This is a genomic window from Pseudomonas sp. NPDC047961, assembly GCF_050272435.1.
Lineage (GTDB): Bacteria > Pseudomonadota > Gammaproteobacteria > Pseudomonadales > Pseudomonadaceae > Stutzerimonas.
The window spans coordinates 1-112,234 of the sequence record NZ_JBNNMD010000001.1 but is presented as its reverse complement, the minus strand read 5'-3'; the positions used below and the strand labels follow the sequence as shown (position 1 = coordinate 112,234).

Annotated in this window: 106 protein-coding genes and 1 pseudogene (1 of these 107 cut by a window edge); 58 read left to right on the top strand and 49 right to left on the bottom strand. The window is 59.1% G+C overall.

What is annotated here, in order from left to right; genetic code table 11:
• Both pap and ACQKIK_RS00530 read left to right on the top strand, forming a co-directional pair.
• Positions 1-1,116 carry the 3' portion of a polyphosphate:AMP phosphotransferase gene (pap, locus tag ACQKIK_RS00535; protein ID WP_046163757.1) on the top strand. 366 nt of this gene lie to the left of the window's left edge, so the window shows 1,116 of its 1,482 coding nt (coding positions 367-1,482); its start codon lies off the left edge, out of view; it ends in the stop codon at positions 1,114-1,116.
• A 137-nt stretch (positions 1,117-1,253) separates the two neighbouring features.
• Positions 1,254-2,438 (top strand): thiolase family protein, encoded by a 1,185-nt coding sequence (locus ACQKIK_RS00530; protein ID WP_045428227.1) that lies wholly within the window; start codon positions 1,254-1,256, stop codon positions 2,436-2,438.
• A gap of 258 nt (positions 2,439-2,696) precedes the next feature.
• Here the strand turns inward: ACQKIK_RS00530 and ACQKIK_RS00525 are convergent, their stop codons facing one another.
• The gene (locus tag ACQKIK_RS00525; RefSeq protein ID WP_499134322.1) at positions 2,697-4,088 is read right to left on the bottom strand and encodes a class II fumarate hydratase; all 1,392 of its coding nucleotides are present in this window, start codon (positions 4,086-4,088) and stop codon (positions 2,697-2,699) included.
• Between the two features lie 148 nt (positions 4,089-4,236).
• Here ACQKIK_RS00525 and ACQKIK_RS00520 point away from each other — a divergent pair, with 148 nt between their 5' ends.
• From ACQKIK_RS00520 to ACQKIK_RS00485, 8 genes and pseudogenes are all read left to right on the top strand, one after another.
• The gene (locus ACQKIK_RS00520) at positions 4,237-4,746 is read left to right on the top strand and encodes a DUF2059 domain-containing protein (RefSeq protein WP_046163836.1); all 510 of its coding nucleotides are present in this window, start codon (positions 4,237-4,239) and stop codon (positions 4,744-4,746) included.
• A 13-nt stretch (positions 4,747-4,759) separates the two neighbouring features.
• On the top strand, positions 4,760-5,059 hold the full coding sequence (locus ACQKIK_RS00515) for a BolA family protein (RefSeq protein ID WP_499134320.1): 300 nt from the start codon (positions 4,760-4,762) through the stop codon (positions 5,057-5,059).
• A gap of 135 nt (positions 5,060-5,194) precedes the next feature.
• The gene (gene trhO, locus ACQKIK_RS00510) at positions 5,195-6,130 is read left to right on the top strand and encodes an oxygen-dependent tRNA uridine(34) hydroxylase TrhO (protein WP_499134317.1); all 936 of its coding nucleotides are present in this window, start codon (positions 5,195-5,197) and stop codon (positions 6,128-6,130) included.
• 58 nt (positions 6,131-6,188) lie between these two features.
• Entirely contained in the window at positions 6,189-6,821 is a 633-nt protein-coding gene (locus tag ACQKIK_RS00505) for a DsbA family protein (protein ID WP_499134316.1), read from the top strand.
• Positions 6,814-8,595 (top strand): ABC transporter ATP-binding protein, encoded by a 1,782-nt coding sequence (locus ACQKIK_RS00500; protein WP_499134314.1) that lies wholly within the window; start codon positions 6,814-6,816, stop codon positions 8,593-8,595. The genes ACQKIK_RS00505 and ACQKIK_RS00500 overlap by 8 nt, the downstream gene beginning before the upstream one ends.
• A gap of 159 nt (positions 8,596-8,754) precedes the next feature.
• Positions 8,755-9,846 (top strand): annotated as a pseudogene (locus ACQKIK_RS00495) (methyl-accepting chemotaxis protein); the annotation flags it as partial.
• A complete protein-coding gene (locus tag ACQKIK_RS00490) occupies positions 9,832-10,704 on the top strand; it encodes a methyl-accepting chemotaxis protein (protein ID WP_499135149.1) in 873 nt (290 codons plus the stop codon). The pseudogene ACQKIK_RS00495 and the gene ACQKIK_RS00490, both read left to right, overlap by 15 nt.
• Before the next feature lie 184 nt (positions 10,705-10,888).
• The gene (locus tag ACQKIK_RS00485) at positions 10,889-12,217 is read left to right on the top strand and encodes an APC family permease (protein ID WP_499134313.1); all 1,329 of its coding nucleotides are present in this window, start codon (positions 10,889-10,891) and stop codon (positions 12,215-12,217) included.
• Here ACQKIK_RS00485 and ACQKIK_RS00480 read toward each other — a convergent pair.
• Positions 12,204-13,244 carry a metal-dependent hydrolase gene (locus ACQKIK_RS00480; protein ID WP_499134312.1) on the bottom strand — a complete coding sequence of 347 codons (1,041 nt, stop codon included), beginning with the start codon at positions 13,242-13,244 and terminating at the stop codon, positions 12,204-12,206. The genes ACQKIK_RS00485 and ACQKIK_RS00480 overlap by 14 nt on opposite strands.
• A 136-nt stretch (positions 13,245-13,380) precedes the next feature.
• On the opposite strand from ACQKIK_RS00480, the gene arfB reads away from it, so the two are divergent.
• On the top strand, positions 13,381-13,794 hold the full coding sequence (arfB, locus tag ACQKIK_RS00475; protein WP_045428199.1) for an alternative ribosome rescue aminoacyl-tRNA hydrolase ArfB: 414 nt from the start codon (positions 13,381-13,383) through the stop codon (positions 13,792-13,794).
• A gap of 132 nt (positions 13,795-13,926) precedes the next feature.
• Here arfB and ACQKIK_RS00470 read toward each other — a convergent pair whose 3' ends face one another.
• The 3 genes from ACQKIK_RS00470 to ACQKIK_RS00460 all read right to left on the bottom strand — a co-directional run bounded on the left by ACQKIK_RS00470 (position 13,927) and on the right by ACQKIK_RS00460 (position 19,222).
• On the bottom strand, positions 13,927-15,237 hold the full coding sequence (locus ACQKIK_RS00470) for an MFS transporter (RefSeq protein ID WP_499134311.1): 1,311 nt from the start codon (positions 15,235-15,237) through the stop codon (positions 13,927-13,929).
• Positions 15,238-16,074: 837 nt separating this feature from the next.
• A complete protein-coding gene (locus tag ACQKIK_RS00465; RefSeq protein WP_046163746.1) occupies positions 16,075-16,482 on the bottom strand; it encodes a PA2817 family protein in 408 nt (135 codons plus the stop codon).
• Between the two features lie 292 nt (positions 16,483-16,774).
• Entirely contained in the window at positions 16,775-19,222 is a 2,448-nt protein-coding gene (locus ACQKIK_RS00460) for an acyl-CoA dehydrogenase (RefSeq protein WP_499134310.1), read from the bottom strand.
• A 259-nt stretch (positions 19,223-19,481) separates the two neighbouring features.
• On the opposite strand from ACQKIK_RS00460, the gene ACQKIK_RS00455 reads away from it, so the two are divergent.
• The 3 genes from ACQKIK_RS00455 to queF all read left to right on the top strand — a co-directional run bounded on the left by ACQKIK_RS00455 (position 19,482) and on the right by queF (position 22,126).
• Positions 19,482-20,414 carry an ABC transporter ATP-binding protein gene (locus ACQKIK_RS00455; RefSeq protein WP_045428189.1) on the top strand — a complete coding sequence of 311 codons (933 nt, stop codon included), beginning with the start codon at positions 19,482-19,484 and terminating at the stop codon, positions 20,412-20,414.
• Entirely contained in the window at positions 20,411-21,190 is a 780-nt protein-coding gene (locus tag ACQKIK_RS00450) for an ABC transporter permease (protein ID WP_045428187.1), read from the top strand. The genes ACQKIK_RS00455 and ACQKIK_RS00450 overlap by 4 nt, the downstream gene beginning before the upstream one ends.
• A gap of 105 nt (positions 21,191-21,295) precedes the next feature.
• Entirely contained in the window at positions 21,296-22,126 is an 831-nt protein-coding gene (gene queF, locus ACQKIK_RS00445) for an NADPH-dependent 7-cyano-7-deazaguanine reductase QueF (protein WP_499134308.1), read from the top strand.
• A gap of 58 nt (positions 22,127-22,184) precedes the next feature.
• Here the strand turns inward: queF and ACQKIK_RS00440 are convergent, their stop codons facing one another.
• Entirely contained in the window at positions 22,185-22,454 is a 270-nt protein-coding gene (locus ACQKIK_RS00440; RefSeq protein ID WP_045428181.1) for a DUF4404 family protein, read from the bottom strand.
• A gap of 304 nt (positions 22,455-22,758) precedes the next feature.
• On the opposite strand from ACQKIK_RS00440, the gene ACQKIK_RS00435 reads away from it, so the two are divergent.
• Complete coding sequence (locus tag ACQKIK_RS00435; RefSeq protein ID WP_499135147.1) at positions 22,759-23,397, top strand: MlaA family lipoprotein; 639 nt, start codon at positions 22,759-22,761, stop codon at positions 23,395-23,397.
• Between the two features lie 89 nt (positions 23,398-23,486).
• Here the strand turns inward: ACQKIK_RS00435 and ACQKIK_RS00430 are convergent, their stop codons facing one another.
• A complete protein-coding gene (locus tag ACQKIK_RS00430; RefSeq protein WP_499134306.1) occupies positions 23,487-23,786 on the bottom strand; it encodes a PilZ domain-containing protein in 300 nt (99 codons plus the stop codon).
• 204 nt (positions 23,787-23,990) lie between these two features.
• Here ACQKIK_RS00430 and rssB point away from each other — a divergent pair, with 204 nt between their 5' ends.
• Together rssB and rssC are read left to right on the top strand one after the other, a co-directional pair.
• Positions 23,991-25,175, top strand: coding sequence for a two-component system response regulator RssB (gene rssB / locus ACQKIK_RS00425; protein WP_127839012.1), 1,185 nt, complete (start codon positions 23,991-23,993; stop codon positions 25,173-25,175).
• Positions 25,172-25,654 (top strand): anti-sigma factor antagonist RssC, encoded by a 483-nt coding sequence (gene rssC / locus ACQKIK_RS00420; RefSeq protein ID WP_045428169.1) that lies wholly within the window; start codon positions 25,172-25,174, stop codon positions 25,652-25,654. The genes rssB and rssC overlap by 4 nt, the downstream gene beginning before the upstream one ends.
• Position 25,655: 1 nt before the next feature.
• Here the strand turns inward: rssC and tal are convergent, their stop codons facing one another.
• Positions 25,656-26,582, bottom strand: coding sequence for a transaldolase (tal, locus tag ACQKIK_RS00415; RefSeq protein ID WP_499134303.1), 927 nt, complete (start codon positions 26,580-26,582; stop codon positions 25,656-25,658).
• Positions 26,583-26,705: 123 nt separating this feature from the next.
• A complete protein-coding gene (gene dusA / locus ACQKIK_RS00410) occupies positions 26,706-27,710 on the bottom strand; it encodes a tRNA dihydrouridine(20/20a) synthase DusA (RefSeq protein WP_499134302.1) in 1,005 nt (334 codons plus the stop codon).
• Between the two features lie 543 nt (positions 27,711-28,253).
• On the opposite strand from dusA, the gene ACQKIK_RS00405 reads away from it, so the two are divergent.
• Positions 28,254-28,457, top strand: coding sequence for a hypothetical protein (locus ACQKIK_RS00405; RefSeq protein ID WP_046163737.1), 204 nt, complete (start codon positions 28,254-28,256; stop codon positions 28,455-28,457).
• A gap of 119 nt (positions 28,458-28,576) precedes the next feature.
• On the opposite strand, the gene ACQKIK_RS00400 is transcribed toward ACQKIK_RS00405, so the two are convergent.
• The 10 genes from ACQKIK_RS00400 to ACQKIK_RS00355 form a co-directional block, all read right to left on the bottom strand.
• The gene (locus ACQKIK_RS00400) at positions 28,577-29,665 is read right to left on the bottom strand and encodes a polysaccharide biosynthesis/export family protein (protein WP_499134301.1); all 1,089 of its coding nucleotides are present in this window, start codon (positions 29,663-29,665) and stop codon (positions 28,577-28,579) included.
• Between the two features lie 576 nt (positions 29,666-30,241).
• Positions 30,242-31,165, bottom strand: coding sequence for a GDP-mannose 4,6-dehydratase (locus ACQKIK_RS00395; protein WP_082082174.1), 924 nt, complete (start codon positions 31,163-31,165; stop codon positions 30,242-30,244).
• Between the two features lie 286 nt (positions 31,166-31,451).
• Entirely contained in the window at positions 31,452-32,483 is a 1,032-nt protein-coding gene (gmd, locus tag ACQKIK_RS00390) for a GDP-mannose 4,6-dehydratase (protein ID WP_499135145.1), read from the bottom strand.
• Between the two features lie 159 nt (positions 32,484-32,642).
• Positions 32,643-33,404, bottom strand: a complete 762-nt coding sequence (locus ACQKIK_RS00385) for a WecB/TagA/CpsF family glycosyltransferase (RefSeq protein ID WP_045428143.1) — start codon at positions 33,402-33,404, stop codon at positions 32,643-32,645.
• Entirely contained in the window at positions 33,394-34,278 is an 885-nt protein-coding gene (locus ACQKIK_RS00380) for a glycosyltransferase family 2 protein (RefSeq protein WP_499134300.1), read from the bottom strand. The genes ACQKIK_RS00385 and ACQKIK_RS00380 overlap by 11 nt, the downstream gene beginning before the upstream one ends.
• Complete coding sequence (locus ACQKIK_RS00375) at positions 34,238-35,494, bottom strand: hypothetical protein (RefSeq protein WP_499134298.1); 1,257 nt, start codon at positions 35,492-35,494, stop codon at positions 34,238-34,240. The genes ACQKIK_RS00380 and ACQKIK_RS00375 overlap by 41 nt, the downstream gene beginning before the upstream one ends.
• A gap of 325 nt (positions 35,495-35,819) precedes the next feature.
• A complete protein-coding gene (locus tag ACQKIK_RS00370; protein WP_499134297.1) occupies positions 35,820-36,878 on the bottom strand; it encodes a glycoside hydrolase family 5 protein in 1,059 nt (352 codons plus the stop codon).
• Positions 36,879-37,035: 157 nt separating this feature from the next.
• On the bottom strand, positions 37,036-39,246 hold the full coding sequence (locus tag ACQKIK_RS00365) for a polysaccharide biosynthesis tyrosine autokinase (protein ID WP_045428134.1): 2,211 nt from the start codon (positions 39,244-39,246) through the stop codon (positions 37,036-37,038).
• 15 nt (positions 39,247-39,261) lie between these two features.
• Entirely contained in the window at positions 39,262-39,699 is a 438-nt protein-coding gene (locus tag ACQKIK_RS00360; protein WP_045428132.1) for a low molecular weight protein-tyrosine-phosphatase, read from the bottom strand.
• Between the two features lie 158 nt (positions 39,700-39,857).
• Entirely contained in the window at positions 39,858-41,294 is a 1,437-nt protein-coding gene (locus ACQKIK_RS00355) for an undecaprenyl-phosphate glucose phosphotransferase (protein WP_499134296.1), read from the bottom strand.
• A gap of 376 nt (positions 41,295-41,670) precedes the next feature.
• Between ACQKIK_RS00355 and yegS the strand changes: the two genes are divergently transcribed.
• The 3 genes from yegS (at position 41,671) to ACQKIK_RS00340 (ending at position 44,488) form a co-directional block, all read left to right on the top strand.
• Positions 41,671-42,600 (top strand): lipid kinase YegS, encoded by a 930-nt coding sequence (yegS, locus tag ACQKIK_RS00350; protein ID WP_499134294.1) that lies wholly within the window; start codon positions 41,671-41,673, stop codon positions 42,598-42,600.
• Positions 42,601-42,725: 125 nt separating this feature from the next.
• Complete coding sequence (locus ACQKIK_RS00345) at positions 42,726-43,658, top strand: chemotaxis protein CheV (protein ID WP_045428124.1); 933 nt, start codon at positions 42,726-42,728, stop codon at positions 43,656-43,658.
• Between the two features lie 26 nt (positions 43,659-43,684).
• Positions 43,685-44,488, top strand: coding sequence for an MOSC domain-containing protein (locus ACQKIK_RS00340; RefSeq protein WP_499134293.1), 804 nt, complete (start codon positions 43,685-43,687; stop codon positions 44,486-44,488).
• Positions 44,489-44,593: 105 nt separating this feature from the next.
• Here the strand turns inward: ACQKIK_RS00340 and ACQKIK_RS00335 are convergent, their stop codons facing one another.
• Positions 44,594-46,525, bottom strand: coding sequence for a transglycosylase SLT domain-containing protein (locus ACQKIK_RS00335; protein WP_499134292.1), 1,932 nt, complete (start codon positions 46,523-46,525; stop codon positions 44,594-44,596).
• A 275-nt stretch (positions 46,526-46,800) separates the two neighbouring features.
• Here ACQKIK_RS00335 and ACQKIK_RS00330 point away from each other — a divergent pair, with 275 nt between their 5' ends.
• Together ACQKIK_RS00330 and ACQKIK_RS00325 are read left to right on the top strand one after the other, a co-directional pair.
• Positions 46,801-48,717, top strand: a complete 1,917-nt coding sequence (locus tag ACQKIK_RS00330; RefSeq protein WP_064482140.1) for an ATP-binding cassette domain-containing protein — start codon at positions 46,801-46,803, stop codon at positions 48,715-48,717.
• A gap of 126 nt (positions 48,718-48,843) precedes the next feature.
• A complete protein-coding gene (locus ACQKIK_RS00325; protein ID WP_241530853.1) occupies positions 48,844-49,536 on the top strand; it encodes a DUF6901 family protein in 693 nt (230 codons plus the stop codon).
• A 27-nt stretch (positions 49,537-49,563) separates the two neighbouring features.
• On the opposite strand, the gene ACQKIK_RS00320 is transcribed toward ACQKIK_RS00325, so the two are convergent.
• The gene (locus ACQKIK_RS00320) at positions 49,564-50,004 is read right to left on the bottom strand and encodes a universal stress protein (RefSeq protein ID WP_019341630.1); all 441 of its coding nucleotides are present in this window, start codon (positions 50,002-50,004) and stop codon (positions 49,564-49,566) included.
• A 208-nt stretch (positions 50,005-50,212) separates the two neighbouring features.
• On the opposite strand from ACQKIK_RS00320, the gene ACQKIK_RS00315 reads away from it, so the two are divergent.
• Genes ACQKIK_RS00315 through ACQKIK_RS00305 form a run of 3 tightly spaced genes read left to right on the top strand, consistent with a single transcriptional unit; the run spans position 50,213 to position 52,044 of the window.
• Positions 50,213-50,677 carry a hypothetical protein gene (locus ACQKIK_RS00315; RefSeq protein ID WP_064482142.1) on the top strand — a complete coding sequence of 155 codons (465 nt, stop codon included), beginning with the start codon at positions 50,213-50,215 and terminating at the stop codon, positions 50,675-50,677.
• Positions 50,678-50,728: 51 nt separating this feature from the next.
• A complete protein-coding gene (locus ACQKIK_RS00310) occupies positions 50,729-51,505 on the top strand; it encodes a class II glutamine amidotransferase (protein ID WP_045428106.1) in 777 nt (258 codons plus the stop codon).
• Complete coding sequence (locus ACQKIK_RS00305; RefSeq protein WP_499134291.1) at positions 51,505-52,044, top strand: DUF2937 family protein; 540 nt, start codon at positions 51,505-51,507, stop codon at positions 52,042-52,044. Before ACQKIK_RS00310 ends, ACQKIK_RS00305 begins: the two co-directional genes overlap by 1 nt.
• Before the next feature lie 540 nt (positions 52,045-52,584).
• Here ACQKIK_RS00305 and ACQKIK_RS00300 read toward each other — a convergent pair.
• The 4 genes from ACQKIK_RS00300 to ACQKIK_RS00285 form a co-directional block, all read right to left on the bottom strand.
• Positions 52,585-53,763, bottom strand: coding sequence for a vWA domain-containing protein (locus tag ACQKIK_RS00300; protein ID WP_045428097.1), 1,179 nt, complete (start codon positions 53,761-53,763; stop codon positions 52,585-52,587).
• A 46-nt stretch (positions 53,764-53,809) separates the two neighbouring features.
• On the bottom strand, positions 53,810-54,208 hold the full coding sequence (locus ACQKIK_RS00295) for a GFA family protein (RefSeq protein ID WP_241530858.1): 399 nt from the start codon (positions 54,206-54,208) through the stop codon (positions 53,810-53,812).
• Between the two features lie 50 nt (positions 54,209-54,258).
• The gene (locus tag ACQKIK_RS00290; RefSeq protein WP_019341637.1) at positions 54,259-55,104 is read right to left on the bottom strand and encodes an AAA family ATPase; all 846 of its coding nucleotides are present in this window, start codon (positions 55,102-55,104) and stop codon (positions 54,259-54,261) included.
• A gap of 141 nt (positions 55,105-55,245) precedes the next feature.
• On the bottom strand, positions 55,246-56,322 hold the full coding sequence (locus tag ACQKIK_RS00285) for an AsmA family protein (protein WP_499134289.1): 1,077 nt from the start codon (positions 56,320-56,322) through the stop codon (positions 55,246-55,248).
• A 139-nt stretch (positions 56,323-56,461) separates the two neighbouring features.
• On the opposite strand from ACQKIK_RS00285, the gene cysK reads away from it, so the two are divergent.
• Positions 56,462-57,436 (top strand): cysteine synthase A, encoded by a 975-nt coding sequence (gene cysK, locus ACQKIK_RS00280; protein WP_045428091.1) that lies wholly within the window; start codon positions 56,462-56,464, stop codon positions 57,434-57,436.
• Positions 57,437-57,498: 62 nt separating this feature from the next.
• Here the strand turns inward: cysK and ACQKIK_RS00275 are convergent, their stop codons facing one another.
• Positions 57,499-58,416 carry a DMT family transporter gene (locus tag ACQKIK_RS00275; RefSeq protein ID WP_499134287.1) on the bottom strand — a complete coding sequence of 306 codons (918 nt, stop codon included), beginning with the start codon at positions 58,414-58,416 and terminating at the stop codon, positions 57,499-57,501.
• A 153-nt stretch (positions 58,417-58,569) separates the two neighbouring features.
• On the opposite strand from ACQKIK_RS00275, the gene aceK reads away from it, so the two are divergent.
• Together aceK and ACQKIK_RS00265 are read left to right on the top strand one after the other, a co-directional pair.
• The gene (gene aceK / locus ACQKIK_RS00270) at positions 58,570-60,291 is read left to right on the top strand and encodes a bifunctional isocitrate dehydrogenase kinase/phosphatase (protein ID WP_499134286.1); all 1,722 of its coding nucleotides are present in this window, start codon (positions 58,570-58,572) and stop codon (positions 60,289-60,291) included.
• Positions 60,292-60,470: 179 nt separating this feature from the next.
• Complete coding sequence (locus tag ACQKIK_RS00265) at positions 60,471-60,596, top strand: PA1414 family protein (protein WP_256203908.1); 126 nt, start codon at positions 60,471-60,473, stop codon at positions 60,594-60,596.
• 25 nt (positions 60,597-60,621) lie between these two features.
• Here the strand turns inward: ACQKIK_RS00265 and ACQKIK_RS00260 are convergent, their stop codons facing one another.
• Positions 60,622-61,293, bottom strand: a complete 672-nt coding sequence (locus ACQKIK_RS00260) for a glutathione S-transferase family protein (RefSeq protein WP_499134284.1) — start codon at positions 61,291-61,293, stop codon at positions 60,622-60,624.
• A gap of 91 nt (positions 61,294-61,384) precedes the next feature.
• Here ACQKIK_RS00260 and ACQKIK_RS00255 point away from each other — a divergent pair, with 91 nt between their 5' ends.
• Entirely contained in the window at positions 61,385-61,969 is a 585-nt protein-coding gene (locus ACQKIK_RS00255) for a tRNA-uridine aminocarboxypropyltransferase (protein ID WP_499134281.1), read from the top strand.
• Positions 61,970-61,975: 6 nt separating this feature from the next.
• Here the strand turns inward: ACQKIK_RS00255 and ACQKIK_RS00250 are convergent, their stop codons facing one another.
• Together ACQKIK_RS00250 and ACQKIK_RS00245 are read right to left on the bottom strand one after the other, a co-directional pair.
• On the bottom strand, positions 61,976-62,377 hold the full coding sequence (locus ACQKIK_RS00250) for a YbaN family protein (protein ID WP_045428081.1): 402 nt from the start codon (positions 62,375-62,377) through the stop codon (positions 61,976-61,978).
• Positions 62,378-62,391: 14 nt separating this feature from the next.
• A complete protein-coding gene (locus ACQKIK_RS00245; protein WP_045428079.1) occupies positions 62,392-62,979 on the bottom strand; it encodes a UPF0149 family protein in 588 nt (195 codons plus the stop codon).
• Positions 62,980-63,222: 243 nt separating this feature from the next.
• Here ACQKIK_RS00245 and recQ point away from each other — a divergent pair, with 243 nt between their 5' ends.
• The 3 genes from recQ (at position 63,223) to ACQKIK_RS00230 (ending at position 68,234) form a co-directional block, all read left to right on the top strand.
• A complete protein-coding gene (gene recQ / locus ACQKIK_RS00240; protein WP_045428077.1) occupies positions 63,223-65,346 on the top strand; it encodes a DNA helicase RecQ in 2,124 nt (707 codons plus the stop codon).
• A 166-nt stretch (positions 65,347-65,512) separates the two neighbouring features.
• Positions 65,513-65,950, top strand: a complete 438-nt coding sequence (locus tag ACQKIK_RS00235) for a MarR family transcriptional regulator (protein WP_045428075.1) — start codon at positions 65,513-65,515, stop codon at positions 65,948-65,950.
• A 310-nt stretch (positions 65,951-66,260) separates the two neighbouring features.
• Positions 66,261-68,234 carry a FimV/HubP-related protein gene (locus ACQKIK_RS00230; RefSeq protein WP_499134279.1) on the top strand — a complete coding sequence of 658 codons (1,974 nt, stop codon included), beginning with the start codon at positions 66,261-66,263 and terminating at the stop codon, positions 68,232-68,234.
• Between the two features lie 29 nt (positions 68,235-68,263).
• Here the strand turns inward: ACQKIK_RS00230 and ACQKIK_RS00225 are convergent, their stop codons facing one another.
• Positions 68,264-70,444, bottom strand: coding sequence for a patatin-like phospholipase family protein (locus ACQKIK_RS00225; protein WP_499134278.1), 2,181 nt, complete (start codon positions 70,442-70,444; stop codon positions 68,264-68,266).
• A 73-nt stretch (positions 70,445-70,517) separates the two neighbouring features.
• Here ACQKIK_RS00225 and ACQKIK_RS00220 point away from each other — a divergent pair, with 73 nt between their 5' ends.
• Complete coding sequence (locus ACQKIK_RS00220) at positions 70,518-70,802, top strand: Rdx family protein (protein ID WP_127839026.1); 285 nt, start codon at positions 70,518-70,520, stop codon at positions 70,800-70,802.
• A 218-nt stretch (positions 70,803-71,020) separates the two neighbouring features.
• Here the strand turns inward: ACQKIK_RS00220 and ACQKIK_RS00215 are convergent, their stop codons facing one another.
• From ACQKIK_RS00215 to ACQKIK_RS00200, 4 genes are all read right to left on the bottom strand, one after another.
• A complete protein-coding gene (locus ACQKIK_RS00215; RefSeq protein ID WP_499134276.1) occupies positions 71,021-71,929 on the bottom strand; it encodes a DMT family transporter in 909 nt (302 codons plus the stop codon).
• Between the two features lie 148 nt (positions 71,930-72,077).
• Positions 72,078-72,863 carry a helix-turn-helix domain-containing protein gene (locus ACQKIK_RS00210; RefSeq protein WP_499134275.1) on the bottom strand — a complete coding sequence of 262 codons (786 nt, stop codon included), beginning with the start codon at positions 72,861-72,863 and terminating at the stop codon, positions 72,078-72,080.
• 61 nt (positions 72,864-72,924) lie between these two features.
• A complete protein-coding gene (locus ACQKIK_RS00205) occupies positions 72,925-74,313 on the bottom strand; it encodes an adenylate/guanylate cyclase domain-containing protein (RefSeq protein WP_127839034.1) in 1,389 nt (462 codons plus the stop codon).
• A 173-nt stretch (positions 74,314-74,486) separates the two neighbouring features.
• Complete coding sequence (locus tag ACQKIK_RS00200) at positions 74,487-74,804, bottom strand: Mpo1-like protein (RefSeq protein WP_127839035.1); 318 nt, start codon at positions 74,802-74,804, stop codon at positions 74,487-74,489.
• Positions 74,805-74,976: 172 nt separating this feature from the next.
• Here ACQKIK_RS00200 and ACQKIK_RS00195 point away from each other — a divergent pair, with 172 nt between their 5' ends.
• From ACQKIK_RS00195 to ACQKIK_RS00185, 3 genes are all read left to right on the top strand, one after another.
• Positions 74,977-75,978, top strand: coding sequence for an AraC family transcriptional regulator (locus ACQKIK_RS00195; protein ID WP_127839036.1), 1,002 nt, complete (start codon positions 74,977-74,979; stop codon positions 75,976-75,978).
• A gap of 108 nt (positions 75,979-76,086) precedes the next feature.
• On the top strand, positions 76,087-77,016 hold the full coding sequence (locus ACQKIK_RS00190; RefSeq protein WP_127839037.1) for a DUF808 domain-containing protein: 930 nt from the start codon (positions 76,087-76,089) through the stop codon (positions 77,014-77,016).
• Between the two features lie 41 nt (positions 77,017-77,057).
• The gene (locus tag ACQKIK_RS00185) at positions 77,058-77,498 is read left to right on the top strand and encodes a nucleoside deaminase (RefSeq protein ID WP_127839038.1); all 441 of its coding nucleotides are present in this window, start codon (positions 77,058-77,060) and stop codon (positions 77,496-77,498) included.
• 5 nt (positions 77,499-77,503) lie between these two features.
• Here ACQKIK_RS00185 and ACQKIK_RS00180 read toward each other — a convergent pair whose 3' ends face one another.
• Positions 77,504-78,955, bottom strand: coding sequence for a TrkH family potassium uptake protein (locus tag ACQKIK_RS00180; RefSeq protein ID WP_127839039.1), 1,452 nt, complete (start codon positions 78,953-78,955; stop codon positions 77,504-77,506).
• 189 nt (positions 78,956-79,144) lie between these two features.
• On the opposite strand from ACQKIK_RS00180, the gene ACQKIK_RS00175 reads away from it, so the two are divergent.
• The gene (locus tag ACQKIK_RS00175; RefSeq protein ID WP_045428022.1) at positions 79,145-79,516 is read left to right on the top strand and encodes a YkgJ family cysteine cluster protein; all 372 of its coding nucleotides are present in this window, start codon (positions 79,145-79,147) and stop codon (positions 79,514-79,516) included.
• A gap of 93 nt (positions 79,517-79,609) precedes the next feature.
• Complete coding sequence (locus ACQKIK_RS00170; RefSeq protein ID WP_499134272.1) at positions 79,610-80,176, top strand: nitroreductase family protein; 567 nt, start codon at positions 79,610-79,612, stop codon at positions 80,174-80,176.
• 1 nt (position 80,177) lies between these two features.
• Here the strand turns inward: ACQKIK_RS00170 and ACQKIK_RS00165 are convergent, their stop codons facing one another.
• The 6 genes from ACQKIK_RS00165 to ACQKIK_RS00140 form a co-directional block, all read right to left on the bottom strand.
• Positions 80,178-81,527, bottom strand: coding sequence for a sensor histidine kinase (locus tag ACQKIK_RS00165; protein WP_499134271.1), 1,350 nt, complete (start codon positions 81,525-81,527; stop codon positions 80,178-80,180).
• Positions 81,528-81,605: 78 nt separating this feature from the next.
• On the bottom strand, positions 81,606-82,010 hold the full coding sequence (locus tag ACQKIK_RS00160) for a Spy/CpxP family protein refolding chaperone (protein WP_499135143.1): 405 nt from the start codon (positions 82,008-82,010) through the stop codon (positions 81,606-81,608).
• Between the two features lie 143 nt (positions 82,011-82,153).
• Positions 82,154-82,831: a response regulator transcription factor gene (locus ACQKIK_RS00155; RefSeq protein ID WP_499134270.1), complete on the bottom strand. Its 678-nt coding sequence runs from the start codon at positions 82,829-82,831 to the stop codon at positions 82,154-82,156.
• Positions 82,832-82,848: 17 nt separating this feature from the next.
• Complete coding sequence (locus ACQKIK_RS00150) at positions 82,849-83,238, bottom strand: hypothetical protein (protein WP_045428011.1); 390 nt, start codon at positions 83,236-83,238, stop codon at positions 82,849-82,851.
• 76 nt (positions 83,239-83,314) lie between these two features.
• Positions 83,315-83,614 (bottom strand): YciI family protein, encoded by a 300-nt coding sequence (locus ACQKIK_RS00145; RefSeq protein ID WP_045428009.1) that lies wholly within the window; start codon positions 83,612-83,614, stop codon positions 83,315-83,317.
• A 9-nt stretch (positions 83,615-83,623) separates the two neighbouring features.
• Complete coding sequence (locus tag ACQKIK_RS00140) at positions 83,624-84,205, bottom strand: septation protein A (RefSeq protein WP_499135140.1); 582 nt, start codon at positions 84,203-84,205, stop codon at positions 83,624-83,626.
• 180 nt (positions 84,206-84,385) lie between these two features.
• Here ACQKIK_RS00140 and ACQKIK_RS00135 point away from each other — a divergent pair, with 180 nt between their 5' ends.
• The 5 genes from ACQKIK_RS00135 (at position 84,386) to scpB (ending at position 88,835) form a co-directional block, all read left to right on the top strand.
• Complete coding sequence (locus ACQKIK_RS00135; protein ID WP_499134267.1) at positions 84,386-85,252, top strand: PHP domain-containing protein; 867 nt, start codon at positions 84,386-84,388, stop codon at positions 85,250-85,252.
• Positions 85,253-85,265: 13 nt separating this feature from the next.
• On the top strand, positions 85,266-85,889 hold the full coding sequence (locus tag ACQKIK_RS00130) for an L-threonylcarbamoyladenylate synthase (RefSeq protein WP_046164183.1): 624 nt from the start codon (positions 85,266-85,268) through the stop codon (positions 85,887-85,889).
• A 46-nt stretch (positions 85,890-85,935) separates the two neighbouring features.
• Positions 85,936-87,141 (top strand): tryptophan--tRNA ligase, encoded by a 1,206-nt coding sequence (locus ACQKIK_RS00125; RefSeq protein ID WP_082082202.1) that lies wholly within the window; start codon positions 85,936-85,938, stop codon positions 87,139-87,141.
• 69 nt (positions 87,142-87,210) lie between these two features.
• Positions 87,211-88,071 (top strand): segregation and condensation protein A, encoded by an 861-nt coding sequence (locus ACQKIK_RS00120; RefSeq protein WP_499134265.1) that lies wholly within the window; start codon positions 87,211-87,213, stop codon positions 88,069-88,071.
• Positions 88,068-88,835 (top strand): SMC-Scp complex subunit ScpB, encoded by a 768-nt coding sequence (gene scpB, locus ACQKIK_RS00115; RefSeq protein WP_499134264.1) that lies wholly within the window; start codon positions 88,068-88,070, stop codon positions 88,833-88,835. The genes ACQKIK_RS00120 and scpB overlap by 4 nt, the downstream gene beginning before the upstream one ends.
• On the opposite strand, the gene ACQKIK_RS00110 is transcribed toward scpB, so the two are convergent.
• Together ACQKIK_RS00110 and gap are read right to left on the bottom strand one after the other, a co-directional pair.
• Positions 88,832-89,308, bottom strand: a complete 477-nt coding sequence (locus tag ACQKIK_RS00110; RefSeq protein WP_499134263.1) for a methylglyoxal synthase — start codon at positions 89,306-89,308, stop codon at positions 88,832-88,834. The genes scpB and ACQKIK_RS00110 overlap by 4 nt on opposite strands.
• Before the next feature lie 34 nt (positions 89,309-89,342).
• Positions 89,343-90,344, bottom strand: coding sequence for a type I glyceraldehyde-3-phosphate dehydrogenase (gene gap / locus ACQKIK_RS00105; RefSeq protein WP_045427987.1), 1,002 nt, complete (start codon positions 90,342-90,344; stop codon positions 89,343-89,345).
• Between the two features lie 122 nt (positions 90,345-90,466).
• Here gap and edd point away from each other — a divergent pair, with 122 nt between their 5' ends.
• The 10 genes from edd (at position 90,467) to ACQKIK_RS00055 (ending at position 101,752) form a co-directional block, all read left to right on the top strand.
• Positions 90,467-92,296, top strand: coding sequence for a phosphogluconate dehydratase (edd, locus tag ACQKIK_RS00100; protein WP_499134261.1), 1,830 nt, complete (start codon positions 90,467-90,469; stop codon positions 92,294-92,296).
• Complete coding sequence (locus ACQKIK_RS00095; protein ID WP_241530886.1) at positions 92,293-93,264, top strand: glucokinase; 972 nt, start codon at positions 92,293-92,295, stop codon at positions 93,262-93,264. The genes edd and ACQKIK_RS00095 overlap by 4 nt, the downstream gene beginning before the upstream one ends.
• Positions 93,265-93,304: 40 nt before the next feature.
• Positions 93,305-94,039 (top strand): response regulator, encoded by a 735-nt coding sequence (locus ACQKIK_RS00090; RefSeq protein WP_499135137.1) that lies wholly within the window; start codon positions 93,305-93,307, stop codon positions 94,037-94,039.
• Entirely contained in the window at positions 94,023-95,483 is a 1,461-nt protein-coding gene (locus ACQKIK_RS00085) for an ATP-binding protein (RefSeq protein WP_499134259.1), read from the top strand. The genes ACQKIK_RS00090 and ACQKIK_RS00085 overlap by 17 nt, the downstream gene beginning before the upstream one ends.
• 169 nt (positions 95,484-95,652) lie before the next feature.
• Positions 95,653-96,903, top strand: coding sequence for an ABC transporter substrate-binding protein (locus tag ACQKIK_RS00080; RefSeq protein WP_499134257.1), 1,251 nt, complete (start codon positions 95,653-95,655; stop codon positions 96,901-96,903).
• Positions 96,904-97,098: 195 nt separating this feature from the next.
• Positions 97,099-98,007 (top strand): carbohydrate ABC transporter permease, encoded by a 909-nt coding sequence (locus tag ACQKIK_RS00075; RefSeq protein ID WP_045427975.1) that lies wholly within the window; start codon positions 97,099-97,101, stop codon positions 98,005-98,007.
• On the top strand, positions 98,000-98,845 hold the full coding sequence (locus tag ACQKIK_RS00070) for a carbohydrate ABC transporter permease (RefSeq protein ID WP_127839049.1): 846 nt from the start codon (positions 98,000-98,002) through the stop codon (positions 98,843-98,845). Before ACQKIK_RS00075 ends, ACQKIK_RS00070 begins: the two co-directional genes overlap by 8 nt.
• Before the next feature lie 10 nt (positions 98,846-98,855).
• Positions 98,856-100,013, top strand: a complete 1,158-nt coding sequence (locus tag ACQKIK_RS00065) for an ABC transporter ATP-binding protein (RefSeq protein ID WP_499134255.1) — start codon at positions 98,856-98,858, stop codon at positions 100,011-100,013.
• Between the two features lie 235 nt (positions 100,014-100,248).
• Positions 100,249-101,472, top strand: a complete 1,224-nt coding sequence (locus ACQKIK_RS00060) for a maltoporin (protein WP_499134253.1) — start codon at positions 100,249-100,251, stop codon at positions 101,470-101,472.
• Positions 101,473-101,560: 88 nt separating this feature from the next.
• Entirely contained in the window at positions 101,561-101,752 is a 192-nt protein-coding gene (locus tag ACQKIK_RS00055; RefSeq protein WP_127839052.1) for a DUF1289 domain-containing protein, read from the top strand.
• Here the strand turns inward: ACQKIK_RS00055 and ACQKIK_RS00050 are convergent, their stop codons facing one another.
• Positions 101,753-102,607: a MurR/RpiR family transcriptional regulator gene (locus tag ACQKIK_RS00050; RefSeq protein ID WP_177327113.1), complete on the bottom strand. Its 855-nt coding sequence runs from the start codon at positions 102,605-102,607 to the stop codon at positions 101,753-101,755.
• A gap of 162 nt (positions 102,608-102,769) precedes the next feature.
• Here ACQKIK_RS00050 and zwf point away from each other — a divergent pair, with 162 nt between their 5' ends.
• The 4 genes from zwf to rluB all read left to right on the top strand — a co-directional run bounded on the left by zwf (position 102,770) and on the right by rluB (position 106,862).
• Positions 102,770-104,239, top strand: coding sequence for a glucose-6-phosphate dehydrogenase (gene zwf / locus ACQKIK_RS00045; protein WP_499134252.1), 1,470 nt, complete (start codon positions 102,770-102,772; stop codon positions 104,237-104,239).
• Positions 104,226-104,939 (top strand): 6-phosphogluconolactonase, encoded by a 714-nt coding sequence (pgl, locus tag ACQKIK_RS00040; RefSeq protein WP_499134251.1) that lies wholly within the window; start codon positions 104,226-104,228, stop codon positions 104,937-104,939. Before zwf ends, pgl begins: the two co-directional genes overlap by 14 nt.
• A 17-nt stretch (positions 104,940-104,956) precedes the next feature.
• The gene (locus ACQKIK_RS00035; RefSeq protein ID WP_127839055.1) at positions 104,957-105,607 is read left to right on the top strand and encodes a bifunctional 4-hydroxy-2-oxoglutarate aldolase/2-dehydro-3-deoxy-phosphogluconate aldolase; all 651 of its coding nucleotides are present in this window, start codon (positions 104,957-104,959) and stop codon (positions 105,605-105,607) included.
• 124 nt (positions 105,608-105,731) lie between these two features.
• A complete protein-coding gene (rluB, locus tag ACQKIK_RS00030; protein WP_127839056.1) occupies positions 105,732-106,862 on the top strand; it encodes a 23S rRNA pseudouridine(2605) synthase RluB in 1,131 nt (376 codons plus the stop codon).
• An 81-nt stretch (positions 106,863-106,943) separates the two neighbouring features.
• Here rluB and ACQKIK_RS00025 read toward each other — a convergent pair whose 3' ends face one another.
• The 5 genes from ACQKIK_RS00025 to ACQKIK_RS00005 all read right to left on the bottom strand — a co-directional run bounded on the left by ACQKIK_RS00025 (position 106,944) and on the right by ACQKIK_RS00005 (position 111,738).
• The gene (locus tag ACQKIK_RS00025) at positions 106,944-107,876 is read right to left on the bottom strand and encodes a GGDEF domain-containing protein (protein WP_499135134.1); all 933 of its coding nucleotides are present in this window, start codon (positions 107,874-107,876) and stop codon (positions 106,944-106,946) included.
• Positions 107,877-108,083: 207 nt separating this feature from the next.
• On the bottom strand, positions 108,084-108,824 hold the full coding sequence (locus tag ACQKIK_RS00020; RefSeq protein WP_045427950.1) for a YciK family oxidoreductase: 741 nt from the start codon (positions 108,822-108,824) through the stop codon (positions 108,084-108,086).
• Positions 108,825-108,896: 72 nt separating this feature from the next.
• On the bottom strand, positions 108,897-109,565 hold the full coding sequence (gene mupP, locus ACQKIK_RS00015; protein WP_499134250.1) for an N-acetylmuramic acid 6-phosphate phosphatase MupP: 669 nt from the start codon (positions 109,563-109,565) through the stop codon (positions 108,897-108,899).
• Positions 109,565-110,263 (bottom strand): bifunctional 2-polyprenyl-6-hydroxyphenol methylase/3-demethylubiquinol 3-O-methyltransferase UbiG, encoded by a 699-nt coding sequence (gene ubiG / locus ACQKIK_RS00010; protein ID WP_046164163.1) that lies wholly within the window; start codon positions 110,261-110,263, stop codon positions 109,565-109,567. Before ubiG ends, mupP begins: the two co-directional genes overlap by 1 nt.
• 143 nt (positions 110,264-110,406) lie before the next feature.
• Complete coding sequence (locus ACQKIK_RS00005) at positions 110,407-111,738, bottom strand: TRZ/ATZ family hydrolase (RefSeq protein ID WP_499135133.1); 1,332 nt, start codon at positions 111,736-111,738, stop codon at positions 110,407-110,409.
• Positions 111,739-112,234 lie beyond the last annotated feature (496 nt).

Here is a 112,234-nt window from a genome sequence, read left to right as displayed (position 1 = left end):
AAAGCCGAGCTGGAGCTGGCCATCGACCGTGCCCAGCGGTTCGAACGCATGCTCTGCGCAGAGGGCACGCTGATCTTCAAATTCTGGTTTCACCTGTCCAAGGACCGCATGCTGCAGCGCCTTGAGTCGCTAAAGGATGATCCGCTGCACAGCTGGCGCATCAGCCCTCTGGATTGGCAGCAGTCGAAAACCTACGACCGGTTCGTCAAGCACGGTGAATTGATCCTGCGCCGCAGCAGCCGGGACTTTGCACCCTGGTACGTCATCGAGGGCAGCGACGAACGATACCGCAGCCTGACCGCCGGCCGGTTGCTGCTCGAGGGGCTCAATGCTGCGCTGGACGCGGCGGACCAACCGCTCTCGCAGCCGCACACGGCGACGATCGAGCTGAAGCTCGATCAGGCGAGCCTGCTAGGCAGTCTCGACATGCAGCAATCGCTCAGTAAGGACCATTACAAGGAACAGCTGGGGCATGAACAGGCAAGGCTGAGCCAGCTGCTGCGTGATCCGCGGTTGCGCAAGCGTGGGGTACTGGCCCTGTTCGAGGGCCACGACGCGGCGGGCAAGGGCAGCGCCATTCGCCGGGTCACGGGCGCGCTGGATCCGCGGCTGTATCGCACCATACAAATCGCCGCGCCCAGCGAAGACGAACTGGCGCAGCCATGGTTGTGGCGCTTCTGGCGCAACGTCCCGGCGCGCGGGCAGTTCATCATTTTCGATCGATCCTGGTACGGCCGCGTGCTGGTCGAGCGTGTCGAGGGCTTCTGCTCGCCAGACGAGTGGCTGCGGGCCTATACCGAGATAAACGAGTTCGAGGAACAGCTGGTCGACGCAGGCGTGGTGGTGGTCAAGTTCTGGCTCTCCATCGACAAACAAACGCAGCTGGAGCGCTTCAAGGAGCGGGAAGATACGCCGCACAAACGCTTCAAGATCACCGAGGAAGACTGGCGCAATCGCGAAAAATGGGACGACTACAGCAATGCCGTGGCGGACATGGTCGATCGCACCAGCACCGAAATTGCGCCCTGGACGTTGGTTGAGGCCAACGACAAGCGCTTTGCCCGGGTCAAGGTATTGCGCACGCTCAACGACGCGCTGGAAGAAGCGATCAGCTGAGTTCAAGGGACGGCGGACAATGGCCAACCATATCCCTGCTGAATGTTCGTCGCCTTTGGTGAAGGGCCGGAACTATGCTCGGTCCATCGTCAACAGGCCGGCCGCCGCAGCGGCCGCCCAACCATTCGAGGTATGCCATGCGTGAAGTAGTGATCGTCGACAGCGTACGGACCGGCTTGGCCAAGTCCTTCCGCGGCAAGTTCAACATGACCCGCCCTGACGACATGGCGGCTCATTGCGTCAACGCGCTGCTGTCGCGTAACGGGCTGGACCCCAAGCTGGTCGAGGACTGCATCGTCGGTGCCGGCTCCAACGAGGGCGCACAGGGCTACAACATCGGTCGTAACGTGGCAGTGCTTTCGAACCTGGGTATCCAGTGCGCGGGCATGACACTCAATCGCTTCTGCTCGTCCGGCTTGCAGTCCATTGCCATCGCGGCCAATCAGATCGCGTCCGGCTGCAGCGACATCATCGTTGCCGGTGGCGTTGAGTCGATCACCATGACGGCCAAGAGCCGCAACAGCGATAACCTCTTCAATCCAGTCCTGCAGGAGCGCGTTCCTGGGCTGTATCACAGCATGGGCCAGACCGCCGAGCTGGTTGCGCGCCGCTACAACGTCACCCGTGAACAGCAGGACATCTACTCCCTGCAGAGCCAGCAGCGCACTGCACGAGCTCAGGCGGAAGGCCTGTTTGACGATGAGATCGTTCCGATGAACGTTCGCTACTTCACCGAAGACAAGAACACCGGTGAGCGCACCGAGCATGAAGGTGTGGTCGATCGTGACGACTGCAACCGCCCGGACACCACACTGGAAAGCCTGTCGGGTCTCAAACCTGTGTTCGCCGATGATGGTTCGGTGACCGCGGGCAATGCCTCGCAGCTCTCCGATGGCGCCTCGATGACCTTGGTCATGAGCCTGGACAAGGCGCTTGAGCTCGGCCTCAAGCCGCGTGCCTTCTTCCGCGGCTTTACCGTGGCCGGTTGCGAGCCTGAGGAGATGGGCATTGGCCCGGTGTTCTCGGTGCCACGCCTGCTCAAGGCGCGCGGTCTGCAGGTCAGCGACATCGACCTGTGGGAGCTCAACGAGGCCTTCGCCTCGCAGTGCCTGTACTGCCGCGATACGCTGGAAATCGACAATGAGAAGTTCAACGTCAATGGCGGCTCGATTTCCATCGGCCACCCATTCGGCATGACCGGCTCGCGTACCGCGGGCCATCTGGTTCGCGAGCTGCAACGCCGGAATCTGCGTTACGGGGTTGTGACCATGTGCGTTGGTGGCGGCATGGGTGCGTCTGGGCTGTTCGAAGCGGTGCGCTGATCAGTCGTCGCAGGGACGCCTAAAAGAAACCCGCGCCAGATGGCGCGGGTTTTTCATGCCTGATCACTATTTGGTCGCTCGTTGGCTGGGCTTCAGCTCGCACCAGATGCTTGGCGATCCGTGCTGCGTCTGGCTCCAGGTTACCGATGTAACGGCTATTGAAGTTCAGACGTCTGCCAGCAGGTGCCACAGTCTGGCCACTGAGGCCAGTAGGGTGGGCTTCAGCCCACCACCCCGCGGCTAGGTTGCTACCTCAGCTCAGTTGCGGCTGGATTCCAGCATGGTTTCCGGTCGCACCCACTGATCGAACTCCTCATCGGTCAAATAGCCGAGCGCCAGTGCCGCTTCGCGCAAGGTAGTGCCTTCGGCATAGGCCTTCTTGGCGATCTCGGCCGCCTTGTCGTAACCGATGTGCGGGTTCAGTGCTGTCACCAGCATCAGCCCCCGCTCCAGATGCTCGGCCATGCGTGCCGCGTCCGGCTCGAGGCCGACGATGCAATGTGTGTTGAAGTTGCGGCAACCATCGGCCAGCAGTCGGATCGACTCGAGCATGTTGTGCACGATCACCGGCTTGAACACATTGAGCTGTAGATGGCCCTGGCTGGCGGCGAAGCCGACCGTCACGTCGTTCCCCATCACCTGGCAGGCAAGCATGGACAATGCCTCGCACTGCGTCGGGTTGACCTTGCCTGGCATGATCGAGCTGCCCGGCTCATTGGCTGGCAAACGCACTTCGGCGAAACCACCCCGCGGGCCCGAGCCGAGCAGGCGCAGGTCGTTGGCGATTTTCATCAGCGCCGTGGCCAGTGTTTTCAGGGCGCCGGAGAGTGCGACCAGCGGCTCATGGCCGGAAAGGGCGGCAAACTTGTTCGGCGCAGACACGAACGGAAGACCGGAGAGTGCCGCCAGTTCAGCAGCAATCGCTTCGGCGAAGCCATGCGGGGCGTTGAGACCGGTGCCCACTGCGGTGCCGCCCTGGGCCAGTTCGTAAACGGCGGGCAGGGAATGTCGAATCGCCTGTTCGGCGATATCCAGCTGGGCCACGAAGGCCGACAACTCCTGGCCAAAGGTCACTGGGGTTGCATCCATCATGTGGGTGCGCCCGGTTTTGACCAGCTGACCATAGCGTGCCGCCTGTTCGGCGATGCCGCCAGACAGCTCGGCGATGGCGGGCAACAGATCGTCTTGGATTGCTCGCGCAACGGCGATGTGCATGGCGGTGGGGAAGCAATCGTTGGAGCTCTGTGCGCGGTTGACGTGGTCGTTGGGGTGCACCGGGCTCTTGCCGCCACGTGCTCCGCCAGCCAGTTCATTGGCGCGCCCGGCAATGACCTCGTTGACGTTCATGTTGCTCTGGGTGCCGCTACCCGTCTGCCAGACCACCAGAGGAAACTGATCGTCGTGCTGGCCGTGGAGTATTTCGTCGGCGGCCTGTTCGATCAGACGCGCGATGTCCGGCGGTAGATCGCCTATGCGGTCGTTGACCCGCGCCGCGGCTTTCTTGATCAGCGCCAGCGCATGGCAGACGGCAAGAGGCATGCGCTGGTCGCCTATGGCGAAATTGATCAGCGAGCGCTGTGTCTGGGCGCCCCAGTAAGCCTGTTCCGGGACTTCCACTGGACCCAGGCTGTCGGTTTCGGTGCGTGTCATGCCGTGCTCCATCGATGAGGTATCCCTGTTAGGTTGCTGGCTGTGGGCACAGGTTCAATCTGGCCTGCAGCTGTTCCTTGAGCGCCGGGAACTCCGCGCGCAGAATGTGTCCATTGAGGCTCACTTAACGATCGCCAAGGATCATCTCATGCACATTCTTCGTACATTCGGCCTTTGTAGCGTTCTGTCGATGGCGCTGCTCAGTGGCCAGGCCAACGCTGACAGTGCGGGTCACCAGGCCCAGGCCGAGCGTTTCCTGGAGCTGGTCAACGCTGATCGACTCGCTGTGCCGGTGTATGCCCAGGTGCAGCAGATGTTCGCCGAGCGCTTCGAGCAGACCCAAGCGCCCGCGAGCAAGCGTGCACTGCTCGAACGCTACCAATCGAAGGCCGATGCTGCGCTGGACAAGGCCATCGGCTGGGAGCAGGTCAAGCCGGACCTGATCACGCTCTACACCGAAACCTTCACCGAGCAGGAGCTCAGCCAGTTGAACGACTTCTACGAGTCGGCGCTTGGCAAGAAGATGCTGACCAAACTGCCGGAGCTGAATGCGCGTTCGGCGCAGGTTACCCAGGCCAAGCTGCAAAGCGCCGTGCCCCAGGTCAACAAGCTGCTGGCAGAGATGACTGCCGAACTCGATACTCAGAAAAAGCCCTGACGGAGCCGCCCGGATGTCCAAACTCGAATCCATCGAACAGACGCTGCAAAGCGCACTGCAACCTCAGCATCTGCAAGTGCTGGACGAAAGCCACATGCACAGCCGCGGCCAGGAAACCCATTACAAGGCGGTGATCGTTAGCGAGCAGTTCGCCGGCCTGAATGCGGTCAAGCGCCACCAGCGCGCCTACGCTGCAATGGGCGATCTCATGCAGCAGATTCACGCACTCGCCCTGCACACCTATACCCCGCAAGAGTGGGCCGAGCAGGGCGTCGCACCGGCGTCCCCGGTCTGTGCTGGGGGACATAAGTAGTCAGATGCCGGGCGGCTTGAAGCCTGTCCTGCAATTATTGCTAGAATGCGCGCCGCGCCGGCTCACGCCGGCGCTGTCGTTTTCGCATTCCCGGTCCGCCCTTTGCGTGGGTGACCACTGGAGGAATTATCCCGCATGACCCAGAAGATCGTCGTCGCGGCGCTGTACAAGTTCGTCTCCCTGCCGGACTACGTCGCGTTGCGTGAACCACTGCTCGAAACCCTTGAGGCCAATGGCATCAAAGGCACGCTGTTGCTGGCTGAAGAAGGTATCAACGGCACCGTGTCCGGCACCCGCGGAGGGATCGATGCCTTGCTCGCCTGGTTTGGCAGCGATGCGCGCCTGGCCGATATCGATCACAAGGAATCCTACTGCGACGAGCAGCCGTTCTACCGCACCAAGGTCAAGCTGAAGAAGGAAATCGTCACCCTCGGTGTGGAGGGCGTTGATCCCAACCAGCGCGTCGGCACCTATGTCGATCCGAAGGACTGGAACGCGCTCATCGAAGATCCGGAAGTGCTGCTGATCGATACCCGCAACGGCTACGAAGTGTCCATCGGTACGTTCGAAGGCGCAATCGACCCGAAAACCAAGTCGTTTCGCGAGTTTCCCGAGTACATCAAGGCTCACTACGATCCGGCCAAGCATAAGAAGGTCGCGATGTTCTGCACCGGCGGTATCCGCTGTGAGAAAGCGTCCAGCTACATGCTCGGTGAGGGCTTCGAAGAGGTCTATCACCTCAAGGGCGGCATCCTCAAATACCTCGAAGAAGTACCGCAGGAAGAAACCCGTTGGCGCGGCGACTGCTTCGTGTTCGACAACCGGGTGACCGTCCGTCATGACCTCACCGAGGGCGACTTCGACCAATGCCACGCCTGTCGTACAGCGATCTCGCTGGAGGACCGCCAATCGGAGCACTACGCTCCAGGCATCAGCTGCCCCCACTGCTGGGATAACCTCAGCGAGAAGACGCGTCATAGTGCGCGTGAGCGGCAGAAGCAGATCGAACTGGCGCTCGAGCGCAACCAGCCACACCCCATTGGCTACAACTATCGCAAGGCGGGTGTGTAACCGAGTACAGCCATGAAGCGCGCTACACGCGCTTTACCCTGATAGAACCGGAGCGCCGATGAGCAGCCGACTGATCTATGTGATGGACCCGATGTGCTCATGGTGCTGGGGCTTCGCGCCGGTCGTGCAGGCGCTGATCGAACAGGCCCACGCGCGTGGGGTGGGTTCGGATCTAGTGGCTGGTGGACTGCGTCAGGAACGTACCGCGATGGATCAGGCCGCTCGTGACCGCACTGCCTCCTACTGGCACGCAGTACATGAGGCGAGCGGCCAGCCTTTCAACTTCGAGGCGGGCTTGCCCGACGGGCTGGTCTACGATACCGAGCCGGCTTGCCGTGCGCTGGTTGCGGCACGTGATCTCGACAGCCAAGCCGCGTGGCGACTCGCTGGGCTGATCCAGCGGGCCTTCTACGTTGAGGGGCGCAACGTCACGCTGCCGCCGGAACTTGTCGAGCTGGCCGAGACCGCTGGAATTCCGCGTATCGAGTTCGCCGACCGCTTCGATTCCCAAGCCGCACGTGATGCCACCGTTGCGGACTTCGAGTGGTCGCGCAATCTTGGTATCGCGGGGTTTCCTACCTTGCTGGCTGAACACGATGGCCAGCTGGCATTGGTGACGAACGGATTCCAACCGCTCGAAGCGCTATCACCGCTGCTGGCGCGCTGGCTGGATCACAATATCAATGCCTGATCAGCTCAGCTGGGCCGAAATCCGCCGCCTCGCCCTTCACCATCGCAAAGCCCTGGTGCTGGCCAATCTGGTCGCGGTGCTAGCCACGCTGTGCAGCGTGCCGATTCCCTTGTTGTTGCCGTTGCTGGTCGACGAGGTGCTGTTGAAGCAGGGCGACGCCGCGGTGGAGGTCATGAACAACTTTCTTCCGGTGGAGTGGCAGACCGCCGTCGGCTATATCGGCCTGATGCTTTGCATAACGCTGTTGCTGCGCGCATCGGCTCTGATTTTCAACGTTCTGCAGGCGCGTCTGTTTGCCCGATTATCGAAGGATCTGGTCTATCGCATCCGTGTACGGCTGATCGAGCGGCTCAAGCGTATTGCGCTGAGCGAATACGAAAGCCTGGGTGGAGGGACCGTTGCGGCACATCTGGTCACCGATCTCGAGACTATCGATAAATTCATCGGCGAGACCCTCAGCCGGCTGTTGGTCGCCGTGTTGTCCATTGCCGGTACGGCGGCGATCCTGCTGTGGATGCATTGGCAGCTGGCGCTGTTGATCCTGTTGTTCAATCCTCTGGTGATCTACGCCACGGTGCAGCTGGGCAAGCGCGTCAAACACCTGAAGAAGCTGGAGAACGACAGCACGTCGTTATTTACCCAGGCGCTCACCGAAACGCTAGATGCGATCCAGGAAGTGCGCGCCGGTAACCGCCAGGGTTTCTTTCTCGGACGCCTCGGCCTGCGGGCGCGGGAAGTGCGTGATTTCGCGGTGGCCTCGCAGTGGAAGACAGACGCCTCCAACCGCGCCAGTGGCCTGTTGTTCCAGTTCGGTATCGACATCTTCCGTGCCGCGGCCATGATCACGGTGCTGTTTTCGGACCTGTCTATCGGACAGATGCTCGCGGTGTTCAGCTACCTGTGGTTCATGATCGGCCCGGTGGAGCAGCTGCTCAATCTGCAGTACGCCTTCTACGCGGCGGGCGGTGCGCTAAGCCGCATCAACCAGCTGCTGGCGCGTGCCGACGAGCCGCAATATCCCGGTGGTCAGGATCCGTTCGTTGGCCGCGATACCGTCGACATTCAAGTCCAGGGGCTGCGTTTCTCCTATCAGGATGAGCCGGTCCTGGAAGGGCTGGATTTGACCATCGCGGCGGGTGAGAAGGTGGCCATCGTCGGTGCCAGCGGCGGCGGCAAGAGCACCCTGGTGCAGTTGCTGCTGGGGCTCTATCAGCCGCAGGCCGGACATATTCGTTATGCCGGGGTCGAGGTGCAGGATATCGGGCTGCCAACGGTTCGCGACAACGTCGCCGTAGTACTGCAGCATCCGGCCCTGTTCAACGACACGGTGCGCGCCAATCTGCTGATGGGGCGCGAGCGGGACGATCAGGCATGCTGGCGTGCGCTGGAAATAGCTCAGCTGGCCGATACGATCCGGCAGCTGCCAGCCGGACTGGACAGCATCGTTGGTCGTTCCGGTGTTCGCCTCTCAGGGGGACAACGACAACGACTGGCGGTGGCGCGCATGGTGCTGGCTGAGCCCAAAGTGGTCATCCTTGATGAAGCTACGTCGGCTCTGGATGCCGCCACCGAGTATGCCTTGCATCAGGGACTCAACCGTTTCCTGCAAGGGCGCACGACGCTGATCATCGCTCACCGTTTGTCGGCGGTGAAACAGGCCGATCGGGTGCTCGTTTTTGATGGAGGGCGCATTGCGGAGCAGGGCGATCACCAGCAGCTGATTGCTGACGGCGGGCTCTACGCCAAGCTTTACGGGCATCTTCAGCAACATTGAGCTAGGCATCGGTCACAACCCTGAGCGCGCAGATCCAATCGGCTCAGAGCGTGCTGGCAAATTGACGTCAATTCCTGATTAAATTGCGCCGCTTTCGCATTCAACTTTAGTCGCGACCTGCCGACTCCATAAGCGCGCTTACTTTTTAGGGATTCTCTGATGCAGTCCGTCGATTTTTTCGCCAACCTTTCTGTCGGCAAGAAGCTGCTGCTTGGCTTCGCCATGGTCCTGCTGCTGACTTTGGGTGTCGCCGGGACCGGCTTTTACGCCGTGGACTCGATCCTGAATCGCTCATATCAGATGAATCAGCTGTTACGGATCAACGCTGCGATTCTGGAGGCCCGTGGCCTGGAGCGCGACTTTGCACTGACTCGCAGTGACGAATCCGCCGCGGCCTTGCGCAGCACCCTGGCCAAGCTCAATCAAGAGCTGGACGAGCTTGCGCAAAGCTCGTCTGAAGAAGACCAGCAGAAGCTGCAGCAGATTCGCAGCGATGCGGCCGTCTATGCCGATAACTTCACTCAGTACGGTGAGCTGATCAGCAAAGGTGTGGCGCTTCGCGAGCGTATGGCCGATGCCGCACAAAAAAGTCGTGAAGAGTTTGAATACATCGAACTGGATATGTACGACGCCGTGCGCGTATTGCGTCTGGAAGGTGACCACTTGAAGGGCAGCGACCCGCTGACCATCGCCGAAGCGGCGTCCGGGCTGACCAAGCGCATCCTCGATCTACGCACTTTCGAAAGCATGTTCATCGCCCATAGCGCGCAAGCCGCGGTGGACAGCTGGAACGAGTCCTATGCGGACGTGACCACCATCGGCAGCAGTCTGAAAACCTGGCTCAACGACGAGCAGAAAGCCACCATGGATGGTGCGCTCACTGCTCTAGCGGCCTATCAGCAGGCGTTTGGTGAGTTCCGCAACAACCGCGCCGAGCGCATCGCGCTCGAGCAAGCGATGGTGGGCCAGGCTCAGCGCATCCTGGATACGGCCGATCAGGCATTGGCGGGTGCGACCGAGGCCATGCAGGAGCAGCGCCGCAGTGCCTACACGTGGCTCGGAATCATCAGCGTTCTGGCCGTGGTAATTGGGCTGGTGGCCGCGACGGCGATCTCCCGCATGATCGTCGTACCGCTGCGCTACACCGTACAGCTGGCGCAGCGCGTGGCCGAAGGCGACCTGACCCAGTCGCAGAAGGTGACCCGTCGCGACGAACTCGGCCAGCTGCAGAAAGCGATGTCCGACATGACTGAGAGCCTGCGCACCTTGATCGGCCGCATCGGTGGTGGCGTCGGTCAGATTGCAACCGCTGCGGAGCAGTTGTCCGCGGTGACGGCGCAGACCAGTGCTGGCGTTCAGAAGCAGCGGGTCGAGACTGAACAGGTCGCTACCGCCATGCACGAGATGGCAGCGACCGTTCAGGAAGTCGCACAAAACGCGGAGCAGGCATCGCATGCAGCCCGCGACGCCGACCAGCAGGCGCGCCAGGGCGACCGCGTCGTTCAGGAGGCTATCGGTCAGATCGGCAGCTTGTCTGGCGAGGTCGAGCATTCCGCTCATGCCATCGAAGAGCTGAATACCGAAAGCGGTCGTATCGGCACCGTGTTGGAAGTGATTCGTGCGGTGGCTGAACAGACCAACCTGCTCGCACTCAACGCGGCGATCGAAGCCGCCCGCGCCGGTGAACAGGGCCGCGGTTTCGCCGTGGTGGCTGATGAGGTCCGCGCCCTGGCTCGCCGCACGCACGACTCCACCGAGGAAATCGAAGGCCTGATCGCCAACCTGCAGCGCGTAGCGCAAAAGGCCGTTGAGCAAATGCAGACCAGCCGTAACCTGACCCAACGCACCGTCGATCTGGCCAGCGAAGCAGGCATCGCGCTGGGCCGCATCACCGAGTCGGTTTCGACCATCGAGCAGATGAACCAGCAGATCGCGGCGGCAGCTGAGCAGCAGAGCGCCGTCGCTGAGAACATCTCCGAGAGCGTGACCCGTGTTCGCGACATTGGCGAGCAAAGCGCCAGCGGCAGCGAGCAGACCGCTGCGTCCAGTGCCGAGCTGGCGCGCCTGGGCGTCGAACTGCAAGGGCTAGTGGCGCGCTTCCGCACCTGAGTTTTTCTCTGCAGCAGCGAAGCCCCGGCTCTTGCCGGGGCTTTGTCGTTTATGGCGCTGAACTCCGGTGAGACTCCACCTATCTAGAAAGGTGACGCGGCTGCGGCTGCATGCTCGGGAGAAGAAGATTGAACGCCTTGTCGCTCGCCGGTTTCTGCTGCCTCGAAATCGAGGCTGCCCAACGATGAAAACCAACGTATTCGCCGCGGGCGAGTCTCGGCTGAAGCAAGCGATCACTGGCCCAGCGCTGTTTCTGTTCATCCTCGGTGACGTGCTGGGGGCCGGCGTGTATGCGCTGGTCGGCAAGATTGCTGGTGAAGCAGGCGGGGCAGTTTGGGTGCCGCTGGTGGTCGCGCTGGGTTTCGCCATGCTCACCGCGGCGTCTTATGCAGAGCTGGTCACTAAATATCCAAAGGCTGGCGGCGCGGCCGTGTTCGCCGAGCGGGCATTTGGCAAGCCATTGGTGTCCTTTCTGGTGGGCTTTTGCATGTTGGCTGCGGGTGTGACAAGCGCGGCGGGATTGTCCCTGGCGTTCGCTGGCGATTACCTCGGTGCCTTTCTCGACACCCCGGCGGTGCCGACTGCGCTGGTGTTTCTGGCGATCGTTGCGCTGCTGAACGCTCGTGGCATCAAGGAGTCGCTGGGAGCCAACCCGGTAATGACAGTGATCGAAGTGTCCGGCCTGTTGTTCGTGGTGGTGCTGGCCGCACGCTTCCTTATGAGCGGGCAGGGCGAGCCGTCGCGGGTATTGGAGTTCGCGCCTGGCGTGTCGCCTGCGATCGCCGTACTTGGCGCGGCGCTGATCGCTTTCTATTCATTTGTCGGTTTCGAGGTGTCAGCCAACGTGGCCGAAGAGGTCAAAGATGTGCGCCGCAACTATCCGCGCGCGCTGTTCGGTGCTTTGTTGGTGGCGGGGCTGGTCTACGTGGGCGTTGGTATGGCAGCCACGGCGATACTTCCGCCAGCGGCCTTGGCGGAATCATCCGCGCCCTTGCTCGACGTGGTGCGCGCCACCGGTTATGCCGTGCCGCACTGGCTATTCGCGGCGGTAGCGCTGGTGGCGGTCGCCAATGGCGCGCTGCTCACCATGATCATGTCCAGCCGGTTGGCCTACGGCATGGCCGACGAGGGGCTGCTGCCCTCTGTTCTGACCCGAGTACTGCCTGAACGGCGCACGCCTTGGCTGGCAATCGTGCTGACCACATTGTTAGCGATGATTCTTACCGTAACCGGTACGCTGACAGCCCTGGCGGAGACAGTAGTACTGTTGCTGTTGTTCGTTTTCATGAGCACCAATGTCGCGGTGCTGGTGTTGCGCAAGGACAAGATCGACGCGCCGCATTTTCGCACGCCGACCCTTCTGCCTGTCCTGGCGATCATCTCCTGTCTGGTGTTGCTGTCCCAGCAAGGCGCCGGCACCTGGTTGCGTGCCGGGTTGTTGATGGCGCTGGGTGCCTTGCTCTATGGAATCGGGCATTGGCGCAAAGGGCGCGCGGCGGTTAGCGTCGATTGAGCTCAGCGGCCCATTCAGCCAAGCGCAGCCCCGGCTGTTGATGCCAGATGCGCTGCCAGATCTGCTTGAGTCGGCTCATATCGCCGCGTTCGGCTGGGAGCCGGTCGACAAAAGGGATCAGCCTCCAGTCAGCGCTGTTTCGCTCGGCCAGGGCGAAGCGGAAGGGATGGAAGCCGGTCATGCCGAGGCGCACGTCGGTTACCAACAGCTGGCCCGCAACTTCGTCGTAGCGCAACACGCCGCCCGTGAACCATTGCAAACGAGCATGCTGCGGCGACTCGCTCAGTACCGCGGCGAGCCGTTTGCCACGTGGAATGGCTACCAGTTCGGGTGGTCGGTCATCGAACCAGCTCACCAGCGCTTCATGGTAGCGATCGTCGTCGATGACGATGACCCGCCATAGCAGGCTGTTGAACGGCGTCGGTGTGCTGAACATCTGACTCGCCTGAATGCCTTGCTCCGCCATCACCGTTTCGACGCGCTGTTCGGCCATTTGCTTGCCTGCCAAGGTGAAGCCGAGATACGCCGTCGACAACGCCAGCGCGACACCCGCCAAACGGGGGCTGCGACCCTTCAACCCTGCAATGGCACCGACCAACACCACCAGCAGCAACGGGATGCTGTAGAGAGGGTCAATGATAAATACGCTGGACCAGGCCACCGGCGGCGTGTCCAGCGGCCAGAATAGCTGGGTGCCATAACTGGTGAAGGCGTCCAGCAACACATGCGTCACCAGCACCAGCCAGACCGTGAGGAACAGGCGCATGCCGCTGTAAGCTGGATCAGGTCGTATTCGTCGCGCCAGCCAGGCCAGCACAACGGCCAGCGTGCTGAGCACGAAGAGTGAGTGACTGAAGCCTCGGTGGTAGGTCATGTCAGCGATTGCATCGCCATAATCGATGACCACGTCAAGGTCGGGCAGCGTGCCGAGCACTGCACCATAGAGCAGGGCCTTGCGGCCTTGCCAACGGCCCAACAGTGATGCCTGAACCGTGGCGCCGAGAAGGGCTTGGGTTATCGAGTCCATGCAGGGTTCCATCTGTTTCGAGTGCGCTACGGTAGCCGAACCGGCTGACCCGTAGCGGCTCCAAATCATATAAAAACATGTCCGCAACGCTCCGGTTGTGGACAATGACCTTTCCATCCCGATTGTTGAAGGACCGATGCTCGACATATCCAGCAATGTGCAGCTAGCCGACAGCGAGATCGAACTGACCGCCATCCGCGCCCAGGGTGCCGGCGGGCAGAACGTCAACAAGGTGTCCAGTGCGTTGCACTTGCGCTTCGATATCAACGCGTCGTCATTGCCACCGTTCTACAAGGAGCGCTTGCTGGCGCTGCGCGACAGTCGCATCACCAGTGACGGTGTAATCGTGATCAAGGCGCAGCAGTATCGGACCCAGGAGCAGAATCGCGCCGATGCCTTGGAACGTCTGGCCGAGATCATCCGTAGCGTGACGAAAGTGGAAAAAGCGCGTCGCCCAACGCGTCCCACGCTGGGCTCGAAAAAACGGCGCCTGGAAGGCAAGACCAAGCGCGGTGCGATCAAGGCTGGGCGTGGAAAAGTGGATTTCTGAGACCTGCCAGCGGCATTGCACCGCTGGCAGACACGACTCGCCTGGTTCGGGCTTGCTCTGCAAACCTGTAATCGCGAGTCGCTAAGAGCTCAACGACGTAGCGAACGCCAGGATCAGCCCAGCATCGCTCGCCTAAGAATGCGTGCCGGTCCGCGGTTCGACGGCCTCTTCTTCGTCGACGGGCTGCTGGCCATCGTCGAGGATGTCCGCCTCGGCGATTTCGCCCTCCGGCGTATCGGGCATCAATTCGAGCACGGTATGGCTGGTGCGCAACATCGGTGTGAAATGGCCGTGCGGCTCGGTTACCAGATCGAATACGCGGCGCGAGCGGAAGTAGGAATAGAGGGCCAGAAACGCCAGGGTGACCGCGAAGAACACCGGCAGCGCCTTGGGTCCGAAAAAGCTCATCAGGCCGCCTGCTATCACCGGGCCAAAGGCAGCGCCGAAACCGTTTGCCAGCAACAGGCCGCTGGAGCCCGACAGGATCTCGTCCGGGTGCAGCTGGTCAACCATCTGAGCCACGGCGATCGAGTAGATGGAAAACGCCAGCCCCCCCCAGACGAACATCATCCCCAGCAGCAGGGGGCCGGAGGTCAGGGGGGTAATCAGACCGCCAATCACCGCAGCGATTGCCACAACCCAGAGCAAGACCAGTCGACGATCATGCTTATCGGAAAACAGCCCGATGGGCCATTGCAGAACGGCACCCCCGAGAATGGTGATACTCATCAGCAGACCTACGCCCGAGGCGTCGAAACCGCTCTGCGAGGCGTAGACCGGCGCCAGCCCCCAGAAACCTCCAAGCGTCAGGCCGGAGATCCCGGCGGCCATCAGCGGCAGCGGGGCGATTCGAGCCAACTGCAAGAGGTCGGTCGCCGGCATGTCGGGCTGCGCGGGTTGTGCCTGGCGTGTCAGGGTAATCGGCATCAGCGCGGCGCAGATCAAGATTGCAGCCAGCGCAAAAAGCGTGAAGTTCATGGGGCTGTCCAGGCTCAGCAATTGCTGAGCGGCGGCCAGCGAGCCAAGGTTGACGGCCATGTACAGCGCAAACACCTGACCGCGTTTTTCTCCGCTGACCTGCGCGTTGAGCCAACTTTCGATAACCATGTACAGCGTGACCAGGGCGACGCCATACATCACGCGCAGCACCAACCACACCCATGGATTCACGATCAGCACGTGAAGCAGCACGGCGATCGAGGCGAGGGCGGCATAGAAAGCGAAGGTTCGGATGTGGCCGATACGCCGGATAAGCGAAGGCGCCAGCCAAGTGCCGACGAGAAACCCGGCGAAGTAGCCGGACATCAGCAGGCCGATCAACCCAGTGGAGTAGCCTTCTTCGATGCCGCGCAGCGTCAGCAGCGTGTTCAGCAATCCATGGCCGAGCAGGAGGAATGCAACTCCACCCAGCAGCGAGCTGATGGGGGCTAGTAACGACGTCATAACAAAACAACCTTGAGCAAATTTATCCGTGAAGGCAGGCTGCCATGTCGCGAGCGGCGTGCCGTTATATCCATAAGTGACTGAATCACTTGAGTATCTGATTGTCGACGCATTGGCCTATGCAGCTTGGGCAGCATCTTTGGCCGAGGATTCAAAACGAAGCGGAATTTCCTTGAAGCGCTTGTGTCGGCTGCTCGTCCAGCCTGAAACCGGTACCCCCCCGGCCGTGCTGAGTGACGCTCTGGTCAGCCAAACACAAACCTTGAGCTACAAGCTTGGCCCAAAGTTTCCGTTTTGTCCCGGCATCATCCCCGCGACCAATGCCCGCGCATTACCGAGCAGGGCGTTTGGACGATGCACAGCAATTCGGCAGGCTGCTCACAAGCGTCACGCCGTCCAGCGTTGGCCGGGTTGATCCATTTCGTGAACCGGAATGCTGCGCTCGCGAACTGCCCAGGGTTAGCCCTGCGTCACCAACGCTGCTGCATGGTACGGCTCTGCCGGAGTACAGCCGATTCGGGATGCTGCGAACGCCAGCTTCGATCATCCGGCACACGACTTCGAAACTTGAAAGCTAGTTGCGCAGCGATAACTGGCGACGTCCGGCAAGACCGAAACCACCACAGCACCGCGGAGTGGCGCCGTGGCCAATGTGAAGGACGTCTGGCGTGAATTTGGTACAGATCCGAACCTGGCTGCCGTGGCCGCTAACCGGCTTTAACCAGCTCGGGTCGAGCCTTCTGAACGGCAGCTGGGAAGGGTGGTGCCAAGGGGGCGCTAACCCTTCCCGGCAGTAGTAGGCCCCGTCTTACGGGACGCCGAACGACTGCTAGCGGTTCAGTGCCGTGGGCTCTCTTCCGGCATGCTCATGAGTTGTCTTTCCATATTCCAGTCGAACGGTTCGTCGTTCTGCTCCGCTTCATAGCGACGCTCTTCCAGCCGCTGGAAGATTTCGATCTCTTCGTCCGGCATGAAGTGAAGGCAGTCGCCGCCGAAGTACCAGAGCAGATCACGCGGAACCAGATGTGCAATCTGCGGGTAGCGGTGAAAGACCTGGCAGATCATGTCTTGGCCCATGTGCCGTTCTTCCGGCACGTTCTGAAGGTTCATGATCAGCTCGTCGAACCGCTCGAGAAACAACGCATGGCTTTCTTCCGAAACCTGTTCGGTTTCACCCATGGCAAGCAGGATGCCACGCAGATGGGCCAGAAGCGCCAGGTTGTGATCGTGATAAGGGTTGGCCATGGTTCACCTGAGTCGATTGGGCGCGCGATTATAGAGGTGCGCGGGTTAATTGGGGGCGTGTCTAGTTGACTCGAGTCATGGGACTGGGTTCGGTACGCAGGTCGGATTGCTGCGGCGGGGTCACGTGTCTTGAAGAAGGCGGGGCGCTCTCACGTGGAGCAGGCATTAGCTGAGGGTGCTGCCTGCAGGGCGACAGACATTGGTTGGAAAGGTGGCTTGCCAAGCGCCGCGTGTTGCGCGCGACGCTTGGCAGGGACCATCGGGTTGGTAGTAAACGAGTCGCCAGCAGTTGCTAGCGAACCTTGCCTTCGGTTAGCTCCAACGGCTCCTTGTCGAAATCATCCACGCTGATGACCTTGCGGCGTGCCGCCTCTGCAGCGGTGAGCTGCTGCGCTTCGGCGGCATCCAGTACGCCAGCCGCGAGGGCGGCGCTGATCGGATCCTCGCCGGCAGTGGGCTTGAAATCGCCCGCCTTGAGCGCTTTGTGCAGCTTCTTCTGCAGTGGCTGCGCGGCCGCCAGGGTATCGAACGCGTCTCGCAGCGCACCCAAAGCTTCGTCGCTGCCATGTGGGCGGTAGACGCCCTCCAGGATCTGCTCCAAGGCGGGATCGCCTTCCGGACGCCCGAGAATGCCAGCGACTTCGGTATCCAGCTCATCTGACGGCCCTTTGTGGCGAGCGCCAAAGGGAAACACCAACACCTTCAATAGGCCGCCAAGCAGGCGGTTGGGGAAGTTGGCCAGCGTGTCGGCGAGGGCCTGCTCGGCTTTGCACAGGCAGTCTTCCATCGCCCAGCGCAGTAGCGGCGCTTGCTCGGCCGGATGACCAAGATCGTGGTAGCGCTTGAGCGCTGCCGACGCCAGATACAGGTGGCTTAGCACATCACCCAGGCGCGCCGAGAGCCGTTCACGGCGCTTGAGCTCGCCGCCTAGCAACATCATGGAAAGGTCGGCGAGCATGGCGAATGCCGCTGCAATCCGATCCAGGGATCGGAAATACGGTCGGGTCAGTTCGTTGCCTGGCGCCTTCCCGAACAGTCCGAAGGTCAGGCCAAGTACCAGTGTGCTAGCTGTGTTGCTGACGGCGAAACCGATGTGCTGCATCAGCAGCGTATCGAACTTCTTGATGGCAGCATCGCGGTCAGGCTCATGAACCAGTTCCATTTCGCGAAGCACGAATGGATGGCAGCGGATCGCGCCTTGGCCGAAGATCATCAGGTTGCGCGAGAGAATGTTCGCCCCTTCGACCGTGATCGAAATGGGCGCCGACAACCACATGCGGCCGAGGTAGTTGTTCGGTCCCATGATGATGCCCTTGCCGCCGTGGATATCCATGGCGTCGGTGATGCACCCGCGGCCGCGCTCGGTGAGGTGATATTTGAGGATGGCCGAAAGCACCGACGGCTTTTCTCCCAGGTCGACCGCGTTGGCGGTCAGAATCCGCGCGCTGTCCATCAACCAGGCGTTGCCGCCGATTCGCGCAAGCGGTTCCTGGATACCTTCGAATGCTGACAGCGGTACGTTGAATTGCTCGCGGATCTGCGCGTATCGCCCGCTGACGTAGCTGCAGGTTTTGGCCGCACTGGCACCGGTAGCAGGTAGTGAAATCGAACGCCCGACCGAGAGGCAGTTCATCAGCATCATCCAGCCTTTGCCGATCATGTCGCGCCCGCCAATGATCGCTTCCAGGGGCACGAACACATCTTTACCCCAGTTCGGGCCGTTCATGAACGCGGCGCCAAGGGGCAGGTGACGGCGACCGATTTCGACGCCAGCGGTATCGGTCGGAATCAGCGCCAGGCTGATGCCCAGTTCTTCCTCGTCCCCTAGCAGGTGCTCCGGGTCGTAAGTCTTGAAGGCGACACCAAGTAGCGTGGCGACCGGACCGAGGGTGATGTAGCGCTTCTCCCAGTTCAGACGCAGCCCGAGCACTTCTTCGCCTTCCCATTGGCCGCGACAGATCACGCCACTGTCGTTCATCGCGCCGGCGTCGGAGCCAGCGTAGGGCCCGGTCAGGGCGAAGCAGGGTATGTCCGTGCCATTGGCCAGACGTGGCAGGTAATGGTTGCGCTGCTCGTCGGTGCCGTAGTGCATCAACAGCTCGGCCGGGCCGAGAGAGTTGGGCACCATCACGGTGGTCGCCAGGTCGCCGCTGCGGGTGGCCAGCTTCATGACGATCTGTGAGTGGGCGTAGGCTGAAAAGCCTTTGCCGCCGTATTCCTTGGGAATGATGAGCGCAAAGAAGCCTTCTGCCTTGATGTAATCCCACGCTTCCTGAGGGAGGTCCATGCGCTGGCCGATCTCCCAGTCGCTGACCATGGCGCATAGGGTTTCCGTCGGACCATCGACGAAGGCTTGTTCTTCCTCGGTAAGCACGGCCTTTGGATAGCCGAGCAGCACGTCCCAATCCGGTTTGCCGCTGAACAACTGTCCGTCCCACCAGACCGTGCCAGCGTCAATGGCATCACGCTCGGTGTCGGAGATAGGCGGTAGGACCTTCTTGAACCAGTCGAACATGGGGCCGCTGAAATACTTGATGCGCAGATCGGCCACCAGTAAAGGCACCGCGAAGGCAATCAGCACCAGCCAGAGGATGACCATCAGCCAGGCCGGCGTCTCCTCGGCCGCGCCCATAAGAATCAGATAAGCCGCAACGATAGCCAGCGCGGGGACGGGGGAGACCCGTAAGTGAGCAATCACGGCGATGCCGATGAGTAACACGAGCAGCCAGAGCAGGGTCATGTGGTTTTCCTTGTTAGTCGAATGGCGTCCTTCTTGAGCATAGGCTTTTGAGGAGTGCAGGGTGAAGGGACAGGACGACGCGTTTGGTTTCAGATAATGACCGGACTGCAACAGGGGAGTTCGAATGTGACCGCTCCGTGCGACCCTGTTTATTCGCCAGTGCGCATTGGCTACCAGCCGCCGTTTTGGTTTCGGCGTTGCAATTACCCCGGTGTGCCCTTATCTATTCTGAATCTCTCTGCGTTGTGTGCACTCTTATATGACTACTGCTCTGTCCATTCGGCAGTTGACCAAGGTTTACGGAAACGGCTTCGAGGCCCTCAAGGGCATTGACCTGGACGTGGCTGAAGGCGATTTTTTTGCCTTGCTGGGCCCCAACGGCGCCGGCAAGTCCACCACTATCGGCATCCTGTCCACGCTGGTGAACAAGACCGGCGGCACAGTCAACGTGTTCGGTCACGACCTTGACCGCGACCCGTCCGGGCTCAAGCGTTGCCTGGGTGTGGTGCCACAGGAATTCAACTTCAACCAGTTCGAGAAGGCATTCGACATTCTCGTCACCCAGGCCGGTTACTACGGCATTCCGGCAAAAGTCGCCAAGGAACGCGCCGAGCAGTACCTCAACCAGCTGGGGCTGTGGGACAAGCGCGATGTGTCCTCGCGCATGCTGTCTGGCGGCATGAAACGGCGTTTGATGATCGCCCGCGCGCTGATTCACCGGCCGCGGCTGCTGATTCTCGACGAGCCGACCGCGGGCGTCGATATTGAGCTGCGCCGCTCGATGTGGTCGTTCCTCACCGAACTGAACCGTGAAGGCATCACCATCATCCTCACCACGCATTATCTGGAAGAGGCTGAACAACTGTGCCGCAATATCGGGATCATCGATCGCGGCAATATCGTCAGGAACACCAGCATGCGCGAGCTGCTCAAGCAGCTGCATGTCGAAACCTTTCTGCTCGATCTCAAGGAGTCACAGCTGGTGCCGCCCGAGTTGGGCAACTACCCGGCACGCCTGGTCGATCACCACACCCTTGAGGTGCAGGTGGACAAGAGCCAGGGCGTGACCGATCTGTTCCGTATGCTTTCAGCGCAAGGGATCGAAGTGTTGAGCCTTCGCAACAAGACCAATCGGCTTGAAGAACTGTTCGTCTCCATGGTGGAAAACAACCTGCCGCAGGGGGCCAAATGAACGCAGAATTTCGGCCCAATCTGGTTGCCCTGCAGACCATCGTCCATCGCGAAATCCGCCGCTACACGCGGATCTGGCCGCAGACGTTGCTGCCCCCGGCCATCACCATGGTGTTGTACTTCGTCATCTTTGGAAATCTCATCGGCGCGCGGATCGGCGAGATGGATGGCTTCACGTACATGGAGTACATCGTCCCAGGACTGATCATGATGTCGGTGATCACCAACTCCTACAGCAACGTGGTTTCCAGCTTCTTCAGCAGCAAGTTCCAGCGATCCATTGAAGAGTTGCTGGTGTCGCCGGTATCGCCTCACGTAATTCTCATCGGATTCGCTCTGGGCGGCATTACACGCGGCCTGGCCGTGGCGTTCATCGTGACGCTGCTGTCGATGTTCTTCACCGATCTGCAGGTCCATCATCTTGGCGTCACGCTGCTGGTGATCACCCTTACATCGACGATCTTCGCCTTGGGCGGTTTCATCAACGCGGTTTTCGCGCGCAACTTTGACGACATCTCGATCATTCCGACTTTCGTGCTGACCCCGCTGACCTATCTGGGTGGCGTGTTCTACTCGATCAATCTGCTCTCGCCGTTCTGGCAGACGCTGTCGCTCGCCAACCCCATCCTGCACATGGTCAACGCGTTCCGTTACGGCATCCTGGGCGTCTCGGATATCCGTATCGGCATCGCCATCAGTTTCATGGCTGTGGCGGCAGCATGCATGTACCTGTGGTGCATTCACTTGCTCAAGAGTGGCCGAGGCATGCGCCAGTAGTTTTACGTTAACGGCCGACCGTTTCGGGAGCGAACGGCGGCCGGGTCATGATAAACCGGGCGGGAACCGATACACTTGCGGCCGTTTTTCGCACAGGTTTCCGCCATGCAGCACCCCGCCGAACTATCCCCGCTGGGCAAATCCAGCGCCTATGTTGCGACCTACAGTCCTGAGCAACTCTTTCCCATCCCCCGCGCACCGAAGTGGGCCGAGCTGGGGCTGACAGCCGAAACCTTGCCCTATGGTGGCGTCGATATCTGGAACTGCTACGAGCTGTCCTGGCTGTTGCCGTCTGGCAAACCGGTGGTGGCCATTGGTGAGTTCAGCATTCCTGCCGACTCGCCCAACATCATCGAATCCAAGTCCTTCAAGCTCTATCTGAACTCTCTGAACCAGTCGGTTTTTGAGAGCCGGCAGGCGCTCGTGGACGTTATGGCGCGGGATTTGTCAGCCGCTGCGGGTAAACCCGTCGGCGTTCGCCTGCGGACGCTGGACGAAGTGGCTGAAGAGGGGATTGCAGCGCTAGACGGGCTCTGTATCGATGATCTGGATGTCACCATCGAAGACTATGATTCACCGCGCCCCGAGCTACTACGCAGCGACTCAGGGCGTCAGGTCGAAGAGCGCGTCTACAGCCACCTGCTGAAATCCAACTGCCCCGTCACCGGGCAACCGGACTGGGGCACAGTGGTGATCGAATATCGGGGCGCCGCGCTGGACCACGGCAGCCTGCTCGCCTATCTAGTGAGCTTTCGCCAACACGCGGACTTTCATGAACAGTGCGTTGAGCGGATCTTCCTCGACTTGCAGCGCGTGCTGACACCTGATCGACTGAGCGTTCACGCACGCTATGTGCGTCGCGGCGGGCTGGATATCAATCCGTACCGCAGCACTCACGACGTATTGCCAGACAATGGCCGGCAGGTTCGGCAATAAACGCTGCGGTCGGAGAGCGTGGACCCTTCCACGCTCTGATAGCTCGAGCAAGTTTCGCTCAGATACCCATGTTCGCCAATGTTTGCATGATGTTGCGCAGCGTCATGGCGGTATTGGGATGGCTGACTTCGAAACGCTCGACCGCCAGGTTGACGCCATCGACCAGTGAGTCGTTCTGGTGATCGACTACGCCCTGGTTGGCTAGGCGCAGCTCGATGTCCTGAGCAATCAGCTGGAGCGACGCGCGCTCTTCTTCCGTAAGCGGTGCGTCCGAGGCTAGTTGACTACGCAGCTCCGCAAGCTGTGACTGCAGATCATGTTCCGGCATATTTCATCCCTCTGTGATTTTTTCGGGGCCAGCTTCCGCCAAGGCACTATGAGATCAGGTTAAACCAGCGGCCCAGCCTTGTCGTTGATTTGATTGGGTAGAGTGCGGTGAAGTTCGCCGCTACTGATCCGCATGTCCGCATGTCCGCATGTCCGCCTGCTGCCGGGAGCGGTGTGATTAGATTTATACTGCTGCGCTTTGATGGGCAGCCACCCGCATACGAATAAAGGAGAAGCCTGCGATGCGATTGATCAGCAAGGATTGGGTAGAGAACTTCACTGTTGCCTTCGTCGTTGTGCTGGGGATGTTCGGCGCTTCGTCAGTGCAGGCAGCCGAGGAGGATCCTTGGGAAAATGTCAACCGGGCGATCTTCACCTTCAACGACAAGGTCGATACCTATACGCTCAAGCCGCTTGCGCAGGGCTATCAGAAGATCACGCCAAACGTCCTCGAGGATGGCATTGGCAACATATTCAGCAATCTAGGCGACGTCGTGGTGCTGACCAATGACCTGCTGCAGGGCAAGGTCCGTGACGCAGGGATCGATACCAGCCGCATCCTTTTCAACAGCACCTTTGGCGTACTGGGCTTCTTTGACGTCGCGACCCGTATGGGCTTGCAGAAGAATGATGAGGACTTCGGACAGACGCTGGGCGCCTGGGGGCTGGGCAGTGGGCCGTATGTGGTGTTGCCACTGCTGGGGCCGAGCACCGTGCGCGATGCGGCAGGACGCGTGCCCGATTCGTTGCTGCAGCCATATCCGTACATGGACCATGTGCCGACACGCAATGTGACGCGAGCCGTCAACGTTGTCGACCTGCGTGCCGATTTGCTCTCGGCAGAAAAAATGATCACTGGCGACCGGTATATCTTCGTGCGCAACGCTTATCTGCAGAACCGCGAATTCCGCACGCAGGATGGTCAGGTCGAAGACGACTTCTAACCGTCGCTCGGACCGCATTGGCTCGGCCAGTGCGGTCCGTCCGCCTCGTCACGCCACGGCCATGCCAAGGCGTTCGCGTCAAACGATTCTCAGCTCATCGAAAGGATGGCCAGGCCTAGACTTTGCCGTCCATCCTCCTGCGTGCCGACCCGTACCACTTCTGTTTCAGCGTCCAGGCCCTTCAGTTCGCTGTGCTCCGAGGGGATATGCACATGGACTTTGTCACCCATCTGCAAGCGGGTCGCTGCGACCACCTGCATCCCCGTGCTGGAAAGGTCCAGGCAGGTTGCCTCGTAGCGCTGGTCACCCTGCGTCAGGGTGATTGCGGTCTCGACATTCATGCGAATGAAGTCGCGTTTTTCACTGTAGTCTCGATCTCGCTGAGTCATTGTTTCGTCCTCTGAGTTCTTGTTTCGTCGGTTCTTATAACGCCCGTCAATTCCGCCTGTAAAGGACAGACGCAGGGACCGCGCCTGGCTTGAAACACAGATCGTATGGGAGTACCGTCTGCGCCTTGAAAAGATCCCATGCCCAGCGCGCGCGCAGGGCCGATGCTTTCGCCAATCATCCTGGCGATACCGCCTGGTAGGAACATGCATAACCCAAGCGCGACGCTGCTGATCATAGATGACGACGATGTGGTACGAGCCAGCCTGGCTGCCTATCTGGATGACAGCGGTTTCAAGGTCCTGCAGGCGCCTAACGGACCGCGTGGAGTGGAGCTGTTCGACGCGGAACACCCTGATCTGGTGATTTGCGATCTGCGCATGCCGCAAATGGATGGTCTTGAGCTGATCCGGCTGATCAGTGAGCGCCAGGCTGACCTTCCGGTCATCGTGGTCTCAGGTGCAGGTGTGATGAGCGATGCCGTCGAGGCTCTGCGATTGGGCGCAGCTGATTATTTGATCAAGCCCCTCGAAGATCTGGCGATGCTCGAACACTCAGTCCGTCGAGCGCTCGATCGTTCGCGCTTGCGTCTGGAGAACAGGCGCTACCGCGAGCAGCTGGAAACGGCTAACCGCGATCTGCAGGCGAGCTTGCATCTGCTGCAGGAAGATCAAGATGCCGGCCGCCAGGTGCAGATGAACATGCTGCCGGTCACGCCCTGCAACCTCGACGAATTTCAGTTCGCCCATCAGATCATCCCCTCGCTCTACCTCTCAGGTGATTTCGTCGACTATTTTCGCGTCGACGAGCACCGCATTGGCTTCTATCTGGCGGATGTGTCTGGCCATGGTGCCTCCTCTGCATTCGTCACGGTCCTGTTGAAGTTCATGACCACGCGCCTGCTCTACGAATCCCGGCGGGGCAGAGCGCTGCGCGCGTTCAAGCCGTCCGAGGTGCTTGACCACATCAATCGTGGGCTGATCAATTGCAAACTCGGCAAGCACGTCACGATGCTGGGCGGCGTGATCGATCAAGAGCGCAACGTGCTGCATTACAGTATCGGTGGCCACCTTCCGATGCCGGTGATATACGCCGACGGCGTCGCCAAGTATCTCGAAGGGAAAGGTCTACCGGTCGGTTTGTTCGTCGAAGCGACCTATGATAATTACGAGATAGAGTTGCCTGAATCTTTCAGCCTGACGTTACTTTCCGATGGCATTTTGGACCTTTTGCCGGGCGATACCCTCAAAGATAAAGAGGCTGGGCTGCCCGGTTTGATTCGCGAAGCAGGCGGCACGCTGGGCGGGCTACAGCGGGTTTTGGGCCTAGCCGATCTAGAGGATATGCCCGATGACATCGCGTTGTTGGTACTGAGCAGGAACCTTGCATGAGCACTGGTAAAATCCAGTTTGCTGAGCAGAACGGTACATTCGTTCTTAAGTTCGTCGGTGAGATTCGCCTGACACTTTGCTCGGCGCTGGACGCAACGATCGAGAAGATCTTTTCGTCACGCAATTTCTCATCGATCGTTATCGACCTCACCGAAAGCCGTAGCATCGACAGCACGACGCTAGGCCTGCTCGCCAAACTTTCCATACTTTCGCGGCAGAAGATCGGAATGCTGCCAACATTGGTCACCACCCACGCAGACATTACGCGTCTTCTGCAGTCGATGGGCTTCGATCAGGTCTTCAACATTGTCGACCAACCGCTGCCGTCGCCTGAGCAATTGGCCGACCTGCCAAGCCAGGATCAGTCTGAGGAAGTCGTGAAAGACAAGGTACTTGAGGCGCACCGGATTCTGATGAGCCTCAACGAATCCAACCGCGAGGCCTTTCGCGACCTCGTGACGGCGTTGGAGCGGTCCTGAACTACAGCTTCGTTGGTAGGAGCGCTTCGAGCTTTTCCTGATCCCTCGCGAACTGCCGAATCCCCTCGGCCAGCTTCTCAGTCGCCATTGGATCTTCGTTCAATCCCCAGCGGAAGCTGCGTTCGTCCAGCGTAATGCGTGGCTCCGATCGACGGCCCGGTGACAGCTTGCGCTCCAGAGTGCCTTCCTCCTGCGCCAACTGGCTCAGCAGCTCGGGACTGATGGTCAGTCGATCACAGCCGGCAAGCGCTTCGATCTGCCCCGCATTGCGAAAGCTGGCGCCCATCACGACGGTCTCGTAACCGTGTGCCTTGTAGTAGTCGTAAATCCGGCTGACCGACTGTACGCCTGGATCTTCGTCACCGACGTAATCACGACCTTCGGATTTTTTGTACCAGTCATAGATACGACCGACGAAGGGTGAAATTAGAAATACACCGGCCTCGGCACAGGCGACTGCCTGCGTGAAAGAGAACAGCAGCGTCAGGTTGGTCTGGATTCCCGACTTTTCTAGCTGCTCTGCGGCACGAATGCCCTCCCAGGTCGAGGCCAGTTTGATCAATACGCGGTCGCGGGATACACCGGCCTCCTCGTACAGGCCGATCAGGCGTTCGCCGCGCTGAACCATGGCCTGTGAATCGAAGGAAAGCCTTGCATCGACTTCCGTGGAGATCCGACCCGGGATCAACTTGAGCACTTCTTGACCAACCGCGACGGCGAACAGATCGCAGCCCAGGCCAATGTCGCCCTTGCAGTTGGACATAGCCGCCTGCAAGTGATCGGCGTAGCGGGGCAGGGCGGCGGCTTTGAGCAGAAGCGATGGGTTGGTGGTCGCATCAACCGGTTGGAGGCGGGCGATGGCTTCGAGGTCGCCGGTGTCGGCAACCACGGTGGTGAATTGCTTGAGTTGTTCCAGCTTGGACGTCATATGGGCGCTCTATCCTTTGGTTGACGTAACTTGAATCCGTGGCCATCGCGCCATTTGGATCGGATGGTCCGGGTGGGGCAGCTGTTGGATCAAAAATGCGGTCGCGTGTTCCCGGCGACTGAATCAGTGTCCTTCGAGCAGCGCGGTCGCTTGATCGAGCAGCGCCAGTGGCTCCTTGGTTTTGTGGATGTCGACCGATAGCAACTGGCGAAAACGTCTAGCTCCGGGGAAACCCTGGCCCAGGCCTAGAACATGACGGGTAACGTGATGCATCGAGCCGCCGCTATCAAGATGATTCTGAATATAAGGGCGCATCCGTCGCAGTGCATCGGCGCGGGTGATAGTCGGCTCTTGGCTGCCAAACAGCCTGGCATCAACCTGCGCTAGCAGGTAAGGATTGTGATAAGCCTCGCGTCCGAGCATTACCCCATCGAACTGCTCAAGGTGGGCTTCACATTGGTCCAGCGTCTTGATGCCGCCGTTGAGGATGATTTCCAGATCCGGGAAGTCGCGCTTCAATTGTTGCGCAACGTCATAGCGAAGGGGCGGCACCTCCCGATTCTCCTTCGGTGAGAGTCCTTCCAGAATCGCAATACGGGCATGAACGGTAAAACTGCGGCAGCCTGCCTCTCGGACCTGTCCAACGAAATCACAAAGTTCGGCATAGCTGTCGCGTCCGTTGATACCGATGCGGTGCTTGACTGTTACATCGATATCGACCGCATCTCGCATCGCTTTCACGCAATCGGCGACCAGTCCCGGATAGCCCATCAGGCACGCGCCGATCAGGTTGTTCTGCACGCGGTCGCTGGGGCATCCGACGTTGAGATTCACCTCGTCATAACCAGCCGCTTCGGCCATCTTTGCGCAGATAGCGAGATCACCGGGCACGCTGCCGCCAAGCTGTAGCGCCAACGGATGCTCCGCTTCATCATGACGGAGGAAGCGATCGGCATCGCCGTTGATCAATGCGCCGGTGGTGACCATCTCGGTATAAAGCAGGGCGTGCCTAGAAAGCTGGCGCAGAAAATACCGACAGTGCCTGTCAGTCCAATCCATCATTGGCGCAACGGAGAATCGGCGCGGTAGTTGAGAGGGTCTGGTAACGGGCTTGTAGCTAGCGTTCATGCGGCTTTCCGGCTGAGTCTTTCGGACGCGCTCTAGCTGTTTCAACACGTTTATGCCGGGTGGCTGTGGCGAAATAGCGACCATCAGAGCGCGTTGCAGGCCGACTGGAGTATCTGTTCGACCAGTCGCCTCGAAAAAAGGCTGGCAAGTTTATCAGGAGAGCGAGCGCTTCGTGCGCCAGGCTGCCATGCGGCGCTACCGAGTGAGCTCTGCAAGAGTCAGACGCCGCGGCATTGTCCCGTCTGTCTTTGCTGAGCAGCTGCTCTGCGATGCATTTGAAAGTTGACCACCGACCCTGCTTCGGTCACTGAATGGTGGCGGTGGAGCGTAGGAGGTGACTGAGGACGTCTGCGAAAAAGCCCCGTTGATTGACGGGAGTTTCACGCCTGACGCTACTACATGCGAGCTTGATCAATTTCTGCGCTGCGCCAGCACCTTTAGTACGTTACGCAGCAGCTGGTGGGGCCGACTGGCGGACACGCACGATCCGCGCTCGTATGGCTCGAAACTCTAGGTCACTGGCGGCCTGTAGCGAGGTGAGTCATGCGAGACGAAATCTTGTGGGGAACACAGGGCAATATTGGAAGGCTAGTAGCTGCGAATGATGCGAGCAGCGACGAGCCCCTTCCGGGCGATCCGGACGGCGCTAGCATCAACGATGCGCCAATGTCCGATCCAGAAGAAACGGAAGTCAACGATGACGACATCGATATGTTCGAAGACGACCCGACGATCCCAACTGAGTAGTTGAAGGAGGGTTAGGTATGGCGGCTCGGGCGGGTTCGATAGCGTAAAAAAAAACCGCAGTCGCTCTGGGGCTGACTGCGGTTTTGATCAGGCCGATTCAGGCCTGATGATTACTTGTGTTACCGGTTGAACGCAGCGCCGGTACCGATGACGCTAGCTGACGGCAGCAGCTGGCTGATGAAACGGTTCCAGCGAGTGATACCGGCCGGTCCAACGAACACGACGTCCTGCGGTTGCAGTGGGAAGTGTTGAGCCAGAGCGAAGGCCGCAGGGGATTCGGCATTCAGCTGGAACACTGTGGCTTTTTCAGTGGCGATATTCTCTGCGCCACGAATAACGTAAACCGCTTCGCCATCGGCGGTGTCCTGACGGATGCCGCCTGCGGTGCCGATAGCATCCATCAAGTTGAGACTGGTTGCCTTGAATGTCATGGCTTGCGGATTCACCACCTCGCCCAGAACGTAGACCTTTTTCTGATCGTTGTACGGCAGATGGAGCTGGTCGCCGTCCTTCAGATAAACCTTGTGCAGCCAGGAGTCCGGACGGTTCAGATCGTCGAGATCGAGCATGTACTCACGGCCGTCACGCTTGAGCATCAGACCGGACAGATCCGCCGTTTCGGTATCGACACCGGCCTGACCAATAGCCTGCATGATGGTCATCGGAGCGGTAGTCACTTCGACTTCGCCAGCCGTATTGAATGCGCCGGAGAGCACGATGCGCTGGCTACCGAAACGCAGCAGGCTGACGTCGACTTGAGGGCTGTCGATGTAATTGGCCAGCCTTTTGGAAATATCGGAGCGAAGTTGCTCGATGGTTTTGCCTGCTGCTTCGATGTTCCCGATGTAGGGGTAGAACAGGGTGCCATCCGGACGAACCAGGCGACCGTTAGCATCCAGCTGCTGTTGCGGGCCCGAAGGAGCGGTCAGTTCAGGATGGTCCCAGACGGTGATGTAGAGAAGGTCATTGGCGCCGATGCGGTAAGCCTCGGGCTTAAAGCTCAGTAGCTCTTGCTTGCTGGAGGTGCCTTGGTCGGAAGAGACTTCGCCCTTGAGCATTTCAGGGGTAATGCGCATCAGCTGGACGGTGCCATCTTCCGTTTCTGCGCCGTCTTTGAACTGATCGGGATCCAGGTGCTGACCAGGAGAGAATACGCATCCCTGCAACACCAGCACGGAAGAGAAAGCGAGAGCAAATAGTGGTTTCATGGTTTCTTCATCCTTGACGGAATAGTTGTTTTTACGAAGTGAAACAGCGCAATTCACCTTTAGCTGAAGGAGCAAGCCGACACTGACTCGTCTATCGTCAATCGCCGAAGCTCTTTCGGCGGTGCTACAAACGCATCCAATCTCAGCTGTTCCTGATGCCGCTACTGCAAGCTCTGAGAGGTATACCTTCAGACTCTTTGTGAGATCGATGCTGGATGAGCCACTGAATAGGTTCCGCTCAACCTTGGGTTAGCGTCTTTCCCCTATAGGAAGAAGGCGCTGCGTTGCTCACAGTAGCCATAGACCGCTCCGTTTCTCTGCGGTTCACGACGGATGTGCATAAATGAGGCGGGGCTGCAACGCTGCTGTCGGCAAGCGAATAGAAATTAAAAAACATGCGAGTGACGGTTTCGGACATTGTTATTGCCTGGCCAGATAAGGTTAATTGGCCCCACTAAGCACGGTAGGTCGCCGAGCAAGGCACTTTTAAACTCACTGTTTGGTGCACTTAGGGGGCGAGTACCGCCATAGACCGAGATCCGCCACCTCGATGCTGGTAGTAAAAAGCTGATTAGGTCATGCGCTCGCTGCGGAGGGATGCTCGATCATCCATCGCAGCGTTTCCTTCAATTCGATTCGGGACATGTCGCCAATCAGTGAGTCCAGTTTGGCTCTGCTGCCGAACAGGTTCTTCACATCCGCGCTACGCACGAACGCTGGATTGACCCGGACCTCCATGCGGTGACCGGAGATGGCCGCTGCCTGTTCGAGTACGTACTCCAGCGTATAGGCTGATCCAGAACAGATATTGACGGTTTGGCCAATCGCAGCCGGTGTTTCGAGCAAGCGTCGATAGGCTTGGACAACCTGACGGACATCGCAGAAATCGCGGGCGATATCCAGATTGCCGAGCTCAATGACCGCGGCCCGCCGGCGCGTGTGCGTCACGATTTTCGGAATGAGAAATTGCTCAGCCTGTCCGACGCCCGTGTAGTTGAACGGGCGGCTGACTATCAGCGGTAAGCGATCCTGGTAGAGCCTCGCGAGGAACTCCATGGCAGCTTTGCTCACAGCGTAATCATTGGCCGGAGCAAAGGGCGACGACTCATCCAGGACGCCTTCGGTAGCGTTTCCATAGACGTTTGCGCTGCTGGCTAGCAGCACGCCTTCGAGTTCGGTCGCAGCGGTGGTACGTAACGCTTCCAGCAGATGGCGAGTGCCGAGCAGGTTGGCTGTGTAGATTGCATCCGCATCGCTGTGTGCGACGAACGAGACCGCCGCCAAGTGCACAACATAGGTTGGGCGTATTTCCGTCAGCAAAGCTCGTAGCAGCTCTGCATTGTTCAGTGCGCAGCAATGGACGGCTGAAATAGCCGCAGGCAGTTCGCCGACGGGTTGACGATAGCTGAGGCCATGGACCTCGTAGCCGCAGCCTGCCAGCTCTTCTGCCATGTAGCGGCCAGTAAAACCAGTGGCGCCGGTAATCAGCACTTTACGCATGATCTTCCCGATAGGATGAAATTCCAGTTTCTACGGCGATGCAAAGCCTTGGTATAGGCGTGGGATATGGCGTTACGGTTACCGTCAACGGCTCCATTTAGGGCGAGCGGTGCCGTAACGCCAACGCGGGCTCGGTGTGCCAGCAGAGCCGGCCCCAACCGCTGGGACCACGAACAGGCCGCTCCGGATCGGGTATCGGCTGGCTATCCTGCGTGGCTACCCCATCTGGGTAACCTGATCTCAGCCGAGTGCCTGATCAAGAGCGGTAAGCCGCCGGTCGAAGGCCCTAGAACGAAAAGCCCTGCTGATTGCGGCGCATATCGGCGTCAACCATCATGCGGCACAGTTGCTCGAGTGTCGTTTTAGGCTCCCAGCCCAGCACGTCCTTGGCCTTCTGCGGATCGCCGATCAGAAGGTCGACTTCTGCCGGGCGATAGAACTTCGGGTTGACCCGTACAACGACCTTGCCGGTTGCCGCGTCGGTGGCTTGCTCCTGTTCGCCGGAGCCTTCCCATTGGAGTTCGACATCAACCGCCTTGAATGCCAGTGTCACGAAGTCACGCACGGTTTCGGTTCGGTTGGTTGCAAGCACAAAAACATCGGGTTCGTCCGCCTGCAACATGCGCCACATGCCTTCGACATATTCCTTGGCGAAGCCCCAATCACGCTTCGCATCGATGTTGCCGAGCTCTAGCACGTCGAGTTTGCCCAGTTTGATCTTGGCCACCGAATCGGTGATTTTCCGAGTCACGAACTCACGTCCGCGCAGGGGAGATTCATGATTGAACAAGATGCCGCTGCAGCCGAATATTCCGTATGACTCGCGGTAGTTGATTGTCATCCAGTGCGCGTAGAGCTTGGCAACACCATAAGGGCTGCGGGGATAGAACGGTGTGGTTTCGGCTTGCGGAATGGCCTGCACCTTGCCGAACAACTCCGAGGTCGAAGCTTGGTAGAAGCGGATCTTAGGATTGACGATCCTGATAGCTTCCAGCAGGTTCACGGCGCCTGCACCGGTGATGTCCAGAGTGGTCAGCGGCTGCTCGAAGGAAACCCCTACGAAGCTCTGGGCGGCGAGGTTGTACACCTCGGTTGCGCCAGTGTTCTGAAGCAACCGGATGCTGGAAGACAAGTCGGTCAGGTCATACTCAACAAGATGCAGGTTGGGGTGCTTGTCGATGCCCAACTCTTCGATTCGCCAGAAATTGACTGAACTGGTGCGACGAAACGTGCCGTAGACGGTATAGCCTTTTTCCAGCAGAAGTTCTGCCAGGTAGGCGCCGTCTTGTCCTGTGATACCCGTGATGATTGCTTTCATTTTCTTCCCTGTTCGAAGGTTGGTTTTCTTAAGTGCTCTTGCTTCGCTCCTGCCTGGCACGTGGCGCTGAACGGCAGCGAAGTTTTTCAATACGCTTCCAGAACTGCCGACCACTGCATTCAGTGACCGGTGTGTCCGGAAGATGGCTTGCAATATTGGTCAAGACTCCTGTTTTGCCGGGCTGCCTTTTTGCCTGGAGCTTTTTTCCCGCAAAAAGGCTGGCACGATATACACCGCATCCGCCCAATAGCGTTTGGCGAGCCTGCGCGGTTCCATGCACATGCGATGAAGCCATTCGAGTTTGTATTCGCGCATCCACTTCGGGGCCCGCTTGATGGTCCCCGTCGCAAAAGAAATGGAGGCGCCGATACTGAAGCCCATACCCGTGCGCTCATAGGGTTGAGTGGCTGCGGCCAGGACTTCTCCGCGCGGCGTACCCACGGCATACAGAACCAGCTCCGATGGATTTTCACGAATGAACTGCAGGCAACGCTGCACTTCTTCCGGCTTCTTTATGAAGCCCATCGGCGGGTTGTAGTGATAGAGGGAAATGCCGGGATAAAGGGCTCTGAGTTTGTCGGCTTCGGATGCCGCCGAGCCGATCAGTACAATTCGCAGCCGATCCCGGTCCGCCCATTTGAGCAGATCGAGTGTCAAATCACTGCCGGGAATAGCTTCATCCAGATGCACGCCCAGGCGACTCAACAGCGACAGCAAAATTCGGCTGTCGCAGACTCTCCAGCGCGCTTTGAAATAAGCATCACGCAGCTGTTCGTCATGTTCCAGTTGAACGAGGTGGTCAACGTTCGGCGTCACCACAAACGAATAGGGTTGCTTGACTCCCTCGCGTATGCAGGTCAATAAAGTTTTCTTATTGCCGGAAAAGAAATCTATTCCGAACGCATTAGTATCACTCGACACTCATTGCTACTCCCTTAAAGGCGCCCTTGATACCTGACCAGGCGAGGGTGGGATTTTTGTATTCCTTGACAGTTGTAACGGCCGAAAGCAGGAACGCGGAGACAATCGCGAATGCCGGGCCGTAGAAACGCTTGTTGAAACGGGTGGCTGCTCGGTTGCGGTAGTAGTGATAAAACGCTGAGCGGTTGCCCAGACTGAGTGAGCCGTAGTGATATAGGCGGCTTTCAGGGATCACTCTCGTTGAAACACCAAAGCGTTTCGCACGGTATTGCCAATCCACTTCCTCGAAATACATGAAGTAATCTTCATCCATCAAACCGATTTCTTCAGTCAAAGCGGCCGAAAACGCCAGGCTGCAGCCCATGATGTAGTCTGGAACGTGCTGAGGATTCTGTCGCTGAGACGCTTCGATGCTCTGGTCTTTTCCGAGTAATCGAGCCTTGCCAAGAATCGGATAGAGCTTTCCGCCTCCGTAGCACTCCAGTCGGCCCGTGTCTGCGCTCAATACGAGCGAGCCGACAAACTGGCGATCATTGCGCTGCAATGCTTCCAATAGCGGTGAGAAGGCATCACTGTCTACATAGGTATCGTTATTGATAACCCAGAAATACTCGGGCTGCAGGTGCTCCATTGCCCAGCGCAACCCGTAATTGTTGCCACCCGCATAACCGCTGTTGTCTGGATTACAAAGCAAAGTCACATTTGAATAAGCTCTTTCATCCAGCCAGTTTTGAAGAGCGATAGCGGAACCGTCCTGCGAATCATTGTCGATGATGACGATATGGCCAATCGTCGTGCAATGCTCGAGCAGGCTTTCAGCGCAGCTGATCGTCTCAGTAGCAGCTTTGTAGTTGAGAATAAGCGCGACGTTCATGTACTCGTTCCTTGCTGCGAAGATGGCGTGCCCGTAGAGCATGTAATACGAAAAGCATACAAATAACTGGTTGGGTATATTCGAGTAGACCGTTAAGTGGCCATATCACGAAGAAGGCAAGCATCACTGCGTAGGTGAACTCCATTTCGGTGTTGATACTGCGGGCGATCCATCGGTAGACAAACAATGTCAGGGGGACCAGCAGAAAAGTGAGAAAACCGAAGCGAAACAGCGTTCCAATGATGCCAATGTCGGACAGGAAGAAATGCTCACCGAAATAGGGGATGAATCCGTCCTGCCACATCAGCGATAACGATCCGCTGGGTAGCCAATTAACCAGGCTCAAGTGACTGAAGACGGAGGCGATCGTATGAGGGCGCACACTATCTTCCACGTCGCCGTCTAGGCTGTTCTCGTAGAACTCGATGTTCAGGCCGAGGATTTCAAGAAGCTCTGGATAAAAAAACAACGGCGACAACAGCACGCCCAGCGAGGCAGCCCAAATAATTGCCTTGGCCCTCAATGAGAACAACGTGAATGCTAGGCATAGCACAATCAATTGACGTGTTTGAGTGGCGAAGACCAGCGTTAGCAACAGTACGGCGGCAATGAGGAGGTACAGCTTTCGCTGTCGTTGTTCGCCATTGATAGGCGACTTGCCTTTTGCCCATACCTGAATGGAGTAGAAATAGGCGAAACAGATCAGGAACGGCCCGATGGATGAGCGGTCCGGGCGGTCCCAGGATGTTTGCTCCTCGCGCAGATCCGGGACCAGACCGAACTTGAAACCCCAGGATAGGATTACAGCAATCAGTGCCGCATAGATTAATGCATGCTCGAACTGGCGGGTGCTGATGTGCTTTGCGAGTAACAGCAGCGGTACGAAGCCAAATGTAAAAAGAATCCGACGTTCTTCGATTAGGCCGTAGGTGATTGGCTGGCCAAAGGTATAGAACGAGAAGATTGCAGGCAGCACGGTGAACACGAAAACGCTGTAAAAAGCGTAATACATCAGGATGCGAAATTCTCTGGAAGCTTCCTCGGTACTGGCGAGGATCAACAGAAGCGAAAGACCTAGGCAAACAGCCAGATAAGCTTCGTTGAGGAACTTGAAGCCGATTGGGTTATGCGTGCTGTCGCCAAATACCGAAAAGTGCAGGGCGATCGCCAGCACGGTCAACGGCAAAAAGAAAAATTTCGAGCTGATGTTTGTCATCACCTGGGTCCTTAGGTGCATTTCCATTCCAGATTAACTACGCCGCAACAAACTCAAGCTTCAGGATTGCCACATCAACGGCTTCGGTGCGCCGCCACCTTTCGTACCGCTAAGCGGTGGTAGGCTAGCTGACTCCAGCAGTGGTTCAGTATCCAAACCAATTGGATTGCGCAGGGGCATTTGAGTTCCGCCCGCATTAAGCCGCTCGATGTAAGGTTGAATTTGGACAAGCGAGGGATGGCAGGGTTGCGTGTGATTTTCAGGTTTCGCTGAAAACTTTCTGAACGGCTTCACACCATTCGCCGGGAACCATGCCACAAGCCTGTCAAGGCTGCGGGGTAGGGCCATACTCCTTGCAGCTATTGGGAATATGCTTTTGCAGGACATCCATCTGAGGCCTGTCCTTGCCGTTGAGCGGTTCAATAGCCAAAACATATTTGCCCCAGCCTGGTCCGCCCGCCCAGTAGGCGCTGGGCATGCAGTTTTCGTTGAGGTAGCCGAGCAGGTTGTCCATGGCGACCAGCATCGAGTCGGAATGGCCAGGTACACCGTACTCGCCGAGAAAACCCTTCAGGTTGTTTTCCCTCAGCCACTCGACGAACGGCCGAACGCGCTCCACCCCTAACATTGGATCGACCACCTCGTCCTTCGCATAGCGCCCGGAAAAATCCTTGTCGAGGTACAGGTGTCCCTCGTAGATGATCTTGTCTGCCGGATCTTCGATCAGAAAATCCTCATTGACGTAGCGCCAGTGAAAGGTGCTCGCCCAGCGGTCACCTTCGACGAATATCAAGCTGTCCATATCCACCTTGCGGATGGCATCGACCGCTGCCTGCGCTGCTCCAGGCCACAACCCATCGGTGGAGTGGGGCTCGTTCATGATGTCGTAGCCCAACAATGCAGGGTGGTCCTTGAATTCTTCGGCAAGCTTGCGCCAAACAGTTGCGTAAGCTTCGTAGGGTACTTGTGGCGAACCGATCAGCTTGCCCTTGTATCGCCCATAGTTGTGCATATCCAGAATGACCTTCTGGTTATGTTGGGCAGCGAAGTCGAGCGTTCGTTTAAGCAGCCGCATCTGATCGAAATTCACGCCTTTGTACAGATCATGTTGCAGGCGCTCCCAGATGAAGGGGAACCGAATCAAGCGAATGTTCTTGTCCGCGTAATATTTGAAGTATTTCTCTTCTGGATAAAAATAATTGGTGCCCAGTTTTCCAGGCGTGATATGCGGAGCAAAGTTCGCACCAGACATATTGATGCCGATCAGGCCGATGCCTTCATCTTCGCTGGGCTTCGCTTGGGCAAACGACACGCATCCGGCAATCGTCAGGCCGGCTATTAACCTTGCGGTGCGAAACAAAAGAGAAAGGGGGCGACGTTCCATGATGACCTTTATCTCCAGAGGGCCAGCTGTCAACTCGACGGCCCTGTTGATGTTCAGCTAAGCACTCGATCCGAACCGTTCTCCTTGATAATCAGGAGAGCGGTTCGGATAGCATCATTGGGTAATGTGCCCGGGCTTACTTAGAGTCAGAGAAGCGTTACTTGCTCTGGTACTCGTACTGGTAATAACCGTACTCGCTGTAAGTCGACGCCTTACGCACCACGGCATTGAAGATGACGCCTTTGACCAGAATTCCGTTCTGCTCAAGGCGTCGCTTGGCAAACTCGATTTCCTTCACGCCGTTCATCCCGTAACGCGTCACCATCAGGGTGGTGCCGGCCTGGCTGCCGACCAGTGCGGCGTCGGTCACGGCCAGGATCGGCGGAGTATCGAAGATCACCAGGTCGTACATGCTGCTGATCTCTTTGACGAAGCGCGAGAAGTTCTCGTGCATCAGCAGTTCCGATGGGTTCGGCGGTAGCTGGCCGTGGGTGATCACGTGCAGGTTATTCAGCTGGGTTTTCTGTATTGCGTCGAACAGCGTGATACGGCCAGACAGGATGTCGGAAAGGCCTTTTTCACCCTGACAGCGCATGACCTTGTGCAGATACCCCTTGCGCATGTCGGCGTCGATCAGCAGCACTTTCTTGCCGGACTGCGCGATAACTGCGGCGAGGTTGCTGGTCACGAACGACTTGCCCACCGCCGGGCTCGGGCCGGTGATCATCAGGATGTTGTTCTTCGCCTCGATCATCGCGAAGTGCAAGCTGGTGCGCAGACTGCGCATCGCTTCGGTCGCCAGATCGGCGGGATCATTGATCGAGAGCAGATACGAAGCGCTGCTCTTGTCCCGTTTGAAATTGGCGAGGCGCTTTTCCAGCAAGCCCTGCTTCTCGCTGAACGGAATCGCCGCGTACACCGGAATGCCAACGCGCTCGATCTCTTCTGGATTTTCCACGCCACGCTTGAGTGCTTCGCGGACATATACGAAGGCGACCGCAAGAATCCCGCCAAGCAGCGTGGCGACGATGACAATCAACGGCTTGTTCGGCTTGATTGGCTCGTCGATGTCTGCCGCAGCGTGGTCAACGATGCGCACGTTGCCCACGGTCCCGGCACGAATGATGTCCAGCTCCTGAGTCTTGTTCAGCAGCATCGAATAGGTTTCAGAAGAAACCTCTACATCGCGGTTGAGGCGCAGCAACTCCTGCTGAGTAGACGGCAGGGTTCCGATCTGCTTTTCCAGTTCAGTCTTTTGCGCTTGCAGCTGATTGATCTGGTTCATCAGCGCCTGGAAATTAGGGTGCTGACGGGTGAAGCGGCTTTCCATCTCGGTGCGCTTGAGGTTCTGCTCGGAAATCTGGCTCTCCAGATCGACGATGCGATCAAGCACCGACTGGGTTTCCGCCGAGATATCCACCGAACGATTGCCGGTTTGGAACTCGTTCAGGGCTGTCTGCGCGGCGTCGAGCTTCTTGCGGACCTCCGGCACCTGCTCACTCAAAAATTCAAGGCTCTGAGTCGCTTCCGCCGCGTTGCGCGCAATGTTCTGGTCGACATAGCGTTGCGCTACTGCCTCAAGCACCGTGACTGCTTTTTCTGGATCGGTGCCCTCCAACGTGACGTTGAGGATGCCCGACTGCTTGCCGCGCTCACCGGCATTCAGGCGATTCTGATAGTCCTCGGTGGTGGCGTAGGTGCGGTTCTTGATCACAGTAAAGGTGGTGCCCGGCCGTGCGTTCAGCTCTGCCACGGTGATGCCGTAATCCGGGGTCTCGATGGGCTCGCCGACGACCCCTTGCACGACTACCTCGCCTTCGGGGTCGCGCAGGATGAAGCCGTTGTTTTCGGCGGCTTCTAGCGTCAGCTCTTCGCCATGCATTTTGTCTGGCACGATCAGCTGCGTGACGCGCAGTGATTCGCCACCCCATGCGTAGGATTCAAAGCCTTCGGGATACCAGCCCAGCTCACCTTCCTCGGTGGGCTCGAATCCACGGAAGATATAACCACCGAATACCGGGAAGTGGTGAGGCTCGATGATGATGTCGAGGTTCAGATCCTCGACCGCTCCGCCAACCACCGAGCGCGACTTGAGCAGTGCGATCTCGGTCTGCGCCGGCGAAACGGCTGGGGCGGTGCCAACCACATCGGTAAGGCTTGGCAAGCCACCTTTCGCCTGGATCTGAATCATCGCGCTTGCCAGATATACCGGCGTCGCGAGCAGGGCATAGGCAACGCCCAGCGCGGCGAAGAACCCCGTAATGGTGAGTATCAGCGCTCGGTTATTTAGAAACGTGTCAAAGAGGTGGGCCAGGTCAATGTCCTTGTCCTCTTTTGTTTCATAGATGGGTCGTGGCATGGTGGTCATTGAAGTTCCTTCTTCTTATTTCAGGTAAGGAAGCCAGCTTTCGACGGACTGAGTCAGAAGGCTGTGAACATGTTCGAATGCGGGCTTGGACTGGCGGTAGGGATCAGGGATTTCCGTATCGTCCAGCCATTTACCCAGCAGGAAGGTTTTGCCATGTACTTCGGGTGCGATCTGACGAATGTGCTGGACGTGGCTTTGTTCCATCACAAGGATCAGGTCTGCGCGATGCAGCATTTCGCTATCGACCTGACGGGCACGGTGGGACGTGTGTTCCACTCCGTGGTCGTTAAGCACCTCATGTGCAGTCTTGTCCATTGGGTTGCCTACTAGAGCACCTATGCCTGCCGAACTTATCGTCAGGCCTTTGCCTTCAAGTTTGTGGGCTAGCAACGCTTCGGCTGCGGGGCTTCTGCAGATGTTGCCCACACAGACAATCAATATGTTCTGGAACATTTCGCTCAGCCTCGTAGCCCAGGTGTCGTGGGCATACAGGTCTGCCTGTTGCAGAACGCAAATCTGATATTGGCTCGCTTCATTAGTTCAATCTTCCTGCTGCGCTCGCGCATGAATGTGGCTTGTTGCCAGGATGGAGCTAGTCAATGCGTGTGCAGTCAGTAGACATCCTTGTTGAACAGAAGGGCGGGGATGGTGCGGGCAAGGATGTAGATGTCGAACCAGACCGACCAACGCTCGATGTAATCGAGGTCGTATTCGACGCGCTTCTCGATCTTCTCCAGGGTATCGGTCTCGCCGCGGTAGCCATTGATTTGCGCCCAGCCGGTGATGCCCGGCTTGACGCGGTGCCGTGCGGAATATTCCGATACGGCGTCTTCGAACAGCACGCCTGCGGCCTTGGTCGCGGTTGCATGGGGGCGCGGACCGACCATGGACATGCTGCCAAGGAATACGTTGAGCAGTTGTGGCAGCTCGTCGAGGCTGGTTTTGCGAATGAAACGACCCACTCGGGTGATGCGGTCATCGTTGCGCGTCGTTTGCTGTTCGGCGTTGGCATCCGACTTGGCGTGGTACATCGAGCGGAACTTGAACACTTCGATCAGCCGGTTGTTGTAGCCGTAGCGCTTCTGCTTGAACAACACAGGGCCGGGCGAGTCGAGCTTGATGGCCAGCGCGAGGAGGAGCATGACCGGGGCAGCCGCCAGCAGAGCGAGGCTGGAGAGCACGATGTCTTCGATGCGCTTGAACATTGGCGACCAGCCACGCAGCGGCAGATCAGAAGCAATCAGCGTCGGCAGTCCACCGACTTCGGTGATGCGCTTGTTGGCATGGCGGAAAGCGACCATGTCCGGTACCAGCAGAACGTTGACGGGGAGTCGGCGCAACTCGTTAATCAATTGACCGATGCGGCTGTCGGCAAACCAGGGCAATGCGACCAGTACCTGGGTGACCTTTTCCTCCCGGATCATCTGTTCCAGGTCGCGGGTATTGCCCAGGAGCGGCAGATCGGCCAACGTCTTCGGCAGGCGCTCAAGGCGGTCGTCAATGAAGCCGAGCACGCCGGTGCGGATATCGCGGTGATTAGCCAGATACTCGGCAACGCGCACGCCGTTGTCGGTGCCACCAAGGATTACGGCATTCTGCAGGTACACGCCTTTCGACATCAGGCGGCGGAACAGCGCGAGCATCATCAGTCGCTCGGCGCCAAACAGGATGCCACTGGTGACGAACCAGAAGGTCAGATGTTTGGCTTCGAGGTAGCCGAACATGCCCAGGCCCTGGTGCATGAAAATCATCAAGCTGAAAGCCGCGGCCCAGGCAACGAGCATGGTGCGAAAGCGCAGCAACGTGCTGAACACTTCCTCGCTGTAGATGCCTACCGACTGAAAGATAACGACACTGATCACGCCGAAAAACATCAGGAAGGTGCTGAACGTGCCTCCGCCTGCGGGCAGGTCGAGGGGCAGAAACAGCAACAACAGAACGCCCGGCAGCACAGAGGTCAGCCCGTGAATCAGGCGAATGCTGGCAAGAAAGTAATCGACGAAACTGGGGTGGGCGTACTCAAGGGTTCCAACGGACTGTAAGCGCATACAAGGCTCCTTCCTATGGCTATTGCTAGCTCAATACTCGTTTTGATCGCCGCGATCCGCGGTTCTGATGGCAGGCCGCTATTGCAACCCTCACCTGGACAAGTGCTCCGACCGCCCTTCAAGAAATGAGTTCACCGGAATCGTGCAAAGAGCCAATTGCCGCAAAAGAATTAAATGCGCCACGCAACTCCTTGATATGTAAGTGATAAGGCAATAGAAAAAGTCGGCTTGCGGTCTTTTTTCGCTTCTTTCGCTGACCGATGGTCAGTGTTTTGCGTGGTCGGCTTAAGCCTGCCGGCGTGGGGCTCTTCACAACTTTATGTGCCTGGAGCGTGTCTATCTGCGCATACTGAAACGGATGACTGGAACGACCTGCATGAATGAACCCAAGGCATTGCTCGTCCTTCATGGGAAGCAAGGGCTCAACGAAGAACTTAGGGCGGCCGTAACCGAATGGCGTCAGCTGGGTAACGAGCTCGCCGTCCGGGTGACGTGGGAGCCGGGGGACACCGAGCGCCTGGTCAAGGAAGCGCTGGCGGCGGGTTATCGGACTCTGGTGTCGGGCGGCGGTGACGGGACCTTACGGGAGATGGCACAGGCTCTGATCGACAGCGGTACTGACGCGAGTTTGGCGGTGTTGCCGCTGGGCACCGCTAATGACTTCGCCCATGCGGCAGAGATACCGCTGGAACCGTTTGACGCGCTCACCCTGCTCAATCGTGAACCTGTCTGGGTCGACGTCGGTGAAATGAACGGCGAGCTCTTCATGAACATGGCAACAGGTGGTTTCGGCTCCAAGGTGACCGCCACCACTTCGTCAGAACTGAAACGGGTTCTGGGCGGGAGTGCCTATCTGTTGACCGGCCTGTCGCGCTTCAGTGAGTTGCGGGCTACCTGGGGGCGCTTCGTGGCGCCCGGTTTTACCTGGGAGGGGGAATTTCTAGCGCTGGGCATTGGCAACGGTCGCCAGTCGGGTGGCGGCCAGCAGCTCTGCCCTCAGGCCTCGATCGTCGACGGGTTGCTCGATATCTGTATCGTCCCCGCGCCGGCTGATGCGGTCGGGACGCTCGGTACCTTGCTGAGTGGCGGATTGCTGGGCATCGATACGGTTTCGGTAAATGCCCGTGCGCCATGGTTCGAGGTGGAGGCGCCCGAAGAAATCAGCATTAATCTTGACGGCGAACCGGTGGCCGCAAGGCAGATGCGTTTCTCCGTGAAACGCCGAGCTCTGCGGTTGCATCTGCCTGCGGACAGTCCGCTGCTGCGTGACGAGCCACTGATCGAGCACGATGATCCATCCGCCTGATCCTTTGCGGTTCAGATACGAGCGCAACGAGCGGGCAGGGCTGACAAAATCTATCGCCAGCGGATAAAGCATGGGCACTTGCGGCCGATAGCTCCTAAGTCCCCTATTCGCCAAAGGAGCCCGCAATGGCCGGCATTCTGGAGTCAGTCGATCAACGCACCCGTTTGGTGGGGCAGAATCGCCTGGAAATTCTCATGTTCCGTCTGTCCGGACGGCAGCAGTTCGCGATCAACGTGTTCAAGGTGCAGGAAGTCGTGCAGCTGCCGAAGATGACGCTGATGCCGCACCGGCACGGCTCGGTATGCGGCGTGGTCAATCTGCGCGGCCAGACGCTGCCGGTCATCGACCTGTCGCGTGCCATTGGCTTGCGACCTTTGGTCCCGGATGAGCGCAGCACCATCATCGTGACTGAATACAATCGCTCGATTCAGGCGTTTCTGGTCGGCGGCGTGGACCGCATCCTCAACCTGAACTGGGAGGAAGTGTTGCCGCCGCCGACCACTGCGGGACGGCAGCACTACCTCACAGCGATCACCAAGGTCGAGGACAGGCTGGTCGAAGTCATTGACGTGGAAAAGGTCTTGGCTGAGATCGTGCCCTACAACACGAGCATCGCGCCGGAGCGCTTGACTGATCCGGTGCTCGAGCGCGCCAGAGGGCGCGAAGTGCTTTGCGTCGACGACTCGACCGTTGCCCTGGCGCAGCTGCGAGAAACCTTGAGCCAGCTGGGTATCACCGTGCACTCCGCCAGCGATGGCATGAAGGGCTTGAACAAACTGAAGGCCTGGGCAGATAGTGGGGAGGCGCTCACTGATCGTCTGCTCATGGTGTTCACCGATGCCGAAATGCCGGAGATGGACGGCTACCGGCTCACGACCGAGATCCGCAACGATCCGCGCCTGCGTGATCTCTACGTGGTGTTGCATACCTCCCTCTCCGGGAGCTTCAACCTGGCAATGGTGCAGAAAGTTGGCTGTGACAACTTCCTTTCCAAGTTTCAGCCGGAGAAACTGGTGGACGTCGTCCGCGAGCGTTTGTTGCTGGACGAAACACGCTGACCTGACCAATCGCTCGAGGGCCCCGCATGCACCTTTCCTCGTTGTACCGTTTTCCACTCAAGTCCGGTTCGGCTGAGTTACTGGAACAGGAACGATGCGACGAGTTGGGTGTGTATGGTGACCGGCGCTGGATGGTGGTCGACGCCGCAAGCGGAAAATTCCTGACCCAGCGAATGCTGCCCGGCATGGCGTTGCTGAACGCTCGTTGGCAAGGTGACGCCGAGCTACTGTTGACGGCGCCGGGGATGGATCCGTTGGCTGTTGCGGTTCCGGAGGAGGGTGGCGTTGAGCGTGGCGTGCTGATCTGGCGCGAAAGTCTACAGGTGCCCGATGCTGGCGACGCTGCAGCTGAGTGGCTGACGCGCCTGCTTGATAGTCCTTGTCGACTGGTGCATCTGCCCACATCGCGGGGCATTCAGGTCGATCAGGATTATGGCCGGCCAGGCGAACGCACTGCATTCAGCGATGGATTTCCGTTTCTGTTGATCGGCCAGCGGTCACTCGATGATCTTTCGGCCCGGGTTGGGCAAATACTCGATGTGCGCCGGTTTCGGCCCAATCTGGTGATCGCCGGGGCGGCGCCCTACGCCGAGGATGGCTGGCGGCGCATTCGCATCGGTGATCTGGCGTTCCGCGTGGTCAAGCCCTGCTCACGTTGCGTCATCCCGACAATCGATCCGCTGAGCGGTGAGCGGAGTCCCGTCCGCGAGCCACTGGCTACGCTGATGAACTACCGGAAGGGCGATGGCGGCGTATTCTTTGGTCAGAATCTCATCGCCGAAGGCACTGGCCAGTTGCAGATTGGCATGCCTGTTGAGGTGCTCGAGTAACCTCGGCTGGGGCAAGCCACCGCACCTGGAACGGCGCCACAACTAAGCCTTTCTGCGCCTGCTGCGGCGCCAAACATGCGCCGCAGCTCATCCAATCCTTACGCCTTATCGCTGATTATCGAAGTAGCGCTCGTGCCATTCCACCAGTGGTTGTGGCGAGTTGAGCTTTTGCCCGTAGATGACCGAATAGGTCAGTACGTTCTGCACGTACTGGCGGGTTTCATCGAACGGGATATTCTCGACCCACACGTCAAAGGGAAGGTGGTCTGCATTCTTCAGCCATTGGCGAACCCGCCCGGGTCCGGCGTTGTAAGCCGCCGAAGCTAGCACTCGGTTACCGTTGAACTGACCGTAAATCTGGCTGAGGTAGGCGGCGCCTAGCTGAATGTTGATGTTGGGGTTGAGCACTTGCTGGGGCGACGACAACGGAATGCCAAAGCGCTTGGCCGTTTCTTTCGCCGTAGCTGGCATCAACTGCATCAGGCCTGTGGCGCCCACATGGGAGCGGGCGTCGGCCATGAATGCGCTTTCCTGGCGAGTGATCGCAAACACCCAACTCGGGTGGATTTCACGCGCTTTCGCGGCGTTCACCAGGCTGCTGCGATGGGCCATGGGGAAGCGGATGTCCAGGTCGTCCCAATACTTCGCCTGGCTAATGGTGCGAATTGCAGGGAAGTACCATTCCATTTCATAGGCCAGTCGCGCCTGTGCAACCAGCTCGTCGCGGCTGAACAACCTGCTGACGTGATACCACTCGCGGCGCCCATCAACGATTTGCCCGCGAGCATGGAATTCCATGGCGCGGCGAATCCCAGCGGTATTGCGGACCTTCTGGACCAGCTTTGGGTCAAGCGCGAGGGGCTGATGGTTGAGCTTGTAGGGCGCCTGGATGCGGTCAGCCGAAAGGAAACCGTAAAAATCCCGTTCGCCAGCGACCGGTTGGTAGAGCTGGGCGGCTCGCTCATCTTTGGGCTTCGCCAGTTCCAGGCTGCGCGCTTTCCAGTACCGCCAGCGATTGCTGTTGGCGAGCTCTTCGGGGAATCGCTGAGTCAGCGCATAGACGTCATCCCAGCGGCCCAGGCGGAGCAACAGGCGAGCCCGCCATTCACTGACCGTGTCATCACGCAGCTCTGGGTCGTATTCAGCCATGACTTTGAGTGCGCGGGGGTCGAAACGCTTGGCCAGGGTGAGGCCGATCTGACGTGCGATGGAAACCTTTTCCTCCGCCGAAAAGGACATCCGCCTGGCGTAGCTGTCGAGCAGTCCAAGAGCTTGCTCCGGGTTTGCTCTGGCCAACCGGCGCAAGCCGATCGAGACGACATCACCCATGGTCTCGGTGGCTGGCGAGAAGCGTTCAGGCTGGCTGAGCAACTGTGGCTTCTGGGCGACATCGAGCAGAAGCTCGCCCTGTGCTTTCAGCGTCGGCAGGCTTTTGACCAAAAACTTGGCCAGGCCATAGTTGCCGATCTCGACTGCCAGCTTGGCCCGTTTCCAGCGTAGAGCCTCGGTAAGCTGCCCCGCGTCGTCCCAGCGTTCGAACAGGGCATCGCAAGCGTTGTGCTGGGACTTGCCCACCAGCCAGAGCTTTTCGGCGGTGGCATAGCCCTGTTCCTTCTGACCGCTGATGAGCTGGTATTGACCATACAGGCAGTCAAGTTCGGTGAAGTTCATTTTTGGGTCGTAGTGAGCGACGAAGGGCCGCCAGTCGCCGCGTGCCGCCAGCAGCCGCAGCCAGCGCAACTTCATCCAGCTCGCCTGTGGCAAATCACCATGCTCGGCGAGAAATTTCTCCACTTCGTCGTTGCTGGCAGTTTTCAACCGTGCGGTCAGATCGTCGTATGCCAGATAGGGCTCGAGCGGATAGTCACGTAGGGCGCTGGCATGGCGCCGGTATGGCCCGCTATCGCCCTTGGCCAAGGCCCGCTTGGCTTCGTCGTACAACTGACGCTGCTGCTGCAAACTCGCAGCTTGGGTGGTTTCAAGGGTGATGACGGAGAGAAACAGAGACAAACAGATACTGGAGAGTCGACCGCGCATGAGACTTCCGAAAACGGGGGGAGGTACGGGAATTTCTGCGGCTAGCTTAGCTTGGCCGCTCAAGCAGTTAAACGAGGATTAAGCGCTTGAAAGGCTCAAAGCGAAACTTCCGACGAGCGTCATGTCCGTGCCGGGTTAGGGCTGTCCTGGTCCGCTCGGGCAGAAGCTGACGCGCCGGCGGAAATTTATCGTCAAACAGGCCGCCAGGCGTCCGCTGCAGCCCGGCGGGGCGATGCCTTCTGTTAGAATGCGCGCCCTGTTTTCCGGAGATAGTCATGACCCTGCTCAAGTTGACCGATGTGTCCCTCGCCTATGGCAACAATCCATTGCTCGATGGAGTGTCCTGGCAGATTGCGCGGGGTGAGCGGGTTTGTATTATCGGGCGTAACGGCACCGGCAAATCCAGCATGCTCAGCCTGGTCAAGGGCAGTCAGCTCCCAGATGACGGCGAAATCTGGCGAGCGCCAGGGTTGAAGATTGGCGAGTTGCCGCAGGAATTGCCGATTGCCGATGAGCGTACGGTCTTCGATGTGGTCGCCGAGGGGCTGGCCGGGGTGGGGCAGTTGCTTGCCGAATATCATCATCTGAGCCAGAACATCCAGAACGAAGCCGATCTCGACAAGCTCATGCATGTCCAGCAGGCGCTCGAAGCCAAGGATGGATGGCGCCTGCAGCAATTGGTGGACAGCACCTTGAGCCGCTTGCAGTTGCCAGCCGATAAAACCCTGGCCGAATTGTCTGGTGGCTGGCGACGGCGCGTGCTGCTGGCCCAGGCGCTGGTGTCAGAGCCCGATCTGCTGTTGCTCGACGAGCCCACCAACCACCTGGATATCGGCGCTATCGCCTGGCTGGAAGAAGCGCTCACCGGGTTCAACGGTGCGGTGCTGTTCATCACTCACGACCGCGCGTTCCTGCAGAACTTGGCAACCCGCATTCTTGAGCTCGATCGCGGCCATATGATCGACTGGAACGGCGACTACGCGAGCTTTCTGGTGCACAAGGAGCAGCAGCTGGCAGCCGAAGAGACGGCCAATGCGCTGTTCGACAAGAAGCTGGCTCAGGAAGAAGTGTGGATTCGCCAGGGCATCAAGGCGCGGCGTACCCGCAATGAAGGGCGCGTGCGAGCGCTGAAAGCCCTGCGTGCTGAACGTAGCGAAAGACGCGAGCAGCAGGGTAAGGCCAACATTCAGATTGACGCCGCTGAAAAGTCTGGCAAGCAGGTCATCGTCGTCGAACATGCGAGCTTCGGACATCCGGGGGGCGAGTTGTTGATTCGCGACTTCTCGACGGTGTTGCAGCGTGGCGACCGTATTGGCTTGCTCGGCGCCAACGGTACCGGCAAGACCACGTTGCTCAAGCTTCTACTTGGCGATTTGCAACCAACCAGCGGCACGGTAGAACCCGGCACCAAGCTGGAAGTGGCATATTTCGACCAACTGCGTCACCAGCTGGAACTGGAAAAGACCGTCGTCGACAACGTTGCCGAGGGACGCGATTTCATCACCATCGACGGCCAGAACCGACATGTCCTGAGCTACCTCGGAGACTTCCTGTTCAGTCCCCAGCGCGCCCGTACGCCGGTTAAAGCGCTCTCGGGCGGCGAGCGGGCACGGCTCTTGCTCGCCAAGCTATTCAGCAAACCCGCCAACCTGCTGGTCCTCGATGAGCCCACCAACGATCTCGATGTGGAAACCCTCGAGCTGTTGGAGGAAGTCCTGCTGAATTTCCAGGGTACGGTTCTGATGGTGAGCCACGACCGGGCATTCCTCGATAACGTAGTGACCAGCACGCTGGTATTCGAAGGCAATGGCGTGGTTCGTGAATACGTCGGTGGCTATCAGGATTGGCTGCGTCAAGGCGGCTCGGTAAAGTTGCTCGGCGTCGGTGAAGGTAAGGAGAGCAAAGAGGCGAAGGCCGAGGCGGCTCAGGCCAAGCCGGCTGCACAGCAAGCGCCTGCTGAGCCGGCCCCTGCGAAAAAAAAGCTCAGTTACAAGGTTCAGCGCGAGCTGGAAGCACTGCCGGGCAAGATTGACGCAGTGGAAAAGGGCATCGCTGCGCTGCAAGAGGAGATGGCACAGCCGGCGTTCTATCAGCAGAGTGCTGAGCGGACCGGCGAAACCCTCGCCAAGCTCGAAGCGATGCAGCTGGAGCTCGATGCGCTGCTCGAGCGTTGGGCCGAGTTGGAGGGCTGAGCCGTCCGCAACGACGCGACCCAGCCTGCAAGACCCGCACGTTCGCCGATAGAGCGTGCGACTTACGAGTCTGCGTTGAGCGGGACTTCGTGAAGATAACGATATCTGCCAGCAGACGGAGCATAGATGGCAATCGAATACCGAATCACCCTCGATGACGAGCATGAGTTCTGCTACCGGATCGAGCCGGACCGTGTCTTTGATCACGAGACTGCGAAGCTGGCGCCGAGATGGACGCGCCTGGATCATCAGCAGTGCAACAATTGCCCGTTGAGTCGTAACGAGTTCAGCCATTGCCCGGCGGCGGTTGACCTGCATCGAGTCATCGAGGATTTCCAAGGTCTGCCCGCCATTCGTAAAGCGCAGGTGCATGTCCGTACCCCTGAGCGGGAGTACAACAAGCTGGTCGGGCTGGAAGAGGGATTGCGCGCGCTTCTGGGTGTGATCATGGCCACCAGTGCATGTCCGATACTTGGCCGGCTCAAGCCGATGGCCCATCAGCATTTGCCGTTCGCGAGCAATCAGGAGTTTGTACTTCGGGCGGTATCGCTGTACCTGGCGAGACAGTACTTCAACCTGCGCGAAGGACGGCACGCCGATTGGGAGTTGCGGGGATTGGTGAGGTCGTTCCAGCAGTTGCAGCTGGTCAATCAAGCGTTCTGGCAGCGCATCCACGATACCTGTCACGAGGACTCGAACCTAAAGGCCTTCCTGACCTTCTTCTCCATGGCATCGAGCCTGACCTACTCATTGGAGACTCAGCTGCAAAAGATTCGGCCACTTGTGATGAGTGCGGGGGAGGGTGTCGAAACGGCCTGAGCCAGCTGACTCAGGCCGGGCGACGGATCACTCGGGTTTTTTCAGGCGTACGGCGAGCACATCGCAGGGCGCACCATGCAGGATGTCATTGGACGTGGAGCCGAGCAGCAAAGCGAGGCCGTGGCGGCCATGGCTGCCCACCACTACCAGATCACAGCCTTGCTCCTTGGCCAGTCGGTGAACTTCCTGACGAGGCTGACCGTAGGCTAGGTGGCGTTGTTCCGCGGTTAGCCCCGGATAACGGTCGGCGAACCCGGCCAAGCGCTCACGGGCCTGGTCGAACTGCTGTTGTTGCAGCATTGAAAGATCCATTGGCACGTCCCCACCGAAGGCCATCGCCATGGGTTCGATGACATGGACCAACGCCAGTTTCGCACCGCTGGCGGTCGCCAGCGCCTGAGCGCGCGCGACCACTGGATGGCAATCGTCGTTCAGGTCGGTGGCGACCAGAATATGCTGGTAGATCATGATGAATCTCCTGAAATGTCGGTTGCTACAAGTATGGCTTCTAGGCACGCGATATGGGCTGCAACGCGTTTTTTTTCAGGGTTTATACGGCGTTGGATGCGCAATGGCCAGCTGCATTGCATCAGTTGGCTAGCCGTGCCGTCGCTCACGACTGTTATCATGCCCGGCGTTAATGCCGGGGCTTCCTCCGGCCTGTACAGAGATCGCCATGTTCCTACCCGCCAATGAATATTTGCTTGCCTGGTCTGCCTACGGTATCGCCGCGCTGGGCTGCTTGCTGGTCTGGTTGCGCATCACCCGTCCCCTGTGGCGCTGGCTGCGCGAGCCGTTGCGGCTGATCATGGCCGTGTTGCTGCTGACGCCGACCATCGTCGATCCCGCCAAGGATCTGTTCGCCCCGGCGGTCGCCATCACAGCTCTGGATCTGCTGTTCAAGGTCGGCAGTAATGCCTGGCGTGCCGTGGCTGACCTCGCGCTCTACGGCTTGATTGCATTCGCCATCTATGCGGTTTTTGTGCTTATACGTTGGCTGATCGAGCGGCGGGCGAAACAGCACCCGAGCGAATCGCGCCATGAAGACCCTCGTACCCTGCGCGAACGACTCGAGGATGATGACGAAGAGGACTACCGTCCGATGAACCGCTACGAGGCGCGGACCGAACCCAGACTCTGACACTGAACCTTTCTCGCCCAAGGCGCAGCAGAACCTATCGGGAGATAGCGCATGTGTGAACTGCTCGGCATGAGCGCCAATGTACCCACCGACATCCATTTCAGCTTCACCGGGCTGATGCAACGCGGCGGCCGCACTGGACCACACAAGGACGGCTGGGGTATTGCGTTCTACGAAGGTCGCGGTCTGCGACTGTTCCAAGATCCGGTGGCCAGCTGCGAGTCGGAAGTGGCGAAGATGGTTCAGCATTACCTGATTAAAAGTCATGTGGTGATCGGCCATATTCGTCACGCCAACGTCGGCAAAGTCGCGCTGGTCAATACGCATCCTTTCGTCCGGGAGCTGTGGGGGCAGCATTGGTGTTTTGCCCACAATGGCCAACTAGCGGATTTCAGCCCGGCGCGCGGCTTCTATCAGCCGGTAGGGGATACGGACAGTGAAGCGGCATTCTGCGATCTGCTCAATCTCATACGCGGCGACTTTCCCGAGCGGGTCGCTGCGGAGGATCTGGTCCCGCATCTGCTCGATGCCTGTGCCAGTTACCGTACCAAAGGCGTATTCAACTGCTTGCTCAGTAACGGTGAATGGCTGTTCAGTTTCTGCTCAACCAAGCTGGCGCAGATCACCCGGCGCGCCCCTTTCGGCCCGGCGCAACTGAAAGATGCCGAACTGACGGTGGACTTCAACGCGGAGACGACGCCAAACGACGTCGTAACGGTGCTGGCAACCGAGCCATTAACCGACAACGAGCAGTGGGATATTCATCAATCGGGCGAATGGACGCTTTGGCGGTTGGGCGAGTGCGTCGCGCGCGGGCAGGTGCAATGATGTTGAGAAGCTATCTGCGGCTGACCTTGTTTGCCCTTGGGTTGCTCATCGGTATTCAGGTGCCGGGCTTCATCAATGCGTACAGTGATCACGTCGAGGCGCGTCGGCTAGAGGCGCAGCTGGGTCTGGCCGGGTTCCAGGAAACAGCCGGGCGATTTTTCAAAGGTGATCTGAGCGCCTTGGTCGAGCATTACCGAGCCAGCGAAGATGCGGTGTTTCAGAGCGATGCGCGCAGCGTTTCGGCATTGGTCGAGCGCGCACGGTTGCTTGATCGTGAATGGCGGATCATGGAAGGGCCTTGGTACGCACAGGCCTGGCACGTGTTGGTCGGGGCAAACAGTGAGATAAGACGCCAGGTATGGAATAGCTACCGCTTTCAGGTACTGCTGGCGCCCGAGGCCATCGCCTGGGGCCTAAGCTGCGCGCTGTTGCTTGCATGGATCATTGAAAGCCTCTTCGTCTTGCTTCGCCAGGCTCTGTTTCCACAGCGTTATCGACGCCGCCGTCGTACGGCTAGCCCGCTTCCGTCGAAGCGATAGTCCGGACGCCTTGGGGGATGTGCTACTCGCGCGGTGACGCGGTAAGCCCATTCCCCCAAACCTAACTGAAGGATAGGCAAGCAGAAGGTCGACGGGATTAGCCATCTGAGCGAAGAGGCCCCAATGATCAGTAAGGCAGCTTGAATAGGCTCTCCATCGGGTAAACCTGACACCTGTTGAAGAATGCCTAAGACAGCCGACCAGATCACCAGCATCTGGACCAGTATCCAACTACCGAATGCAGCATTTGCCAGCCTCAACCCTGGTCGGTGGGTCGGCTTGGCCGTTGCGGCTAGCCACCAAATCAGTAGCAGAGCCGAAGCGGCTAGATTCACGATGATGATGGTCTGCTTATAGCCCAACGCAAAGCGGGCTATCGCTGGCGCATTGGCACCGATGCTATGTATGGCACGCTCACCTGATAAGCCAAAGGCTACTTGTAGCGCACCGGCCATGGTGATTGCCGTCACGGCTGTGACGGCCCAAAGGGCCAATCGTGTTTTCATCGGTGCGTCCCTGCAGCTGAAGGTCGATAGCGACCTATTTCGACAAAAACTTCATGCCTTCTTCCAGTCCGCTCAAGGTTAGTGGGTACATGCGGTCCTCCAGCAAGTCGCGGACGATGCCGGTGGAAGAGGTGTAGCCCCAGGTATCCTTCGGGTAAGGGTTGATCCAGATGAGCTTCTTGTATTTTTCCATGAAGCGCTGCATCCAGACGTAGCCGGCTTCCTCGTTCCAGTGCTCTACGCTGCCGCCAGGCTGGGTGATTTCGTAGGGCGCCATGGCCGCGTCGCCAACGAAGACCACCTTGTAGTCGGCACCGTACTTATGCAGCAGGTCCAGGGTCGACGTGCGTTCGGAAGTCCGGCGGAAATTGTTTTTCCAGACCGACTCATAGATGAAGTTGTGAAAGTAGAAGTACTCGAGGTGCTTGAACTCCGTCTTGCAGGCGGAGAACAACTCTTCGCAGACCTTGACGTGCGCATCCATCGAACCGCCAATGTCGAACAGGATCAGCAGCTTCACCGCATTGCGACGCTCGGGGCGCATCTGGATATTCAGCAGGCCGCCGTCTTTAGCGGTGTGGTCGATGGTGCCGTCCAGGTCCAGTTCGTCTTGCGCGCCCTGGCGAGCGAACTTGCGCAAGCGGCGTAGCGCGACCTTGATGTTGCGCGTCCCCAGCTCGACCTGATCGTCGAGGTTCTTGTATTCGCGCTGATCCCATACCTTCACCGCCTTGCCTTGACGCTTGCCTGCGTCACCGATGCGGATGCCCTCGGGGTTGTAGCCGCCGGAGCCAAACGGACTGGTACCGCCCGTGCCGATCCACTTGTTGCCGCCGGCATGTTTGCCTTTCTGCTCCTCGAGACGTTTCTTGAACTCCTCGATCAGCTTGTCCAAGCCGCCTAGGGACTCGATCTTGGCGCGCTCTTCATCGCTCAAGGAACGCTCGAACTCCTTGCGCAGCCACTCTTCTGGAATCAAGGCTTCGATATGCTGATCCAGATTTTCCAAGCCTTTGAAATAGGCGCCGAAGGCACGATCGAATTTGTCGAAGTGCCGCTCGTCCTTTACCAGAATCGCCCGGGACAAATAATAGAACTCATCCATATCGGCGAATACGACGTTGTGTTTCAACGCATTGATCAGATCGAGCAGCTCGCGCACCGACACCGGAACCTTGGCGGCGCGCATCTCATTGAACAGGCCAAGCAACATGGCAGAACCTCAGGCGTGCCGTCATCGCGGCACCTTGTATTAATGGTCAGCGGTCTTCGTCGTGCGTCGGGAGTCCGTCGCGGATCTCGTACCAGTCCGCCTTCGAGCCCACAAAAATGTGTTCCTGAGGCGGGGCGGGCAACGGCGAATCGAGCGTGCCGGCAGCAACGCCGAGCTCATGCTCGCGGTTGTCGACGAATTGCAGGTTGGAGCCGCAGCGAATGCAGAACGTCCGAGTCACATGGTCGGACGAGTGATAGACACCCAACTGATCCTTGCCGGAGAGAAAGTGAAACGCATCCAGCGGCACGCCCGCATAAGTGGCAAAAGCCGCACCGTGGGCTTTACGACACATCTTGCAGTGACAATGGGTCAGCTCGTTGATCGGAGCGTCGATGCGATAACGAACGACGCCACAGAGGCAACTACCGGTATGCGTTTGCATGGATCTTTCTCCAGTAAGTGAGGCGTCCGGCTCCTGTGAGCCGCCGCCGGTCAGCGACTGGCGCGACGACTCATGAACGCCAGACGTTCAAGCAATTGCACGTCTTGCTCGTTTTTCACCAGGGCGCCGGCCAACGGCGGGATCGCCTTGGTCGGGTCGCGCTCGCGCAGGACGGCTTCGCCGATGTTGTCGGCCATCAACAGTTTCAGCCAGTCGACCAGCTCGCTGGTGGACGGCTTCTTCTTCAGGCCTGGCACCTTACGTACATCAAAGAACACATCGAGCGCTTCGGCCACCAGATCCTTCTTGATATTGGGGTAGTGCACGTCGACGATCCGCTGCAGCGTGTCGCGATCAGGGAAGGCGATGTAGTGGAAGAAACAGCGGCGCAGAAAGGCGTCGGGCAGTTCCTTCTCGTTGTTCGAGGTGATGATGATGATCGGCCGCTGCTTGGCCTTGATGGTTTCGTTGGTCTCGTAAACGTAGAACTCCATCTTGTCGAGTTCTTGCAGCAGATCGTTGGGGAACTCGATATCGGCCTTGTCGATCTCGTCGATCAGCAGGATGACGCGCTGCTCGGACTCGAACGCCTCCCACAGCTTGCCCTTCTTGATGTAGTTGCGTACGTCGTGGACACGGTCGGAGTCCAGCTGCGAGTCACGCAGTCGGCTGACGGCATCGTACTCGTAAAGCCCCTGATGGGCTTTGGTGGTGGATTTGATATGCCAGGTGATCAGCTGCGCGCCAAATGATTCAGCCAGTTGCTCGGCCAGCATGGTTTTACCGGTGCCCGGCTCGCCTTTCACCAGAAGCGGACGCTCCAGGGTGATGGCCGCATTAACGGCAAGTTTGAGATCGTCTGTGGCGACGTAGGACTGGGTGCCTTCGAACTTCATCGGAGTTTCCTTGGATCGGGCCTGGCACGCAGGCACTTCATGTTGATTTAGACGACCGACTATAAGTGATGGGCGCGCGAGTGTGAACGTGAGCGGATCATTCAGTCACTGAATGGGCAGCCGTTCCGTCGGTGTTCGCGCTTACTCCTCATCTTCACCCAGTGAACGCTCGAAACGCGCCGAGAAGGCCTCTACGAAGGCGTTACGCAGAATTGCGATGAATGCCTGGAAAGGGCTTACGTCGGTGTTCTTGGTACTGCCGTCCAGCTCTACGCGCGTGGCGAATTGGTCCTTGCGCTGGTTCTGTAGCACTTCCTCACCACCGCCAACAACCGCTTCCCAGATGCCGCGAAAGAAACCTTTGTCTTCGTTCTTAACGTCTTGCTCGAAGTTGAATACTTCGACGTTACGCAGCAGCGGCTTGATATAGCCGTCCAGCTGAGCGTCGGTGGCCTCGGCTTCAATCACCAGATCGCCAGTGCCGCCTGCGAAATCAAAGCTTCCGTAGGCGTTGCTGAAGTCATTCAGTTTGGTCAGATCGACGTCTGTAACACGCAGGCTGAACTGGAAGTCTTCCCAGTCTGTATAGGGATCGAACTGTGCGCTGGCTTCCATCGGTGCCTGATTGAATAACTGTGCTGTGCCCTCGAATCGCGCGACGCGCCCTTGCTTCTGATCCGCTGTATTGGTCAGGTTGAAGAGGCTGGCGTCGATCGCGCTGGCATAGACATGAACGGGCGGGTCTGCCTGGAAGTTGCGAAACGAGACTTGCCCGTCGACGACTTTCAGTTCATTGAGCGTAAACGGCATCAAACCATTGAGACGATCACGCCAATCGACCCCATCGCCCGTTTGCGAGCTTTCCTTTTCCTCACCGTCGACGAAGTTCAGGTGAGGCTGTTCCAAAATGATCTCACCAACCAGCGCTTGATCTTTCCACAGCGCCCGCCAACTAAGACCGATATCGACAGCGTTTGCGGTAAACAGCGGCGCCTGGACTTGCTGGTTTTTTTTGTCAATCACCAGACCATCGAGCCGATAGGCGCCCCGCCACCAGGCGAGGTCGACGTCTTCGATGTGGCCTCGGTAGTCTCCCAAATCCGCAAGTTTGCCGTTCAGGTAGTTAAGTACTACGTAGGGCAGTGCCAGATGAATAACCAATAGCAGTAGTGCAAGTGACAACAAGACCCACAGCGGGCGGCGATAACGTGTCTTCATTGGAGGCCTGATCGAGCGGAAACATGGGCGGCTCTGCTTCTGGATGGACCCTTGTCGCCAACTATGAGTTCGGCTGGACGAGTCGAGAGACTGCGCTTAGGCTGATCAGTCTTGGTTTTTTCATCGCAGGGATACCGTCATGAGCCGCATCTTCGCTGACAACGCGCAAACCATCGGCAACACGCCACTGGTAATGATCAACCGTCTGGGGCCTAAGGGCGTCAGCATCATGGCCAAGATCGAGGGTCGAAACCCGGCTTATTCAGTCAAGTGCCGGATTGGCGCGGCGATGATCTGGGATGCCGAAGAAAAGGGACGCCTGAAGCCAGGTATGACGCTGGTTGAGCCGACCTCTGGGAACACGGGCATTGGCTTGGCCTTCGTTGCGGCGGCGCGTGGCTACAAGCTGATGCTGACCATGCCGGCCTCGATGAGTCTGGAGCGCCGCAAGGTATTGAAGGCGCTCGGCGCTGAGCTAGTGCTCACTGAACCGGCAAAAGGCATGAAAGGCGCGATCGAGAAAGCCGCCGAGATTGCAGCATCCGATCCTGACAACTATTTCATGCCTCAACAGTTCGAAAATCCGTCTAACCCTGCCATTCACGAAAAAACCACCGGGCCGGAAATCTGGAACGACACCGAAGGCAGTATCGACGTGCTGGTGGCGGGCGTGGGAACGGGTGGCACCATCACTGGCGTTTCGCGCTATATCAAGAACACCAAGGGCAAGCAGATCCTGAGCGTTGCGGTGGAGCCGGTCAGCTCCCCTGTAATCAGCCAGACCCTGGCGGGCGAAGAAGTCAAACCGAGTCCGCACAAGATTCAGGGGATCGGTGCCGGTTTTGTGCCGAAGAATCTGGATTTGTCGATCGTCGATCAGGTCGAGCGTGTCGATGATGATGAGTCAAAGGCCATGGCGCTGCGCCTGATGCGCGAAGAAGGCATCCTCTGTGGGATCTCCTGCGGTGCTGCGATGGCGGCGGCGGTCCGTCTGGCCGAAAAGCCGGAAATGCAGGGCAAGAACATCGTGGTGATCCTGCCCGACTCAGGTGAGCGTTACCTGTCGTCCATGCTGTTCTCCGATATGTTCGGCGAGCAAGAGCTACAGCAGTAATCCGCCCTGCGCCAGGCTGTTGCAGCCTGGCGCAGCCATTAGGCGCGCGGCGCCAACCCCGCCTAGCTGCGTTGGGGTTGGGGCGCAGCTTCAACTGCGGATGGTGCCTGTTTCAGCACGAGCCAGAGCGCCACGGCGATCAGCGCGCCACCGTAGGCGTAGGCCCAGTCCAGCGGTTCTCCCAGAAACAGAGCTCCCCATAGCACCCCAAACGGCGGAATGATGAACGTCACCGTCAGCGTTCGAACCGGACCGATATCGGCAAGCAGGCGGAAGTAGAGAATGTAGGCAAAGGCCGTGCAAACGATGCCGAGGCCAGCAAGGCTTAGCCAGACGGTGCTGCCACCCCAGGAAACAGGCGGTGCTGTCAGCAAAGAAATGGCGAAAAGGGGCAGCAAACATAGTGCTGCTCCGACCTGGCTTCCAAAAGCGACCAGTTCGCTGGTCAGACCGCCATGTTGATTGATCCAGCGCCGGGTCAGGAAGCCGCCGAATCCATAGCACGCGGTTGCCCCCAAACACGCGAGTGCACCGACTAGCAGTTGCAGGTCGAATGCGACAGGGCCGGTGCGTGTCAGCAAGGCTACACCGCTCAGGCCAAACAGCACGCCGACCAGCTTCGCTGCAGTCAATGCTTCGGCGAAGAACAATGCACCGATGAGTACGCCCATCATCGGTGTGGTCGCATTGAAGATCGCCGAATAGCCAGTTGGTAGGAATTGCGCCGCCAAGGCATAGAGAGCGAACGGAATGCCAGAGTTGATCATACCCAGGATCAGGCACAGCTTAAGTTTGCCGCGAAAATCCCAGCGGGTCCGCATGAGCGCCAGAATCGCCAGCAGGCCAATGCAAGCGAACAGCACACGGAAGAAAGCGGTGGGAAAGGTGCCAAGCTCCGGCGCGATGATTCGCATGAAGAGAAAGCTGGCACCCCAGATAGCGGCAAGACTGAGCAGACGCAACAGGTCGAGAAGTCGCATAGCAGAGCTCCGGCGGTCGAGTCGTCAGTGTTGGTGAGGCGGGCTCGCCTGACAACTCTAAACTCGCTTTCAAAACGCCCGTTGAGCTGACTCGCTTTCATTGACAAGTTGCTGTGGATAAGCTCGACGCTTTCATGCAGCGGGATAAATGATATGGCGCAGCATTCGCCGAACCTCGAGATCGCCCAGCAGATCCTTCTGGGCTTCGATGACTACCGCGAACATTTCAGGTTGATCACTGAGGGCGCCCGGGCACGCTTCGAGCAAGCCCGGTGGCAAGATGCCCAGCGTGCATCGGCGGCCCGTATCAACCTGTACGAAGAAAAAGTCAGCGAGACAGCGGCAGCCTTGCGCTCTGCTGTGGAACCAGGGGTTCTGCTCGACGTGAACCGTTGGCCACAGGTCAAGGATGAATACATTGGATTGATCAATCCACGCTTTGACGATGAGCTTTCGGAAACTTGGTACAACTCGATCTTCTGTACCTTGTTCAGCCATGACTGCATCAATGACAGCACCATGTTCATCCACACCACGCGGCCGGCTAACCGCGCCCAGCGAATGGCGCAGACGCGGCGCTACCAACCCAGTGGTGATCTGCACGGTGTGCTCGAACAGATTCTCAGCGATTTTGCGTTCGACGTGCCGTACGCTGATCGGGAAGGAGATTTGCAGCGGCTCGAGACTCAGCTGCAGGTGTCCTTACCCGATTGGGTCTGCAAGGATCCAGAACTCGTCGTCGAGCTCTTCACCTCGGTGCTGTATCGCAACAAAGGCGCCTATCTTGTGGGGCGCATCTTCACCTGCGACGAGCAATGGCCGCTGGTTATCCCGCTGTTGCACCTGGAAGGCGATGGATTGGTTGCCGATGCCCTGATTACCGATGAGGCGGAAGTTTCGATCATCTTCTCCTTCACCCGCTCTTACTTCATGGTGGAAGTTTCTATCCCGGCGGAGTTCATCGGCTTTCTCAAGCGGATCATGCCCGGCAAGCACATCGCCGAGCTCTATACCTCAATCGGCTTCTACAAACACGGTAAATCGGAGTTCTACCGGGCGCTGATTAACCATCTGGCTAGCACTGACGACCGCTTCATCATGGCGCCCGGCGTGCGCGGAATGGTGATGAGCGTGTTCACGCTGCCTGGCTTCAATACCGTGTTCAAGATCATCAAGGATCGCTTTTCCCATACCAAGAACGTTAACCGTGCGACGGTGGTGGAAAAGTACCGCTTGGTGAAAAGTGTCGACCGGGTAGGGCGCATGGCGGACACGCAGGAGTTCGCCGATTTCCGCTTTCCAAAAGCTAAATTCGAACCAGAGTGCCTCGCTGAATTGCTTGAGGTTGCACCCTCTACGGTCGAGGTCCAAGGCGATACGGTACTGGTGCGTCACTGCTGGACCGAGCGGCGAATGACTCCGTTGAACCTGTACGTGGAAAACGCAAGCGAACAGCAGGTCCATGAAGCGTTGGAAGACTACGGACTGGCTATCAAGCAACTGGCGGCTGCCAACATCTTCCCCGGTGACATGCTGCTGAAGAACTTCGGTGTAACCCGCCATGGCCGCGTCGTGTTCTACGATTACGACGAGATATGCTTTCTCACCGAGGTCAATTTCCGCTACATACCCGAGCCTCGATACCCCGAAGATGAAATGGCATCTGAGCCCTGGTATTCCGTCGGGCCCAACGATGTGTTCCCGGAGGAGTTTCCTCGCTTTCTGTTTGCCGATATCGGGCAGCGCCGGCTGTTCGCGAAGCTGCATGGAGAGCTCTACGACGCTAACTATTGGAAGGGCCTGCAGCAGGCAATCAGCGACGGCAAGGTGATCGATGTCTTTCCGTATCGTCGCAAGATGCAGACTGCCCAGTAGTCGCGACAGGCGAACGCTTTCGGACAGTGCGGGTCGCTATTCATAAGAGCCGGACGAACGGCGCGTTGGCTGAATACTCTGCAACACCTCTCGCAGGCTATGTTGCGATTGTTGGGTTATGCTGATCTCGAAGTCCCAGGGCTCCACCAAAAACCCGTATCAAGCAGGAGGGGTTAGTCATGAAAGCATTGCTCAATAGTGTGTGCTGGAATCTGGCAGTGGCGCTTGGGTTTGTCGAACCGCCTCGTTTGCAGCCGATCCCGGTACGAGCGCAACGAGACAAAGCAGCGGCCCAGCGTCGCTGACCTCGGCGGGCCGGGCGCGGTAGCTCTAGCGCCCCGGCATTACCGGACCACCTTTTCCAACGGCGCGCTGATAAGCGGGTCGCTCTCTTATACGTTTCAAGAATGCCGTCAGGTTTGGCCGACTGGCGTCCAGGCCTGCGCGCGCCTGAGCGGCTTCTAGCGGAAAGCTCATCTGAATGTCCGCGACGGTGAAATCTTCGCCCGCGAACCACTGCGTCTTGGATAACTCGCTTTCCATGTAGTCCAGATGCAGCTTGAGCTGCGGGCCGATGAACGCTTGATTGGCACCTTTGGCGATCGCTCGGGCCACGGGCCGGATGAAAAATGGCATCGGTCCGTTGGCGACGCGATCGAAGATCAGTCGTAGCAGCAGGGGCGGCATTGCCGAGCCCTCCGCGTAATGCATCCAATAACGAAAGCGAAGGTAGTCCGGGGTACCGGCAGCGGGCGCCAGCCGGCCTTCGCCGTAGCGTTCGACCAGATACTCCAGAATGGCTGCGGACTCGGCGAGGGTGAGGTCGCCGTCAGTAATCACAGGGGATTTGCCCAGCGGGTGCACCCGCTTCAGCTCGGGCGGCGCCAGCATGGTTTTCGGGTCCCGGGCGTAACGCTTGATTTCGTAGGGTAGCTGCAGCTCCTCTAGCAGCCACAGCACACGTTGCGAGCGAGAGTTTTCCAGATGGTGGAGCGTGATCATTGGCGACTGCCTCCCAGTTTTCAGTGAGTGGGACCAGCATAGCCTGCCGTTGCGTGCGATATGGCAGACTTCGCCGACCACAGGAGAAGTCATGTCCCGTCCGCAATGCCAATACTGTCAGCGGCCTTCCAGCCACTGCTTGTGCCCGTTGATCCCCTCGCTGACTAGCGAGACGCAGGTACTCATCCTGCAGCACCCCAGCGAAACCGCGCATGCGCTCAACACGGCTCGATTGGCCGCCTTGGGGCTGCGCAGTGCAAAGTTGGTGGTGGGCGAAGTCGTCAGCGTTCCAGCCGATGAGCGTAACAACTATCTGCTATTTCCGGGGGACGATGCCATTCCGCTGGAAAGCCTGGCTCAGGGTGAGAAACCGTTGCGACTGGTCGTCCCCGATGGCACCTGGCGAAAGGCGCGCAAAATGCTGCATCTCAATCCCGAGCTGGCGACCTTGCCTCGCGTTTCACTGCCCACGGGGCTTGTCTCCCGTTACCGCTTGCGGAAGGCGCCGGCGCCAGGTGCGCTTTCAACCCTCGAGGCAATTGTCACGGCGTTGAACATACTGGAGGGCGAAGGGCGGTTCGATAAATTGCTTCGTCCGTTTGAAGCCTTGATCGAGGCGCAGATAGATGCGATGGGCCAAGAAACCTACCAGCGTAATCATGGCCGTGAGGCCTGAGGTCTCTCAGCGGGCAGGGAGCGTTTTCATGCGGAGGATATAGAGGCTGACTAGCGTTGCGCTGGTCAGCATGCCGATACGCGCCCAGAACATCGGTACCAGCCAGCAGGAGACGCCGATGCTGATCCACATGGTCGTAATAGCGTAAACCTTGCCCTTGAGTGGAATGCCTTTACCTTCCAGGTAATCGCGGAACCAAGGACCTAGCCGGGGGTGTGTTACCAACCAGTCGTAGAAACGACGAGAGCTACGGACGAAGCAGGCAGCAGCAAGAAGAAGAAAGGGCGTGGTTGGCAGGACCGGCAGGAAGATTCCGATGATGCCGAGCGTGACGCTTATCCAACCGATCACCAGCAGCACATAACGTGCTACTGGATTGCGATACGTTGGAATATCGCGGTGAGCCAAGAGGCTGTCCGGCGTCAGTGCTTGCGAGGTTTGAGAAGAGCGGGCTTCTCTTCAGGTGCATGACAGATCAGGTACAGCGCCGTAAGGATCTCTGGAATCTGCTCGACCATCTCCGCGACCAGGTTCTGATCTGTGGCGATATCGCTGAATTCGGGTTGCTCGTCGAAAAGACCTGATCCGACCATGATCGGCAAGAGCAGCTCGCTGACTTCCTCCTCGGAATCTTCGAACCACACCGACTCGCGCATGAACACGCCTTCCATGAAGCCGATGCACCAGCCGCGCAGGTCGGACTCGTCAGGCTCGTCGCCCATGTCGAGTTCGCAGGGGAGCTCCATGTCTTCATCACTGGCCAGTTGCCGTGCAATGTGTGCCTTGAGCTGGATCAGCGTCGCCTCGATGGCTTCGCGCTCGGTGTCGTCCGCATATTTTGGCGGCTCGGCAAACAGCGCGTCGATCCATTCGCGTTCCGGCACTTGCTCCGAACAGATGCACAAGGCGGTGAGATAGCCATGGGCGGCGATGTAATCGAGGGCTTCTTCGTGCAGATCATCTGCATCCAGAAACACTTGCAGGCGGGCGAGTTGCTCGGCGAAGGACATCGATGGCTACCTTGGAGAGAAAACAGCGCTGATTCTAGACGAGCCGCAGGCCTCCGGCTACCGCGCGCTTTGACGCTGCGGCGGCTGCGGGCATTTCCTGCCACTGCGTCTTCGACTGATTGAAAATTTCGCCCGGAGTTCCGCCGTGCCGCCGTGGGTCACCCAACTATCGCAGGAGCAGTGTTCTGCCTGAACCGGACGGCTGTGTCGCGTATACTCGCGCGTCTTGTTTCGGAGACCGGCATGCTCGATCAGGCACAGCGCATTCTCAAAGATGTATTCGGCTACGACGCGTTTCGTGGCAACCAGGGTGCGATCATCCAGCGCGTGGCCGACGGCGACGATGCGCTGGTGCTGATGCCGACCGGCGGCGGTAAATCGCTTTGTTATCAGGTGCCGGCGTTGCTTCGCGACGGTTTGGCCGTAGTGGTGTCGCCGCTTATCGCGTTGATGGACGATCAGGTGGCTACGCTCGAGGAACTGGGCGTTGCGGCGGCTGCGCTGAACTCGACTTTGACGCCCGAACAGCAGCGCGACATTGCCGACCGTTTACGTCGTAACGAAATCAAGATGCTTTATCTCGCGCCCGAGCGGCTGGTTCAGCCGCGCATGCTGGCGTTCTTGCAGCGCTTGCAGATTGGTTTGTTCGCCATCGATGAGGCGCACTGCGTATCACAGTGGGGGCATGATTTTCGTCCTGAGTACCTGCAGCTCGGCCAGCTGGCTGAATTTTTCCCCAGCGTCCCACGAATTGCGCTGACTGCCACCGCTGACAAGCGCACGCGGGAAGAAATCGTCCAGCGCTTGCATCTGGGGAATGCCGAGCGATTCCTTTCAAGTTTCGATCGGCCAAACATCTTCTATCGCATCGTGCCGAAGGAACAGCCTCGCAAGCAGCTCATGGCGTTCCTTGCTGAGCGCCGCGGTGATGCCGGAATCATCTATTGCATGTCGCGCAAGAAGGTTGATGACATTGCTGCCTTTCTTACCGAGCAGGGCTTTCCGGCGTTGCCCTATCATGCAGGTCTGCCGAATGATCTTAGGGCGTTTCACCAGAGGCGCTTTCTCAATGAGGAAGGCCTGATCATGGTTGCGACCATCGCGTTCGGCATGGGCATCGACAAGCCCAACGTGCGTTTCGTTGCCCATCTGGATTTGCCGAAATCGCTGGAAGCCTATTACCAGGAAACCGGCCGCGCGGGTCGCGATGGTTTGCCCGCCGACGCCTGGATGGCATACGGGCTGCAAGACGTGATCTTCCTCAAGCAGATGCTTAACAATTCCGAAGGCGACGAGCGACACAAGCGCATCGAGCAGCACAAACTCGACGCGATGCTCTCGCTTTGTGAGGAAACTCGTTGCCGTCGTCAGGTGCTGCTGGCGTACTTCGACGAGGATATGCCGGACCCCTGCGGGCATTGCGACAATTGTGTCGACGGCGTGCAGACATGGAACGCCACCGAGCCGGCACGACAAGCCCTGTCGGCGATCTACCGCAGCGGCCAGCGCTACGGTGTTGGTCACCTGGTCGATATCCTCCTTGGGCGAGACAACGAAAAGATCCGCAGCCTCGGTCATCAGCACCTGTCGGTATTCGGCGTAGGCAAGGCGTTGTCCGAAGGGGAGTGGCGATCACTGTTTCGCCAGCTGGTCGCCCGCGGGCTAGCCGACGTCGATCTGGAAGGTTTCGGTGGCCTTCGCCTCAGCGACAGCTGCCGTACTTTGCTCCGGGGCGAGGTCACCCTGGAGCTGCGTCGAGAGCTGTCCACCAAGGCGCCGAAGTCCGCCGCGAGCGCAGCGAGTCAGCTGGTGCGCAGCGAAGAGCGTGAGACCTGGGAAGCACTGCGCACCCTACGCCGTAAACTGGCTGAGGAGCATGGTGTGCCGCCTTACGTCATTTTCCCGGACGCGACGCTTCTGGAGATGCTTCGCAGCCAGCCCGGCACACTCAGCGATATGGCGCGCATCAGCGGCGTTGGCGCACGCAAGCTCGACCGTTACGGCCAAGCGTTTCTTGAAGTGCTGCAAGGCACGGCACCAGCGGCCAAATCGCCAGCCGATGTTCGCCACGAACTGATCACTCTGGCCCGCGCGGGCATGACGCCGGCGCAGATCGCACGGCAACTCGACTGCAGCGAAAAGAACGTCTACGCCATGCTTGCCGAAGCCATAGGCCAGCAGCAGTTGAGCCTTGAGCAGGCGCTAGACCTGCCAGAGGAGTTGCTCGGGGAAATCCAGGAAGCCTTCCTTGATGGCGAAGGGGAATTACCTCCGGTTGCGGCCGTTGCTGAACAGTTCGCCGGACGAGTCCCCGAGCCTGTCTTGTTCTGCGTACGAGCATCGTTGCAAGCCGAATTCGAGCTCTAGCGGTCACCCTCAGGGGTGCGGCGTATTGCCGCCGCGCTTGTTCGCTATACGGGCTAGCGCGGTGCGCCGCAATACAGGGTTACGTACCGGGCCGATGGTAGCCTTGCCAGCCTCTCGGAGCTGTGGTTAGCTCGCTAATAATTAGTTTTTCCGGAAAGACCGCTCCATGTATCCCGACCAACATCGCTTCGCCATGCAGTTGGCTCAACTTTCGCGTGGCTGGCGCGCCGAGCTGGACCGTCGTCTAGCAGACCTCGACCTTTCTCAGGCGCGATGGTTGGTTCTATTGCATCTGGCCCGATTCGACCACGACCCTACACAACGGGAGCTTGCACAAAGTGTTGCAGTCGAGGGGCCAACGTTGGCGAGGCTACTGGACAGTCTCGAAGCACAAGGTTTAGTCCATCGCCAGCCGGCTCCCGGTGATCGCCGCGCCAAACTCATTACGCTAGGTGCCCCAGCGCGCCCGCTCATCCAAAGAATCGAGGCGATTTCCACTCAGGTTCGCCACGAACTCTTCGACGGGATCGACGAAGAAGATCTGCGCAAGTGCCAGCAAGTACATGAACGCATCTTGGCGAACCTTGTAAAAGCCAAGCGTTAAGGCAGCCCTGCCATATACGTTCCTACGCACAGGCCTGCGCGCGATCTGGCTATGGCTAGGTTGGCGCGCCGGGCGTCTACGCAACATTCTAAAGCGCGTGCATAAGCCGCCTGATTTCAGGCACTGCCTTCAGCTGCCGTTTGTCTTTTGACGCTAGGCTATGTTTTGCAAATGATGGCACAATGCCTTCGCGCGAGCGCCGACGAACTGCCTCTAATTTTTTCCGCATCAGTCGATAACCGCGTCACAGTTCAGTAATCGAACCGTGGACCGGCGAAGAAGCACGCCGAACGCCACCTGCGGAGGTTTCATGGCACTCGGTCGTCGAGTCTTGTTAACGGTGGCCTCTGGCTCGCTGATCTATTCGGGTATGGTTTCCGCCCTAGGTATGGGCGACATCACGCTCAACTCTGCCCTGAATCAACCGCTGAGTGCCGAAATCGACCTATTGGACGTAGGCGATCTGGGCGTCGATGACATCCGCGTGGTGTTGGCTTCTAACGCAGACTTTGCGCGTGTGGGCGTCGAGCGCCTGGCGTTTTTGCAGGATCTGCGCTTCACGCCGGTTATCGACGGTAACCGGAGCCGGATCCGCGTTGCGACCAATAAGCCCGTCCGCGAGCCTTATCTCAACTTCCTGGTCGAGATCACCCGGGCGAAGAGCCGGATGCTCCGTGAATACACGGTTCTGCTTGATCCGATGCCAAGTTCGCCCGAGGGTTCGAGCAGTTTCGTCGTGAATGATCTGCAAGCCGAGGCTCGGCCGGCGCGTGTCGAACCAGCGCGTTTCGTGCCGCCTGCCGAGCTGCCGCAAGCGTCTCAGCGTAAGCGTCACCGGGTGGCTAGCGGTGAGAGCCTGTGGGCTATCGCCGGCGCCTACGCAGATGGCACCCAGGCGTCACAGGCGCAGTTCATGCGCGACATTCAGGCCTTGAATCCCGATGCCTTTGCCGATGGTGATGCGGCACGTCTCAAAGCGGGGGCAGATCTGCTGTTGCCAGATGCAGCCATACAAACCACTGCAGAGTTCGTAGAGCCCGCTTCGCCAGCGCCGATCGCCGAGACCACCGCGCAGAGCCAGCTGACAGCTGATGCCAAGCCAACTGCACCGGCGCCTGCCGATCCGACACTCGTTGACGATCAGGTAGCCATGTTGCGTCGTCAGCTGTTCGAAGAGCTGGCCGCCAGCCGTGAAGAGAATCAGCAGCTCAAGCAAATGCTGATCGACATGCGGCTTCAGCTCGAAGCTGTTACTGCACAATTGGTCGAACAGGGGCGGCCGCAGGCGCTTGCTTCGCCAACTGTGGAGCAACCGGCACCGGCGGTAATGCCGGAGGGTCAGTCGATCGTGCTGCCGCCAGCTGAGGCGACCCCAGCCGAGGCTATTCCGTCGTTTCGATGGCAGGACTGGACGTTGCCCGGCGGCGGAGTGTTGATTTCCATGTTGTTGGGTGGCCTGTGGCTCAGTCGCCGCAAAAAATCCGAACCCAAATATCCAGATGCGGTGCCCGTTGCCGTTGCCGCTCCCCAGCCGACGCGTGTGCCGCCGGTGGCCGTCGCAGCTGCGCCGGAAATGCCTCGCCAGCCCGCGCATGCCTCTGTCAGCGAGACTGACGTGCTCGACGCGGCAAATATATACATCACCTATGGCCGCCGCGATGAAGCGATTGACGTGCTGTCGCGCGGAATTGAACGGGCGCCGACACAACTCGATATTCGCCTTCGCCATCTCGGGCTTCTTGCTGAGGTCGGCAACGTTGCCAGTTATTGCGTGGCTGCCGACGCCTATCTGCAGGCGGGGGGCGAGCGTGCACAGCTCGATCAGCTGCTCGCGTTGCATCCCGCTCTGGCTTCGGCGGTTTCTGTCGCCAAACCAGCAGTAGCTGAGCCGTTCCTGGATCCGGATATCACCTTTGTTCTGGACGAGTCAGTGGCGGCAGACTTTCTGGACTCTGCATCTGAACCCGTCCCGCAAACTTCGGCGGTGGAAGCCGGACAGGCGTATGCCGCTCAGCCATTGATCGATGGGTTCGATGAGGCATTGACGCTTGGCGAGCTAACATCGTTGCTCGGCAATGCGGAGCCGGTCGAATCGAAACCGACAGCGGAAGAACTTCGCCAGCTCGAGCCGAATCCCGAACACCTGGTCCGTCTCAACCAGGCCGTTGCGTATATCAAGCAGGGCGACATGGAGAATGCTTGCATCATTCTCGAAACCCTCGCGACTGAGGGAGATGCAGCGCAGCGGCAGCAGGTCAACGAGTTGCTTGCACTGATCGCCTAACGGAGCAGGGTTAGAGGGGGGCGCAGCGGTCAGAAACTTCGCCCCAGATTCAGGTACAGGGCGCGCTCAGCTTCGTCGTTCAGACCGTAGCTGAAATTCAGCGGCCCTAGCGGTGTCTCGTAGCCGATAAAGATGCTGCCAGCGTTGATATAGCCGCTATCGAACGCGTTGTCGTTGTTCCAGGCGCGCCCACGCTCCAGCGACGCACCTAGATAGAGCGGGAAATCCAGGGGCAGAAACGAGCGGGGTGTCATTCGGCGGTAATAGATCATGCGTGCCAGGCTGATGTTCTGGCCGGACAGGGCGTCTTGCCGGAACCCCGACAATTGCCGCGCGCCGCCGAGCAGAAAGCTTGAGGTGACGATCTCGGCATCATCCAGTGTTCGTCCGTAGCGTCCGCCAAATACCAACGTATCCAGGCCGAAGCTGACGGCCTTGTCCAGGCGAAACTCCCACTGACGATAGCGCCTATCGGAGCCCAGACTAGGATCGTACTGGCGAAGGGTAAGTCCGATGTCCTCGCCCTCACGAGGGAAGTCGACGTCGTCCACCGTGTCGAACGAATACCGCAGCTGGTAGTAACCTTCCTCGAATGAGAAGTCTGGCAGTTGTTGGTCACCGACGCGAACATCAGCTTCACCCCAGGCTTGCCCCACACCAAAGCGGATTTCGCCGTTATTGGCAATCTGTCGACCCAGGCTTAGCCCATAGCCATAGCGCTGCAGGCGGTATTCGGCGATAGGGTCGTTATTCAGGATAGCCTCGACGTTCTGCGCTTGCGCAATGAGGTTCGGGGCGACGAACCAGCGGGAGCCAGCGTCTAACGGCTGGTAGAACTCACTGAAGAATTCTTGACGATCGCCCAGTTGCAGACGCGTCAGCCACTCGGCACCCAATTCATTGATGCCGTTTTTGCGGAAGCTTGCGCCGATGTTGAATGCGCTGTCGCCGCGAAAATCATCAGAAAGGTTGATTCCAAAACGCAAGTAATCGGTGCCGGAGCGCTTTTCTCGGGCTGTGACGACCAGCGTATTGCCGGATTTACCGTGGACGATTCGGTACTCGACCTGTTCGAAGTAATCGAGTCCGTACAGCGTACCCATATCCTTTTGCAGGTCCTGCACATCCAGCCGCTCGCCGATCTGCTGGCGGATGTGTCGGCGTATCACTGCATCGCCGACCTTGGAATCGTTCTCGATGCGAACGGCGGTAATCAGTGGGGTGCGCGGTTCGGCCGAACGGGCGAGGCTCAGCGAAAGGTTGCCGCCGCTTTCGCTGCGCATGGTAGCCAGCCGACCACCCAGCGCATCGGCAGCACGATAGCCCGCATCGATCAGCTGTTCGGCTCGTCCGAAATCGGTCGACCCAAACGCCGCCAGCATCGGCTGCACCAGCAGGTCTTCCGGTCTCAGGGTGGCCAGCTGCGCTTCGGAGTTGCGCCGGGTCATCATGGTGATCGACTGGTTGAGCACATCGACGACGGTCAGCAGCTGTTCGCGCGGCAGCAGTGGCGTGCCGATGTCCACTACGATCAGACGGTCTACACCCATGTCGCGAGCGACATCCATCGGAACGTTGTCGACCATCCCTCCATCGACCAGTAGCCGGCCATCTAGTTCGACCGGGGCAAAGACGGCCGGGATCGACATGCTGGCGCGGATGGCCTGGGGTAGGTGGCCGCTACGGAAAATGACCTTCTTGTCATTGGCGATATCGGTCGCCACAGCGCGGAACGGGATTGGCAAACGGTCGAAGTCACGGATGTCACTGGCATGAACCAATAGCCGTTCGAGCAGCAGCGCCAGGTTCTGCCCCTGGATCACACCGAGAGGAAGGCCGAGGCTACCATCGTCGCGAAAGCTCAGCTTGCGTTTGACCAGAAAGTCCCGGTCGTCCTGCTTGCGCCGGAAGGGGATGTCCTCGCGCGGAGGATCATCGGAAAGCACTTGCTGCCAGTCCAGTCCGAGTGCCAGTTTTTCCAGTTCATCGACACTGTAGCCAGCGGCATACAGGCCGCCGATCACAGCACCCATACTGGTGCCAGCAATTGCATCGATCTGCACGCCTTGTTCTTCCAGCGCCTTAAGCACGCCGATATGCGCCAGGCCCCTCGCGGCGCCGCCGGAAAGGACCAGGCCAGTGCGCGGCTGGGTTTCGGCAAAGCCTGCCAGGGGGACGAGCAGGATCAGCAGAAAGAGGAGACGAGACATGAAGGCACACCGGACGGACTGACGTGAAATGGCGGTTATTATAGGGTCCCGTCAGCTACCCGAGCGCCTCGACATGGCCGATACCAAGCCCGAAATTGTGATCACCTATTGCACCCAGTGCCAGTGGATGCTGCGCGCGACATGGCTGGCTCAGGAGCTGCTTTCAACCTTTACGGATGACCTTGGCAAGGTGTCGCTCGTGCCCGCAACGGGCGGGACCTTTCATATCACCTGCGACGGTGTGCAGATATGGGAGCGCAAGCTGGACGGCGGCTTTCCTGAAGCCAAGATCTTGAAACAGCGGGTGCGGGACCAGATCGACCCGGAGCGAAATATGGGGCATAACGATCGGGCCTGAGCCTACTCCAGCGGCGAACCGATCAGACCGACAGCTGCTCGGTCTGCAATTTTACCAACAGTGAACCGCTGCGCCGCTGCTTGAATGGGCATTCAGGCACTAGCGGCGACCATTCCGACCTTTGTAGAGCTAGCGACGTTCTCCTCGGTAGCCGCAGCGCGGTTGCACCAGGTCGTCGTCGAGCAACAGTGACTGCCGGGACAGGCGGCCACATCCTTCTAGCGCCGTTCTTGCACTTCGGCTGCTTTTGCCAGTGGCGTAGCCGCATTGGTGACGGCCGGTGTTTTCAGCCGGCTGGTGATGACCGAGGCGAGGATGATCAGAGCCCCGCCGGCGAGCATCCCCAGCGAAGGTTGTTCGTTGAACAGCCACCAGGCGATAGCGATGCCATACACCGGCTCCAGCGAGAAGATCACCGATGTCGTCCGAGCCTTCAACACTTTCAGGCTCGCCACGAACAGGCTGTGTGCGAGGCCGGTGCAGAGCACGCCGAGCAAGGCCAGCCACAGCCAGTCCATGGCCGGAACGGCCGGCAGTGACGACCATGAAAAAGGCATGAGACACAGCAGAATGATGCAGTTCTGCCAGAGCGCAGCCTGAACCGGGTCCACGCCGCGGGTAACCGCGCGATTGAGCAATGAAAGCAGGGCAAACATCAGCCCCGAGAGGATGCCGTAAATCAGCCCCAGCGTGCTTTCGCTAGCCAGGTCGAATTGTGGCGTAACCAGTAGCAGTCCGACACAAACCAGGGCCACCATGCCGAACTCAATCGGTCGGGTGCGCTCGCGGAACAGGACCCCTTCCAGCAATACGGTAAAGGCCGGAAAGCTGGCAAAACCCAGTGTGGCGATACCGACACCGCCGATCTTCACGGCGATGAAGAAGGTGAGCCAGTGGCCACCGAGCAACAGCCCACCGAGGAGCAGTCCGGCCCGCTGGCGTGGGCTTGGGGCCGCGCCACCGCTACGCAGGAATCGTGCGGCCAGTAAAAGCGCCACGACAGCAAAGCCTGCCCGGCCAAGGGTAATGATCAGAGGCGTACTATCGGCCAGCTTTCCGAAGACACCGGAGAGCCCGAACATCAGCGCGCCGAAGTGGATCGCCAGCAAAGCGTTGCGATGGGTCATGGCCTGGCGTCCATCGGAGCAGATATTTGGAAACCTGATGAAGGGGAGTCGAAACGGTCCATGAGCCCTACTGGTGGCGTGCGTGCGTTTGCGCATCTGCAACAGTGAGTGCTCATGGTACGGCGCGGGATGCGGTGGGTCTGTCGCGTTACTCTCGCGATTTGTCGTGCGCCTCGCGCCGGACAGCCCGTGGAGTAAGGCCGTAGTGGCGGTTGAGCGCTGCGGTAAAAGCACTTTGCGAGGCATAACCGACCCGCGCAGCGATCTCGCCGACCGCTAGATGGGTACTGATCAGCAATTCTCGACCCTGATGCAGGCGCCGCAACCGGACAAATTCTTGAGGCGTAAAGCCCGTTTCGCTGACAAAGCGTGCGTGGAAGCGCTGCACGGAAAGGCCCGCAACTCTCGCGAGGTCCCTGACTTCAAGTGGATGTGACAGGTGTCGGTCGACATACGCATGCAGCGCCGTCAGCGGGAGCGGATAGTGCTGATCGGCTGGCTCGCAACCGGAGGCGAGGCTCGCCAGCAACAATGCTACGCCTTGCTCGCTGATAATCGGATCGTTGATTGGACTGGCCGCGAGCCAGCCGACCAGCTGGCTTTGTGTCGGGCTCAGGCGCAGCGCCGCGGGCCGTTCGAGCAAGCGCTGAGCGGAATCTGCGTGGTGGCCCAGACGTTGCCGCAGCCAGTTCGAGTTGGGGATGTCGACCACCAGACAGAGGCTACCCTCGGCGCTGCCGCAGGCATGGCGCGCATCGCTGGGCACGACGGCCAAAAGCTGCTGCTGGATGCGACTGCCCTGGCCGTCAATCTCGAAATCCAGCTGCCCGCGCAAGCCGAACACCAGCTGCGTGTGCTCATGGCTGTGGATGATCTGGTCGTGGCTGTAATGACGCAGGGAAAGGATGGGCGGCAAGGTAGACCTCGACTGCATGCGGAACGCCGGCAGATAGCGATGGGTGATGACCCTTTGACCCGAGCCGGGCCAGGCGGTGCTACATGATGACCTTGTCGCGCAACTTGTCGGCAGCCTGATTGAGCGCCTGGATGACGCGCTCTTTGTCGAAGTTCTGCACGCCGTTGGTGTCGAGATACATCGAGAAACCGGGCAGTTCGTGCTCGACGAAGCTGTTGGTAGCACCGAGGTCGCGACGGAAGTCCACCACTTGGTAGATCTGCACCGGACGGGTGAAGCCTTTGACGGTGATCTGGCCTTTGTCGCGGCACATGATGACGTCTTTGACCAGCGAATAGGTCTCGTGGGAAATGAGGATTTCCCCTGCCTCGGCGGAGCTTTCCAAGCGGCTCGCCAGATTCACTTCGCGACCGATGATGGTGTAGTCCATTCGAGTGTCGGCGCCAAAGTTGCCGACTGTGCAGTAACCGGTGTTGATGCCCATGCGGATCTCCATCGGTTTGGTAATGCCTTGGCCGCGCCACTGTTGGCGAAGGACTTTCATGTGCTTGCGCATGGCGATAGCCATCGAAACGGCGGCCACTGCATCCTTTTTCGCACCCTGGCTGGCAGGGTCGCCAAAGAACACCATGACGCAATCACCGACGAACTTATCGATTGTGCCGCCGTACTTGAGAGTGATCTTCGACATCTCGTTGAGGTAGGTATTAAGCAGGTCGGTGAGGGCTTCAGCTTCCAGCTCTTCGGAAAGTTCGGTGAATCCCTTGATGTCGGAAAAGAACACCGTGAGCTTCTTGCGTTGGGTTTCCAGTCGCACGCTGCGCTTGCCGGAAAAAATCGATTCCCACACCTGCGGAGACAGGTACTTGGCGAGATTGCGTGCTAACCGCGCAGCTTTCGCCTGCTGGGCTTCGACTTCGCTGCGTGCCTGCGCCAGTCGGATTCCCTGTTGGTGCACGTAATAAGCCGTTACGCACACGTAAAGGGTGGTGAACAGGATGCTGACTGCCGATACCAGAACCGAGCTGACCCCCTCGAAGCGCAAAGGCACCAGCAAGCTGGTCAGTCCGACGCCGATGCACACCATCAATAGCGTCATCAATAGATGACGCAGACTACCGACCACCAGCGCGCTGAAACTCAGCGTCAGTAGAAACATGAGGCTCGGCACAAGGCTGCATCCGAGCAGCACGATACCGGCGCCCGCGTTCAAGGCATCGAGGCACAACAGGGTCTGGGAGGTTTTCTCCGGGTGTTCGCGCTTGAAGCGGTAGCTCAGGTGATAGGCAAAGTGCGGATACAAGAGCGTATAGGGCACCAACCACAAAAGGTCGAGTGCGAACTGCTGGCTATAGACACCGGCGGCGAGCGTGGCGGCGCAGATCAGATAGGCGAAGACCCGCGCGTAATATTCACGCAGTGGACGAGTCGCGAGCCCGTTACGTCGTTCACCGGTCACGGTAGACATTATGGTTGCTATCCCTGAAAGAAACCGGCGCTCTGGAATGCGCCGTTGGAGGCGACAGCGCATCGGTCGGCGCTGGCTCGGCGATCATAACCAAGTCGCCACCACTGCGCCAAACCGCCGGTCCATTCCGTGACCGGCAGCCGTTGCGGCGCGGCCCGGATGACCTAGTTGGATCAGAATCGAATCTTGCCGGTGAGCATGTCCTTCAGCATCACCCAATCACCAAGAAAGCTGTACAGCGGGTACTGAAACGTCGCTGGACGGTTCTTCTCGAAGATGAAGTGTCCGACCCAGGCAAACCCGTATCCAGCCAAAGGCATCGCCAGCAGCCATAGCCACTGTTGACTGATCACCGCATAGGCCAGGATCGCCAGTACCAGCAAGCTGCCAATGTAATGCAAGCGTCTGCAGGTGGGGTTGCTGTGTTCGGCCAGGTAAAACGGATAGAAATCTGCAAAGCGGGTAAAGCGTTCGGCGGTTTGCGTGCTCATGCCGCACCTCCTGTCATTGTGGTCGTTGGAGTCTAGAACCTTAGGTATGGCAGGCCACTGACTCCAGGTGCCAGTTTAGTACCCTTGTGTACCATCGATCAGCGGTTGAAACTGCGCAGATCGCTGTGGTGACGGCGTGCCACGTACAGTCTGAGCATGAGTGAATCGATTGATGACAGAACGCACCACGTCCTCGAGCTGGGCCTTGAGTATTGTCCAGGCGCTCGAGCTCGACGGCCTCGACTGCCAGGACCTGTTCGTCAAGCTGGGGCTCGACTATTCCGCGCTGAACGACCCCGACGCGCGTTTTGCCCAGGATGGCATGACCCGGCTCTGGCAGCGTGCGGTGGAGATTACCGGCAATCCGGCGATCGGCTTGAATCTGGCGAAAGTGATGCGCCCCGGCGCGATGCATGTGGTCGGTTATGCACTGATGTCCAGCAGTACGCTCAGGGACAGCTTCCAGCGCTTGGTGCGGTACCAGCGCATCATTGCCGAAGGCGCGGATTTGCAGTTTGGGTCAACCAATCGCGGCGCCTTGTTAACCTTGGCGATCCATGGCGATCAACTGCCTCCGGCCCGCCAGAGCGCAGATGGCTCGTTGGCCAGTACGCTTGCATTCTGTCGGTGGCTGACCGGTAAACCGCTGGCTCCGATCGAGGTCTACTTCCGAGGCCCGCCACCGGCGGATATCGAACCGTACCAGGCCGCGTTCCAAGCGCCGTTACGCTTCAATGCCGAGTACCACGGCATGCTGATACGCCATGTCGATGTAGATATTGCGCTACCTACTGCCAACACCGAACTGGCCCAATTGCATGACCGGTTTGCCGGCGATTACCTGGCGCGCTTCTCGGACAGCCGCGTGACCCATCAGGCACGGCAGGTGATCTGCCGCCTGTTGCCGCAGGGAGAACCGCGGCGCGAAACGGTGGCGCAGTCGCTGCACCTGTCTGAACGTTCCTTGCAGCGGCGCCTGGACGAGGAGGGCACCAGCTTCCAACAATTGCTAGACGACACGCGGCGAACGCTTGCCGAGCAGTACTTGGCGCGAGCGGATCTCGCCTTGCTGGAAGTGGCCTATCTGCTGGGCTTTGCCGATCCGAGTAATTTCTTTCGCGCCTTCAAACGCTGGTTTGCAATGACTCCCGGCGAATACCGGGCGCAGCGTTGACGTGGCCCTGCCGGAACTTGTGCTCTGCCGCTATAGCCTTAGCTTGCGTATATATGACCGCGGCGCCCTCGCGCCGCTTTTTGATAAAAACCAATAGGATGACCCGCATTGGCCAGTAGCCTTCTTGCCTTGATCGACGATATCGCTTCGGTCCTGGATGACGTATCCCTGATGACTAAGGTCGCGGCGAAGAAAACCGCCGGCGTGCTGGGAGATGACCTTGCACTCAATGCTCAGCAGGTCACCGGCGTCAACGCGGACCGCGAACTGCCGGTGGTTTGGGCCGTGGCCAAAGGGTCCATGCGCAACAAGCTGATTCTGGTGCCGGCTGCGTTGCTGATTAGCGCATTCATCCCGTGGGCTATCACACCGTTGTTGATGCTTGGCGGCGCGTTTCTCTGTTTCGAAGGTTTCGAGAAGCTGGCGCACCGGTTCCTGCATCGCGATGAGGACCACCATGCCCAGCAAATCGAGGCGTTGGCGGACGAGACTGTCGACATGGTGGCATTCGAGCGCGACAAGATCAGTGGGGCGGTGCGTACCGATTTCATTCTGTCTGCCGAGATCATCGCCATTACGCTGGGTACGGTCGCCGCCGCGAGCTTCGTCGAGCAGATCGCCGTGCTCGCGGGCATCGCGATCATCATGACCATTGGCGTCTACGGTTTGGTTGCCGGCATCGTCAAACTCGACGACGCGGGCCTGGCGCTGAGCAAACGCAGCAGTTCTGCAGCGCAGTCGCTGGGCCGCGCCATTCTTTCGGTCGCGCCCTGGTTGATGAAGTCCTTGTCGGTGATTGGCACGGCCGCCATGTTCATGGTCGGCGGCGGCATCCTGACCCACGGTTTCAAGGCTATCCACCACTTCATCGAGAACAGCGCGGAGCACACTGTGACGCTGCCATACATTGGCTCGGTTCTGGCCGGGCTGTTGCCGACGCTGCTGGATGCCGCCTTCGGGATATTGGCCGGCGGTCTGGTGTTTGCAGTGGTCGAGCTGAGCAAACGCCTGTTCAAGCGTCGATCCGAAACCGCTTGATGGCGATAACACCATCTACCAAGACAGAAGGGGCAATGTAAATGGACGAATTCATGCAGGCAGCGATAGATGAAGCGGAGAAGGGACTCGCCGAGGGCGGCATTCCAATCGGTTCGGTAATCGTCCATCGGGGGCGAATCATTGGCCGCGGCCACAATCGGCGGGTTCAGCAGGGCAGCGCGGTGCTGCACGGGGAGATGGACGCCTTCGAAAACGCTGGTCGGCAACCGGCCAGCGTCTACGCCGAGTCGATCCTCTATACCACACTGTCGCCGTGTCCCATGTGCAGCGGGGCGATCCTGCTGTATGGCATACCCAAGGTCGTGATCGGTGAGAATCAGACCTTTATGGGCGAGGAGCTGCTGTTACGTGGTCGCGGTGTTGAGGTCGAAGTGCTGCAGGAGGCACGCTGTGTCGAGATGATGCGTCGCTTTATCGCCGATAGCCCTGACCTGTGGAACGAGGACATCGGCGAGACGTAATCCGGTCAATGACGCCAGAACGAAGGGGTCAGCATTACCAGCACCGTGATGATTTCCAGCCGGCCGAGCAGCATGCCGAACGACAGGAGCCACTTTGCCGAGTCTGGCAGAGTGGAGAAGTTGCCCGCCGGACCGATGATTGGACCGAGTCCTGGGCCCACGTTACACACTGCGGTCGCTGCAGCGGTGAGCGCGGTGAGCATATCGAGCCCGAGTAATGCCAGCGCCATCGCCAACGCGCCGATGGTAATGGTGAAGAAGAACGAGAAGGTCAGGATCGACCGCACGATTTCTTCGTCGAGGGTGTGCTTGTTGTAGCGCTGTTTGATGACGGCGCGCGGATGCACCAGCTGCGCCAGGTTGGCGCGAAGCAGGGCATAGGCGACCTGAAAGCGGAAGATCTTCAAACCACCCGAGGTCGAGCCGGAGCAGCCACCGATGAAGGTCAGGTAGAAAAAAGCCAGCACGGCGAACTCGCCCCACTGCGTGTAATCACCTAGCGCAAAGCCGGTCGTGGTCACCACCGATACGACGTTCAGCGAAACAATGCGCAGGGCGTCGAGAAAGACATAGTCGGAGTTGAAGGTCAGCCAGATCGCAAACGAGATGCAGATGATCAGCAGCATGCCAACGAAGCCCTTCACCTGCTGATCATGGAGCAGGGCGTAGCGGTTACCGCGAACCGTCGAAACCATCAGAATGAAGGGCAAACCACCGAGCAACATGAACACCACGGCGACCCAGTGCGCCGCGGGGGTGAACTTGGCCATCGAACTGTCGGATGTCGAGTAGCCGCCGGTGGAAATGGTGGTCATGGCATGGTTGATCGCCTCAAAAGGCGTCATTCCGCTCAGCCAATAGGCCAGCCCGCAGAGTAGGGTGAGCGCGAGATAAACGATCAGGATCGACTTGGCCATGACGTGCGAACGCGGCATGGCTTTTTGCGACCAATCCGATGATTCAGTCTGGAACAGCCGCATGCCACCGATGCGCAGCAACGGCAGAATCGCCACGGCCATGCCGATGAAGCCGATGCCCCCGAGCCACTGCAGCATCGAACGCCACATCAGCAAGCCGGGCGATGCCGAATCCAGGCCGGAGAGTACCGTCGAGCCTGTCGTGGTAATGCCCGACATGGTCTCGAAAAAAGCATTGGTATAGCTGATGTGGTGAATCAGCATCATCGGCAATGCGGCGAAGCAGCAAACGATCAACCAGCTTGCGGTGGTCAGGAAATACATGTCACGAGGACGTAGTTGGGTAAGCTCAGGCCTGCCGGGCGCGATCAAGGCGATACCGCTGCTGAAGGTGATCAGGCTGGCCCAGAGGAACGCTTGCAAATCGTCAGTGCGATCAAATGCGAACAGCGTGATCATTGGAATGACCATGCTGACAGCGAGTGTGATCAGAAAAATGCCGAGAATGAAACCGATGATGCGCAGGGTCGGCAAGGCCATGTGTGTTTGCTGCTCGGCTCGAAAAATGAGGTCGCCATTCTACGCCTGTCGCTGCGGCAGTAAACCGGCTATCGGCGTGTAGGAAAATCTTTTACCAAGCGCCCTGTAGGCCTCTTCCCAAGTTCGCTGCGATGAATAGAATAGCCGCCCGGTGCCGGCCCTTTGCCGGTTTCTGAGTGTTCAGCTCCCATGTCCATCGACAATCCCTGCCTCACGTGCGGCGCCTGCTGCGCGTATTTTCGTGTGTCTTTCTTTTGGGGCGAATGCGCCTCATCCGGTGGTGCAGTTCCCGACAGCGCAACCGTGCAGGTCAGTCCGTTTCACGTCGCCATGCTCGGGACGGAAGCCAAGCCGGCGCGTTGTGTCGGCTTGATGGGCGACGTGGGATGTGGCGTTCGCTGCACCATGTATGAGCAACGTTCGAGTACCTGCCGCGAATTCGAGGCCTCTTGGGTAGATGGTCAGCACAATGCGCATTGCGACACGGCTCGGGCCGCCCATGGATTGCCACCGCTGATGCCGCCGCTGGAGCCGCAGCTTTCGCCTGATCGAGTGGCTTAAGACGAACTAGCCAACATGGCGATCGCCACGCTTCCACTGCCAAACGAACGGCTCGGGCCTCTAGAATGTCCGATTCGTTTTGGAGGTAGTCGGATGGAAGCTCTCGACCTGATGCTCAACCGCGTGTCTGTCACGCGACTTACTGATCCAGCGCCGACGTCGGCCCAGCTGGACCTGATGTTTCGTGCGGCCTTGCGTGCGCCCGATCATGGTCAGCTGCGCCCTTGGCGGTTCCTGACCATTCAAGGCGAAGCCCGGGAGCGGTTGGGGAAGTTGATGGCTGAGTCGTTGCGTGTGCGCTCGCCTGAGGCGAGCGATGATGCCGTGCTGAAAGCCCGCAAGATGCCGTTGCGCGCGCCGCTCCTGGTGGTCGTCATTGCCCGCGTGCAGCCGCACCCGAAGGTGCCGGGTTCGGAGCAGGTGCTCGCGGTGTCTTGTGCGGCGCACGCCTTGTTGCTGGCTGCGCATGCACAGGGTCTCGGCGCCGTATGGCGTACCGGTGAGTTTTCCTACGATCCGTACCTGGCAAAAGCCTTGGGGCTGACCGGCGACGAGCAGATCTTGGGATTCATCTATATCGGCACCCCTGAAGGAACCCCGCGGACCCCGCCGGCATTGGAGCCCAAGCAATTCGTCAGTGAATGGACCGGGTCGAACTAGGTCACTCCGCTTGTAGCCGGGCCTCGTCAGCTGGGTTAAGTGGCAGCTTCAATGTGGCGATGAAACCGCCGTCCGGGTGATTGCCCACCAGAAGCTCGCCGTTATGCCGTTCCGCGGCTCGGCGGGCAATCGCCAGCCCTAACCCGTGTCCAGCGGTGGTTTGTCCCGGTGCGCGGAAGAAGGGTTCGCTCAGTTGCGCGAGATGGGCCTCGTCGACCCCTGACCCTTGGTCGCGGATGCTCAGCAGCAGGTGCTGTGTGTCGCTGCTGGCTCGTAGTTCTATCGGCGCGCCTTCGGGGTTGAACCGCAGAGCGTTGCGTAACAGATTGTCCAGGGCACGCTCGAGCATGTCCGGCCAGCCTTGCAGCTGGGCTTCGGTTTCGACTTGGCTGTCGATTCGCTGATTCGGCGAGACGATGCGGGCGTTCTCCTCAAGCTGCTCGAATATCGAACGCAAGTTGATGGGGTTCGGCGCCCCTGGGTCGGCGTCCAGTCTTGCGAGCTCCAGAATCTCGCTGATGAGGGCTTCCAGACGATCACATTCCTTGGCCAGCCGAGGCCAGATGACCTCACGTTCGGCCGGCGTGGCCCGCTCCGCCAGTGCGAGTGCGATTCTCAGGCGGGCGAGCGGCGAACGCAGCTCGTGAGAAACGTCACGCAGCAGTTGTCGCTGGCTGCCGATCAGGCTTTGCAGCCGGGCGCCCATGCGGTTGAAATCCTTGGCGAGCACGCCCAGTTCGTCGCGTCGCGTTGCTAGGCGCGCCAGAGAATTCTGCTGGTAGGTGGTTTGGCCAAGGTCGTGAACAGCGCCGCGAAGTCGATCGAGCGGACGGGTAATGGAAAGGGTCAGTAACAGGCTGAATCCAGTCAGGACGATTAAAGCGATGGCCAGCGCACTCAGTGGCCAGAACAGGCTGCCTCGGTGCCAGGCTTGTAGCTCCTGATTCGGGATGCGATAGATGAAGAGGTAAGTATTGCCGGTCTCGGGGCTGGTGTAATCGGTGGTCAGCCGCCGCCAGGGTAGACGACCGTCGCGGTGTTCCTGTCGCGCTTCGAACGCGGCGGCGCGAGCCGGGAAGGTACCGCGGATGATGGGCTGGCCGTTCTCGGCCAGCACTTGGACATCGACACCGTAGCGGTTGCGATGCCGCTCGAGCAGAAACTGTGCAGTGATCGGCCCCTGGCGCTCGTAGACTTTGGTCCATACTTCGGCCAGGCCATTGACGCCCGGGTGACGGTTGAGAATCCAGGCGTCCTGGTTGAGCGCATGCCCCAGGAGCATGGCCAAGCCTGCCACCAGCGCAATGGCTAGCCAGAATGTCGCAAGAATGCGCCAGAACAGTGATCGCACCGGTCAGATACTCCAGGGAAAAGCCCGGCGCGTGTAATCCCTAAGGGGCGAACCGGGCAGGTTTGCTGTTTGAGTGGATCAGTTGGTCTTATCGCGCTCGGCTTTCCACTGCGCGAACTCAGCACGGTCGGCACGCTTGGCCGCCATCTTTTCATGCAGCTCGTCGAACTTTTTCTGCTGTTCCGGCTTGAGCAAGTCACGCACCTGCTTCTGAGTTCTTTCCTGGTTGGCTTTCAGCTCTTCCTGCATCGCTTTGCGTTGGGCTTCGGGCAGTTTGCTCAGGTACTGTTGGGTGATCTCGCGATGATTCTTCATCTGTTCACGCATCAGTTGGCGCATCTCGGTCCGTTGCTCCTTGGTCAGATCGAGCTGCTCGAAGGGCGAGTGCTGGCCGCCATGATGGCGCTGGCCCCCGTCTGGCATGGCCATCGCAATGGTGGGCAGGGTGGAGGCGAACAGTACGGCGATGAGAGTCTTGCGCATCATGAGTTTCTCCTTGATATGGAAACCGGTTGCCAGTAAAGCGCCTGTCTAGGGCGCCTCAACAGGCTTCGACCGGATGACTTCAGTCTAGGGCGCGCAAGGTCAACGGCGGTCAGGGCTGGGTAAAGGCTGGGTAAAGGCTATCAGGAGGCGTAAAGGTATCCGCGGCTGCGCAAGGCAACGATGCGCTGACGGCCGTCTGGATGGGGGCCAAGCTTGCGGCGCAGGTTGCTGACGTGCATGTCCAGGCTGCGGTCGTAGAGGGTGAGTTTTCGACCGAGCGCCAGCTGCGCCAGGGTCTGCTTTTCCAGTGGTTCGCCTGGCTGACTGAGGAGTGCTTCGAGGATGCGTCCTTCAGAGAGGGTAAGGGTGACTTCATGATCGCCGATGCTCGCCACGCCGCGTGCGGGGCTGTACCAGAGGTCCCCCAGCGCCAGCTGTGTCGGTGTGCTGGCCGGCTGGCTGCGGCGTAGAACGGCCTTCAAGCGAGCGGTCAGTTCGCGCGGATCGCAAGGTTTGGCAAGGTAGTCGTCTGCACCCAGCTCCAAGCCGAGTATGCGGTCTAGCGGCTCGCCGCGGCCGGAAAGCATCAACACCGGCAGGTCAGGATGCTCGCTGCGCAGTTGCTTTAGCAGGTCCAGACCGCTGCCGTCGGGCAGCATCACATCGAGCACGACGGCAGCAGGTTGGTGTTCTGCAAGTGCAGCGCGGGCGCTCTTGCCGTCATGGCACGCGCGGGCAACAAAACCTTCCTGGGCCAGCCAGCTAACCAGTAGCTCGCAGAGCTCTTGGTCGTCGTCTATCAGCAGCAGTTCGCTCATGGTTCGCTCGTGTCGATTCAGTTCAGCCATTGCCGGCGACGACGTCCCCGCGTGGTCAGTACGCCAAGCAGAAAGCCCAGCACGCCAACCCCGCCCCCGACCGCGAACCACTGTTGCTGGTCGTTAAGCAGCGGTGGCTGCAGCTGCGTCTGCGCTTGCTCCTGTTCAAGCTGCAAACGCAGGCGCTGGTTTTCCTGGCGCAGTCTCAACAGCTGGGCCTGGCCCGCCGCACTGGCGGCTGCGTCGAGGTTTTCCTTGAGCGCCTCTCGTTGCTGTAGATTTTCACTCAGACGGTGCTCCAGCTCGACCTGCCGTTCGGCGGGCGGATCGATGGGGGCTTCTTGAGCCTGCAGCAAGGGTGTTGCAAGACCTAGAACAAGCAGCAGGGACAGCGGACCTTGGCGCATCGGAACTCCTTTTTCCTCAACGGTTTTGTCTCTAAGTGGCCATGACGAAACGACGACCTGGAGTCAGCAGATCGACTCAGGGGTAGACCTGTTTGAAAGGTTTGACGACGACATCACCATAAACGCCCGCCGCTTTGTATGGATCGGCCGCAGCCCATTGTTCAGCCGCGATCAGCGAATCGAACTCGGCGACAACCAGGCTGCCGGTAAAGCCGGCTGCTCCCGGATCGTTGCTGTCCACCGCCGGGTGCGGGCCAGCCAGCACGAGCCGGCCTTCGCTTTTGAGCTGGTCGAGACGCGCCAGGTGAGCGGGGCGCGCAGCCAGGCGGTCCTGCAATGAGTCGGGTACATCGGTAGCGATGATGGCGTAGAGCATGGTGAACTCCTATGATTCTTCAGGTTCGGGTTGCATGTGGCGCACCAGATAAAGTGCCTGGCCAGCCATGAACAGTAGCGTCAGACCAAGGCTGCCAAAGACCTTGAAGTCTACCCAGATCGCGGGATAGACGAATGCAACGAAAAGATTGGCGAAGCCGCAGACGAGAAAGAACAGAATCCAGGCGACATTGAGCTGCGACCACTGTGCCGCCGGCAACCGGACCGCGTGGCCCATCATTCGCTGAATAAGCGGCCTGTCGCCATAAAAGTGGCTGGCAAAGAACGCCAGGGCAAATAGCCAGTTAAGAACGGGCGCTTTCCACTTCAGGATCGTTTCGCTATGCAGCGCCAGCGTCAAACCGCCGAATAGCAGGCAAGCCGCCAACGTCAGCCACTGGTTTTTTTCAAGCCGGCGCTGATGGACGAATAAGGCTCCGTAGATCACGACAGAGCTGGCGATCAAAACGGCTGTTGCGCTGAAAATGCCACCCACACCAAGGCTGAAGCCGGCGATCTCGACCGTAGTAGGCTCGATTTTGTACGTGATGAAGAACAGCAGTAGCGGAACGAAGTCGATGATTTGTTTCACGAGGCGCGCCAGAGGGCAGATGTGCCCGGCATAATAACAAACCGCGCTTTTGGCGGAACGCTGTCCGCCTGCCGTTTCCACGACATTGCGCAAGCTTTGGCAAACTGGACGACGGCACGAGCGCTGGCGCTGGCGGTCACACGCTGCGAGCTGCCAAGCCCCCTGGAGAATCTGTCCCGAATGATTGTTGATCTGCATTGCCACAGCACCGCCTCTGACGGTGTGCTCGCGCCTGATGTACTGGTGCAGCGCGCCCATGCGCGTGGAATCGAGCTGCTTGCTCTGACCGATCACGATACCCTCGAGGGTCTCGATGATGCTCGCGCTACGGCTGATTCGCTTGGCGTCCGGCTGGTCAACGGCATCGAACTGTCCTGTGTCTGGAGCGGCGCCACTATCCATGTGCTTGGCTATGCGTTTCGCCGTGATGCGGTTGCATTGCAGCAAGCCATTGCCGATTTGCACGCCGGTCGCTGGCAGCGTGCCGAGACGATCGCGCAGCGCCTGGAGGCCAAGGGCATGCCGGGTGCGCTGGAAGGCGCGCGGGCAATCCAGCAAGAGCTGGGTGATAGTGAGAATGCTCCTGCGCGCCCGCATTTTGCAGACTATCTGGTGCGAGCCGGTCATGTTCGCGACCGTGCCGAGGCATTCCGCAAGTGGCTCGGCTCGGGCAAGTTGGGTGATGTGAAGCAGCATTGGCCGACGCTTGAGCAAACCGTCAGTACGCTGCGGGACGCTGGCGCCTGGATCAGTTTGGCGCATCCCTGGCAGTACGATTTCACGCGCAGCAAACGGCGCCGGCTGGTCAGTGAGTTCGCTCAGGCTGGCGGCCATGCGCTGGAAGTGGTGAACGGCATGCAGCCGTTGGAGCAGGTCGGAGGGTTGTCGATTCTGGCGCGCGAGTTCGGCCTGATGGCCAGTATCGGCAGTGACTTTCACGCGCCGGGCGACTGGTCTGAGTTGGGCATGTATCGAGCCCTGCCTGACGACCTCAGGCCGCTATGGAAGTCTTTCGATCATGAGCCCGGCGAGGCTATGGCCCGCTGAACATGGAGTTTTCATGAGCCAGTTTTTTCAAATACACCCGGAAAATCCACAGGTCAGGCTGATCAAGCAGGCCGTGGAGATCATTCGCAGCGGCGGCGTGGTGGTTTACCCCACCGACTCTTCTTACGCTGTGGGCTGCTCGATGGGAAACAAGACCGGCATCGAGCGCATTCGTCGCCTGCGTCAGTTGGACGACAAGCATAATTTCACGCTGGTCTGTCGCGACCTGTCCCAGCTCGGATTGTTCGCAAAGGTCGATACCGCTGCTTTCCGTCTGCTCAAGACGCATCTGCCAGGACCATACACCATCATTCTCAGTGCTACTCGGGAAGTGCCGCGAATGCTGTTGCACCCGAAGCGCCGTACCATCGGCCTGCGCGTGCCTGCCCAGCCGATTGCACAGGCATTGCTTGCCGAGCTGGGTGAGCCATTGATGAGCGTCAGCCTGATACTGCCCGGCGAGACCGAGCCGATGAGCGATCCTTACGAAATGCGGGATGCGCTGGAGCATCAGGTAGACCTGATCATTGACGGCGGTTACGGTGGCGTCGAAGCGTCGACTGTGATCAGTCTGGTGGATGGCGACCCGGAAGTTGTGCGGGTCGGCTGCGGCGATCCCGCACCGTTCGCCGGCTGAACCGTTCGTCTTTCTCAAACCCACGAAGGAAACCCTTTTGAGCTCCATGGATTCGCAGCGACGTGTAGTCTCCGGAATGCGGCCTAATGGCCGTCTCCACCTTGGCCACTACCACGGCGTGCTGAAGAGCTGGGTCAGGATGCAGCACGAGTACCAGTGCTTTTTCTGCATAGTTGACTGGCACGCACTGACCACCGACTACGCAGCGGGCGCAGATGTCGCCCGCAACGTCCATGAGATGGCGGTCGACTGGCTGGCAGCTGGCGTCAGCCCGAGTTCTGCCACTTTGTTTGTCCAGTCCCAGGTACCTGAACACGCTGAGTTGCACCTGCTGCTTTCGATGATCTGCCCGTTGGCCTGGCTGGAGCGCGTGCCGTCATACAAGGAGCTGCAGCTCGACTCGGAACATAAGGACCTCGGCACTTACGGTTTTCTCGGTTATCCGTTGTTGCAGGCCGCCGATATCCTGGCTTACCGCGCTGGTGTCGTACCGGTTGGCGCCGATCAGTTGCCGCATATCGAATTCGCTCGCGATGTCGCCAGGCGCTTCAATCACCTGTATGGCAGCGAAGAGGATTTCGCGGTTAAGGCCGAAGCGGCAATACGCAAGCTCGGCAAAAAAAGCTCCAAGCTGTACGCCAGCTTGCGTAAGAGCTACCAAGAGCAGGGCGACCTCGAGGCGCTGAACACGGCCCGTGCGTTACTAAAGGATCAGCAGACCATTACCATCGGCGACCAGGAACGCCTGTTCGGCTATCTGGAGGGCAGCGGCAGGCTGCTGTTGCCTGAGCCGCAGGCTCTGCTGAGCGACTCTCCCAGGGTGTCGGGGCTCGATGGTGGCAAGATGGCCAAGTCCGCCAGCAATTCCATCTTTCTGCGCGACACGCCGGACGAGATCGAAGAAAAGATCAAGCGTATGCCGACCGATCCGGCACGTGTTCACCGCCATGATCCAGGTGAGCCGACGCGTTGCCCGGTGTGGCAGATGCATCAGGCCCATTCGACCGAAGACGTTTGTCAGTGGGCAGAGCAGGGTTGCCGCACCGCTGGAATCGGCTGCCTCGAGTGCAAGGCGCCACTCATCGATGCGATCAAGCTCGAATTGGCACCACTGCAGGAGCGTGCCCATGACTATGAGTCGAACCCGGATCTGGTGCGCAGCATATTGGCTGAGGGCGCTGAGCAGGCCCGTGACGAAGCACGCGAAACGCTGGTAGTCGTGCGTCAGGCCATGGGTCTAAATTACCGCTAGAGCCATCGGTCAGCGTACAGCCTGCTGAGGCAGTCGCCGCTTCCACTATTTGTTCGTTTCGGAGAGAGCATGCAGGACATCCAGGCCGAGGCGATCGTCAAGGCGCCCGGCGAGCAGCTGCGGCTGGCGCTTGTCTACGGCGAGGCTTTCAACAATCTGCCGCAGGATCTGTATATCCCGCCAGATGCGCTGGAGGTGTTCCTCGAGGCGTTCGAGGGGCCGCTGGATTTGCTGCTCTATCTGATCCGCAAACAGAACATCGACATTCTTGATATTCCAGTCGCGGAAATTACTCGCCAATACATGGGGTATGTCGAGTTGATGAAGGCCGTGCGCCTTGAACTGGCGGCCGAATATCTGGTGATGGCGGCCATGCTGGCTGAGATCAAGTCGCGCATGTTGCTGCCGCGCTCAGCAGAGGTGGAGGAAGAGGAACTCGACCCGCGCGCCGAGCTCATCCGCCGGCTGCAGGAATACGAACGGTTCAAGGCGGCGTCGGAAGATCTCGACCAGCTGCCGCGGGTGGGGCGTGACCTGCATGTACCGAAACTCGACGCACCCGAAGCTCGGGCCCGCAAGCTGCTGCCCCAGGTCAGTCTGGAAGAGCTGTTGATCTCCATGGCCGAGGTTTTGCGACGTGCCGACATGTTCGAAAGCCATCAGGTCACGCGTGAGACGCTGTCGACCCGCGAGCGTATGAGCGATGTGCTCGAACGGCTCAAGGGCGGCGGCTTTGTCCCTTTCGTCGCACTGTTCACCGCTGAGGAGGGCCGTCTGGGTGTGGTGGTCACCTTCATGGCGGTGCTTGAGCTGATCAAGGAGTCGTTAGTGGAGCTGGTGCAGAACGAGCCCTTCGCGGCGATTCATGTCAGGGCACGCAGCGAAGAGCCCTCGTTACACCAGGAAGAGCGAGGGGAGCCAAGCCTGTGAATCTATCCGATCCCAAGGATCTCGCATCACTGCTGGAAGCCTTTTTGCTGGCATCCGGCAAGCCGATGTCGCTTGAACGAATGGCCGAGCTGTTCGACGAAATCGAGCGGCCAACGCCAGCCATGCTGCGCAAGGCTCTCGAGGTGCTAGATAAATCCTGCAAGGGCCGAGCGTTCGAGCTGAAAGAGGTCGCCAGTGGCTATCGCCTGCAGGTGCGCGAGCGCTTTTCGCCTTGGGTGGGCCGACTCTGGGAGGAACGGCCGCAGCGTTATTCACGGGCTTTGTTGGAGACGCTGGTTCTGATTGCCTATCGACAGCCAATTACGCGCGGCGAGATCGAGGATATCCGCGGAGTGGCGGTTAACAGCCAGATCGTCAAGACGTTGTTGGAGCGCGAGTGGGTGCGGGTGGTCGGTCATCGCGAGGTGCCAGGGCGGCCAGCCATGTTCGCCACCACCAAGCAGTTCCTCGACCATTTCAACTTGAAAAACCTTGATGAACTGCCGCCGCTGGCAGTGTTGCGTGAGATGGAGCCCGAACCTCAGCTAATCGATGTTGAGGACGCGCCGGTGCCGGCGGCGCTGCAGGCTCGCGCTGATCTCGAGCAGGAACTGGAGGCGCCGCGTGAACACACCAGTTTCCGCAGTCTTCTGGCCGAGCTGGATAGCATGGAAACCGGTTTGAAGACCGATTTTGACGACCTGCGTGACGAAACTGAGCGTGAGGAAGATCAACCCGTTTCGGACGAAGACCGCCGCGACTAGTGATCCTCTGTTTGGCGGTCTGCCAGGTAACTGGCGTAGTTCGGAATGCTCAGCGTATGCGCCTGGTCCAGCAGCGGACTGGATAGCAGGTAGTCAGCGCTGCTTTCGTTGGCCGCCAGTGGAATGTTCCACACTGCTGCGACCCGTAGAAGCGCCTTTACATCCGGGTCATGGGGTTGTGGCTCGAAGGGGTCCCAGAAGAACACCAACATGTCGATCCGGCGCTCAGCAATACGTGCGCCAATCTGCTGATCCCCGCCCAACGGGCCGCTGATCATGCACTCGACCGGCAACCCCAGCCGCCGCCCGAGCAGCAGTCCCGTGGTGCCGGTCGCCAGCAGCTCATGTTTCTCCAGCTGAGGTTTTTGCCGATCTGCCCAATCCAGCAGGCGCTCCTTGCAGTGATCGTGCGCGACCAGTGCGATACGTTTACGGGCCGGGAGTGTCGCGCTCACGAAATCGATGCGGTTCATGTTCTTCCTTGGTCGCTGGGATGGGCTTATGCGGTTATGACGCTTCGTGAAGAGCGCGGCAAGTATCGAGCATCCGATTGGAAAAACCCCACTCGTTGTCATACCAAGCCATCACTTTCAGCAAGCGTCCGCTAACCTTGGTGTGGTTGGTGTCGAAGATCGAAGACATCGGGTTGTGGTTGAAGTCGCACGAGACCAAGGGAAGCGAGTTGCAGGCCAGTATGGGTGATTGCTGGCTTGCGTCGAGCATCAATGCGTTGACTTCCTCGGCGGTCGTCTCGCGGCTCAACTCCAGGGTCAGGTCGACCAGCGAGACGTTGATCACCGGAACGCGCACTGCCATGCCGGTCAGCTTGCCGGCCAGTTCCGGCAGCACCAGGCCTACCGCTTCGGCGGCGCCGGTCTTGGTCGGAATCATCGACTGGGTCGCCGAACGTGCCCGGAACGGGTCGCTGTGATAGACGTCCGACAGGTTCTGGTCATTGGTGTAGGCGTGGATGGTGGTCATCAGGCCGTGTTCGATGCCGTATTCGCGTGACAGGATCTGTGCAACCGGCGCCAGGCAATTGGTCGTGCATGACGCGTTGGAGATGATCTGGTGCGATTGGCGCAGCGTGTCGTGGTTGACGCCGTAGACGATGGTGGCGTCAACGCCGGATGCCGGGGCAGAAATTATGACCTTGCCGGCACCGGCCTGAAGGTGCGCGCTGGCTTTTTCACGGGAGGTAAACAGCCCGGTACACTCAAAGACCACATCGACATTGTGCTGGCGCCACGGCAGCTCGGCAGGGTTGCGGATCGCCGTGACGGCAATCGGGTCGCCGTTGACCCACAGCTGGTCGTCTGACACCTCAACTTTTGCGTCGAAATGGCCATGGACGCTGTCGAACTGCAACAGGTGGGCGTTCATCGCCGGGCTGCCGAGGTCGTTGATCGCCACGACCTGCAGATGCTCGCGATAGCTCTGGCTGTACAGAGCACGAAGGACGTTGCGTCCGATACGGCCGAAGCCGTTGATGGCGATGCGAATAGTCATAAGAGGTCCTGGGCGGAATTTGTTGTAGGAATTACAAGATTATTCCTGTCAAAATAGAAATCAAGCCCAAATCCATGTTGTTTTGTTGGTAAAACTACAGATTCATGAGCAGGAGTGATGGCATGCACCCGCGGATTCAAGAAGTGACCGAGCGATTGATCGAACGCAGCCGGCCGACCCGACAGCGTTACCTGGCCCAAATGGCCGGTGCGGCGAGTGACGGGCCCCAGCGCGGCAAGCTGCAATGCGCCAACTTCGCTCATGGCGTTGCCGGGTGTGGCTCGGCGGATGACAAGCAGCGTTTGCGATTGATGGATGAGGCCAACGTGGCCATCGTCTCGGCCTACAACGACATGCTCTCGGCGCATCAGCCGTATCAGTATTTTCCCGACCTGATCAAAGAAGCCCTGCGGGAAGTGGGTTCGATCGGACAGTTCGCCGGTGGCGTGCCAGCGATGTGCGACGGCGTGACCCAGGGCGAGGCGGGGATGGAGTTGAGTCTAGCCAGTCGCGAAGTGATCGCCATGGCGACCGCCGTCGCGCTGTCGCACAACATGTTTGACGGGGCGCTCTATCTCGGTATTTGCGACAAGATCATCCCGGGCCTGATGATTGGCGCGCTGCGCTTCGGTCACCTGCCGTCGGTGTTCGTGCCTGGCGGCCCGATGACCTCGGGCATCCCCAACAAGCAGAAAGCGGAAGTGCGCCAACGCTACGCAGAGGGCAAGGCCAGCCGCGAGGAGCTACTGGAATCGGAAATGCTGTCCTACCACAGCCCTGGCACCTGCACCTTTTACGGCACAGCCAACACCAACCAGGTGGTGATGGAGATCATGGGCCTTCATTTGCCGGGTTCCTCCTTCGTCAATCCCTATACCCCGCTGCGCGACGAACTCACCCGTGAAGCCGCGCGGCAGGTGACTCGCTTGACGCCGCAGTCGGGCAATTACGTGCCGCTGTGCAAGATCGTCGATGAGAAATCGATCATCAACTCGGTCGTAGCGCTAAACGCTACTGGCGGCTCGACCAACCACACCTTGCACATTCCGGCGTTTGCACAGGCCGCGGGAATTCAGCTGACCTGGCAGGACATGGCAGATATTTCCGCAGTGACGCCGACGCTCGCCAAGGTCTACCCGAACGGGCAGGCAGACGTTAACCATTTTCATGCCTGCGGTGGCGTTCCGTTCATGGTGCGGACGCTGCTGGAGGCCGGTTTGCTGCATGAAGACGTCTATACGGTCTTGGGCAAAGGGCTTAACCAATACACTCAGGAACCCTTCCTCGAAGACGGCAAGTTGGTCTGGCGTGAAGGGCCGACCAACAGCCTGGACGAAGCCATCCTGCGCCCGGTCGAGCGCGCGTTCTCGCCTGAAGGTGGTTTAAGGGTACTGGAAGGCAATCTGGGTCGCGGCGTAACGAAAATCTCGGCCGTTGCGCCTGAGCATCGCTTCGTGGAGGCGCCTGCGCGGGTGTTCAGTGACCAGGCCGAGCTGGCCCAGGCGTTCAAGGATGGCGAGCTGGAGAAGGACTTCGTTGCGGTTGTGCGGTTCCAGGGCCCCAAGGCCAACGGCATGCCTGAATTGCACAAGCTGACGCCATTTCTAGGCGTGCTGCAGGATCGTGGCTACAAGGTCGCACTGGTAACCGACGGTCGTATGTCAGGCGCGTCAGGAAAGGTCCCTGCCGCTATCCACGTCAGCCCGGAAGCGTTGGATGGAGGCCCGTTGTGCCGTGTGCGCGACGGGGACATCATTCGAGTCGACGGCGAAACCGGTGAGCTCCGAATCCTGGTTGATCAAGCTGAATTCGATAGCCGTGACGATGTGTCTGCCCCGAACGATCTTGGCATCGGCTGTGGGCGCGAGCTGTTCGGCTTCCTACGCGCGGCCTTCAGCCCGGCGGAAAAGGGCGCAAGTGTGTTCACCGAGGGGCTGGAGGCGCTCAAGTGACGGCACTGGTAGGCGATATCGGCGGCACCAATGCGCGCTTCGCACTGTGGCGAAACCAGAAGATCGAGTCAGTGCGTGTGCTGCCCACCGTGGACTATCCACGTCCGGAAGATGCGATTCGTGCCTATCTGCAAGGCACTGGGCAGAGCGTTGACGCGCTGCAGGCGGTCTGCCTCGCCTGTGCCGGGCCGGTCTCAGGCGATGAGTTCGCGTTCACCAACAACCATTGGCGCTTGAGCCGTAAAGCCTTCTGTGAAGACCTGGGTCTGAGCGATCTGCTGCTGGTCAACGATTTCACCGCGATGGCGTTGGGTATGACCCGCTTGCGCGAAGGCGAGCTAATCGAGGTCTGCCCAGGTCGATCCGAGCCAGGTGCAGCACGCCTTGTGATAGGCCCAGGCACCGGCCTTGGCGTCGCTACGCTTCTGCCTTTGCCAGGCGGGGGCTGGCGGGCGCTGCCGGGGGAGGGTGGTCATGTCTGTCTGCCGATCGGCACCTCGCGTGAGGCTGCGCTTTGGGCGCGTTTGCACGACAAGTTCGGACACGTGAATGCAGAGGCGATCCTGAGTGGCGGTGGCTTGCTGGAACTCTATCGAACCAGCTGCGTGCTGGATGGAAAACAGCCAAGCCTGGCCACGCCCGCCGAAGTCACCGCGGCGGCTTTGACCGGCGACGCATACGCCTCATCGGTACTGGAACAATTCTGCGTATGGTTGGGTCGGATCGCTGGCGACAACGTACTGACTACGGGTTCGCGAGGCGGTGTCTACATCGCCGGCGGAATCGTGCCGCGCTTCGTTGAGTTCTTCATCCGTAGCGGGTTCAGCCAGAGTTTTCGCGACAAAGGCTGCATGAGCCGTTATTTTGACGAGATTCCGGTCTGGGTGGTAACCGCTGACTATCCTGGGCTGGAAGGCGCGGGCGTAGCGTTACAGCAATTGCTGGAGGGCCCATCCAGCGGAGGCTGACCCGCTTCGATACACCTACATAACAAGAGAATGGATGCCAGTGAGCCAGGTTGGAAGATCGATTCTGCTGGTCGACGATGACCAGGAAATCCGCGAGCTACTAGACGCCTACCTCAGTCGATCAGGCTTTCGGGTGCGCACCGTTGCTGACGGCGCGCAGTTTCGTGAGGCCATGAACCACGACCCTGCGGACTTGGTCATTCTCGATGTGATGCTGCCTGACGAGGACGGCTTCAGTCTCTGCCGCTGGGTGAGGGGCCACCAGCGGCTGGCACAGATGCCTATCATCATGCTGACGGCCAGCTCCGATGAGGCTGATCGAGTGATCGGCCTGGAGTTGGGCGCTGACGATTACCTGGGAAAGCCTTTCAGTCCGCGTGAGCTGTTGGCGCGGATCAAGGCGCTGTTGCGTCGGGTCAACTTCGGCCAGGAGCGTGGCAACGATGTGCGGGCATTCGACGAGTGGCGGCTGGATATGGTCAGTCACCGATTGTTCCATCAAGACGGTGAAGAGGTGCTGCTGTCTGGCGCCGACTTTGCGTTGCTCAAGCTGTTTCTCGACCATCCCCAGCAGATTCTCGACCGCGACACCATTGCCAACGCCACCCGTGGCCGAGAGGTCATGCCCCTCGAGCGGATCGTCGACATGGCGGTCAGTCGCCTGCGCCAGCGGTTACGCGATACTGGAAAGTGCCCGCGATTGATTCGAACCGTTCGGGGCAGTGGATATATGCTCGCCGCGCAGGTCGCACCGCACCATGACGCGCTCGGTTAAGCGTCGCTGGCTGCCTGTTCCACGCTCACTGCTCGGCCGCATGCTGTTCCTGACGCTGCTGGTGGTGCTGATGGCGCAGGCGCTGTCCAGTTTCATCTGGGTCTCGCAACTTCGCGCAAGCCAGATGGAAGGGTTGCTCACCAGCGCGCGTAGCCTGGCGCATTCGATGTCGGCCAGTGTCAGCTACTTTCGCTCCCTGCCGTTGGGCTATCGTCCGTTGGTGCTTGATCAGCTGCGTAGCATGGGGGGCACACGCTTTTTCGTGTCGCTGAACGACAAGCCTCTGGAGATGCAGATTCTGCCGCCGACCGAGCGTAAGCGGGCGGTGCTGGCCGAGGTCGACGAGGTGCTGCGTGAACGCCTCGGCAAGGACGTCGACATGTCGGTGAGCTTCGTCAGTCCAGACGATCTGCGCATATTCAACGGCGGCCTTAAGCTCGATGAGCTACCGCGATCCTGGGCGCATTACGCATTGAGCCTGGAACCGCTGAACCCGCCGGTGCTGGTCACCCAGATCCAGATCGCGCCGAGCGAATGGTTGTATCTCGCCTCGCTGATGCCGGCGCCCTATGTCAGCCTCGAAGACGAGGGAATCCCCAGGCAGCAACTCTGGTTCATCTTTCTTACCAGCAGTTTTCTACTGCTGTTCATCGGCATTCTGGTGCACTGGCAGAGCCGCCCGCTCAAGCAGCTGGCGCAAGCGGCGCGGGAGATGTCGCTGGGCAGTGAGGTCGAATTGCTGCCCGAGGCGGGCGGTAGCGAGGTGGTGGAGGTCAGCCGTGCCTTCAACAGCATGCGAGAGCGCATCGGGCGCTACCTGACCGAGCGTAGCCAGCTGTTCAGTGCGATCTCGCATGATTTACGCACACCGATCACACGGCTGCGGTTACGTGTGGAGCTGCTGGAGGACGAAGCCTTGCAGCGCAAATTCAGCCGCGACCTGGACGAGCTGGAGCTATTGGTCAAAGGCGCGCTGCAATGCGTGAAGGACACCGATATCCACGAAAACATCGAGCCGTTGGATCTCAACCTTCTGCTCGATTGCGTCACTGAGCCGTATCTGGCGCCTGGCGGCAATGGACGCGTTACGGTCCAAGGTCGCGCTCGGGCACCCTATGCTGGCAAGCCGCTGGCACTGAAACGCTGCATAGGCAACCTGCTGGATAACGCGCTCAAGTATGGCGAGCGCGCCCATTTGCTGATCGAAGACGACTACGGCACCTTCGTGCTGCATGTCGATGATGAAGGCCCTGGCGTACCTGAGGGCTGGCTGAAGCAGGTGTTCGAGCCCAACTTCCGTCTTGCTGCCAAGCAACCCGGCTATGGGCTTGGCCTCGGTATCGCGCGCAACATCGCGCATGCGCATGGTGGTGAGGTCAGCCTGCGCAATCTGCCTGCCGGTGGTTTGCGCGTAACCTTGAGTTTGCCGCGCACGACCGAATGAAGCCCCTCCGCACCAGACGACTCTCTCCACTTGTTACAAAACCCGAGCTTTGTAACGAAACGGTGACCAATCACTATCCCTTCGTTACCCGGCGCGAAGGTTGGCGCGCCTAGAATCGATGCAGCGCAAGCAAAGACTTGCATCGATAACAACAAGAAAAGGAACCCTCATGAACGCGATTCATCGTTTAGTTACTGCTGTTTCCCTTGTTTCTCTCGTTCCGTTTGCCCAGGCCGGCGAAGTTGAAGTTCTGCATTGGTGGACATCCGGTGGCGAAAAGCGCGCCGCCGATACGTTGCAGCGACTCGTGGAGGAAGAGGGCCACACCTGGAAGGATTTCGCTGTCGCCGGTGGGGGTGGCGAAGCAGCCATGACCGTTCTCAAAACCCGTGCCGTATCCGGCAACGCACCCGCCGCCGCCCAGATCAAAGGCCCCGACATCCAGGAATGGGGTGAACTAGGGCTGCTGACCGACCTCAACGATGTCGCTGAAAAAGCCAACTGGGACGAACTGCTGCCCAAGCAGGTGTCCGCCGCCATGAAATACGACGGCGATTACGTTGCCGTGCCGGTGAACGTACACCGCGTCAACTGGCTGTGGATCAATCCAAACGTATTCGAGAAGGCCGGCGCCACGCCCCCTAAAACCCTGGATGAATTCTTCGCAGCCGCCGAGAAGTTGAAAGCGGCGGGCTTCATGCCGCTCGCCCATGGCGGCCAGCCGTGGCAGGACGGAACCGTTTTCGAAGATCTGGCACTGGCGATCCTTGGGCCTGAAGATTTCCGCAAGGCTTTTGTCGAGCTCGATCGCGACGTGCTGACTGGCGACAAGATGGTCAAGACGTTTGAGGCGCTGAAGAAGGTGCGCAGCTACGTTGATAACAATGCAGCGGGCCGCGACTGGAACAGCGCGACGGCCATGGTCATGAACGGCAAGGCCGGCATGCAGATCATGGGCGACTGGGCGAAGAGCGAGTGGAGCGCGGCGAAGAAGATCGCGGGTGAAGATTATAAGTGCGTGCCGTTCCCAGGCACCCAAGGCAGCTTTGCCTACAACATCGACTCGCTGGCGATGTTCAAGCTGAGTAACGATGACAATCGCAAGGCTCAGCAGGATCTGGCTCGGATCGTCATGGAGCCGGAATTCCAGCAATTCTTCAATCAGAACAAGGGCTCTATCCCGGTGCGGCTCGATCAGGACATGAGCGAGTTCGATGCCTGTGCCCAGCAGTCGATGAAGGATTTCAAGGAAGCGGCACAGGGGCCAGGGCTGGTGCCTAGCCTGGCTCACGGCATGGCCGCATCGAGCTATGTACAGGGCGCTGTCTTCGACGTCGTGACGAACTTCTTCAACGACCCGTCGGCCGATCCGAAGAAGGCCGCCCAGCAACTGGCTGCTGCGATTCAGGCGGTCCAGTAGCGCATTGGGGCGCGGGTTCTCGCGCCCCGTCTTACGAACAACAACCTGATGCTCCCCTGCGGTCTGCCACGGGCTGGCCGCAACGGGATCGGCTTGCTCGAAATCTCTGTTGTGACTGTCCGTTTGCTGGACTGCTGACATCGACGCTTTCTGTAACGGGACTGTGATGAAACCTGCAAACAATCGGAGCCAACCATGAGCTCAACAGCCGTTTTCACCAAGGCTTCCCCGCTGGATGCGCTGCAGAATTGGCTACCCAAGCTGGTGCTCGCACCAAGCATGCTGATCGTTCTGGTCGGCTTCTATGGCTACATCTTGTGGACCTTTCTGCTTTCGTTCACCAATTCAAGCTTCATGCCCAGCTACAAGTGGGTCGGTCTGCTGCAGTACGAGCGGCTCTGGAACAACGATCGTTGGTGGGTGGCAAGCAAGAACCTGCTGGTCTTTGGCGGGCTTTTCATCACGATCAGTCTCGCGATTGGTGTGTTGTTGGCAGTCCTGCTGGACCAGCGCATTCGCCGCGAGGGCTTCATTCGCACTGTCTATCTCTACCCAATGGCGTTGTCGATGATTGTTACCGGCACGGCATGGAAGTGGCTGCTGAACCCCGGCTTGGGTATCGACAAGATGCTGCGCGACTGGGGTTGGGAAGGGTTTCGTTTCGACTGGCTGGTAGACCCGGACCGGGTGGTCTACTGCCTGGTGATCGCCGCCGTATGGCAGGCCTCGGGTTTCGTCATGGCTCTGTTCCTTGCCGGCTTGCGTGGGGTCGATCAATCCATCGTGCGTGCCGCGCAGATCGACGGTGCCAGCCTGCCGAGCATCTATCTGCGCATCATCCTGCCTAGCCTGAGGCCGGTGTTCTTCAGTGCATTGATGATTCTTGCGCATATCGCCATCAAGGCGTTCGACCTGGTGGCGGCGATGACCGCAGGCGGCCCTGGTTATGCATCCGACCTGCCGGCGATGTTCATGTACACGCACACCTTCACTCGCGGGCAGATGGGGCTCGGCGCTGCCAGCGCCATCCTGATGCTGGGCGCAGTGATGGCAATCGTCGTGCCTTACCTGTATTCGGAACTGAGGAACAAGCGCCATGACTAGCCATGTAGGGCACAAGCGCCTGACGTTCAGCCGAGTGGCGATCTACGCGACGCTGCTTCTGGCTGTTGCGATGTATCTCATACCGCTGGTGGTCATGCTGCTGACCAGCTTGAAGACACCTGCCGACATCCGAACCGGCAACCTGCTTTCATGGCCAGAGGTTACGACCATCATCGGTTGGGTCAAGGCGTGGGATGCGGTGGGCGGCTACTTCTGGAACTCGGTCAAGATCACCGTTCCAGCCGTCATCATTTCGACGCTGCTGGGTGCGCTGAACGGCTACGTGCTTGCCATGTGGCGCTTCCGCGGCTCGCAGTTGTTCTTCGGGCTGCTGCTGTTCGGCTGCTTCCTGCCGTTCCAAGTGATCTTGCTGCCTGCGTCGTTCACCTTGGGGCAGCTTGGATTGGCCAACACCACGCCGGGGTTGGTACTGGTGCACTTGGTCTATGGCCTGGCGTTTACCACGCTGTTCTTCCGCAATTTCTACGTGAGTGTGCCAGACGCGTTGATTCGTGCAGCACGTCTAGACGGCGCCGGCTTCTTCACGATCTTCGCGCGGATTCTGCTGCCGATGTCGATCCCAACGATCATGGTCTGCTTGATTTGGCAGTTCACTCAGATCTGGAACGACTTCCTCTTCGGCGTGGTGTTCGCCAGTGGCGATACACAGCCGATCACCGTGGCGCTGAATAACCTGGTGAACACCAGTACAGGCGTCAAGGAATACAACGTCGATATGGCTGCGGCGATGATCGCCGGGCTGCCAACACTGCTGGTGTACATCCTCGCCGGCAAGTATTTCCTGCGTGGCCTCACGGCTGGCGCGGTCAAGGGGTAGGAGAACAATCATGGCTGCACTTGAACTTTGCAACGTCCGCAAGAGCTATCCCGGAAGCAACCACGACACGCTGAAAGACATCGATTTGAAAATTGACGACGGGGAATTCCTGATCCTGGTCGGGCCGTCCGGGTGTGGGAAATCCACTCTGATGAACTGCATCGCTGGGCTGGAAGAGATCACCGGTGGGGAGATCCGTCTGGACGGAGCCGACATCAGTGGTGCCAGCCCGAAGGACCGCGACATCGCCATGGTGTTTCAGTCGTACGCGCTGTACCCGACCATGACCGTGCAGGAAAACATCGCCTTCGGTTTGAAGATGCGCAAGGTGCCAGCGGCGAAAATCGAGGAAGAAGTGTCGCGTGTCGCCAAATTGCTGCAGATCGAGCATCTGCTGGGCCGGAAACCTTCTCAGCTATCCGGCGGCCAGCAGCAGCGCGTCGCCATGGGCCGGGCACTGGCACGGCGGCCGAAGATCTACCTGTTCGACGAGCCGCTGTCGAACCTCGACGCCAAGCTGCGGGTAGAGATGCGCACCGAGATCAAGCTGATGCATCAACGGCTTAAAACCACGACGGTGTACGTCACCCACGACCAGATCGAGGCAATGACCTTGGGGGACAAGGTCGCGGTGATGAAGGACGGCATTGTCCAGCAGTTCGGTACGCCGAAGGATATCTACAACAACCCCGCCAACCTGTTCGTGGCGAGCTTTATTGGGTCGCCGCCGATGAATTTCATCCCGCTGCGGCTGACCCGTCAGGCCGATGGCTGGCGCGCGCTGCTGGAAAGCGGTCAGGATCGCTGTGAGCTGCCGTTGAATCTGGCGGATGGGCAATCACTGGAAGGGCGAGAGGTCATCCTTGGCATCCGCCCGGAGCAGATCAGTCTGGGGACCGAAGCCGATCTGCCTTCGCTACGTGCCGAAGTTCAGGTCATCGAGCCGACAGGGCCTGACACCATGATCTTCGTCAGCCTCAACCAGACCAAGGTGTGTTGCCGGCTGGCGCCGGACGCCGCTCCGAATCCCGGTGAGAGCCTGACGCTGCAATTCGAGCCGGACAAGGTGCTGCTGTTCGATGCGCAGACAGGTGAGCGACTGGGCGTCACGCCCGGAAACGGCTCCTCGGGTCGCAACGGCACCGTGACCCGGTTGGTCGCGCGGTGAGCCGCGGGCCACAGCAAAGTGAAGAAAAGGCCGGGTCGCCGTGTATCTGCGTACCGGCGCCTTTCTCGTAGGAATGTTATTGATATTTCGGGTTTTTCAGCGGTAGGTGACGAAGGTCGCCTGCCGTGAAAAATAGAGCCGCAACGACCAGCGAAGCTGGCATGCGGATCGAAAGGAGAGCCATACCGGCTCAATCCAAGAGCAGTAACAACAATAAGAGCTAATTGGAGCGGATATGAAAAAAACGACACGCCTGGGCCTCGCTGTCTCGCTGGCCAGTCTCGCTATGCCGTTTGCTGCGCAGGCTTTGGACTTCAACGGCTATGTGCGCAGTGGTATCGGCGAATCGACTGCAAGCGAATCGCAGGCCTGCTTCCAGCTGCCGGGCGCAGCATCCAAGTTCCGACTGGGCAACGAATGCGAGCAGTACGCCGAGTTGGGACTGCGTCAGGACCTGTTCACGATGGATGACGGCTCGGTGCTGAGCGTCGAGGGTATGGCTGCGCTGTATAACGAATACGACCACACTCCGAAGTTCACCGGCGACCATGGCTTCGCGCGGTTGGTACAGGCCTACGCCGAATGGAGCAACGTTGCTGCGCTGAACAACGGGTCGTTGTGGGCCGGCCGTAGGTTCTACAAGCGGAATGACATCCACATATCCGACTTCTACTACTGGAACCAGAGTGCAACCGGTGCTGGCATCGAGAACGTCGAAATTGGAGGGTTGCAGTACAGCTACGCGTTCTCGCGTAAGGACAGCGTCTTCCAGGAAAACTACACCAATCGTCACGATTTCAACGTCGGCGGATTCGACACCAACCCCAACGGCGAGCTGCAGTTCGGCGTCAGCTACATCGCCGATCCGGACCGTGGCGACTCCAACAGTGGCTGGTCCGTGACGGCTCAGCATGAGCAGATCGGGTTTCTGGGTGGCAGCAATACCTTCGCAGTGCAATACGGCGAGGGCCCAGGAACCGGGCTTGGCTATACGGGCGACGTGACCCTGGATGAGAGTGCCAAGAGCTGGCGGATCGTGGAGTTCTTCGATTGGCAGGTGACCCCGCGTTTCGGTGGGCAATTCCAGGCCGTGTATCAGAAGGACACGCGTCAGGATGGCGGCGATCAGGATTGGATTTCGGTAGGCGTGCGCCCGGTTTATGCGTTGACCGAGGAGTTCAAGCTGGTGGCGGAGGTAGGTCACGATCAGATCGACGCGGAAGCCGGAACTCGCAAACTGACCAAGTTCACCATCGCCCCGACCTGGTCACCCGCAGGCCCTGAGTTCTGGGCGCGTCCCGAGTTCCGCCTGTATTACACCTACGCTCAGTGGAACGACGCTGCGCAAGAAGCCGCCAATCTCATGGCCGCTGGCAGCGCGCTGTCCGAAACGGGTGCTTTCGGCAGCGCGCAGCATGGGTCCAACTTCGGCGTCCAGGTCGAATATTGGTGGGATTGATCGAGGCGATAGCCTAACTCGCTTAGAACCTAGTGGCGGCAAGGGCTTCTACTGTTGGTAGGGGTCCTTAGCTGAACTGGAGGTGGTTTTGGGCGACAAGGCGAAAAACCCGTGCGTCAGTATCTGCAAGCTCAAAGACGACATCTGTATCGGCTGCGGGCGCAGCCGGGACGAGATGAAAGCCTGGAAGGGGATGAAGAACAAGGAGCGCAAGGCGGTCAACGAAGTGGCCGCCGAGCGACTCAAGCAGCTAGGCAAGGCGAAGAAGAAAAAGAAGTGATCAACTCTCTTCGCTTGGGTAGCGGGTCGCCATCAGGCTTTCCTTGATCTTGCGCAAATGGGGTTGGAAATCCACGCCTCGCTTCAATGTCACGCCCGCTGCCAATGCGTCCAGCACCGTTAGCTGGATAATCCGAGACGTCATTGGCATGTAGATATCGGTGTCTTCCGGTAGCGGTATGTCCAGGCTCAACGTGGAGACTTTCGCCAGCGGCGAGCCGGCGGCCGTTAGTCCGAGAACGGAGGCGCCGTTATCCCGTGCGATGGTTGCAGCTTCCACCAGTTCACGGGTGCGGCCAGTGTAGGAAATGATCACGAACAGATCACCGGTATGCGCAACCGATGCCAGCATTCGCTGCATCAAGACATCGCTGTGTGCGGTCACCGGCAGGTTGAACCGGAAGAACTTGTGCTGTGCGTCGAGCGCGACCGATGCGGATGCACCCAGACCGAAGAAATGAATTTGACGCGCCTGAATCATCAGGTCGACGGCATGGCTGATCGCCTGAGGGTCGATTGCCTGGCAGGCACTGTCGAGCGACGCGATGGCGCTACCAAAGATCTTTCTCGTATAGGCCTCTGGGCCGTCATCGGCCTCTACGGCCCGGCTGACATAGGCCGCGCCACTGGCGAGACTCTGTGCCAACTGGATTTTCAGAGCGGGATAACCGGCCGCACCGAATGAGCGACAGAAGCGATTCACCGTCGGCTCGCTGACCTTTGCTGCCTGAGCCAGTGCCGCGATGCTGTAGCGCGTCGCCTCCTGTGGATCGCGAAGGATCACCTCAGCGACTTTGCGCTCCGCCTTGTTCAGCTCGTCGAGCCGATTTTTTATCTGTTCCAAGAGATTTTTCATGCGATCCATGTCTCTTCCTTCAGGGACTCGTGCCCGAAGCTACGGATAGTAGCGAAACTGGAGCACGAAAAAATCGAGTTATGTTGTTTTAATAACAACATTTTCTGCTTAAAATGCGGCGATGAACCTGTCACGCAGCCTAATTTGGTTAATATAAAAATCATGCCTGCTATTACTGTTGACGCGACTACCTTTGCCTTGTTCGGCGCCCTCGGTGATCTGGCGCTGCGCAAGTTGTTCCCAGCACTCTATCAGCTCGACCGAGCGGGGCTGCTCAATAGCGATACGCGCATATTGGCGCTGTCCCGCGACAAGGGAGAGCCAGCGACCCATCTCGAGCGCATCGATCAAGCGCTGCGGCGCTACGTACCGGCAGCGCAACTGGATGAGGCCGCCCTTGGCCGCTTTCAGGCGCGTCTGGGCTATCTGACCATGGACTTCCGCAACGCGGAGGACTACGCAGCGCTGGCTGACCAGGTGTCTCCGGCGATGCCACTGATTGCCTATTTCGCCACGCCTGCTGCTGTGTACGGCTCTATTTGTGAACATCTCGCCGGTGCCGGACTGGCCGAACAAACCCGTGTGGTACTGGAAAAACCGATTGGACACGATCTTGAGTCGTCGCGATTGGTCAACGACTCGGTTGCGCGGTTCTTCCCCGAGACGCGCATTTACCGGATTGATCATTACCTTGGCAAGGAGACCGTGCAGAATCTGATTGCACTGCGCTTCGCCAACAGTCTGTTCGAGACCCAGTGGAACCAGCACCACATCTCCCACGTCGAGATAACGGTCGCTGAGACGGTCGGGATCGAAGGGCGCTGGGGGTATTTCGACCAGGCGGGTCAGCTGCGCGACATGATCCAGAACCATCTGCTGCAGCTGCTGTGTCTGATAGCGATGGATCCGCCAAGCGATCTGACCGCCGATAGCATTCGTGACGAAAAGGTCAAGGTCCTCAAGGCGCTGGCGCCGATCACGCCAGAGCGCTTATCTCGCCAGGTTGTGCGTGGCCAGTACGTGGGGGGAGCGGTCGGCGGAAAGCAGGTTCCAGGTTATCTGGAAGAAGAAAATTCCAACGCTGAAAGCGGCACCGAAACTTTCGTTGCACTGCGGGCCGACATCTGTAACTGGCGCTGGTCCGGTGTGCCGTTTTACCTGCGGACAGGCAAGCGGATGGCGGAAAAGGTTTCGCAGATCGTCATCCACTTCAAAGAGCCGCCTTTCTATATTTTCGCGCCCGAGCAACGGTCACTGATCAGCAATCGGCTGATTATCCGCTTGCAGCCGGACGAAGGGATCTCGTTGCAGGTCATGACCAAAGAGCAGGGCCTGGACAAAGGCATGCATTTGCGCAGCGGCCCACTGCAGCTGAACTTCTCCGAGACCTACAAAAGCTCGCGCATTCCGGATGCTTACGAGCGGTTGTTACTCGAGGTGATGCAGGGCAACCAGAACCTATTTGTCCGTAAGGACGAAATCGAATACGCCTGGCAATGGTGCGATCAGCTTATCGATGGGTGGTCGCGTATCGGTGACGCGCCCAAGCCCTATCCGGCAGGCTCCTGGGGCCCTGTCGCCTCCATTGCATTGATTACGCGCGACGGGAGGTCTTGGTATGGCGATCTCTGAACTTGAACTACCGTCGGACGTGGTAGCGCACAGCCTGCCGGGGCCGGAACAGCTGGCGCAGGCGTTGGCTGATCGGGTTGCCGGTGCGCTGCAATACGCAGTCGCCAATCATGATCGTGCGAGCCTGGTGGTGTCGGGCGGACGGAGCCCTATAGCGTTCCTCGAAGCGCTGTCAGTGCGCGAATTGCCGTGGGCGAAGGTTCAGGTCAGCTTGGCCGACGAGCGCTGGGTCGATCCGTCAGATCCGGAAAGCAATGAAGGCTTGCTCCGCCGACACCTCCTACAAAATGCCGCGGCTGATGCGCAGCTTGTGGGCCTGTATCAAGCAGCTCAGACCCTGGAGCAAGCGGCAGAGCGGGCAAGCGGGAAGCTGGTTGGCTTCGCTCAGCCGATCGATGTGCTGGTGCTTGGAATGGGCAGTGATGGGCACACCGCATCGCTCTTTCCGAACAGCCCGCTGTTGGCAAAAGGGTTGGATGAAAACGGTACTGATTTCTGTCTGCCCATGCTGGCGCCTGTCAGTCCGGAGCAGCGCATCAGCATGACCTATCCGCTGCTGGCATCCGCTCGCGTTCAATGCCTGGCGATTCAGGGCTCCGCCAAGCTGGAAACGCTGCGCCAGGCCATGCGGCTCGAACCTTCGCAGATGCCGATTCGGGCGTTTCTGCATTCTCCTTTAGAGATCTACTGGTGCCCGTGAGGCCCGAGGACTTTTCCATGACCATGGACCAGAAAAACGCGCTGATCGAGAAGATCTGTACCGAAGCTCGCATCCTGCCGGTGATCACCATCGGTAGCGAGGAGCAGATCCTGCCGCTGGCCGATGCACTCGCCGCTGGTGGGCTGACGGCCCTTGAGATCACCCTGCGGTCTGCGCATGGCCTTACCGCCATTCGTCGTCTGCGCCAGGAGCGGCCCAACCTCTGTGTCGGTGCGGGTACAGTGCTGGACAAGCGCATGATGGACGAGGTCGAGGCGGCTGGGGCCCAGTTCATCGTCTCGCCGGGCTGCACCGACGAACTGTTGCAAGCTGGCGTTAATTGCTCCGTGCCACTGCTGGCCGGTATCAGCAATGCATCCGACATCATGCGCGGCTACGCGCTCGGCTATCGGCGTTTCAAGCTGTTCCCGGCCGAAGTGTGCGGTGGAGTCGCCGCCATCAAGGCGCTGGGTGGACCTTTTGCCGATGTGCGCTTCTGCCCGACGGGTGGCGTCAATGCAAACAACGCGGCGCAGTACTTGGCGCTTCCTAATGTCATGTGTGTCGGCGGAACTTGGATGATTGATGGTGCCGCGCTCAAGAGCGGCGATTGGGAGGCCATTCAGCAAGCCACGGCTGAAGCGCTGGCCTCGTTGAACAACGGCTAACCACAAATCGAGGCGCGGCGGGCGCGCCTCCTGTCTGGCTGCTAACCTTCTCGTGCTTCAGCATTCTGTTGCGCGTATAGTGCGCGGCCTTTCTATCGGAACTGCCACACCGGGAGGTGCCCAGATGACCGAACACGAAGATACAACCCCGCATATTGCCCACGGCGAAAAACTGCAGAAGGTATTGGCCCGTATTGGCCTTGCCTCGCGACGCGACGTGGAAAACTGGATCGCAGCCGGTCGAGTCAAGGTCAACGGATCCATAGCGACGCTCGGACAGCGTGTCGACTTGCATGACGCGATTGCGGTCGATGGCCGCTTGCTCAAGCGCGAAGAAGCGGCCGAAACGGTCCGTCGCGTGCTCATCTACAACAAGCCCGATGGTGAAATTTGTACCCGTGACGATCCAGAAGGTCGCCCGACGGTTTTCGATCGGCTGCCGCGTCCGAAAGAGGGGCGTTGGATCAACATCGGTCGTCTCGACATCAACACGACTGGCTTGCTGTTGTTTACCACCGATGGCGAGCTTGCCAACCGTCTGATGCATCCTTCTTACGAAATGGACCGTGAGTATGCGGTGCGGGTGCGTGGCGAGGTCGACGAGGAAATGATCGAGCGCCTGAAGACGGGCGTCATGCTCGAAGATGGCCCGGCTCGTTTCACAGACATCCAGGAAGCGCCGGGTGGTGAAGGGTTCAACCACTGGTACCACTGCGTAGTGATGGAAGGTCGTAACCGAGAAGTCCGTCGTTTGTGGGAGTCTCAGGGGCTGGTGGTCAGCCGTCTAAAGCGTGTGCGCTTTGGTCCGGTGTTCATGACCTCCGACCTACCGATGGGGCGCTGGCGCGAAATGTCGCAGGGCGAAGTCGATATCCTCAGCGAAGAGGTTGGCCTCAAGTCAGTGGCGCTGCCAGGCATGAAAGCCAAGACCAAGGACAAGCTTGATCGCATGCAGCGCAAGGTGGCCAAACCAATCGGACGTGGCGACCGTCGGCCTCGTGTGTTGCGCTCTTCCCACGAAGCTGATGTGGCTGGCGACGCAGGTCGCGGCCGGGGCGCTCGCGGTGATAAACCTGCACGCAAGCCGCGCGACAATGATGAACGCAGCAAACCAAGTCGCGGTACACCCGTGGCGGAGCGGCCAAGTGCTGTCGGCCGAGATCGCAAACCCTCACCGGTGAAGCGCGGTGGTCCGGCAGCTACTGACGGGCAGCGTCCTGGTTTCGGACGTGGTGATCGCTCCAAGCGGCCATGACGGTATAGCGTAAAGCGAAAAAAGAAGGGCGAAGCCATTAGGTTTCGCCCTTTTTGTTTGTTTGACCCTCGGATAATTTCGCTACGCCGAGGCAACGCGCGTCAGATTGCGTCCGTCTTGTTTGGCTTGGTAAAGGGCCTGATCGGCGCGACGCAGCAGATCGTCCTGTGACTCGCCTGGCTGGTGGGTCGCACAACCAAGGCTGGCCGACAGCCGGACCTGTTTGTCTCCCACCAGCAAGCACAGATTTTGAATGGCGGCTCTGATCCGTTCGGCCACAACGGCCGCAGCCTCCTGTCCGCTGTTGGACAATACGAGAACGAACTCCTCGCCACCAAAGCGGAACACCATGTCGACGTTGCGCAACTGCTCCTTGAGCAATAGCGCGGTGGCTTTCAGGGCGGCGTCTCCGGCCTGGTGTCCGTAGGTATCGTTGAGGCGCTTGAAATGATCCATATCCAACATGATTACCGACACGGCTTGGCTGTGGCGGCGGGACAGTTCGGTCTCTCGCGACAATGCGTGGACCATCGCCGCGCGGTTACCGGCGCCGGTCAACGGATCCTTGAGCGAGGCTTGAACGGCTTGTCGGTAAAGCAATGCGTTGCGCAATGGAAACAGCAGGCAGTCGAGGGCGTTTTCCAGTTGCTCCAGGACTGGGTCGGGTACGTACTGCGAGCTGAACAGGCACAGTTCGCCAAGGCAATCTCCGCTATGGGAAAGTGAATAGCTGACATCAAAACCGTTGGCTTCGCCTATTTGAAGCTGGAAGTCAGTGCCGGAGTGGCTGTAGGAAAGGGCTCGCAGTGGAACCAGATTGCTGACTTCTTCAAAAAAGAAATCCAGCAGGCGGTCGAGTTCCAAGCTGGTTTGCAAACGCAGCGTCAGAAGCCTTAGCCGCTCGGAAAAGCCATGTTGGTCCGTCGACAGTGTTTTGCTGAAACTGATGTCCAGCCGTCGAACGCGCGCGGTGCCGATATCGATTGTAGAAGGGGTCTGCTTATCTGCCAGCATGGGAGTGAACCTCAGAACGCTGCCTGCGTTGATAGAGGTTCTATAGCGAATATGATGCCAACTTAAAATATCTAATAAAAACAGTTGGTTAGATAAATGATGGCGAATCCGGCGGCAACAGGTTGCCAGCGAAACGGCGGACTGATGCCAATTTGACATGCAGGCCGCCATGGCGGCGCCAGTAAACAGGCGCCGCTGCTGGATATTCTACTGGGCGTCAAATGCCCGCCCATTTACCTCCTGACTATCGGGGCCCATCAGATACAGGTAGGCAGGCATGATTTCCGAGGGCAATGGATTCACTTCGGGATTTTCCCCTGGATAGGCTTTTGCGCGCATGTCGGTACGGGTCGCACCTGGGTTGATGCTATTGCTGCGCACAGAGCTGGTACCGTCGAGCTCATCAGCCAGCACCTGCATCAGGCCTTCGGTGGCGAATTTGGAGACGGCATATCCGCCCCAATAGGCGCGTCCTTTCCTGCCAACGCTGCTGGAGGTGAAAATCACGGAAGCGTCATCAGCCAGTTTCAGCAGAGGCAATAGGGTGCTGGCTAGCATGAAGGTTGCGTTGACATTCACTTGCATGACGCGCATGAAATTGTCGCCTGACAGCTGTTCGATCGGTGAGCGGGGGCCGACGATGCTGGCGTTAAGGAGCAGGCCGTCCAACCGTCCGAACTCCCGTTCAACGGTGGCGGCAAGTTCGTCGTATTGGTGCGGTAAGGCCGTTTCCAGATTGAGCGGTATCACGGCGGGTTGAGGCCAGCCGGCTGCCTCAATCTCGTCGTAAACACGGTTGAGGTTGTCCTCGTTCTTACCCAGCAAAAGGACGGTTGCTCCATGTGCTGCGTAGGCTTTCGCGGCGGCTTCGCCAATTCCGCGCCCTGCGCCGGTGACCATGATGATCCGATTCTTGAGCAGGTCGGGACGGGCGGAGTACTCGAACATCTGAAGCCTCATAAACAGAGCGGGGCAATTGCCCACTGAAGGTTGTCGGAAGAAAGTGATGGCTGAGAAGGGTCAGTCCAGCGTTCGCAGCTCGAGAAACTGACGGAGCTCAAGTGGATGATTCACCACAACGTCTGCGCCCCAGGTATCCGGATCGTCATCGGGGTGGATGTAGCCGTAACGCACGGCGGCCGTACGGCTACCTGCTGCACGGCCGGACTCGATATCGCGAAGATCATCCCCAACGAACAGGACCGTTGCAGGGTCGAGGTCGAGTTGGCTACAGGCCAACAGCATGGGCTCAGGGTCGGGTTTACTCTGGCTGACATGATCGGGGCAGACCAGAACAGCGGAGCGAGAGGCCAGGCCCAATTGCTGCATGATCGGCTCGGCGAAACGCACCGGCTTGTTGGTGACCACACCCCAGATCAGATCTGCTTGCTCGATCTCGATCAGCAGTTCTGCCATCCCTTCGTATAGCTTGCTCTCAACGGCACAGTGCCGTTGATATCGCTCCAGAAACTCCAGTCGAAGTATCTCAAACTCATCAGAAAGCGGGTCGACGTCAAAGGCGCTGAGTACCATCGCCCGAGCACCACCGGAAACGACGTCACGCACCTGCTGATCGGGAACACGATCTAGGCCGCGCGCCATGCGCATAGCCTGAGCCACGGCGATAAAGTCCGGAGCGGTATCGAGCAGCGTGCCGTCCATATCGAATAACACTGCGCGCAAACGCATCAGGCCTCCCGCAGTGTCTGGATCATGTAGTTCACATCCACGTCAGGTGAGAGCTTGTAGTGTTTTGTCAGGGGGTTGTATGTCAGACCGATTATGTCCTTCACCAGAAGCCCGACTTCGCGGCTCCAGGCGCCCAGCTCCGATGGGCGGATGAACTTGCGGTAATCATGTGTGCCACGCGGCAACAGTTGCAGCACGTATTCCGCGCCGACGATTGCGAACGCATAGGCCTTCGGATTGCGGTTAATCGTTGAAAAGAACACCTGTCCGCCAGGCTTTACCATCTTGTAGCACGCGCGAATGACCGAGGCGGGATCAGGGACATGCTCGAGCATTTCAAGGCAGGTCACTACATCGAACTGCTCTGGCATTTCTTCTGCCAAGGCCTCAGCAGTGATCTGCCGGTACTCGATCTCTAACTCCGACTCAAGCAAATGCAGACGGGCAACGGACAAGGGTGCCTCGCCCATGTCGATGCCCGTCACCGTAGCGCCGCGCTGAGCCATGGCTTCGCTGAGAATTCCGCCTCCGCAGCCAACGTCCAGGACCTTTTTGCCGGCTAGCGATACGTGCTCATCAATCCAGTTGACCCTGAGCGGATTGATCTCGTGCAGCGGTTTGAACTCACTTTCGCGGTCCCACCAGCGATGGGCGAGAGCTTCGAATTTGGCGATTTCGGCGTGGTCGACGTTGCTCATTGTCTGTTCCATTTATAAGCCTGAGGGGGAAGCTCGAGCAGCAGAGGCCCATGTTGCCAGGTTCGGTCAGATGCGGGACATCTACTGAAACGCTTCGTGTAAGTCAGTTTGTCGCGGTGGTTAAAACTGAGGGTAGCCCTGTCTCAGTGTTTTGAGCTGATCTTCTCTCCCCATTCTTGGGCGGTGGCGATGAGCTGCTCCTCGTCCATGCGGGTGAGATGACGGTCGTCGAGCAGTTGCTTACCGGCAACCCAGACATGACGCACGCAGTCTCGGCCACTGGAATAAATAAGTTGGGAGACGGGATCATAAACGGGCTGCTGTGCTAGGCGCGATAAATCGAAGGCCACCAGATCCGCGAATTTCCCGATCTCGAGCGATCCGGTGTGATCGTCCAGCCCAAGAGCGCGTGCACCGTTGAGCGTGGCCATACGCAGCGCGCGATGGGCGTTAAGAGCGGTCGCCGATCCCGAAACGGCCTTAGCAAGCAATGCCGCGGTGCGGGTTTCCCCCAACAGGTCGAGATCGTTGTTGCTGGCCGCTCCATCAGTGCCTATGCCCACATTTACGCCGGCTTCCCACAAACGCTCCACAGGACAAAAACCGCTGGCCAATTTCAGGTTGGACTCAGGGCAATGGATCACGCTGCAGTTATGTTCGACCAGCAGAGCAATGTCGTCGTCGTTTACCTGGGTCATGTGCACGGCTTGGAAGCGAGGCCCTAAAAGCTGTAGGCGCGCCAAGCGTGCAAGCGGGCGCTCACCATAGTGGTTCAGCGCTTCTTCCACCTCATGTGCAGTCTCATGGACATGCATATGTATGCCGATGTCCATTTCTGCGACCAATGTCCGGATGCTTTCCAGCTTATCGTCGCTGACCGAATAGGGAGCGTGGGGGCCAAAGGCGATACTTAGGCGTGGATGGTGTTTGAGGTCGTCGAACAGTCCCACACCTTTACGAAGCGCTTCGTCGGCGTTGCGGGCCCCAGGAATAGGAAAGTCCAGAACCGGAATCGTTATTTGCGCGCGAATTCCGTGCTTATGCACGATTTGGCTGACGACCTCTGGAAAGAAGTACATATCAGAAAAGCAGGTGATGCCGCTCTGCAGCTGCTCCGCGATCGCCAGCTCGGTGCCTGCTTTGATAAACGCCTCGTCGACCCACCTGCTTTCTGCCGGCCAGACATGCTCGTGCAGCCAGGTCATCAGCGGTAGATCATCAGCCAGACCGCGGAAAAGGGTCATAGCTGCGTGGCCGTGAGCATTTACAAGCCCTGGAGCAAGAAGCATCCCGGAAAGGTAACGCGTCTCTTTGGCCACGTGCTGTTCGGCGTGTTCACGGGGTGCTATCAGCATGATGCGCCCGTCACGGATTCCCAATGCGTGGTTCTTCAGCACAACACCTGCTGGCTCGACTGGGACGAGCCAGGTCGGAAATAGCAAGAGGTCGAGCGGCTCGGCAGAAGTGTGAGGCATCTGGATCATCGGATACGTAGAGTTGAGGGGGCTGAGTGTAAAGCCTGTCGATCCCGGTTTGAAGAAAGCCTAGGCAGACTTTGAAGCCTCTACATATATATATAGGAACACGATCGTCAGACTCAGCAGCTGAATAATCAACAAAGCTCAAAACAACGGTTGACGTGAGTTTCTGAGTGCCTATAATGCGTACCTTCTCCGGCGCAGGCCTTTAGCGAAACCTCTTGTAAATCAAGAGGTTAGCGAAAATAAAGGGTTGTGCGGATGGCGAATTCGAGTAGAATGCGCCGGGCTGGCAGGGCGGTGGTTTCGCACTGTTGGTGGCTTCGGTCAGGTTGATCGGAGGTGGTTGACAGCGGTTTTAGACGCTGTATGATCCGCCTCCCGCTAACGAGAGACGCTAGGTTGATCGGAAGCGCAAGCGGTTGAGAAGAAAGAAAAACTTCTTCAAAAACAGCTTGACGAGACACAAGGCTGCTGTAGAATGCGCGGCCTC

What these genes read in the sequence shown, in the direction of transcription:
- ACQKIK_RS00530 (WP_045428227.1), top strand. Translation starts at nt 1,254, where the DNA reads ATGCGTGAAGTAGTGATCGTCGACAGCGTACGGACCGGCTTGGCCAAG.
- ACQKIK_RS00525 (WP_499134322.1), bottom strand. Translation starts at nt 4,088, where the DNA reads ATGACACGCACCGAAACCGACAGCCTGGGTCCAGTGGAAGTCCCGGAA.
- ACQKIK_RS00520 (WP_046163836.1), top strand. Translation starts at nt 4,237, where the DNA reads ATGCACATTCTTCGTACATTCGGCCTTTGTAGCGTTCTGTCGATGGCG.
- ACQKIK_RS00515 (WP_499134320.1), top strand. Translation starts at nt 4,760, where the DNA reads ATGTCCAAACTCGAATCCATCGAACAGACGCTGCAAAGCGCACTGCAA.
- trhO (WP_499134317.1), top strand. Translation starts at nt 5,195, where the DNA reads ATGACCCAGAAGATCGTCGTCGCGGCGCTGTACAAGTTCGTCTCCCTG.
- ACQKIK_RS00505 (WP_499134316.1), top strand. Translation starts at nt 6,189, where the DNA reads ATGAGCAGCCGACTGATCTATGTGATGGACCCGATGTGCTCATGGTGC.
- ACQKIK_RS00500 (WP_499134314.1), top strand. Translation starts at nt 6,814, where the DNA reads ATGCCTGATCAGCTCAGCTGGGCCGAAATCCGCCGCCTCGCCCTTCAC.
- ACQKIK_RS00490 (WP_499135149.1), top strand. Translation starts at nt 9,832, where the DNA reads ATGTCCGACATGACTGAGAGCCTGCGCACCTTGATCGGCCGCATCGGT.
- ACQKIK_RS00485 (WP_499134313.1), top strand. Translation starts at nt 10,889, where the DNA reads ATGAAAACCAACGTATTCGCCGCGGGCGAGTCTCGGCTGAAGCAAGCG.
- ACQKIK_RS00480 (WP_499134312.1), bottom strand. Translation starts at nt 13,244, where the DNA reads ATGGACTCGATAACCCAAGCCCTTCTCGGCGCCACGGTTCAGGCATCA.
- arfB (WP_045428199.1), top strand. Translation starts at nt 13,381, where the DNA reads ATGCTCGACATATCCAGCAATGTGCAGCTAGCCGACAGCGAGATCGAA.
- ACQKIK_RS00470 (WP_499134311.1), bottom strand. Translation starts at nt 15,237, where the DNA reads ATGACGTCGTTACTAGCCCCCATCAGCTCGCTGCTGGGTGGAGTTGCA.
- ACQKIK_RS00465 (WP_046163746.1), bottom strand. Translation starts at nt 16,482, where the DNA reads ATGGCCAACCCTTATCACGATCACAACCTGGCGCTTCTGGCCCATCTG.
- ACQKIK_RS00460 (WP_499134310.1), bottom strand. Translation starts at nt 19,222, where the DNA reads ATGACCCTGCTCTGGCTGCTCGTGTTACTCATCGGCATCGCCGTGATT.
- ACQKIK_RS00455 (WP_045428189.1), top strand. Translation starts at nt 19,482, where the DNA reads ATGACTACTGCTCTGTCCATTCGGCAGTTGACCAAGGTTTACGGAAAC.
- ACQKIK_RS00450 (WP_045428187.1), top strand. Translation starts at nt 20,411, where the DNA reads ATGAACGCAGAATTTCGGCCCAATCTGGTTGCCCTGCAGACCATCGTC.
- queF (WP_499134308.1), top strand. Translation starts at nt 21,296, where the DNA reads ATGCAGCACCCCGCCGAACTATCCCCGCTGGGCAAATCCAGCGCCTAT.
- ACQKIK_RS00440 (WP_045428181.1), bottom strand. Translation starts at nt 22,454, where the DNA reads ATGCCGGAACATGATCTGCAGTCACAGCTTGCGGAGCTGCGTAGTCAA.
- ACQKIK_RS00435 (WP_499135147.1), top strand. Translation starts at nt 22,759, where the DNA reads ATGTTCGGCGCTTCGTCAGTGCAGGCAGCCGAGGAGGATCCTTGGGAA.
- ACQKIK_RS00430 (WP_499134306.1), bottom strand. Translation starts at nt 23,786, where the DNA reads ATGACTCAGCGAGATCGAGACTACAGTGAAAAACGCGACTTCATTCGC.
- rssB (WP_127839012.1), top strand. Translation starts at nt 23,991, where the DNA reads ATGCATAACCCAAGCGCGACGCTGCTGATCATAGATGACGACGATGTG.
- rssC (WP_045428169.1), top strand. Translation starts at nt 25,172, where the DNA reads ATGAGCACTGGTAAAATCCAGTTTGCTGAGCAGAACGGTACATTCGTT.
- tal (WP_499134303.1), bottom strand. Translation starts at nt 26,582, where the DNA reads ATGACGTCCAAGCTGGAACAACTCAAGCAATTCACCACCGTGGTTGCC.
- dusA (WP_499134302.1), bottom strand. Translation starts at nt 27,710, where the DNA reads ATGAACGCTAGCTACAAGCCCGTTACCAGACCCTCTCAACTACCGCGC.
- ACQKIK_RS00405 (WP_046163737.1), top strand. Translation starts at nt 28,254, where the DNA reads ATGCGAGACGAAATCTTGTGGGGAACACAGGGCAATATTGGAAGGCTA.
- ACQKIK_RS00400 (WP_499134301.1), bottom strand. Translation starts at nt 29,665, where the DNA reads ATGAAACCACTATTTGCTCTCGCTTTCTCTTCCGTGCTGGTGTTGCAG.
- ACQKIK_RS00395 (WP_082082174.1), bottom strand. Translation starts at nt 31,165, where the DNA reads ATGCGTAAAGTGCTGATTACCGGCGCCACTGGTTTTACTGGCCGCTAC.
- gmd (WP_499135145.1), bottom strand. Translation starts at nt 32,483, where the DNA reads ATGAAAGCAATCATCACGGGTATCACAGGACAAGACGGCGCCTACCTG.
- ACQKIK_RS00380 (WP_499134300.1), bottom strand. Translation starts at nt 34,278, where the DNA reads ATGAACGTCGCGCTTATTCTCAACTACAAAGCTGCTACTGAGACGATC.
- ACQKIK_RS00375 (WP_499134298.1), bottom strand. Translation starts at nt 35,494, where the DNA reads ATGACAAACATCAGCTCGAAATTTTTCTTTTTGCCGTTGACCGTGCTG.
- ACQKIK_RS00370 (WP_499134297.1), bottom strand. Translation starts at nt 36,878, where the DNA reads ATGGAACGTCGCCCCCTTTCTCTTTTGTTTCGCACCGCAAGGTTAATA.
- ACQKIK_RS00365 (WP_045428134.1), bottom strand. Translation starts at nt 39,246, where the DNA reads ATGACCACCATGCCACGACCCATCTATGAAACAAAAGAGGACAAGGAC.
- ACQKIK_RS00360 (WP_045428132.1), bottom strand. Translation starts at nt 39,699, where the DNA reads ATGTTCCAGAACATATTGATTGTCTGTGTGGGCAACATCTGCAGAAGC.
- ACQKIK_RS00355 (WP_499134296.1), bottom strand. Translation starts at nt 41,294, where the DNA reads ATGCGCTTACAGTCCGTTGGAACCCTTGAGTACGCCCACCCCAGTTTC.
- yegS (WP_499134294.1), top strand. Translation starts at nt 41,671, where the DNA reads ATGAATGAACCCAAGGCATTGCTCGTCCTTCATGGGAAGCAAGGGCTC.
- ACQKIK_RS00345 (WP_045428124.1), top strand. Translation starts at nt 42,726, where the DNA reads ATGGCCGGCATTCTGGAGTCAGTCGATCAACGCACCCGTTTGGTGGGG.
- ACQKIK_RS00340 (WP_499134293.1), top strand. Translation starts at nt 43,685, where the DNA reads ATGCACCTTTCCTCGTTGTACCGTTTTCCACTCAAGTCCGGTTCGGCT.
- ACQKIK_RS00335 (WP_499134292.1), bottom strand. Translation starts at nt 46,525, where the DNA reads ATGCGCGGTCGACTCTCCAGTATCTGTTTGTCTCTGTTTCTCTCCGTC.
- ACQKIK_RS00330 (WP_064482140.1), top strand. Translation starts at nt 46,801, where the DNA reads ATGACCCTGCTCAAGTTGACCGATGTGTCCCTCGCCTATGGCAACAAT.
- ACQKIK_RS00325 (WP_241530853.1), top strand. Translation starts at nt 48,844, where the DNA reads ATGGCAATCGAATACCGAATCACCCTCGATGACGAGCATGAGTTCTGC.
- ACQKIK_RS00320 (WP_019341630.1), bottom strand. Translation starts at nt 50,004, where the DNA reads ATGATCTACCAGCATATTCTGGTCGCCACCGACCTGAACGACGATTGC.
- ACQKIK_RS00315 (WP_064482142.1), top strand. Translation starts at nt 50,213, where the DNA reads ATGTTCCTACCCGCCAATGAATATTTGCTTGCCTGGTCTGCCTACGGT.
- ACQKIK_RS00310 (WP_045428106.1), top strand. Translation starts at nt 50,729, where the DNA reads ATGTGTGAACTGCTCGGCATGAGCGCCAATGTACCCACCGACATCCAT.
- ACQKIK_RS00305 (WP_499134291.1), top strand. Translation starts at nt 51,505, where the DNA reads ATGTTGAGAAGCTATCTGCGGCTGACCTTGTTTGCCCTTGGGTTGCTC.
- ACQKIK_RS00300 (WP_045428097.1), bottom strand. Translation starts at nt 53,763, where the DNA reads ATGTTGCTTGGCCTGTTCAATGAGATGCGCGCCGCCAAGGTTCCGGTG.
- ACQKIK_RS00295 (WP_241530858.1), bottom strand. Translation starts at nt 54,208, where the DNA reads ATGCAAACGCATACCGGTAGTTGCCTCTGTGGCGTCGTTCGTTATCGC.
- ACQKIK_RS00290 (WP_019341637.1), bottom strand. Translation starts at nt 55,104, where the DNA reads ATGAAGTTCGAAGGCACCCAGTCCTACGTCGCCACAGACGATCTCAAA.
- ACQKIK_RS00285 (WP_499134289.1), bottom strand. Translation starts at nt 56,322, where the DNA reads ATGAAGACACGTTATCGCCGCCCGCTGTGGGTCTTGTTGTCACTTGCA.
- cysK (WP_045428091.1), top strand. Translation starts at nt 56,462, where the DNA reads ATGAGCCGCATCTTCGCTGACAACGCGCAAACCATCGGCAACACGCCA.
- ACQKIK_RS00275 (WP_499134287.1), bottom strand. Translation starts at nt 58,416, where the DNA reads ATGCGACTTCTCGACCTGTTGCGTCTGCTCAGTCTTGCCGCTATCTGG.
- aceK (WP_499134286.1), top strand. Translation starts at nt 58,570, where the DNA reads ATGGCGCAGCATTCGCCGAACCTCGAGATCGCCCAGCAGATCCTTCTG.
- ACQKIK_RS00265 (WP_256203908.1), top strand. Translation starts at nt 60,471, where the DNA reads ATGAAAGCATTGCTCAATAGTGTGTGCTGGAATCTGGCAGTGGCGCTT.
- ACQKIK_RS00260 (WP_499134284.1), bottom strand. Translation starts at nt 61,293, where the DNA reads ATGATCACGCTCCACCATCTGGAAAACTCTCGCTCGCAACGTGTGCTG.
- ACQKIK_RS00255 (WP_499134281.1), top strand. Translation starts at nt 61,385, where the DNA reads ATGTCCCGTCCGCAATGCCAATACTGTCAGCGGCCTTCCAGCCACTGC.
- ACQKIK_RS00245 (WP_045428079.1), bottom strand. Translation starts at nt 62,979, where the DNA reads ATGTCCTTCGCCGAGCAACTCGCCCGCCTGCAAGTGTTTCTGGATGCA.
- recQ (WP_045428077.1), top strand. Translation starts at nt 63,223, where the DNA reads ATGCTCGATCAGGCACAGCGCATTCTCAAAGATGTATTCGGCTACGAC.
- ACQKIK_RS00235 (WP_045428075.1), top strand. Translation starts at nt 65,513, where the DNA reads ATGTATCCCGACCAACATCGCTTCGCCATGCAGTTGGCTCAACTTTCG.
- ACQKIK_RS00230 (WP_499134279.1), top strand. Translation starts at nt 66,261, where the DNA reads ATGGCACTCGGTCGTCGAGTCTTGTTAACGGTGGCCTCTGGCTCGCTG.
- ACQKIK_RS00225 (WP_499134278.1), bottom strand. Translation starts at nt 70,444, where the DNA reads ATGTCTCGTCTCCTCTTTCTGCTGATCCTGCTCGTCCCCCTGGCAGGC.
- ACQKIK_RS00220 (WP_127839026.1), top strand. Translation starts at nt 70,518, where the DNA reads ATGGCCGATACCAAGCCCGAAATTGTGATCACCTATTGCACCCAGTGC.
- ACQKIK_RS00215 (WP_499134276.1), bottom strand. Translation starts at nt 71,929, where the DNA reads ATGACCCATCGCAACGCTTTGCTGGCGATCCACTTCGGCGCGCTGATG.
- ACQKIK_RS00210 (WP_499134275.1), bottom strand. Translation starts at nt 72,863, where the DNA reads ATGCAGTCGAGGTCTACCTTGCCGCCCATCCTTTCCCTGCGTCATTAC.
- ACQKIK_RS00205 (WP_127839034.1), bottom strand. Translation starts at nt 74,313, where the DNA reads ATGTCTACCGTGACCGGTGAACGACGTAACGGGCTCGCGACTCGTCCA.
- ACQKIK_RS00200 (WP_127839035.1), bottom strand. Translation starts at nt 74,804, where the DNA reads ATGAGCACGCAAACCGCCGAACGCTTTACCCGCTTTGCAGATTTCTAT.
- ACQKIK_RS00195 (WP_127839036.1), top strand. Translation starts at nt 74,977, where the DNA reads ATGACAGAACGCACCACGTCCTCGAGCTGGGCCTTGAGTATTGTCCAG.
- ACQKIK_RS00185 (WP_127839038.1), top strand. Translation starts at nt 77,058, where the DNA reads ATGGACGAATTCATGCAGGCAGCGATAGATGAAGCGGAGAAGGGACTC.
- ACQKIK_RS00180 (WP_127839039.1), bottom strand. Translation starts at nt 78,955, where the DNA reads ATGGCCTTGCCGACCCTGCGCATCATCGGTTTCATTCTCGGCATTTTT.
- ACQKIK_RS00175 (WP_045428022.1), top strand. Translation starts at nt 79,145, where the DNA reads ATGTCCATCGACAATCCCTGCCTCACGTGCGGCGCCTGCTGCGCGTAT.
- ACQKIK_RS00170 (WP_499134272.1), top strand. Translation starts at nt 79,610, where the DNA reads ATGGAAGCTCTCGACCTGATGCTCAACCGCGTGTCTGTCACGCGACTT.
- ACQKIK_RS00160 (WP_499135143.1), bottom strand. Translation starts at nt 82,010, where the DNA reads ATGCGCAAGACTCTCATCGCCGTACTGTTCGCCTCCACCCTGCCCACC.
- ACQKIK_RS00155 (WP_499134270.1), bottom strand. Translation starts at nt 82,831, where the DNA reads ATGAGCGAACTGCTGCTGATAGACGACGACCAAGAGCTCTGCGAGCTA.
- ACQKIK_RS00150 (WP_045428011.1), bottom strand. Translation starts at nt 83,238, where the DNA reads ATGCGCCAAGGTCCGCTGTCCCTGCTGCTTGTTCTAGGTCTTGCAACA.
- ACQKIK_RS00145 (WP_045428009.1), bottom strand. Translation starts at nt 83,614, where the DNA reads ATGCTCTACGCCATCATCGCTACCGATGTACCCGACTCATTGCAGGAC.
- ACQKIK_RS00135 (WP_499134267.1), top strand. Translation starts at nt 84,386, where the DNA reads ATGATTGTTGATCTGCATTGCCACAGCACCGCCTCTGACGGTGTGCTC.
- ACQKIK_RS00130 (WP_046164183.1), top strand. Translation starts at nt 85,266, where the DNA reads ATGAGCCAGTTTTTTCAAATACACCCGGAAAATCCACAGGTCAGGCTG.
- ACQKIK_RS00125 (WP_082082202.1), top strand. Translation starts at nt 85,936, where the DNA reads ATGGATTCGCAGCGACGTGTAGTCTCCGGAATGCGGCCTAATGGCCGT.
- ACQKIK_RS00120 (WP_499134265.1), top strand. Translation starts at nt 87,211, where the DNA reads ATGCAGGACATCCAGGCCGAGGCGATCGTCAAGGCGCCCGGCGAGCAG.
- ACQKIK_RS00110 (WP_499134263.1), bottom strand. Translation starts at nt 89,308, where the DNA reads ATGAACCGCATCGATTTCGTGAGCGCGACACTCCCGGCCCGTAAACGT.
- gap (WP_045427987.1), bottom strand. Translation starts at nt 90,344, where the DNA reads ATGACTATTCGCATCGCCATCAACGGCTTCGGCCGTATCGGACGCAAC.
- edd (WP_499134261.1), top strand. Translation starts at nt 90,467, where the DNA reads ATGCACCCGCGGATTCAAGAAGTGACCGAGCGATTGATCGAACGCAGC.
- ACQKIK_RS00085 (WP_499134259.1), top strand. Translation starts at nt 94,023, where the DNA reads ATGACGCGCTCGGTTAAGCGTCGCTGGCTGCCTGTTCCACGCTCACTG.
- ACQKIK_RS00080 (WP_499134257.1), top strand. Translation starts at nt 95,653, where the DNA reads ATGAACGCGATTCATCGTTTAGTTACTGCTGTTTCCCTTGTTTCTCTC.
- ACQKIK_RS00075 (WP_045427975.1), top strand. Translation starts at nt 97,099, where the DNA reads ATGAGCTCAACAGCCGTTTTCACCAAGGCTTCCCCGCTGGATGCGCTG.
- ACQKIK_RS00070 (WP_127839049.1), top strand. Translation starts at nt 98,000, where the DNA reads ATGACTAGCCATGTAGGGCACAAGCGCCTGACGTTCAGCCGAGTGGCG.
- ACQKIK_RS00065 (WP_499134255.1), top strand. Translation starts at nt 98,856, where the DNA reads ATGGCTGCACTTGAACTTTGCAACGTCCGCAAGAGCTATCCCGGAAGC.
- ACQKIK_RS00060 (WP_499134253.1), top strand. Translation starts at nt 100,249, where the DNA reads ATGAAAAAAACGACACGCCTGGGCCTCGCTGTCTCGCTGGCCAGTCTC.
- ACQKIK_RS00050 (WP_177327113.1), bottom strand. Translation starts at nt 102,607, where the DNA reads ATGAAAAATCTCTTGGAACAGATAAAAAATCGGCTCGACGAGCTGAAC.
- zwf (WP_499134252.1), top strand. Translation starts at nt 102,770, where the DNA reads ATGCCTGCTATTACTGTTGACGCGACTACCTTTGCCTTGTTCGGCGCC.
- pgl (WP_499134251.1), top strand. Translation starts at nt 104,226, where the DNA reads ATGGCGATCTCTGAACTTGAACTACCGTCGGACGTGGTAGCGCACAGC.
- ACQKIK_RS00035 (WP_127839055.1), top strand. Translation starts at nt 104,957, where the DNA reads ATGACCATGGACCAGAAAAACGCGCTGATCGAGAAGATCTGTACCGAA.
- rluB (WP_127839056.1), top strand. Translation starts at nt 105,732, where the DNA reads ATGACCGAACACGAAGATACAACCCCGCATATTGCCCACGGCGAAAAA.
- ACQKIK_RS00025 (WP_499135134.1), bottom strand. Translation starts at nt 107,876, where the DNA reads ATGCTGGCAGATAAGCAGACCCCTTCTACAATCGATATCGGCACCGCG.
- ACQKIK_RS00020 (WP_045427950.1), bottom strand. Translation starts at nt 108,824, where the DNA reads ATGTTCGAGTACTCCGCCCGTCCCGACCTGCTCAAGAATCGGATCATC.
- mupP (WP_499134250.1), bottom strand. Translation starts at nt 109,565, where the DNA reads ATGCGTTTGCGCGCAGTGTTATTCGATATGGACGGCACGCTGCTCGAT.
- ubiG (WP_046164163.1), bottom strand. Translation starts at nt 110,263, where the DNA reads ATGAGCAACGTCGACCACGCCGAAATCGCCAAATTCGAAGCTCTCGCC.
- ACQKIK_RS00005 (WP_499135133.1), bottom strand. Translation starts at nt 111,738, where the DNA reads ATGCCTCACACTTCTGCCGAGCCGCTCGACCTCTTGCTATTTCCGACC.